Origin of the sequence: Vibrio scophthalmi (assembly GCF_040869025.1) — a bacterium.
Taxonomy (GTDB): Bacteria; Pseudomonadota; Gammaproteobacteria; order Enterobacterales; family Vibrionaceae; genus Vibrio; species Vibrio scophthalmi.
In genome coordinates this window covers 1,034,384-1,149,726 of sequence record NZ_CP134272.1, presented here as the reverse complement: position 1 = coordinate 1,149,726, position 115,343 = coordinate 1,034,384, and the positions used below count along the sequence as shown (strand labels likewise).

Sequence of the window (115,343 nt, the reverse complement as noted above, 5' to 3'; positions counted from 1 at the left end):
ACGTTAACCTTAGGGTAGACGACTTTTTTGTAAAAACCGCTTCTAGAGAGGCGGTTTTTTTATTTTGCTATTTTCCATCTATGCTCTGTGCATAGAGACACAAACGACGAGTATAAGTTTTGACCGATTCATTTAAATCTTTGCCACTACAGCCTGAGCTGCTAACGACCCTTGATTCATTGGGCTACACTCAAATGACCCCAATCCAAGCACAAAGCTTGCCTATCGTTCTTGAAGGTAAAGATGTGATTGGTCAAGGTAAAACCGGTTCAGGTAAAACGGCGACGTTTGCGCTGGGTTTGCTTTCAAACCTAAAGGTGAAACGTTTTCGTGTGCAATCTTTAGTTCTGTGTCCAACTCGCGAATTGGCTGACCAAGTAGCGAAAGAGATCCGTACTCTAGCGCGTGGTATTCATAACATTAAAGTGCTGACGTTGTGTGGTGGTATGCCAATGGGGCCGCAAATTGGTTCTCTGGAACATGGCGCGCATATTTTAGTTGGTACTCCGGGTCGTATTCTTGATCACCTTAGCCGCGATCGTATTGACTTGTCAGAGTTAAATACTTTGGTGCTGGATGAAGCAGATCGCATGTTAGACATGGGCTTCCAAGATGCGCTTGATGCGATTATCGATCAAACGCCTACTCAGCGCCAAACTCTTCTGTTTAGTGCGACTTTCCCGAAAGAGATCGAGGCGATTGCTTCTCGCATCATGAAGGCGCCACAACTGGTTAAAGTGGAATCAACTCACCAAACTTCGACCATTGAACAGCACTTCTACAAAATCAATGCAACGGAAGATCGTGACGAAGCATTAGAAACGTTGCTGATGGCGCACCGCCCAGAATCATCAGTGATCTTCTGTAACACCAAGAAAGAAGTAATGGCGGTTGCTGACGAACTGCACAATCGTGGCTTTAGTGTTACAGAACTTCACGGTGATTTAGAGCAGCGTGAACGCGATCAAGCATTAACCATGTTTGCAAACAAGAGTATCTCCATTCTTGTTGCGACCGATGTTGCTGCGCGCGGTCTGGATGTTGATAACCTTGATGCGGTATTTAACTTTGAATTGTCACGCGATCCTGAAGTACACGTGCACCGCATTGGTCGTACTGGCCGCGCAGGTTCAAAAGGTCAAGCATTTAGCTTCTACAGCGACAAAGATGGCTACCGTACGGCTTTGATTGAAGAGTACATGGACATTGAAATTGCGCCTGAAGCGTTACCTCACCGCCCAGCGGGTGAACCGTTTGATGCGGCAATGACAACGATTCAAATTCTTGGTGGTAAAAAACTGAAAGTACGCGCAGGTGATATCCTTGGTTCTTTGACCAAAGAAGCGGGTATCGATGGTAAATGCATCGGTAAGATTAATATTCTAGCGATGGTTTCTTACGTTGCGGTGGAAAAATCAGTCGCAAATCGTGCCTTGAAGCAGCTGCAAAACGGCAAGATCAAAGGTAAAGCGTTTAAAGCGCGCATCATGAAGTAATCCTATTCGGTACCTTAAACACGTCACTTAATTGGATGTGTCATTTATGAAGGCTCTATTCAATGTCGTTTTTGTGTCATTGGGGGAGCCTTTCGTTTATCTGCTTTCGAACACTTCCCTAACTGTAATCCAGCATTGCAACAAAACGTAATTTAGTCATTTTCTCGTTATGATGCTTATGCATGTTTTGTCTATCTATATTCTATCTCAATAAACAATCGCTAACCCTATGATTGGTAACGTATCCAATCAAGTCAGAAAATGAATCCCATTTAGACGATTAAATCTTGACGGCATAGTTTCTTAAATTGCATATCTATGCAGTCATGGTTTTTCTTGGGTTATTGGTTGTTACGTGCGTCTCATAAATAAGATGTTGTTTTATGTTAACTTTCATCAAAACGTGCACACGATCACTTGAATGTGAATTGCCATTTTGGTCGTTCGATTCATCTTAGACTTTCGTTCACGTTATTTTGCGAGGGTATGCCTTCTTGCTCGAAGTCGGCAAGTTAATCCTATCAAGTTACCATAAGCGTTTGAATCAATGAGGTGTTCTTATAATGGAAAAACTATTTTTACTTACAGCGTCAGTCGTAATACTTGCTGGTTGTGGCAGTCTCAAATACCACAATGTGAAATTAGTCGAAGCGAATGAATTTGAACTGTGTGATATCGCGTACAACGGTGTGGATGAAATGTCTAAACTAGACGCTCGCACGGAAATGCAGATGCGCGGAAAAGATTGGGAATCTGCAACGTGTCAATACAAGGCTCGTGATGAACGAACTCGACGCGATGCATCTAACACTCCTGTCCCTATGATCATTCACGATCCTAATTGGCGTGACCGTGAAAAAGCTTTCAATAAAGCAAATGTGCAAACCACGGACCAGAGTGAAGTTAGCGCGGATAAAGATGTCATCGTAGTTGACGGCGATACCATCAAAGGTTGGTTAGGGCTTTAATTATGATGAAAAGCGCTCTAATTAGCGGTGGTCTCTTAGTACTCTTTGGCTGTGCAGCGCCTCAGTATGATTCTGTTTATCAGTCACAATGCTCGTTTAGCCTTGATGGCGATGAAGCTCTAACATTTAAGATTAAAAATGACACTGCTTATCTTTCAGGTGTTGTATGTGACGGATCGCTTGATGCTTTTGAAAACATGATATCGCAGCATCCACACATTCAGATGCTTGTTTTCGAGAGCATTGATGGTTCTGCCGATGATGAGACTAACATCGATCTGGCTTATAGGATAAGAGAGTACGGATTAGACAGCTATATTGCCAAAACTGGTCACATTGCATCAGGTGGTACTGACCTATTTTTGGCTGGTGTGAACCGTACCGTCGAGCCGGGGGCAAAAATCGGTGTGCATAGCTGGTCTGCGGGCGTGGATTTAGAAGGTAAAGATTTACCTAGAGATCATCAAGAACACAATCGCTATCTCGATTATTACACCGATATTGGTGTCAACCGCGATTTCTATTGGTTTACTCTTGAGGCTGCGTCTGCAAACGACATGCATTACATGTCGATGGAAGAGCTACGAAAATATGGATTTATGAAGTAATGAAAAAATGGCTTTTAATCAGCTTCTTGGGCATGAGCACGCCAGCAATAGCAAGTGATTACCTTTATCTAGATGTTGACTCTTTTCTAAATGAAACAAAGGGGTCGATTCTATATGGCTTTCAGTTCAAGGCAGACAATGTGTTAGATTTTGGCTATGAACTGGAATACAGCCGTTATAATGATGATACTTATTCATATGGTGTAAATATCAAACCTTCTTTTCATCTAGGGCGGTCAGTGTATGTGTCACCAATTGTTGGTTTGCATAAGTTCACTCAACAGATAGGCTCTGGTATCGTCTATGGTGGCGAAGTTCGATATCTTCTACCGTTTTTTCATCTAAAAGCAGGCTACAAAAAAGCAGATGAAGAGTTTAGCGATAACAGCAATTTCTTTGTCGGGGCGGGTTTTCGATTTTAAGCACGCGAGTAAGCCCGGTACGGAATGCACTAGGCGATAACTCCTTGTTCTAACTAGCTCGCTGTTCATTTGGTGGATAATATCTACTAAATGAACCCTGTATAGTTAACAGCAATTACAGTTACGTTTGAATTTGCTCATCTTGCCGATACCCGGGTTGAAGGTGTTGGTTGGGTCGAGCGAGTGATAAAATTCTTGTAGTTGCTGTTCTGCTTCATAGAGATGCCCGACATTATGCTCCGCGGGGTATTTTGCCCCTTTTTCGGTGAGCAGTTTTAACATCAGTGCTTTCATTTTCTTTGTATCAGTGCCTTTTTTGAAAATGTAGTCTTGATGGAAGACATGACACATAAAGTGGCCATAATAGAGTCCGACCACCAATTCATTGGTGATCTCTTCTGGCAGTTGTTCGACCCAATCAATGTCGTTACGTCGTAAGGCAATATCCAGTGCTAAGATATCTTCCACTTCATTAGAATGTACGGCTTCATATCGAATTGCAGCTCCTGCCGCGGCAAAGCGATGTAGTAAGGCTTTTTTGCCCTCATCGGCGGTACATTCAAAATAATCGCATTCTTCTTGCTCTGACCACACATTCTCAAGGTACTGTTTCGCTTCTCGAATACCATCATCACTCATTTTTAAAATCAAATGGTGCTGGTATTGGTCTCTGAATTGCAACATTCTGGCTGGCAAATGCTGGGGGAATAATTTACTGAGCCAATAGAGCGCAAGATCAGGCAGGTCGTTAGAGACAAATGGAACCCGTTTTAGTATGGACTCGACTTTCGCCTTGAGTGAAAAGAACTTATACCTGTGATCATTGAAGATGCTTGATTTTCTTTAGAATCAGGATCATGCTACGAACCATGAAAATTACACTGACTCCTCAACAGAAACTGCAACTCGAACAAATGCACGATATTGAACGTGATAGTCGAGTTTGCGACCGTATTAAGGCTGTTTTGCTGGCTTCTGAAGGCTGGAATCAGACTATGATTTCACAAGCTCTTCGGATTCATGAATCCACCGTTGCACGTCACCTTAGCGACTACGTTCTTTCTGAAAAACTTAAGCCTGAAAATGGCGGAAGTCAAAGCAAGCTTTCTGCAACTCAAACCATGCACCTAATCGAGCATTTGACTGAGAAAACCTATCCTCATACTCATCAAATTGTCGCCTACGTTAAAGAGACTTTTGGACTTGATTACACTGTCTCTGGTATGAACAAATGGCTTCACCATAACGGTTTTAGCTACAAGCAACCGAAAGGCGTTCCACATAAGTTTGATGAAGCAAAACAACAAGCTTTCATTGATGCTTACGAAGCGCTAAAGGCAAGTTGTGGCGAGGATGAATCGATAGTCTTTATCGATGCTGTTCACCCAACCCTATCAACAAAAATATCTCATGGCTGGATACGAACTGGTCAAGATAAAGTGATTGAAACAACGGGAAATCGCTGTCGATTGAACATTCTTGGCGCACTGAACCTGTCAGATATCGGAGCTACTATTGTTGATGATTATGAGAGCATTAACAGTGAAACGATAGTTCGTTTTTTCTGTAAGTTAAGAGAGAGTTATCCGTTAGCTCATAAGCTTCATATCATCTTAGATGGTGCGGGATATCACCGTAGTGACTTGGTCAGAGATGCGGCATTTGTCCTTAATATTGAGCTGCATTATCTTCCACCTTACAGCCCAAACCTCAACCCAATAGAGCGGCTTTGGAAAGTAATGAATGAGAAGTCGAGGAACAACGTTTACTTCAAAAGTAAACGGGACTTCAAGGCGGCAATAGACCAATTTTTTACTGTGACACTTCCAGAGATCGCAGGCTCTTTGGCATCTCGAATTAATGATAATTTTCAGGTTCTCAAGCCTGCATCTTCAAGTTGATTCGGTATAGGTAAATTGTCAGTGCCTAAATGGTGAATAGACAAGAATACATCTTTACCGTATTTTTCCGCCAAATTGAAAATATCACGATGCATGTATTCACCCATCTCAGGCAGGTTTTCGAATTGACTCAGCATATCGCGGCGCAGTGTGGTCAGTTTGTCTGCATCGTTACATCCGATATAAAAAAGTTGTTCTTTGCTGGGTATCGGATAGGTATCAACTCGGACAGCAAACACCGCCAGTTTGCCAGCACAACCACTGGACTCAAAAAGCCTACGTGAGTCAGCATTAAAGCGTGATGGGGTTTCGGCATTAATATCACGAACGCGTTGTTCATATTCATGATCAGAAGCCATTGCATCCCCGGTTTCGATTGAGCTTGCGGCAAAATTTCCCTGTTCAACATTCGCGAGGATTTGCTCCGGTGTTTCACCAAGATCGTTGATGCCAAGGTGATTAACGAGCTCTAATTGACCTTCTTTAGTGACGCGGGCGAAAAGCGCTAGTTCCGTGTAGGCGGGGCCTCTTTTCACTAGGGCGCCACCTGAGTTATTGGCAATGCCGCCAACGACTGTCGCGCCGATCGTCGAAGACCCGATCACAGAGTGGGGAGCTCGATTGACCGATTTTAAACGCTTATCCAACTGGTGAAGACTGACACCAGGTAGGCTAATAATTTGCGCGCCATCATTAATTAAATGCAGCGTTTTAATACGAGTAATATTGATGACCACCACTTCGCGATCGTAATCATCGCCACTGGGGGCAGAGCCTTCGGTTAAACCGGTTTTTGCTGCCTGCATAATAATGATGCAGTTGGCAGCCACCGCAGCTTGCAGTAGCTGCCATTGCTCAACTAATGAATTAGGGAACAATACAGCCAGTGCCTTGCCCTGACCAGAGCGAAAGCCAGAGCGGTAATATTCCGTTTTCTTTTCATGAGTCAACACGTTTTCAGTGCCAATAATACGAATGAATTTTTCAATTAACGCTTGGTTATTCATAGACTTCCTTGTCTCGCCGCAAATATACAATGATCAACTTTGTTCCGCTTCACAGTGTAATAACAATTGTGGGGATGAGCTAGCGAGATGTTATCAGCATAGGATCAAAGAAAGGGTATGGTTTTACTAGGAAAGGAAGGATTCATTATTTTTCAGAGGGTTAACCGAATTTAGCTTTGTGCTTATGACGATAAATGATGTTCACTATTTCCAAAATTGCTATTAATGACACGAGAATAGCAATGAGTTCTCAGCTTATCAGTGTGACGATGCTCACTGAAAACACGAAGGAGCGAAAATCGCTCCTTCGTGTTTTTAAACGTACTCGTTGTCTAGTAGCAATGGGTTAACATCAGTTGCCAGTTCTTCTGCAGCGCTTTGCGCTCAGCTTTAATTTGACGATAGCGAATCAAAAGCAAAGAGTGCTCATATTTAGCCACCAGTCCGCTGCGTTTATGTTCCACCAGCTGTCGTTTCAGCTCGTAATAGTCTTTTATTTTACCAACTAACAATTCAAACTCGTCGTTTAGCGCTTGCTTAAGGTGTTGCATGTCAGGGCGATCTTCAATTTTTTCAAGTGCTTTCTTCAATGCTTGTTTCGCTTTAGCTTGCTCAATTTTTAGTTTGGGAGTAGTACGTAATTTATCGGCAAGTCCTAACCATTGTGAGCTCTTAATGAACCATTTAGTCGGATCATATTGCCACCAATAAATACCATTACGATAATCATTTTCAAAGATGTGATGGAAGTTATGGTAGCCCTCACCAAAGGTCAGCACTGCGAGAATTCCGTTGTCACGTGCCGTGTTTTTGTCTGTGTAAGGTTGAGATCCCCATACGTGTGCCAATGAGTTGATAAAAAATGTCGTATGGTGGCTTAGGACTAAACGTAATACGCCAACAATCAATAACATGCCCGCGATGTCGTGATAAATAAGACCAAGCGCCAGCGGAATGCCGATATTGGTCGCGATGGCGAGTAATAAGTAATATTTGTGTTGCCACATTACGACCCAGTCTTTTTGTAAATCACGGCAGTTACCGTAATCGTGGTAGCTCTCTTTGTTGTAGTGTCTCAGCATCCAGCCAATATGAGAAAACCACAGACCACGTTTGGCTGAGTATGGATCTACGTCGTTCTTGTCGACGTGCTTGTGATGAATTCGATGGTCAGAGCTCCAATGTAAAGCGCTGTTTTGCAGTGCGAAAGCACCACCAATAGCAAAAATTACCCGCAAAGCAGGGTGGGCTTGATAAGTTTTGTGTGACCACAAACGGTGATAGCCAGCAGTAATAGAAAGGTTACAGAACGAAAATGCAACCAGTAACCATAACCAGTGCTCAGCTTGATAACCCTGCACCATACCATACCAAGGTACGGCAATAATTGCGGCGATAAATGTAGTGAGGAATAACAACACATTAAGCCAGATTATGGGTGGTTTGACAGAGTGACGCATTAAAATATCCTTTTAGCGAACAGTTGTGCGCTAGATTATCAGCGTACACGTGTAAGTCAAATCACTGTTGTTTCAAATTGTGATGGTAAATTGTTTTAGAATGTTTTGCTTTTCGCCTGTTAATGCATAGTACTGAGGAATCCCCTAATGATTTTGATAAAAATCATAAATTTAAGGTAGATGCACATCTTGTCATGTGATCAAATGGTTCTGAGAAAAATCAATAACCAGACAACAAGATGTGCGAACTCGATATTTTACACGACTCTCTTTACCAATTCTGCCCTGAATTGCACTTAAAACGACTCAACAGTTTAACGCTGGCTTGCCACGCATTACTTGAATGTAAAACGCTCACTCTTACCGAACTTGGTCGTAACCTGCCAACGAAAGCCAGAACAAAACATAACATCAAACGAATCGACAGATTGTTAGGTAATCGTCACTTGCACAAAGAGCGACTCGCTGTATACCGTTGGCATGCCAGCTTTATCTGTTCAGGTAATTCGATGCCCATTGTTCTTGTTGACTGGTCTGATATTCGTGAGCAAAAACGGCTTATGGTATTGCGGGCTTCGGTGGCACTACATGGTCGTTCTATTACTCTTTATGAGAAAGCCTTTCCGCTTTCAGAGCAATGTTCAAAGAAGGCTCATGACCAATTTCTAGCCGACCTTGCAAGCATTCTACCGAGTAACACTACACCGCTCATTGTCAGTGATGCTGGCTTTAAAGTGCCATGGTATAAATCCGTTGAAAAGCTAGGTTGGTACTGGTTAAGTCGAGTCAGAGGGAAAGTGCAATATGCAGATTTAGGTGCGGAAAACTGGCAACCTATCAGCAACTTACATAGCATATCCTCAAGTCGCTCAAAGACTTTAGGCTATAAGAGGTTGACTAAGAGCAACCCAATTTCATGTCAAATTGCACTGTATAAATCACGTCCTAAAGGCCGAAAAAATCAGCGTTCGACACGGACTAATTGTCATCATCCGTCACCTAAAATCTACTCCGCTTCGACAAAAGAACCATGGGTTTTAGCGACTAACTTGCCCGTTGAAATCCGAACACCAAAGCAACTTGTTAGGCTCTACTCGAAGCGTATGCAAATTGAAGAAACCTTCCGAGACTTGAAAAGCCCAGCCTACGGTTTAGGCCTCCGTCATAGCCGAACTAGCAGCTCAGAGCGCTTTGATATCATGCTGCTAATCGCCCTAATGCTTCAACTGACATTTTGGCTTGCTGGAGTTCATGGTCAGAAACAAGGTTGGGATAAGCACTTCCAAGCTAACACTGTCAAAAATCGAAATGTACTCTCAACAGTGCGCTTAGGGATGGAAGTTTTGCGGCATTCTGGCTACACAATAACGAGGGAAGACTTGCTCGCGGCTGCAACCCTGCTTGCTCAAAATCTATTCAAACATGGTTGTGCTTTGGGGAAATTATGAGGGGATCCCTCAGTGCATAGTATGGATAAGGAACGGAATCCTTACAGGAAGTAATAAGGAACTAGCAATGGAAATTAAAGTAGCTGAATATAAAGACTACGAACGTATTGCGCATTTGCACGCGCAAAGTTGGCAGACCTATTATCAAGGGATATTAGGGGCAAACTACCTCGATCATGACGTTATCGATGACCGTCTGGTTATCTGGCAAACTCGTCTTATAAACCCACCTTTTAATCAGCATGTGTTGATTGCAGAGGATGATGGCCAATTGTGTGGATTTATCTGTGCTTTCGGTAATCATGACTATGACAAAGGGACGATTATCGATGCATTGCATATTGATGGTCGCTATCGTGGCCAAGGTTTAGGGGCGAAGTTAATCGCCGAAACGGCTAAATGGATTGATCAACACTTTTCTGATACTGGCGTCTATCTAGAAGTGATGGCTAAAAATGGCCAAGCGGTCGATTTCTATGAACATCTTGGTGGCGAGAATTCACTAGAGAGGTTGTGGGACGCGCCTTGCGGCAATCAAGTACCTGAATTGGTCTACACTTGGTCTTCGCCAAAACAGTTATTGAATATTCTATCAAATAGTTTGATCTCTACCGCAGAAACAGATTGAAACAAATTCAAAGCGCGGTCTTGATGTTGTTCGGACATTAAACCATGTACCGTTGGGTAAGTTACTGTAATTATAGCCACTTATCTAACGGTATTGACCATGAAAAAAACAATTTTGGCCTCGGTGATCCTGAGCTCACTGGTATTAGTGGGTTGTGGTGAGTCCGACAACGCCTCAAAACAACCACCGTCCTCTTTAGTCGCAGCTGAGCCCGTTCTTAGTACCTCTCATCAACAAAGTAAGTCTTATATTGGCCGTGTTCAAGCGGTTGAAGACACCAATATTACCGCCCAAGTTTCAGGTTATCTAAAAGAACGTCATTTCGATGAAGGGCAAATGGTTGAAGCTGGACAGCTACTTTATTCTATTGAACCTTCTTCATTTGAAGCACAGTTGGCTGCTGCCAAAGCCAGTGTTGCTCAAGCCAATGCTAACCTTAAGAAGGCACAGTTAGATTTTAATCGTGGTAAAAACCTTTTGCCGAAAGGCAGTATTTCTCAATCTGAATTTGATAACTTGACCGCGCAATTGCTTGGCGCAGAAGCCTTAGTGGAATCGTCGCAAGCACAATTAAAATTAGCAGAAGTCACCCTTTCTTATACTCAAATTAAAGCGCCTTTCGCTGGGCGAATTAGCTCTAGCAAAGTAAGTACTGGCGATCTTGTCTCTCCTCAATCTGGCATCTTAACGACGTTAGTCAGTCTTGACCCTGTGCATACCATGTTTAGTGTTAGTGAGCGTGAGCGCCTAGAGATGGGGATGGATAGTGTCAAAGGTGATGGTAGTGAAAATGCCGATGCGGTTGAAGTGCAGGTCATTCTAGAAAATGGACAGCCGTTTGGTCATCTAGGTTCGCTTGATTTTCTTGGTAACCGAATTGATCTTGCAACCGGGACGTTAGCGATGCGTGCTATCGTACCAAATCCAGATTATCGCTTACTCCCAGGACAGCATGTCCGCGTCGAATTGCGTGAAAAAGCGCCGACGGACGTTTTAGTAGTACCGCGCCGTGCGGTTCAAACGGACTTAGAAGGTCACTTCGTTATGTTGGTTGCTGAGGGTAATGTCGCGGAACGTCGCAATGTTGAGTTGGGTCGCCAATTAGAGCAAGGCATCGTGATCAAAAACGGTCTCAACGGCGAGGAAGTGGTGATCACTCAGGGGCTACAGCGTATTCGTAACGGTGTGCCGGTGCGTATCGAATCACCTGCTGAACAGTAATCGGGGGCTAGATGCTAAGTCGTTTCTTTATCCAGCGCCCTAAGTTTGCGCTGGTCATTTCTATCATACTCACCTTAGCTGGGGCGATCGCGCTTGCTGTGCTACCTATTGCTGAGTATCCGAAAATCAGTCCACCGTCAGTGAGCGTTTCAGCCTATTACACGGGGGCAAGTGCGGAAGTTGTTGAACAAGCGATTGCCGATCCGTTGGAATCTGCTGTAAACGGCGTAGAAGATATGATTTATATGTCTTCTAAAAGTGCTAACGATGGTTCCTATAGCCTTAACGTCACGTTTGATGTAGGCACTGATCCTGATATGGCGCAGGTTAACGTACAAAATCGTGTGGCGCAGATTGAATCTAAGTTGCCGCAAGAAGTTCGTATGGCCGGTATTACGGTGAAAAAGCGTTCACCCGACCTCCTAATGGTACTGAACTTCTATGATCCTCGAGGTCACTATGATGACCAATTCTTGATTAACTACATTAATTTAAATGTAAAAGATCAATTGGCGCGTGTGACGGGCATCAGTGAAGTAAACGTGATCGGTGGCGGCGAATATGCCATGCGTGTTTGGCTTGATCCTGAAAAAATGGCCAACTTAAAGATCACCACTACTGATGTACATGCCGCGCTTAAAGAGCAAAACGTGCAAGTGGCGGCAGGCCGTGTCGGTGCTGCGCCATACAACAATGCACAAGAAGTACAATTTAACCTTGTAACGAAAGGGCGTTTAGAATCAGTAGAAGAGTTTCAACATGTGGTGCTTCGAGCCAACAATGATGGCTCGACGGTTTATCTACAAGATGTCGCCCGTGTTGAACTCGGTAAGAAATTTTACGATGGTAGCGGCAAATTCCGTGGTCAAGATGCCTCTATTGTGGCGCTTTCTCTGCAATCCGACGCGAATGCGTTAGAGAGTGGACAGGCGGTGATGGCATTACTGGATAAACTCAGTGTGAATTTCCCTGAGGGAATGGCCTACGAAACCAGTTATGACACGACAGTGTTTGTAGCGGAATCAATTAAAGGCGTGGTCAAAACCTTAGTTGAAGCGATCTTGCTGGTTATAGCGGTAACCTACCTATTCTTAGGCAGTGCGCGTGCGACTTTGATCCCCGTTGTAGCGATTCCAGTCTCACTGGTGGGGACATTTGCAGTGATGCAAATGACGGGATTCACAATCAACACTGTGACGCTATTTGGTTTGATTTTGGCCATCGGTATCGTGGTGGATGATGCGATCTTGGTTATCGAAAACGTCGATACCACCATGGCAAAAGATCCGACGATTTCACCTCGTAAAGCGACATTACTTGCGATGAAAGAGGTAACTGGCCCGATCATCACTTCAACGCTGGTTCTACTAGCGGTGTTCTTACCAGTGGCGATGCTACCTGGTATTACGGGCATCATGTACCGACAGTTCGCGCTGACAATCTGTATCTCCGTGGTTATCTCATCAATCAACGCGCTGACATTATCGCCAGCAATCTGTTCATTGGTCTTAAAGCAAGGTGGAGGCAATACAGCTCGTTGGTTCCAAGCATTCAACAATGGTCTTGAAGCGATCACCACTCGTTATGGCAAAATTGCTGGATTCTTAGTTAAGAAGACGGTTCTGCTCGTTGGCTTCTTTTTTGTTGCTCTTGCGGCCGTGGGTTTCTTCGCTAAGACCACCTCTACGGCTTTTGTACCACAAGAAGACAAAGGTATATTACTGGTTAACGTGCAATTACCTGACTCAGCGTCGCTTTCTCGTACCGAAGAAGTGACCGAAGAGTTGATTGGTATGGTTGAGCAAGAGCCAGGTGTTGATGGTGTGACGGTAGCCAACGGTTTTGCGTTTATGACCGGCGCTGCTGCCTCTAACGGTGCTTCGCTGTTTATCAAATTGCATGACTGGGAAACCCGTAATGGTTTGGATGGTGATCATTCATCTAACGCGATTGCACAACGTATTAATGGCCGCGCGGCGATGCAGTTGCCACAGGCGGTGGTGTTTGCGATGGGACCACCAGCGGTACCGGGTATGGGCGCAGCATCTGGTTTTGAGTTTGTATTAGAGGACTCACTTGGCCGAAGCCGTACTGATTTATCAATCTTGATGAACCAGTTGATTGAAGAAGCGAAAAAGCAGCCAGAAATTGGCTTTGCCTTCTCGACCTTCCGCGCCAATGTTCCACACTACTATGTGGATATTGACCGTGAAAAATCTCAGCAGCTTGGTGTGCCATTATCGAGCATTTTCCAAACGCTACAGGGTAACTTAGGGTCATTGTACGTTAATGACTTTACGATGTTTGGTAAGAACTTCCGCGTAACCATGCAGGCCGATGCCGAGCATCGTAGCGGTATGGAAGATCTTGAGCGTTTCCATGTGCGTTCGTCATCGGGTCAAATGGTGCCGCTAAGTACTCTCGTCAGCTACGAGCAAATCTTTGAGCCTGACGTCGCATGGCGTTACAACATGTACCGTAGTGCGGTTATCCAAGGGCAGCCAGCACCGGGTTACTCAAGTGGCGATGCGATTGCAGCGATGGAACGTGTAGCCGCTGAAATGCTCCCGCAAGGCTACCAATATGAATGGACCGGGATGGCGTACCAAGAAGTTCTGGCCGGCAACCAAGCGATCTTTGCCTTTGCACTTGCGCTGATCTTTATCTATCTGTTCATGGTTGCTCAATATGAGAGTTGGAGTATTCCTTTAGCGATCATATTAGTGGTCCCTGTGGCGACATTTGGCTCATTCCTTGCGCTTAATTTAACCGGAACACCACTTAACTTGTACGCGCAGATTGGTTTGGTTCTCTTGATAGCGCTCGCCGCAAAGAATGCTATCTTGATCGTCGAGTTTGCCAAGATGGAACGTGAAGATAACGAAGCATCAATCGATGATGCGGCAGTGAAGGGCGGTACGCTGCGTTTCCGCGCGGTTAACATGACATCATGGTCGTTTATCTTGGGAATTTTCCCTCTGATCTTCGCCTCTGGTGCTGGACACATCAGCCAAAACTCTCTGGGTGTTTCACTGATTGGCGGTCTGTTGTGCGTACTGCTTGCTGGTACGTTACTTATTCCTGGCTTCTATGCCATGGTGCAACGTCAGCGTGAAAAGGTTCACGGCGGCAGTACTAAGCTGGTGGATTTGGACGACGAATAAGCACGGCTTGTTTGATAGTTAATAAACGAGGCCCCGCATTTAGCGGGGCTTTTTTGCGTTCATTACCGCCTGCCTAGGTAAATTGTTTTCATCTTCATAAAAAGCTATTTCGCATATCAATATCCACAACTCATCCTTATTATCAACTTAACTTGATTGTCGATTCTCTCGAACGGACATGCCTTCAGTTGGTATTGCTGTTTAAGAGCAACATAATGAATAAGTAAGCCTTTCACTTTTGGTATCACTCGAACAAGCTATGATTTATCGATACTTATAACTGAATGGCCGCGGATAATAGGCATCTCTGAAATATTCTTTATTCCAGTTGTGAAATAATTATATAAATTATGATCTGAATCGATAAGTGATCTGAGAACAGGTTCAGCCTAAGAAGTTACTTTGCCCTGAGGAATCCCCTAATGATTTTGATAAAAATCATAAATTTAAGGTAGATGCACATCTTGTCATGTGATCAAATGGTTCTGAGAAAAATCAATAACCAGACAACAAGATGTGCGAACTCGATATTTTACACGACTCTCTTTACCAATTCTGCCCTGAATTGCACTTAAAACGACTCAACAGTTTAACGCTGGCTTGCCACGCATTACTTGAATGTAAAACGCTCACTCTTACCGAACTTGGTCGTAACCTGCCAACGAAAGCCAGAACAAAACATAACATCAAACGAATCGACAGATTGTTAGGTAATCGTCACTTGCACAAAGAGCGACTCGCTGTATACCGTTGGCATGCCAGCTTTATCTGTTCAGGTAATTCGATGCCCATTGTTCTTGTTGACTGGTCTGATATTCGTGAGCAAAAACGGCTTATGGTATTGCGGGCTTCGGTGGCACTACATGGTCGTTCTATTACTCTTTATGAGAAAGCCTTTCCGCTTTCAGAGCAATGTTCAAAGAAGGCTCATGACCAATTTCTAGCCGACCTTGCAAGCATTCTACCGAGTAACACTACACCGCTCATTGTCAGTGATGCTGGCTTTAAAGTGCCATGGTATAAATCCGTTGAAAAGCTAGGTTGGTACTGGTTAAGTCGAGTCAGAGGGAAAGTGCAATATGCAGATTTAGGTGCGGAAAACTGGCAACCTATCAGCAACTTACATAGCATATCCTCAAGTCGCTCAAAGACTTTAGGCTATAAGAGGTTGACTAAGAGCAACCCAATTTCATGTCAAATTGCACTGTATAAATCACGTCCTAAAGGCCGAAAAAATCAGCGTTCGACACGGACTAATTGTCATCATCCGTCACCTAAAATCTACTCCGCTTCGACAAAAGAACCATGGGTTTTAGCGACTAACTTGCCCGTTGAAATCCGAACACCAAAGCAACTTGTTAGGCTCTACTCGAAGCGTATGCAAATTGAAGAAACCTTCCGAGACTTGAAAAGCCCAGCCTACGGTTTAGGCCTCCGTCATAGCCGAACTAGCAGCTCAGAGCGCTTTGATATCATGCTGCTAATCGCCCTAATGCTTCAACTGACATTTTGGCTTGCTGGAGTTCATGGTCAGAAACAAGGTTGGGATAAGCACTTCCAAGCTAACACTGTCAAAAATCGAAATGTACTCTCAACAGTGCGCTTAGGGATGGAAGTTTTGCGGCATTCTGGCTACACAATAACGAGGGAAGACTTGCTCGCGGCTGCAACCCTGCTTGCTCAAAATCTATTCAAACATGGTTGTGCTTTGGGGAAATTATGAGGGGATCCCTCAGTACTTTGCCCTAGTTCCACGACAAGTACGTTAGTTTAGTTCCATCGGATCATTCTCCTGCGTAGCGAACATCATTACCTCTTTTAATGTTTTTTGCAGAATAGTTGTAGATAGAGTCGGAGATTTTTCTAGATGGGATCTTAGCGTATCTGCATGGTTCATGTTTAGCGAGATAATATTTTTATTTACTACAATGTCTAGTTTTTGTTGATTCGTGATTAGCCGTTTTTCATTAGACTCTTGGTCGATGTTTGTCTTAATTACAACTAAGCAAAGGTAGGTGTTTTGCTTGAAAAACATAATGAATAGTATTGATAGTTAACTTAATTTCTCCTCATGATCTGAGTCTCGATAATAATGTGTTTTTCGCCTAGGTTGCATGTATTAACTTGGGGTGTTTCGCATTTGTAATTATTCTACTTAGCTAGTTCATGCTTTCGTATGAAGATTAAACTATCCCCTAGTACTGTGCTTAAATAATGGCTCTAAAATCAAAGTTAAATTAATTTTTGAGTCGAAATAGTTTTAGTTTTGTCATTAAATAAGTGAAAACTTGTGATGAGAATTTTCGTCTTGAAGTTTTTGTGTGTGGTTTTTTTGATTGTTGGCGTTGTGAAGATTGCGTTGTCATGTTGGCGATAGGATAGTAATTAAATGGAACAATACTTTATAGAGAAGTTGATTCAATCTGACTATGTGATAATTGATCTGTTTATGACGATATTTCAGTTGATTATACAAATGCATCTTGGGGGAAGGGTGTTTTATATTAGTATCGCTGCAGCGGTGACTATTTCAATTTTAGTGGTCTGGGTTATTGGGCTAATTGTTAGAAATGTAAATACAGATTATGATGCTGGTATCGGTTTTGCTTTTGGAACTGTCATTTCTTTTGCAACTACTTTTTTTACCGTGATTCTTTTGTTTTCACTTCAGTTTACGGAACCTGTCGTTAAAGTTGTTATTAAAGGTTGGGAGTTGTCATTGATAGCTGACCAACAGTGGCGCAATGAAACTTTCAGAGATGCCTACGAAAATGTCGCATCTTTAAAAAACTCACAAGGTCATTCGCTCGAAAACTTCACAGACTATCCTCACCCAGATATAGGCGGAAGTACGATACCCGGTCGATCCGACCAAGCCCGCTTAATGGCTATTGATACTTACCTTGAAGGTGCTTTGGATAATTTTGATAGTACGATGCCAATTTTGAGTTGGATTCTTTCGGCTGGTTCTGGTTCGGCTAAGAAGGAAATTTTCCAGGATATGTCAGAAAACTTCGAAAACAATCCAAATTACGAAATGGCCAGTGCTATTGCTATTGCAGGAAACGAGATTTCTGATGAATTAGTCGCACAGGCTGGAAAAATTATGCTCATCGCAAGTGTATGTGGAGTTCTGGTATTTATATTGATTAATCTCATTATTACCGCTCTGCTTACTTGGGGCGCGTTACGGAAAATAAACGAAGAGTTTTAAACTTTTTAATTAAACCAAATTTATAGTTTATACAAAAAACTATCCGGAGACCTAGGATGACTCAAAAAAACACATTACTAATCGGCGTAGGTGGAACAGGCTGTGAAGTTGTTCGTGAATTGAAGAAGAAACTTCATGTCGAATGGCGTGCTCGAGGAGAGGAAGATAAGCAAATTCCAGACGTCTTTCACTTTGCGGAAGGTGGCAATGGTGGATATACATCGCGAATTGCAACGCTCAGCATTGACTCTCATGCCGATGATCTCGCTGGCCAAGGAAAGCGTGATGAGTGGGTTAGTCTTGGGGAAGACATTGCTTTAACAGGGCGCGAACAGGTATTACTGCGCAGCGCATCAGTCATGGATACGGCTCAAAATATCGATCTTTATACTGGGGTTTCTCCTTGGTTAAGACGAGAGGATGAAAAGGGTTTTCTAACCAATATAACAGTAGGTCTTGAGCCTGATTGTGGGTGTAATCAATTACGAAGATTGGGCCGTTTGGCTTTAGCGAGTGGCGACAATGTTGATAATATTATTAACGGTGTAGCGAATCGCTTAGAGAGACTGTCAGATAATGGTGGCGAGTTTGTTGTCGATATTCACGTCGCTGGCAGCATTGCGACCGGTACAGGTGGCGGCACCATGCTTGATATCGTTGCCCAACTTCAGTCCTATTTGGGTAATCAGTCTTGGAAGGCCACTGTTTATGTGCACGCTTTTACGACGGCTGCGGACGTTGGAGATAAAAATACCGGTCGATTTTATATCAACCAATATGCGGCACTAAAAGAATATAACGCCTTTAATCGATCTCTATACAAGCCATGGGATATTCGTAACCCTCCTCATTCCAAGCGTCTTTCTATCAAACCCGTCGACGCTGGTGTAGACGACACGAATCAGTACGACCTTAAGCAAACCTTTAAGTCTCTGTTTTTGGTAACAGATACAACGGATAGAGGCACAAGAGCTAGTTTACCGGAACAAATTGATGGTACAGCCGAGTTGCTTTTCCAATTAACAGTAAGGCAGTTAGGTGACTTACCGAATCCTATTCGTCAGGCTCTATCCAATGAAGATAACCCGGAAACGACGGATGAAGGATTTACGGGTGTCCGCTCTATGAAGAATGGTGCCTATGGTGTTCATCGTGTTTCAATTCCTGAGACTAAGATTCGTCAACGATTAGCTTCTTCTTTAGGCTTACAGTTTACGCTGCAGCTACTGCATAACAACTGGGTGAAAACTTTCTTAGACGATCCTTTGGCCTTTAATGCCAAGACGGTTATTTCAGAATCGGTCAAAGGTTTTGAAGTGAGCAAAGGGGATCTATGGCTTGATAAAGCGGTTGGTGATACTAAGTACCTAGAAGAAGTGGACTTTGTCTCTTATCAGCAAGACTGGCGTCTCAAACTAGAAGCCATCGAGCGTGAGACGAAGCAGGCGGATTCGTACAAAGAGATGCAGCAATGGATCACGGTCTTTAATCGCGAAGCAGAACTGTATTGGAGTGAAGGTTTTCGTATTTTGGGTGATCAAGGTGGTGTTGAACGCTACTTCGGTTATCACGGTAGTCATGTCGAGTTGGATAAAAGAGCCACTCGAGTCAGAAAGCACATTGAGGCAATGTTGTTGGATGGCATTGAGTGTAGTGCCGATAATCACACCGTAAATAATCTTCCTGAGATGGTTGATTCTTTGATTGAGCGAATTGAAAGTGATGGCAGCGACTTTAGCAAAAGAGGCAGCGGTTACGAGAAAATGGCTAATGCGGCGCAAAGTAAACGTAACGCAATTAAAGACGAAATTAGAAAAATAGGGCAAATCGGTTATAAGGTCAGTGGTAGTGCCGTAAGACTATTTTCTCAGTACCAGAGTGAGTCCGTAAACTTCTATTCAAATCGTACTTATGAGAGAGCGGCCAAGTATGGTGCTGATTTCTGTTCAGAGCTTCTTGATGGCCTGCGTATACTGCGAAAAGAGGTTGGCCAATTTAAGTTAAATATCGTGACATTGAGAGATAACCTATTGACGGATCTTAACGTTGAAAAAGATAAGTCATCAGGCATCGAAGATTGGGTGAAATGGGATGATATAAACGAATCTATCCAACAATATTTTGTGACAGATAAAACTCAATTAGAGATCAATGGAAACTCAATATGGGAGAAACTCAAAGAACTACGTGGCGATAGACGTGAGTTCCAAGCCTACAATCGCAATATGGTTATGGATGAAAAAACCAACGTAGTACGCGGTGATTTTCCAAATACGATTAGAAAGGAAACGTTACAGTATAGCCATACTTTCCACTCAAGTGTGGTGGAAAATTATCCGGACTTTAAGCCGTTCTTTGGTCGAAATATCGTTAAAGAACTCTATGAAGAGTTTAACGAAGTAACACCGGCTTTAGAAAAAATTGTCCAAGGTTGGATCAAAAAATCAAGTCCAATGGTTTCTTTCGACTCAGGGCAACCTCGACCAAATGTCCCTAAGCCTGGGCCAAGAAAGCGTCGCCTGTTGTTGTTGCCAGCTTGTCAAGACGTCCCGGCCTCATTTAGTGATGCTCTACAAAACTGCGCCAAAGGTATGTTGTCTAACAATGAAGGTGAAATCCTCATTAAAGTTATCCCTGAGGAGCGATGTCCGAATGAAATTAGTGCTTTGACGGTGGCTTTTTATTTCCCAATTCGTCAAGCAGCAGTCACGTCGGCGTTAAAATCTCATTATGACAAGGCCATGATCAGTAATGATGGAAAATTCATTGCTTATCAATGCCACAGTGAATCTTTTCAATTCCCTGATTTGATGCTGCCAAGTCGAGCTGAAGAATTGGAATTAAAACTTCCTGCCGTACTGACTTCCGCGGCAATGGGATACCTCCAGCTACCTGATGAGTTAGATCTCCCAATTTATTTTGGTACCAGACAGGATAAATTTAGTCCGATTGAGAATCGGATTGATACTGGCTTTAAGCTAACCAAAACACCGTTTGATCAAGTTGAGCGGATGAAAGAACAGTATGAAACCGAGGTTAGCCTGGAGTTGACGATTTTGTACACCTGCTACCATGAGCACTTTATTCGTGAAAGCGGCAATAAAGTTGAAGCCTTATTCACCAAAAAATCAATCGATAGACAGGATCTAGAACAAGCAGAATTGGTACTTTCAGATTACCTCAAATTCATATTTCTTCTAGCGAAAAGAAATGAAGAAGACGAAAGGTACGGAAAGTTTAAAGCGGCGATTCACGAAGCAATATACCGAGTTATCCCGGAACTTAAAGAACGTCTGTAAAGGAGTTGGTAAACATGGCTACAGAAGTCACATATCGATGTAAAAATACTGGTGGACCAGACGGTGACTGTGAGCATGCTGCCACCGATGAAATAATCATGGCATCAGCGGTGACAATAGGGGATGACGGACAAGCCTATTGTCCAGGGGAAACGGTTTTTGGTGAGCCATGTGGCGCAGCCTTGGAAGAAGTAATACCCAAGAAAAAAATTCCTTGGGTGGCTTTTTCTATCGCGAGCGCAATGGTAGTCGTGCTTTCCTTGATTATTTGGTTCGCTATGTTTAGGGGATCGGCTCTGCTGCGTGTTGATGAAACAGCCCTAACGTTCTCTCCCGGTCAAACGGTAAGAGTGGAAATTTTCAATGACGGTGATTTGGGTCTTGAGATCGATAGGATAGAGTTTTCACAACAAGGTTTCTCTATTGAGCCTCAAGAGGCCGAACTGGAGGTTGCACCAGGAGAGAGTGCGTACATTCGTGTGATTCTAGCGCAACATGTTCAAGACAGCATTCAAAGTACAATGACAATATTTTCAAACAGTTCAACTGACCCTTTGACCATGGATCTGGTCGGTAATGCGAACCCTTGGGGTGTGGCTGACAAGCTCAATAGTAGTTCCACACTATTAGGTAAGGAGTAAAGCTAATGAATGTACGTAAGTTTTCTTTATCTCATTATTTTTCGTTGGCAATTGTGGGGTTATTAACCATCTCATGCGAAGTGCATGCTGATAGCTATTCTTCTCTACTAGCCTCCATGCAAGTTAGGCAGATGGATCTTGAGAAAGCACAGCTTTCCTCAGACTCTTGTCTGGGGGAGCGCTTAGATGGGTTACTAAAGATCAATTACAACTGTGCCTCAGATGTGAGCGAATTGGCCGAGGCTGAAAATAGCGATAGAACGACTCTCTATAAAATGATGGCCTCTTCACTGCAGTTGGATAGACAAACTATTGGGGTTCAATGGGCTCAAAAACGTCATCCGAACTACATCAAAGGTGTTATAAGAGAAATTCGCTTAAAAGATGGAACGACGACTTTTTGGAATGGTATTGGTGAACATCCCGATGATAGTAATATTTCAAGGGTGCTCACGAAGCAGTTCGCTAAACTTTATGTGACCCCGACTGAATCTGCTGAGATTGTAAGGGACAACTTGCCCTTATATGAAGCATTTGGTGTGGTAGCAAAAGAGAAAGACAGCAGTGGTACTCTTTGGTATCAGGTCACGGAAGATTATGTACCCAAACAGAAACCCAGTAATTGGGATCCTGAAGTCATTGGCTGGATTTCAGAAAAAGATGCTATCTCTTGGAAGAGGGCGCTTGTCATGCGCTTCACCAATTCTCTTAGTAGAGCACCATCGGTTTTTTTCAAAACTGCTGAGGATGCAGTTGCTCTGATGAAGGCAGATAAGATGGTAAGAAAGCAAGAGCTTGACCAATTGTACTCTGATTTTGAGTCAGGTACGGTCGATCGGACAAGTGGAGCGCTTGCTATTGAACCGGTCGTAGGGCAGGGGCAAGAGCAAATTGTGATGTATCCATTACTGGACTTCTATGAACCAACTTCAGGTGAGCTGTACATGGATGGCCAATTTGCTCGTTTGCTCGAAGTTGCTGCTCAGACTCGAAATGGAGAAAACAATCAAGGCGTTAATGGAAACTTACCTATTGATATCGTGTTTGTGATGGATTTAACCAGCTCAATGCAACCGTATTTAGAGCAGTTAATGGTCGTGATCAAACAATTTGCGATGGATTCTGATGGTCGTGATATTCGTTTTGGCTTTGTTGGGTATAAAGACAAAGACAAAAAATTCGCATTCACAGTGAAACAATTCACTTCTAACGTAATGAAACCCAGGGACTTTGTAAAGGTACTTAGTAAGGTTAAAGCAAGAGAAACGCCAGTAAAAACAGATGATATTCCCGAAGCCGTAATGAGTGGAGTAAATCTTGCTCTCGATTCCCAACAGTGGAGAGATAATAGCGCTAAAGTTATTATCTTGGTGGGCGATGCCCCAGGACGTGAAGATGTTTTCCCAGTAAAAGAATTACGAGATAAGTCTTATGTTCGTAATATTCCGATCTTTTCTCTCTTTATTGATCGTTCAAAGGGGGCTCCGAAGTACGCTAAATTGGGCAAGAAACAGTATGAGGATCTTTCTTCTACCTATGAAGGCGCTTATGGAACCAGTCGCGAAATACCGCACCTGACAGTCATTAATGGAGGTTCACCGGACGATTTTGCTCAGACTGTCGCTTCAGGGCTAAAAGAGGCAAGAGACACCTTTGACTCGATTGCCTCTCAACATGTACAACTAGGAGAAATGGAAGAAGGCTCTGTTGCGGAACTCCTTTTCCAGCAAGCAGATTTATTGTTAGCTGATACGAGTATGCCTGATAATGCAGTCGTAGGGTGGGTGTCAGATAAAGTTATGACTTCATCTGGGAGAGAGGCTCTGGCTCCGATGATTTTGCTTAATGAAGCGGAATTAGATGAACTCGAGCAGCGTGTACGAGAGCTAAAAGATATTGGTGAATTAGCATTGCGGGGTGATAGCGGCACTACGTTAGATTTTTTCGATCTTGTTAGTGATAACACCCGCTTTACAATCGTTGATCCATCGGCGGTAAATTTCCGAGATGCTTTTTCAGCGCCTTTAGGGATTAACAGCCTGCCTTATGACAGTGACATTATGGCTACGACGAGAGAAGAGTTTCATAGCATGGACCGAGTTCAGTCCTTTGTAAGGGCAATGAACAATAAGTTACGTCATTATGAAGATCTTAAGCGTCAACAAGGCAACCCTGATGTATGGAAAAAGCTCAGTACCGGTACTAGTGAGCGTGATCGTGTCGTCGGTGTTGAATTGAACCAGTTGCCATAGCCGATGAATCACTCAGTTACTCGGGTTTTACTAAGCGGAGTAGAAAAAAAACTAGGGGACTTGGATCATAGTATCACGATCCAAATCCCACGGTTTGAGCTGCGCCAAGGTGAAATCGTATCTATTGTTGGCGCGAATGGCAGTGGTAAATCTACCATGCTTGATATGATCGCAATGTTATCTACACCAGATGAGGCGGTGCAATTTGCGCTATGCACTGAGATGGGAGGAACGCAAGACGTACTCACTCTACGCGATAGTGACATTAATAGACTTAGACGTAACAGCATTGCATATATCATTCAAAGTGGAGGCCTACTCGAATTTTTAACTTTAAAACAGAATATCAATCTTGTAACAAAGTTAAAAAAAGGTAAGCAAGCTGATTTTAATGACATCGTTGAAAGTTTAGCGATTGAAAAATTACTTCAAAATAAACCGGCCCAGCTTTCTGGTGGGCAAAGACAGAAAGGTGCCGTGGCAAGAGCGCTAATTCAACAACCCGATATCATATTAGCCGATGAACCTACCTCTGCCATGGATTCGTTGAGCGCAGTGCGCTTGATGGAAGATTTGACTAAACGCGTCGAAAACGTTGGTTCTAGCTTGATCCTAGTGAGTCACGATGCTTCTTTGGTTGAAGCCTTTTCTCATCGAATCTACCGTTTTGCAGTCACACAAGTGAATAACGAAACCATATCAACCTTGCATGAAGAAAGGCGTGTGAAAGATCGAGGTGAGCAATGCTAAGAGATTACCTCTATGTCACCGGACTAGCCTTTAGAGATATTGCCCATGAGCGGGTGTTATCTTTATGCATGGTTTGCTCGTTGGGCGCCATTTTTACACCGATCATCATTCTGTTAGGTTTACAGCAAGGCATTATTGGTAACATGCTTGACAAACTAAACAGTGATCCAGCTAGCCGTCTTGTTAGGCCTAAATTTATTACTCACAGCCCAATTCCACTTGATAAGCTAGAAGTAATTCAAATGGAGGGGACAGTTTTCATACCATCAGAAACATCTCATTTACTACTAGATATAAAAGGGATGAGTGAACCAGTCAATGTGGTGCCGAGTTCCTATTCTGATCCATTCGTAAGCCATGACAGTAAGGTTGCGCCTGAAAACACTCATTGGGTTGCTATTTCAGAGTCACTTAGTCGTAAATTAAACAAGAGTTCAGGGGACAGTTTAACGCTTTTATTGCGTAGAACTACAACTAGTGGTTATCCGGAAGAAATTCCATTGGACTGTATTATTAGCGATGTGGTGAGCAAGCATATGATGCCTGATATAAAAGTCTATCTTTCTGACGTCGTTTTCAATGGCATTTACCAATGGCGCAAAGGCTTTGCAGTACCAACGTTAGGATTGCACGGGAACCGCGATAGTCAATTCGTACCCGAATATGACGGAGTCTTAACCGGGTTCGTTGTAAAAACACCGAAAGATGAAGACTATCGTCAAATGCTCGCCGGAAAATTACCTTTCAGCACAATGCCGAGACCATACAACGATCTTATGAAACAAAGTTCTGATACGAATTGGGTTCTATGGCAAACAGTTAACAGTACAGTGACAAATAAAGATATTGAGATTCTCAATAATGCGTTGTTGAATATCGGGTTCGCGCCACAACTTATCCCTTTTGTTAAAACGCTTGAACTGAAACTCGTGGGTGATGTTGATCATATAAAATGGAATATTTATGCGCTAGGACAGGATGAAAGTCCTCATTGGAATAAAGACGCAAAGCCAATACTTTATATTCCAGTAGATGATGAAGAATATGTTGGTGAGCAGTCATTGATTCTCAAGACCGGCATTATGGGCGATACCACTTTGATTCCTGTGGTACTTCAATCGTCAGATAAGGTGCCTCCAGGTTCGATAGTCGCAAGTCATCATTTTTCGGGATTGCTGCGAGCTGCGCAACGTGCAGGGGCAACTTATGAAAAATCATCATTCTCCTTCACACTTAATAGTGCTAATCAAATTCGCTATTTTAGGGTTTATTCAGCGTCAATTGAAAACCTGGAGTCGCTCGTTGAGACAGTGAAACAGATAGGAAATGAACTTGGAATAACTGCTTTAAGAGAGCCAGTCTCACGCATACACGAAGTACGGAAAATTCGTACATTGTCAGACTATATGAAGCGCATATATCTTCTTATTGCCGCTATTTCTGGTGTATCGACGGTATTTGCCGTAGCTGCATCTGTCTACGCAACAGTGCAACGAAGAAAAAGAGATTTGGCCTACTTGAATATGCTTGGGGTGGATAATAACACAATCATATTTTTTCCGTTTATTAAGAGTTTGATTCTAATTTCAGGAGGCATCGTTCTGTCCTTTTTTGCGTATTGGGTATTTAGCTATTTAGCTTCACAGTGGTTTGTGGATTTGCTGGGAGATACTGAGTCTCTTACCCGATTGAAAGGTGAATATGTACTTGGTCTCGTTTTTATCATCCTCGTGCTCGGCGGTTTTAGTTCATTAGTTGCAGGTGGTTTTGTGAGTAAAATAGATTGTAAAAGGTGTATTCATGAATAAAAACTTATCCATCTCGATGAAAGTAATTATTTATATTGGGTTGTTTTTTATTTCGTATTCTCACGCTTCTGACGAAGTGAAATTAACCTTACCAGATAATGTAATTCTAAAATTTCAGCCTATCTATCTTGGGCTTGATGGTGAACAAGTATTTACGTCTAAGAGAGTTAAACTCGGATCTCGTCAAAGCGATGATGTGAGTTACAAAGAGCGACTATCGACGACCAATCTTGGTGGGTCTTTTATCGGATATAACAACAAAGGTAAAAAAGATTGGCTTTATTACCTTGGTGAGACGGAAGTCTCTCGCCAACAATGGAATACGGTAATGCGCTGGTGGCAGAAGGAGAAAGGACTAGAGCTTGATGATATTGATAACTCGCTACTCCCTCAAACTCAAAAAACACCCGCAGAAATATTTACGTTTATTGAGGCCCTTAACATTTGGGCGTTAAAAAATGCGAAGAAAGATCTGCCAAAAAATGGAAATGCACTTGCGTATTTTCGTTTACCAACAGAAGTTGAGTGGGCGTTTGCCGCACGTGGTGGCATAGAAGTGCCAGATGATGTATTTGATCGGCCTTATCCCTACATAGATAAAAATGGCCACATGATGTTAGGCGGCTATGAGTGGTATAGAGCGTCTTCCGGCAAAAAAGTTAAAGAAGTGGGTTCCCAGCATTTACAGCCGAATCCCGTAGGGCTCTATGATATGTTGGGTAATGTTGAGGAACTTACCTATGGTATCTTTGGCCACGACTTCTTATTTGCTCGTTTTGGTGGGTTGGTGATCCGTGGTGGAAACTTTAGTACAGACCAACGTGATATGAAGGTATCGAAACGCACTGAGTATGACGGTTACACACCGACAGGGGATGCAATACGCCTATCTAAAGTTGGATTTCGCTTAGCGTTAGGTACTCTTGTGAGTGAAACCGGGCATTCAAACGAAGAATTGGATGAAGGTTATGACAATTATCTAAGCAGTGATGGAGGGGTTAGCCAGCCTTCTGCAGCGGGTAATACAAGTCTCGGACAGCAGGCAGAGGATGACCAGATTCATTGGTATCGTGAAGAGCGTAAGCGATTATTGGATGAAAATAATGCTCTCCAGCAGGAAAATGAAGAGATTAGCAGTAACGTCATTGCTTTAAAAGGCAATGTAAGCCTGCATGAATCTACACTTACGGATGTGCAAAAGAAGCTAGCTGGAGAGTTACTTAAAAATAGCGAACTAACAAAACTAGTGAATGCGAAAGCAAATGACCAAGATCTACAGATGCATTTGAAAAGTAAAGAGGATGAAATTACTAAGCTACAGTCAGAAGTTGAGCGATTACAATCGGTAGTCAATGATCAAATGCCTAAGATAGTAAGAGCTGAAGATTCAAACCGTAAAATACTCCAGTTGCAACAAAATCTCGATGATGCGAAGAGACGAGATATTACGATAGATTTTGAAATCGATAAAAACAAGCAGAGAGTCGTAGTGGCAGAGAAACGCTTGTTAGAAGCGCTGGTTCGTGTTGCCGGATATAACTTGTATAGTGCTTGGCGAAATTTGAAGAGCATTGAAATCAAAAAGAAAAAACTACCTTCCGGAAAATCAATGAACCCATCGGTTTGGAAGGTTAATCAGATTGAAGCAGAAAATATGCTTATGGAATATCGACGTTATGTTATTCAGATTGCTGACAACACCGACACTCGATTATTACCTGAAGTGAAAAGTGAACTTGTTAGTTGGTTGCAGGACAATAAATTTAGTGTCGATCAAATTAATGGCCTAAACCTATTAGAGCGCCATGTAGAAGAGGTTAAGTCGGGTAAGTATTTGCAAGTAAGTGAGTTATACAAAAGTCTTTTAACTGAACCTGAAATGAGAAAGTAACAATGAAAAGTAAGATGTTTATGTTTTTTTTCGTATTTATGATTCTATCTGGTTGCACCTATCATAAAGCTATGGACGAGCAAAGTAGACGACAGGCGATAATTGAAAAAAACATGGAAAATGAATATAAAATATCCAACATGCAGTCCAAGGAAAAATCGAATCTTGAAATGGAAGTGACTAAGTTAAAAAGGGACTTATTTGCTCTTGATGCAGAAATTGAATCTATTAATGAAAGTATGAAGCAAGCAATACACTGAGGAATCCCCTAATGATTTTGATAAAAATCATAAATTTAAGGTAGATGCACATCTTGTCATGTGATCAAATGGTTCTGAGAAAAATCAATAACCAGACAACAAGATGTGCGAACTCGATATTTTACACGACTCTCTTTACCAATTCTGCCCTGAATTGCACTTAAAACGACTCAACAGTTTAACGCTGGCTTGCCACGCATTACTTGAATGTAAAACGCTCACTCTTACCGAACTTGGTCGTAACCTGCCAACGAAAGCCAGAACAAAACATAACATCAAACGAATCGACAGATTGTTAGGTAATCGTCACTTGCACAAAGAGCGACTCGCTGTATACCGTTGGCATGCCAGCTTTATCTGTTCAGGTAATTCGATGCCCATTGTTCTTGTTGACTGGTCTGATATTCGTGAGCAAAAACGGCTTATGGTATTGCGGGCTTCGGTGGCACTACATGGTCGTTCTATTACTCTTTATGAGAAAGCCTTTCCGCTTTCAGAGCAATGTTCAAAGAAGGCTCATGACCAATTTCTAGCCGACCTTGCAAGCATTCTACCGAGTAACACTACACCGCTCATTGTCAGTGATGCTGGCTTTAAAGTGCCATGGTATAAATCCGTTGAAAAGCTAGGTTGGTACTGGTTAAGTCGAGTCAGAGGGAAAGTGCAATATGCAGATTTAGGTGCGGAAAACTGGCAACCTATCAGCAACTTACATAGCATATCCTCAAGTCGCTCAAAGACTTTAGGCTATAAGAGGTTGACTAAGAGCAACCCAATTTCATGTCAAATTGCACTGTATAAATCACGTCCTAAAGGCCGAAAAAATCAGCGTTCGACACGGACTAATTGTCATCATCCGTCACCTAAAATCTACTCCGCTTCGACAAAAGAACCATGGGTTTTAGCGACTAACTTGCCCGTTGAAATCCGAACACCAAAGCAACTTGTTAGGCTCTACTCGAAGCGTATGCAAATTGAAGAAACCTTCCGAGACTTGAAAAGCCCAGCCTACGGTTTAGGCCTCCGTCATAGCCGAACTAGCAGCTCAGAGCGCTTTGATATCATGCTGCTAATCGCCCTAATGCTTCAACTGACATTTTGGCTTGCTGGAGTTCATGGTCAGAAACAAGGTTGGGATAAGCACTTCCAAGCTAACACTGTCAAAAATCGAAATGTACTCTCAACAGTGCGCTTAGGGATGGAAGTTTTGCGGCATTCTGGCTACACAATAACGAGGGAAGACTTGCTCGCGGCTGCAACCCTGCTTGCTCAAAATCTATTCAAACATGGTTGTGCTTTGGGGAAATTATGAGGGGATCCCTCAGAGCAATACACTGAGGAATCCCCTAATGATTTTGATAAAAATCATAAATTTAAGGTAGATGCACATCTTGTCATGTGATCAAATGGTTCTGAGAAAAATCAATAACCAGACAACAAGATGTGCGAACTCGATATTTTACACGACTCTCTTTACCAATTCTGCCCTGAATTGCACTTAAAACGACTCAACAGTTTAACGCTGGCTTGCCACGCATTACTTGAATGTAAAACGCTCACTCTTACCGAACTTGGTCGTAACCTGCCAACGAAAGCCAGAACAAAACATAACATCAAACGAATCGACAGATTGTTAGGTAATCGTCACTTGCACAAAGAGCGACTCGCTGTATACCGTTGGCATGCCAGCTTTATCTGTTCAGGTAATTCGATGCCCATTGTTCTTGTTGACTGGTCTGATATTCGTGAGCAAAAACGGCTTATGGTATTGCGGGCTTCGGTGGCACTACATGGTCGTTCTATTACTCTTTATGAGAAAGCCTTTCCGCTTTCAGAGCAATGTTCAAAGAAGGCTCATGACCAATTTCTAGCCGACCTTGCAAGCATTCTACCGAGTAACACTACACCGCTCATTGTCAGTGATGCTGGCTTTAAAGTGCCATGGTATAAATCCGTTGAAAAGCTAGGTTGGTACTGGTTAAGTCGAGTCAGAGGGAAAGTGCAATATGCAGATTTAGGTGCGGAAAACTGGCAACCTATCAGCAACTTACATAGCATATCCTCAAGTCGCTCAAAGACTTTAGGCTATAAGAGGTTGACTAAGAGCAACCCAATTTCATGTCAAATTGCACTGTATAAATCACGTCCTAAAGGCCGAAAAAATCAGCGTTCGACACGGACTAATTGTCATCATCCGTCACCTAAAATCTACTCCGCTTCGACAAAAGAACCATGGGTTTTAGCGACTAACTTGCCCGTTGAAATCCGAACACCAAAGCAACTTGTTAGGCTCTACTCGAAGCGTATGCAAATTGAAGAAACCTTCCGAGACTTGAAAAGCCCAGCCTACGGTTTAGGCCTCCGTCATAGCCGAACTAGCAGCTCAGAGCGCTTTGATATCATGCTGCTAATCGCCCTAATGCTTCAACTGACATTTTGGCTTGCTGGAGTTCATGGTCAGAAACAAGGTTGGGATAAGCACTTCCAAGCTAACACTGTCAAAAATCGAAATGTACTCTCAACAGTGCGCTTAGGGATGGAAGTTTTGCGGCATTCTGGCTACACAATAACGAGGGAAGACTTGCTCGCGGCTGCAACCCTGCTTGCTCAAAATCTATTCAAACATGGTTGTGCTTTGGGGAAATTATGAGGGGATCCCTCAGAGCAATACAACAAGAGCAAAAAATAGAAAAGAAACAGAAGGAACAAAACAAGCAAAAATTGGTTGCACTGGAACAAAGGAAATTAATCCTTATGAAGGATATAAGTGATAAAAAGGCAATTATTGAAATAATGTAAGGAAGGCTGTGTGGGTTTATTTCTTACTAACTACCTAATTAGCTGACTGTCTTGTGCTGAACGCTGAATGTTTTTCATTTACGTTGGTAATATCATGCTGTTTATTACATGAGGTATAAATGCAGAATTAGGGTTTTAATTTAAGAATTGACGACGTAATTATTTTTGATTATTAAATAAAGGAGAGTGTTATGTTACAAAGGATTGGTGTTACATTTTTAGCAGTTATATGCCTTATTAGCCAGACTGGTTGTGCGCAAATGGGGTTGGCAGGTGGCGAAGGAAGCGCCATTTCTGAAGAGCAACGAGTTCATTCCGCAACCGAAGAAAAAATATTGAAAGAAGCTACTGTTGCGGGGACGATTGGTGGCGTTGCAGTAAGTGCAATTGTCATCTCTACGCTTGGTAAAGATTGGCCAGTTTGGCTCAAAGCGGTAGTTGGTGTAGGTGGAACGTTGGCAATCAAAGAAATTGCTGAGTACATTGCAATGGACCAAATTTCGTCATTAAATGATATAACGTTGGAGAATGACGAAAAAGAGGCATTATTAACAGAAGCTAGAAAGGTAAACGCCGATGTTGCTAAACTTAATTCAGACTTGAAAGATAGTATAAACAACTACAAAAAAGATCAAACGGGTCTTTCTAAAGAATTGGCTCAAGCTAGGTTAGATCAAGAACAAGCTGAAATTGCTCTAGAAAATAGAAAGCAGTTATTGACGATGTTGGTCGAAGACTCCGCTCAGTACAATGAATTTAAAGAAGAAGTGACTGTTCTTGAAAAAGAAAACAAAACACTAGCTTCAATTATTGATGAGCTATCAGCGTTAGAAGTTGGAGCCGTTTAATTGCCTAACGTTATAAAGATTGTGTTGTATAAATTCTATTGATTACAATTGTTATTTAGTCGCTTGTCGAACGTAAATTATATAGAATTTTAGAGGATACTTCCAATGTTCGAGTGGTATTGTTCACTTCTTGGAAGTATCCTTAATAGTACTTAGTACTGAGGGATCCCCTCATAATTTCCCCAAAGCACAACCATGTTTGAATAGATTTTGAGCAAGCAGGGTTGCAGCCGCGAGCAAGTCTTCCCTCGTTATTGTGTAGCCAGAATGCCGCAAAACTTCCATCCCTAAGCGCACTGTTGAGAGTACATTTCGATTTTTGACAGTGTTAGCTTGGAAGTGCTTATCCCAACCTTGTTTCTGACCATGAACTCCAGCAAGCCAAAATGTCAGTTGAAGCATTAGGGCGATTAGCAGCATGATATCAAAGCGCTCTGAGCTGCTAGTTCGGCTATGACGGAGGCCTAAACCGTAGGCTGGGCTTTTCAAGTCTCGGAAGGTTTCTTCAATTTGCATACGCTTCGAGTAGAGCCTAACAAGTTGCTTTGGTGTTCGGATTTCAACGGGCAAGTTAGTCGCTAAAACCCATGGTTCTTTTGTCGAAGCGGAGTAGATTTTAGGTGACGGATGATGACAATTAGTCCGTGTCGAACGCTGATTTTTTCGGCCTTTAGGACGTGATTTATACAGTGCAATTTGACATGAAATTGGGTTGCTCTTAGTCAACCTCTTATAGCCTAAAGTCTTTGAGCGACTTGAGGATATGCTATGTAAGTTGCTGATAGGTTGCCAGTTTTCCGCACCTAAATCTGCATATTGCACTTTCCCTCTGACTCGACTTAACCAGTACCAACCTAGCTTTTCAACGGATTTATACCATGGCACTTTAAAGCCAGCATCACTGACAATGAGCGGTGTAGTGTTACTCGGTAGAATGCTTGCAAGGTCGGCTAGAAATTGGTCATGAGCCTTCTTTGAACATTGCTCTGAAAGCGGAAAGGCTTTCTCATAAAGAGTAATAGAACGACCATGTAGTGCCACCGAAGCCCGCAATACCATAAGCCGTTTTTGCTCACGAATATCAGACCAGTCAACAAGAACAATGGGCATCGAATTACCTGAACAGATAAAGCTGGCATGCCAACGGTATACAGCGAGTCGCTCTTTGTGCAAGTGACGATTACCTAACAATCTGTCGATTCGTTTGATGTTATGTTTTGTTCTGGCTTTCGTTGGCAGGTTACGACCAAGTTCGGTAAGAGTGAGCGTTTTACATTCAAGTAATGCGTGGCAAGCCAGCGTTAAACTGTTGAGTCGTTTTAAGTGCAATTCAGGGCAGAATTGGTAAAGAGAGTCGTGTAAAATATCGAGTTCGCACATCTTGTTGTCTGGTTATTGATTTTTCTCAGAACCATTTGATCACATGACAAGATGTGCATCTACCTTAAATTTATGATTTTTATCAAAATCATTAGGGGATTCCTCAGTACTTAGTACTGAGGGATCCCCTCATAATTTCCCCAAAGCACAACCATGTTTGAATAGATTTTGAGCAAGCAGGGTTGCAGCCGCGAGCAAGTCTTCCCTCGTTATTGTGTAGCCAGAATGCCGCAAAACTTCCATCCCTAAGCGCACTGTTGAGAGTACATTTCGATTTTTGACAGTGTTAGCTTGGAAGTGCTTATCCCAACCTTGTTTCTGACCATGAACTCCAGCAAGCCAAAATGTCAGTTGAAGCATTAGGGCGATTAGCAGCATGATATCAAAGCGCTCTGAGCTGCTAGTTCGGCTATGACGGAGGCCTAAACCGTAGGCTGGGCTTTTCAAGTCTCGGAAGGTTTCTTCAATTTGCATACGCTTCGAGTAGAGCCTAACAAGTTGCTTTGGTGTTCGGATTTCAACGGGCAAGTTAGTCGCTAAAACCCATGGTTCTTTTGTCGAAGCGGAGTAGATTTTAGGTGACGGATGATGACAATTAGTCCGTGTCGAACGCTGATTTTTTCGGCCTTTAGGACGTGATTTATACAGTGCAATTTGACATGAAATTGGGTTGCTCTTAGTCAACCTCTTATAGCCTAAAGTCTTTGAGCGACTTGAGGATATGCTATGTAAGTTGCTGATAGGTTGCCAGTTTTCCGCACCTAAATCTGCATATTGCACTTTCCCTCTGACTCGACTTAACCAGTACCAACCTAGCTTTTCAACGGATTTATACCATGGCACTTTAAAGCCAGCATCACTGACAATGAGCGGTGTAGTGTTACTCGGTAGAATGCTTGCAAGGTCGGCTAGAAATTGGTCATGAGCCTTCTTTGAACATTGCTCTGAAAGCGGAAAGGCTTTCTCATAAAGAGTAATAGAACGACCATGTAGTGCCACCGAAGCCCGCAATACCATAAGCCGTTTTTGCTCACGAATATCAGACCAGTCAACAAGAACAATGGGCATCGAATTACCTGAACAGATAAAGCTGGCATGCCAACGGTATACAGCGAGTCGCTCTTTGTGCAAGTGACGATTACCTAACAATCTGTCGATTCGTTTGATGTTATGTTTTGTTCTGGCTTTCGTTGGCAGGTTACGACCAAGTTCGGTAAGAGTGAGCGTTTTACATTCAAGTAATGCGTGGCAAGCCAGCGTTAAACTGTTGAGTCGTTTTAAGTGCAATTCAGGGCAGAATTGGTAAAGAGAGTCGTGTAAAATATCGAGTTCGCACATCTTGTTGTCTGGTTATTGATTTTTCTCAGAACCATTTGATCACATGACAAGATGTGCATCTACCTTAAATTTATGATTTTTATCAAAATCATTAGGGGATTCCTCAGTACTTAGTACTGAGGGATCCCCTCATAATTTCCCCAAAGCACAACCATGTTTGAATAGATTTTGAGCAAGCAGGGTTGCAGCCGCGAGCAAGTCTTCCCTCGTTATTGTGTAGCCAGAATGCCGCAAAACTTCCATCCCTAAGCGCACTGTTGAGAGTACATTTCGATTTTTGACAGTGTTAGCTTGGAAGTGCTTATCCCAACCTTGTTTCTGACCATGAACTCCAGCAAGCCAAAATGTCAGTTGAAGCATTAGGGCGATTAGCAGCATGATATCAAAGCGCTCTGAGCTGCTAGTTCGGCTATGACGGAGGCCTAAACCGTAGGCTGGGCTTTTCAAGTCTCGGAAGGTTTCTTCAATTTGCATACGCTTCGAGTAGAGCCTAACAAGTTGCTTTGGTGTTCGGATTTCAACGGGCAAGTTAGTCGCTAAAACCCATGGTTCTTTTGTCGAAGCGGAGTAGATTTTAGGTGACGGATGATGACAATTAGTCCGTGTCGAACGCTGATTTTTTCGGCCTTTAGGACGTGATTTATACAGTGCAATTTGACATGAAATTGGGTTGCTCTTAGTCAACCTCTTATAGCCTAAAGTCTTTGAGCGACTTGAGGATATGCTATGTAAGTTGCTGATAGGTTGCCAGTTTTCCGCACCTAAATCTGCATATTGCACTTTCCCTCTGACTCGACTTAACCAGTACCAACCTAGCTTTTCAACGGATTTATACCATGGCACTTTAAAGCCAGCATCACTGACAATGAGCGGTGTAGTGTTACTCGGTAGAATGCTTGCAAGGTCGGCTAGAAATTGGTCATGAGCCTTCTTTGAACATTGCTCTGAAAGCGGAAAGGCTTTCTCATAAAGAGTAATAGAACGACCATGTAGTGCCACCGAAGCCCGCAATACCATAAGCCGTTTTTGCTCACGAATATCAGACCAGTCAACAAGAACAATGGGCATCGAATTACCTGAACAGATAAAGCTGGCATGCCAACGGTATACAGCGAGTCGCTCTTTGTGCAAGTGACGATTACCTAACAATCTGTCGATTCGTTTGATGTTATGTTTTGTTCTGGCTTTCGTTGGCAGGTTACGACCAAGTTCGGTAAGAGTGAGCGTTTTACATTCAAGTAATGCGTGGCAAGCCAGCGTTAAACTGTTGAGTCGTTTTAAGTGCAATTCAGGGCAGAATTGGTAAAGAGAGTCGTGTAAAATATCGAGTTCGCACATCTTGTTGTCTGGTTATTGATTTTTCTCAGAACCATTTGATCACATGACAAGATGTGCATCTACCTTAAATTTATGATTTTTATCAAAATCATTAGGGGATTCCTCAGTACTTAGTATCAACTTTTGAGTGCGATAATGTCAATCGATATGTGGAGCTCTATATCCTAGTTTTGTTTTTGGCGCATATTTAATTCTAAGTAATGTCATTGCAGAGCTATAAATCCGTAATAAACATTTATTATACAATTGTATTAGTTACTACACTCTGTTCATCCTGCACCAAGTTATTGATCCATTTTTTAGATCGTATACGTTGGGTTGATAAGAAAATCTTGGCAATTTCTTCCAGCATGACAATGGCAATCACCCATTCTAATGACCAGCCCAAGACGATCCCGGTAAAGTAGGCAAGGGGAATTCCGATTGCCCATTGTCCAAACAGATCGATGAATATGGAGTAGTTAATATCACCGCCACTTTTTAGCACACCACCAATCGCCACCATATTAAAGACCCGAAAGCCCATACCAAACAGCATGATGATGAAGGTGTTGGTTGCCATAATAGGGTCAGAAATCGGCGTTAGTGAGATAGCACTGAGCAATAGCGGTTTCGCCGCAAAACATACCAGAGCAATTGAAAATGCGGCTAATGTGCTGATAAATACATACCACCAGGCCGTTTGTTCAACGCGTTGATATTGATTGGCGCCAATTTCATTGGCGAGGATCACTGAGGCCGCAACAGCAAAACCTAAGAAGGCTGAAAATATTACACTTTCAATGGGCGCCAATAGTGAAAATATCGCAAGTTCTGTGACACCGAGTTGGCCAATCAATACATTGTAGAACAGAATTCCTCCCGCCCAAGCACTGTCATGAATGATCATCGGTAGGCCAATTTTCAAATAACGACGGCGATGGGTCGACGTTTTTGCCTGTAACATGTTCTCTTTTGAGGCGATAAGACATGGAAAGCGATTAACGACGATATAACTGAGCAACAATGTTTGGAACAAGCGTGAAACACTGGTACCGATCGCCGCTCCCACGACACCAAGTTCTGGGAATCCAAATAAACCAAAGATAAGCAATGTGTTGAGTATTAAATTGAGCAGGATGGCATAGATACTGACCTGAGTGGGTAGTTTTGCTTGACCAATTGCTCTTAAAGCGCCTTCGAGTGGAACGCAAATAGCGGTACAGATCAACGTACTGGCCGTTATCCATAGATAGTCACTAGCAAGAAATATGTAGTCGCTATTATCTGATACGATCGAGACCACTTGTTCTGAATCGAAGATATACCAAAGCGAAAAAGGCGCAGTAACCAAAATGGCGACAAAGATAGATTGGAACAGCGTGATTCTTACGCCATCCATGTTCTTCGCGCCAAAATATTGTGAGGCTAGCACACTTACCGCTCCACTCACGCCACAGACCACGATCAAATTGAAGAAGAAGATCCGGTTACCAACGCCAACTGCTGCGGTTGCTGCTTCTCCCAACTGGCTTACCATCAGGATGTCTGTGACCCCCAATAATGAAAATAGCATTGACTGCAAAGAGACCGGTAATCCGATTTTAATTAGGTTTTGAAAGAAGGTTCTATCTGGAGTTGTGGCTATCATCGCATTACCCTCGACTAAGTGACGGATTTAGTTTATCTGCTGCGATGAATTACGTATTTTCTTTAAGTATCCATTTGTTATGCGGAACTATCAACATGAATAATATGCAAGAGTGCGCATCGATTTCTGCGAAAACAGAGCATGAGTTCATTGACTATCATCATGTGCTTGAACTTGAACGACATGGATTTATCCAATGTGGAATTGCGCATTGCTGGGAATTGTTCACTATCGCTCGCACAAATATGCATAAACATATGCTGCTTTACACTGTAAAAGGCAAAGGGTGGCTTGAAAGTCATGAGCAGAGGTATCAATTAGAACCAGGGTCATTAACCATCGTTCCAGCGGGAATACCAAATACGTTTGGTATTGAAGAGGAGGAGTGGCGGATCGCTTGGGTGTTTCTTGAACCCAATAAAAGTTGGCAAGATTTAGTTCATCAACAAGTTGAGTGCTATTTGAGCTCTGTCACAGAGGCGATTTATGCGGCGATATTATTACTGTTACGTGCGAGAATGACACCAATAGCAATCAGTGGTGACATCGTCGAAGCGACCAGTGCTCAATTGGCGACTTTAGTGAAAGCGTCACTGGATCATGAAATGAGCAGTAAGCAACTTCGCTTGAAACGCGTCTTTGATGAAGCGCAGCGACAACTGCATAAAGATTGGGATGTTGAGCAGCTAGCCGCTCTTTTTCCCTGTTCACCACCTCATTTTCACCGCTTATGTAAACAGCACTTTGGCCATAGCCCGATGAATCATTTGATGAGAAGGCGCATGGAATATGCGTCACGTTTGTTATTGTCGACAGACTGGGCGGTGCAACATATCGGTGAGCTGGTGGGGTATCCGATTCTATCTAATTTCAGTGCCAGGTTTAAAGTGTGGAGTCATCAAACTCCGAGACAGTATCGCAGAAATCGTGGAGAGTCTTTATTGTGATCCGCGTAGAGATAGCTTGAGCGCAAAGATTGCCGTAAACTTGGCTTTCAAATAAACACGACGATTAGATGTGAACATATGGAATTGAATAACTTTTTAGAGTTGCTTAAAGCAACCCCAAGCGCGATTGAATTTGAGCAAACTATGGCCGTGATCGATAGCCAATACCAATTTACTCCAACTTCGTTTAGTAATGGTACCGCGCGTAACCCCGCTGGTGAAAATAATGGCTCGTGTAAAATTTTTGCATTTGCGCAGAAACACCAACTCACCGAGCAACAAACGTTGGCACTCTTTGGGGGTTATTACCGCAATGATGTTTTGGGTAATCCTGATGGGGAAGATCACCAAAATATCCGTAATTTCATTGCCCACGGTTGGTCTGGAATTAAATTTGAAGGTGTCGCATTAAGCTAAGATTGCCCATGATTAGCATAATAAAATCCCAGTTTTGATAAAAAAGGAGCCTCAGGCTCCTTTTTATGCGTATCACTTTGAAAAACGAAAGAGGCTCGACGAGAATTAAACCGCCAGTGGCATTTCGTTAGACGGATCTTGGCGTTTGTTGACGCGAGCAAGGCCAATCATCGCCAATAGAGACATCGCGAGCATCAATACCCCTAAAGGTAATTGGTTCGGTGCTGGGATCAAAGAGGCGCATAATGTCGCTAGGCCCGCACCAAGGTTTTGCATTCCACCCAGTACCGCACCACCTGTACCCGCGTGATAAGGGAGCGGTGACAGTGCGCCAGTGGTCGCCGCTGGAAATAAAATACCAGAACCAAGGAAGTAGATCGTCGCACCACCAATCAGTGTTAATGCGGTGGTTTGGCCAAATAAGCCGGGAACTAATACGATAATTGAACCGACGGTGATCGCGAATAAACCAAAATTAAGTGCCGCACGCTCTGAACGACGCGCTGCAATGAGGCTAGACAAGCCTGCACCCACCAAGTAACCCGGAATAGGTAACACAAATAGCAAGCTAACAGTGGTGGCTGGCAGTTTCAGCACACCGGCCAATAACACACCTGCAGCCGCTTCAAAAATAGCGACACCAGAGAACGTGGCGACAAGGCAGATCAAATAACCTTGAAAACGTTTGTTTGATAACACGTACTTATAGCTATTGGAGACTTTTTCATAACGACGCTTCTCTTGAGGTAATGTTTCAGTGAAGCTGGTGGCCATTGTAATGACAACCGCGATGCCAAATAGAGCTAAGAACAAATAGCTTGAACGCCAGCCAAACATTTCTGTTAATACGCCGCCAAGTACCGGTGCCATCAGTGGTGAAAAAATCACGCACATGCTGATCAGGCTGTTAACTCGATGAAGTTCTGCTCCGGAATAACAGTCGCGGGTTAATGTGCGAGACATTGCACCACCACAACCGATACCCAAGCCTTGAATAAAGCTTCCAGCGAGAAACAGTTCGAAGTTGTGAGCAAATAGCGCCACCAATGTTCCCACAATGTAGATCGCCAAACCGCCTAAGATAATAGGCTTACGGCCGATACGATCAGACAGTGGACCATAGACAAACTGAGATAATCCGTAAGGAATCAAATAACAAGCCATGACAGCTTGAAGACTCGCCGGGGAAACCAAAAATTCATTCGCCATCTGACCAATAGATGGAACGTACATTGTTTGCGTCATTTGACCGACAGCGGTCAAGATCGCAACAAGAAACGTGAATTTGAAGATTGGTGAAGTAGCAGACATCCGCAAGTTACCTTAAAAAAAGTACAACAACCCTTAACGGAGCGATAGCTCAGCTAATTAAAAAATGTATAAGGGAATTAACAGCGGCGAGATATTAGTGTTTGTCTGACTTGTTATCAATGGAAATGTATGATTTTCAGCAAGATAAAAATCTATCATTTGGATTAAAAAAACTAATGCAAATTCAGCTAAGCAACGGGGTGTTCCGATAAGCACTGACGACACAGGCATTGAGACTGCTTTACTGTGTTTGACAGGTCGCGCTTTTCAATCGTAAAGCACCAACAATCCGTTTTTCCAGCGGCAATATCGCAATGGGTGGGCTTGGCGCACGTTGGGCAATCGTGTGTCGTTTGGCTGCCGCTTAAATGATCCATGATCACTTGCTGCTGTGTTTCGTCGAAATGGCGCCATTGGCTGATTTCTTCCATCGTGCGATGGCAACCACTACAAATTCCTGCGTTGTTCTTACAAGCTGCAATACAAGGGCTTTTCACTCTGTGCTCCGAGTTTCCTAAAGGGGACAATATAGATAACAAGCGAGTTGCTAACAAATGGAGCTTACCTCGAGGGCGTAAGCTCCATTTGCGAAGAAGTGGGATCAATCGGTTTTCGTGATGCTACCGAGCTCCAGAACGGGGGCGACATCGATATCTTCCGCATTCATCATCATTGATAATCGTTGTACTGAAGAAAGCAACAATGTTTGTTCCCACTCTTCGAGCTGTTGGTATTTGTTGATGAAGCTCTGTTGTAAAGGCATTGGGGCTTGCTCTAAACGCTCTTTACCTTGCTCGGTCAATACAGCATGCACTTTACGCTTATCGGTTTCACTGCGTTTACGTTCGATTAGGCCGTTGCGTTGCAAGCGATCAAGAATAATGGTTGCAGTGGCCTGGCTCATGTTGGTGTGGTTAGAAAGCTGCTTGATCGTGACTTCCCCGAGATCTCGTATTGAACGCATCAAAATCAACTGTGGGGCGGTCAAACCTGACTCTTTACTCAGCTTTTTTGAGTGTAAATCAATCGCGCGGATAATTTGTCTTAACGACACAAGAACTTCTTCGTGCTTTTCCAAGATAAACCCTTAAAACCTAGTCTTTTACGCTGATGAACATACCCTAAAAGAGCGGTAAATAGAAGTGAAAGCGAAAACATCACCCTACTCAATAAACATTAGAGGACAAATTGATTTGAGGTCGAATAATTTACGTCATGATCAAAAGACGAAGTGACTATTCATCGTTTAGGCTACTATTTTAATTAATAATGCCTAATTTGCCAGCCGTTATTGGCGTATCACACTAATGTGCGTACACTATTGAGAGATTAATCAAAATTCATCGTTCCAATAATCCTTTTAACTCTAAGTGATTGTTGATGTCGATGTATAGAATGAAAACTTAGAGAGAAACTATGACAAAAGGAATCGATAAGTACAGCATAGATAGTACTGATTACACAGTTGGTCAGGATAATGTGCAAAAGTGGGGTTTTGATGTTCACAACCCAGTGTTTGGGTTTAGTGCGGGTTTCATTGCGCTGTTTTTAGTTGCCGCTTTGGTGATGGATGCTGAGACGGCTAAAACGGCACTCGACGGGTTGAAGTGGAAAATTATCGGCAGTTTTGATTGGCTATTCATTTGGTCGGGCAATATTTTTGTCGTCTTCTGTTTGGTATTGATTGTGAGTCCATTCGGTCGTATTCGCTTAGGAGGTATTGATGCCAGTGCCGACTATTCGTACCTATCCTGGCTCTCAATGCTCTTTGCGGCGGGTATGGGTATAGGTTTGATGTTTTGGAGTGTTGCAGAACCTGTCGCGTATTATACGGGGTGGTATGAAACACCGCTGGGCGTCGAAGCTAATACACCTGAAGCAGCTCGCTTGGCGATGGGCGCGACCATGTATCACTGGGGATTACACCCTTGGGCTATCTATGGAGTGGTGGCGCTGTCGTTGGCCTTTTTTGCTTATAACAAGGGGTTACCGCTTTCAATTCGTTCTATTTTTTATCCGATTTTAGGCGATCGCGCATGGGGCTGGGCCGGTCATGTTGTTGATATATTGGCGGTACTCGCGACACTGTTTGGTCTTGCGACCTCTCTGGGTTTAGGCGCGCAGCAAGCGGCGAGCGGTATCCATCATGTCTTTGGTATACCGGCGGGATTAGGGCTGCAAATTGTCGTTATCACGGTGGTAACGTTGCTTGCAGTTGTTTCGGTCATCCGTGGTATCGATGGTGGCGTGAAGGTGATCAGTAATATCAATATGATCGTTGCTTTTGTTCTGCTCATTTTGGTAGCACTTGTTGGTTGGGCTGTCGCGATCGGTAATATTCCTACCACCTTTATGTCTTATGTTGAAAATCTTATCCCGTTGAGTAATCCCCATGGTCGACAAGATGAGGCATGGTTCCAAGGTTGGACTGTGTTCTACTGGGCATGGTGGATCTCTTGGTCACCATTTGTCGGTATGTTTATCGCACGCGTATCACGTGGCCGAACAGTGCGCGAGTTCATTACTGCGGTTTTATTAGTGCCGACAGCAGTGACGATGTTGTGGATGTCCGTATTTGGTGGTCTGGCGATCGATCAAGTTGCCAACCAAGTGGGCATTCTTGGCACCAAAGGGCTGACAGATATCTCATTAGCGATGTTCGAAATGTTTGATGTATTGCCGTATAGCCGCATATTGTCAGTGATAGCCATCGTCTTAGTGCTGGTTTTCTTTATCACGTCATCAGATTCTGGCTCGCTGGTTATCGATAGTATTACCGCCGGTGGTAAGGTAGATGCGCCAGTGCTACAACGTGTGTTTTGGGCGTTTATGGAAGGTGCAATCGCCGTAGCCTTGTTATGGATTGGTGGTACCGAGGCGATACAAGCCTTACAAGCCGGTGCGATTTCAACGGCCTTGCCGTTTACCTTCGTCTTATTGATGATGTGCGTCAGCTTAGTGATGGGTATGCGCACCGAGAAATACTAAGATTAAGACCAATTGGTCGCAAATCTTTAAGTAAAAAGGGACGCTTGCTTGCGTCCCTTTTTACTGCGCTGCTTTTTGTAGATGCAACTTTACCATTATCACTGTGTTGTTGATTTTAATTTAATGCAAGTTGGTCGATTACTCCCACAATTGGCCGACAAATGTTGAGGGTGAATAATGGTAGGCGAGTTGCGCTTGCAGTAGCTCTGCCGTTGCTACCGCGTCTGTGAGTGCGTGGTGTGGAGAATACGGCGGCAAATTATAGCGAGTCCGCGAGCGACCTAAACGAACAGATTGTGGCGTGATGCCGCGTAACTTGTTCCACAACCCTCCATTTTGTCGACGCTGCACATTGGCTTCGATTGCCATCGTATCAATGAGTGGAAATTCAATTCCTTCTGTAATTCGATCACGTAAAGCGCGGTCAAAAAACGCTCGCTCAATTCGTTTGTAATGCACGACCATCACCTTCGTTGCCATCTGCTCAAGTACTTCCTCGAAAACATCACTCAAGTCTGGAGCGTCAATGAGATCACTGTGAGTGATCCCATGAATCACAATTGACTCTTCCTCAAGTTGCTTACGTGGCTTAATCGTCCAATGTTTGGCTTGGTTAAGATAGATTCGATTTAGATCAAATGGCACGGTTCCAATAGTGATAATGTCGTCGCTATCAGGGTTCAAACCTGTCGTTTCAAAGTCCATTGCGAGGAACTTAACTTGCTCTATTGGTGTGTTGGCCGGCGGTAACGCTTGTTGATAGAAGCGCTGGAGTATTTCATTTTGGCATAGCTCTGCTTTGTGCGCGTATTTTTGCTGCCAATTGATCATCGGCGCCTGAGTGAGTTTTTTTAGCATGATGTCCTCACTTTAAAGCGCTATTGCCTTGATAGCGGAATTTTAAGAAATTTTGCGCGTTGCTTAAGACTTGGAATGCATCTTTCAAATTACGGCGCTCAAATTCAGACAGATTTTCGGGCTCAATGTTGTTATCTGGCTCAATGTTGTTTTCCACGTCAAACGCTTGGTGGCGGATACGTACCATAGAAATAAATTCGAGAGCATCGCGTATCGCATGTGCCTTTCCTTTGGGTAAAATGGCCGCATCGTGGATGTCGTCTAAACGTTCAAAAGAATTTTGCGACCGTGAGCCAACGGCGAGCGCATGGACGCGAACCAGATCAGCCAGTGGTGCGGTGCCACGTCTTTTTAGGTTAATGGAGTTTTTATGCTGGCCATCTTTTTCCACTACAAAATCTTTGAAAAATCCTAATGGTGGCGTTCGATTCAGTGCATTTCGGGCTAAACAAGCGAGAAAACGGTTGTTTTTACGTGCTCTTCTAACAATAAAACCATTGAGTTGTTCAGCCCATTTCAGCCGGCCGTAGACACCATCTAGATCGAAAAAAATCGATGCATTGAGTAAGGCTTTTGGATTTGGATTGTCAATCCAATCGGCAAAGCACTCTTCCCATTCGCTCCGCGTCATGCGCCACTCTGGATTGGTTGCCATAATATCGCCAGTGCAATAGGTATAGCCGCATTTTGCTAGGCCATCACACACTAAGGTTGCCATGTTGGCGAAGTAGTCACCATGTTCGGCGGGGTTATAGCTATTATCAAGGATGATCGCATTATCTTGGTCGGTTACCAAAAGTTGTTCGTCACGTCCCATAGAGCCAAGCGCAAGGAAGCAATAAGGGATGGGGGCTAACCCAAGTTGCTCTTCGGCTAATTCGACAATACGCTGTTTGAAGCTGCGGCCAATGACCGACATTGCACTGCCAACCATATGTGAATTGGCATCTTCATTGACCAAGCGAACAAAACTGTCTTTGACTTGTTCCGATAGTACCGCGAGATCGTCAATGCTTTGTTGTTGAAAAATGCTGCTAACGAGTAACAGTGAGTTCTGCGATTCATAGCGGACGATATCGGTGGTTTCGATAATACCGATTGGTTGGCGATCTTTAAGCACAGGGAGATGATGCACATTGTAACGCAACATGGTGAGCATCGCTTCATAGACATACGCATTGTGGTCTAGTGAAATAACTTCGGTGGTCATCACTGAAGCGACTGCGTCGTGAGGGTTTAGGCCTTGTGCCAATACGCGGGTACAAAGATCCCGATCGGTAATAATACCGACTAGGCCAGAACCATCGTCGTCATCATTTTGCGCAATGTCCGGATCGATAATCAACAAAGAAGAAACATTCTCTTCTGCCATTTTTATCGCGGCGTTTTGAATGCTTTCGCTTGTGTGTACAAAAGGTGGGGCCGCTGTAAGCAATGTGCGTACTTTAGATGTCGTGAGATCGTTGTCGTTATGAGACGAGGAAACGGCTTGCCTTAAGCGGGTGTTATGCTCAACTTCGACAAAGTCAGCAAAGCTTTCATGGTGATCATAGAGCTCTTGAAAGACTGCCTCTGGAATACAGTAAATCAGAGTGTCTTTAATCGCTTTGGCAGGAAAGCGGACTTTATTATTGGTTAATAGCCCCATTTGGCCAAATAACGCCCCTTCATCTAGCCGATTATATAACTCACCTTTACGACGATAGACCTCAACAATACCGCTGCGCACCATATAAAGGTCATGTATATGGTCACCGAAATGAATGATCGGTGTATCTTCGCGATAATAAGCAATTTCAACGTGGCGACAGATGTAACTTAAAACGTCATCTTCGAGTTCGTCAAACGGAGGGTGTTGCGCTAAGAAATGTTTGATTTCTAAAAGTTCTGCTTCCATCGAGCAACCCATGGTATTCAATATATGATAGTTAAATGGTACATGATTCTTACTGATTGTGCCGAGAAAGGCATGGATGCGGCCTTAAACAGATCTTTGGACAAAGGGAGTAAATAAAATAGCGAGGAGCATGAGAGGAGGTGAAGCAGGGGATAGTTGTATCAAATTTGGCTACGCGATGGCATTAAATAAAAGGCTTAGTGTATCGCTAAGCCTTCTATTTTAAGTGCTTATTGAGCAACCAGATAGCATAGGCAGTTAGTGCTACAAGCGGTTCAATAAGTTGGTGTGATTCATTGGAGAATCAACCTAGTGCGGGCAGGATTCCGATGGTGATTAGGATTTGGGCTGACACAATCATCACACCCGCGCCAGTACAGACCATCAAGCCAAGATTACCACCACCGACTTGGTAGGGCGCATTGTGTTCAGTACGACGAACTTTATGAATCATCACAACCGGCAGGAATATCGCTAATATTGCTAAGGCGATTGCCGCATAACCAAGTGCCATAATGAACCCTTGCGGATAGAAAAGTGCAAAACACATTGGTGGTGTAAAAGTGACTACGCCGGTAAGCACTCGAGAGTTTTTCTTTTTGTTGATGCTGTCGCCAAGAAATTCAAACAGACCTAAGCTGACACCTAAAAATGAAGTAAGCAGCGCGAGGTCGGCAAACAGACCGATGATGTTGGCAATGTTATTTTGCTGAACGGTTGCAGACAACGTTGAAATAAGTGCGGCTAAACCTTGGTTGTCGACTAATTCTGACTGACTGACGACGCCAAGGGTCACTAGCTGCCAAAAAATGTAGATCACAAGCGGGATCGCAGAGCCAATCACAATGGCTTTTTTCAGTGCGGGAGTATCACCATCGAGGTAACGAACGATCGCCGGAATACTGCCATGAAAGCCGAATGAGGTAAAAATAACGGGAATCGCTGCGACAATTAAACCTTGCTGAATCGGCATGCTGAGCAGATAAGATTGAGTGACATTCGGGGCAAGGAATAGCAAAACGGTTGCCATGGCGACCAGTTTCAGAGTGAACAGCACTCGGTTTACTTTATCGACGGTCGCAGTACCGATAACCACAATTGAGGCGACGAGTAAGGTGAAGATCACCGTGCCACTGGCTGCTGATAATTTTAGGTCAAACCACTGATCTAAACGTTGATTGAATTGTGATCCGCCACCAGCAATATAGGCAGCACACAAAGAATAAAATAAGAATAGCATGGCAAAACTGGCAAGGTATTTGCCTTTTTTACCTAAGATCTGTTTTGCGAGTGTATGCAGTGTTGCATCGCTGCTTGCGTGCTGGTGGAGCTCAACCATGATCAACGCGGTGTACGCCATTAGAGCCCACAATGCAGCCATGATGGTCAGTGAAGTTGAAAACCCTATGCCTGCCGAGGCGAGTGGCAGAGCTAGCATCCCTGCGCCAATTGTAGTACCGGCAATAATCAAAGTACTACCTAAAACCTTTGATTTACTCATCTGTATAATATTCTTTACGTTAGTGACTGCTTGAGTAGTAAACTACCCAGTGAGGAACAGTTATATAGACTTATTCACTCTACTAATTGGCATTTTGTAGGCTATTTAGCTAAACGTCAAGTGGGTTGTACAGATATAATTCCATTGTTGTATATATTAATTTACAGGTATGGGTTGTAGCGAATTTAAACGTTTGCCTGTGCGATGGTGCAAAGTTATCACTCAAAGCGCTTTTGCCTTTCATGCCTCTGTCATATAAAGTCGTTACAAAGGAACGGCTGAGTGCCCAGTGTACTTAAGCTAATAATTAAAGAAGGAGGTCGACATGAGTGACCAAACATTTAACGAAGAAAGCTTAGAGCTGCTCGACGCAATTGAAATTGGTATTGATTTATCAAATTACGAGCAAGACTTCGAACAAACAGCGGACGAGTTACTTTAGTAACGACCCCATACAAATCCGACGCTTTGAGTGACGTGATTCTCCCCGATAAGCCAGTGCAAATGCGCTGGCTTTGTGCTTTTATCAATATGTCCTGAAAAAAAGCGAATAGTTATGAATTTTCTTGCTCATCTCCATATTGCGCACCACTGTCGTTCGAGTTTACTCGGCAATCTATTAGGTGATTTTGTCAAAGGGGATCCGAGCCGAGATTACACGCCTGAGATTGCCGCTGGTATACGACTGCATCGATTTGTTGATAGCTATACCGACAGTGCGGTGATTATGCAGCGAGCGAAACAGTTTTTTCCGCAAGGGCCACGACGATATTCCGGTATTGCATTGGATGTCTTTTGGGATCATTGCTTAGCGACCCATTGGGCTCGTTATCATGCTCAGCCCTTAGACCTGTTTTGTCAGCGATCAGAAACGATCGTAAAAGAAACGAGCGTGACACACCTACCAGAGCGTTTCGCATTGGTAAGTGAGAACATGTGGCGTGGACGATGGTTAGAGTCCTACCGAGATTTGGAGAATATTGAATTTGCTCTGAAGCGGATGTCGGAAAGAAGATCAACAATGGCGCCATTGACGCAATGCTATCCCTATTTGCAGCGGCACTACGACGATCTGCAGCAACTGTTTGCTGAGTTTTATCCCAAACTATTGCTTGCTAGCCAAGATTTCTCAGCTGAAAACTAGTCACAGTAGGGCGCTTGAGTATAGAATCGCTGCCGTTAATTGATTGAGTAGCAGAAATATGTCACAACCATTTGCGAATTTGGGCCTTGAGCCAACTCTTGTTGAAACCGTCAGCCAATTAGGCTTTAACTCTCCTACGGAAGTTCAGCTTCACGCGATCCCTCCAGTTCTCGAAGGCAAAGATGTCTTAGCGGGGGCGCAAACCGGTACGGGCAAAACAGCGGCGTTCGGTTTGCCGATCATTCAGCGCTTAAGCAATCAAGATTATTCACGTGATCCACAACGCAATGATGTCTCTGCGTTAGTATTGGTACCAACTCGAGAGCTTGCTCAACAAGTCTTCGATAATCTTACGGCATACGCTGTTAACACGTCGCTAAAAATAGTGACAGCGTACGGCGGTACCAGTATGAATGTGCAAACAAGAAACCTACATCAAGGCTGTGACATTCTTATCGCCACCCCGGGTCGTCTACTTGATCACATGCACTGTAAAAATGTTTCATTGCAGCGTACACAAACATTAGTCCTAGATGAAGCAGACCGCATGCTTGATATGGGTTTTTGGCCTGACTTGAAGCGTATTTTGGGCAAGATGAGCTCCGACCGTCAAACGTTGTTTTTCTCGGCGACGTTCGATAAAAAAATCAAAGATCTTGCTTATAAAATGCTAAATAGTCCTGTAGAAGTGCAGATCGCAGCGCAGAACAGTACTGCCGACACGGTAGAGCAAATGGTTCACCCTGTTGATAAAAAGCGTAAGTCAGAACTGTTGGCCTACTTGATTGGTTCGCGTAATTGGCAACAAGTACTTGTGTTTACCAAAACAAAACAGGGCAGTGATGCGCTTGCCAAAGAGCTTAAGCTTGATGGTATTAAAGCCGCTTCTATCAATGGTGATAAGAGCCAAGGCGCGCGCCAAAAAGCACTTGATGATTTTAAAGCTGGTAAAGTGCGCGCGTTAATCGCGACAGATGTCGCGGCACGTGGTTTGGACATCAATCAACTTGAACAAGTGATCAACTTCGATATGCCGTTCAAAGCGGAAGATTACATCCATCGTATTGGTCGCACCGGGCGTGCGGGTAAGAAAGGTTTGGCTGTATCACTGATGAGCCGAGATGAAGAGTACTTGCTAGAGGCAATTGAACGCCTGTTAGACAAAAAATTACCGCAAGAGTGGCTTGAGGGCTATGAGCCTAGCTTAATTGAAGATCTTGAACCAGAGCATCCATCACGCCGTAATAGCCGTTCATCAGAAAAGCGTCGAATGAAGGCAAAGATGAATATTCATTCTGGGCGCGGTAAACGTCGCTAGAAGCGTTAAACTAGGTAGTCATGAGATAAACCAAACGGCCTCGTCAATACGAGGCCGTTTTTTTGTGTTTGAAGTATTGTTTACGTCAGTTGAACTGATTTTGATTAGATACGCTATTCTTCGCCGCTATCAGTACTGTTCTCTTGCCTGTCGCAACCCTTGATCACTTGTGCAGGATCGAAGCATTCAGTTGGGTAAATCAAATCAGCGACACTTACAGGGTTTAAGCGCTTATCTGGTGCGATTTGGAAGCGCGTGGCGGTGATTTGATTAAACATCTGCCAGTGATTGAGTAGGCATTGATTGATGTCATCAGTTTCATCTGACCAAGTTTCACTTAAAAAAGGTGTTAGGCTGGCAGCCCCATGCGCATACATGATCATTTGCCACTTTATTTCCCATACTTTCACCGGCGTTTCCGGGAACGAATGGTTGTATTCTTCGGCCATATTATTCACCAGCGCTTCTAATTGGCCAGAACGGTCGATAAAGTAGTCAAATAAGGCATCTTCTTGACGCACGGCATCAGCGATGAGCTGTATTGGTTGTTTAAACATCAACATATGTGCGAGTAAACGAACTGAAAACAGATAAAGCCGTTCATTAGCGGGTGCTTGATTCGGTAGGTTATCGATGATGGTATGTAGATAACTACCCATAAACTTATGCAGTTCATCACTAATGGCATGCCAAATTTTTTCTTTACTGCCAAAGTGGTGGCGGATCAAACTGTGTGAAACACCAGCTTGCTCACTGATATTGCGCAGCGACACTCTTTCATAGCCGAGTGTACAAAACATATCGGCCGCAACCATCATAATTTGTCGTTTGGTGTTCTCAGCGTCTTGTGCACTTCGACGCCCTTGTTTTCTTTCGGTCATTCGTAATTACCAACCCTAACTAACCGCGTACTTTTACCAGAAATTCTCTAAGATTTCATTAAGATTAGTTTATTGACCACGTGGAAAATAAACGTTGATCTCAAAATAAAATTAAATATACTGCACAACTGTGTAGTAAGGGTGAGTTCCCCATGAGTAACAAGCTGACTTCAGCTGTAAAAATGGCACTATATTTGTTCGATTCTTAGTCTAAGAAGAGGCGGGTAGTGAATGTTGTGCTTGTGTCTTACTGATTTGAAATGTTTATTTGGCTAGGTGGCCTAGGCAACAAAGAGAGCCTTACATATAAAATGTGGGTTTGATCATTGTTTACGTCGTAGGTCACTACCACTCGAATCAATCCACTGCCAAGGAATAATTGATTTGTTTTTGCCAACCCAGCACATGTTGCTGGGTTTTTTGTACCTTTCACCCTGCCATTTATTTTTATGGTATTTCTTTTGGTTGCGACTTTCGTCGAATAGATATATTGCGATTAAAAATTCATTAAATATATGGATTTGCTGTTTTTGTTGATATTAATGTTATTTAAATGGTGCGACTAAAGTCTAAATCGAGCTTTATTGTTTATATTATTTATTTAATATTTCTATCAAATAGCGGTCATTTTGTAAGTTATTGATATTATTTAATGAAAACAAACGGGAAAATCATAAATCATTGGCTATTCAAGTGCTTGTAGAACAAATTACAAATCTGACATTTAAATAGTTATTGTAAATCAATGATATAAATTAATTTAACAGTAATACAACATTTCATTCCTTATGGGATCTTCCTCAACTTTATGTAAATAATATTGCGATTTATTTGAAGTGTCATAATTCCGGATTAGTTTTAATTAATAGAACAAGTCGATGCATAGATATTGACTGGATGACAAATTCACCTGTTGAACTAATTAAATGTTTGATATTTGAAAATAGTTTTGTCTATTTACCTTGCTGTTAAGAATGGAGTCTATTGATGAAAAAGATCGCTTTGATCACAGGATCTAAAGGCGGAATTGGATCTGCTATTTCCTCACAACTGGTCGCTGATGGCTACCGTGTAATTGCGACTTATTACACGGGCAAGTTGGGATGTGCGCAAAAATGGTTTGCAGAAAAACACTTTACAGAAGATCAGGTACGTCTGTTTGAACTAGACGTGACCAATACTGCAGAGTGTGCCGACCGTCTTGCGACGTTGCTGACTGAAGAGGGAACGATTGACGTCGTGATCAATAACGCAGGCATTACACGCGATGGCGTGTTTAAAAAAATGACCGCGGATGCTTGGAAAGAAGTTATCGAGACTAACCTAAATAGTGTTTTCAATGTTACTCAACCTCTGTTTGCCGCAATGTGTGAAAAGGGTGGTGGGCGTGTTGTGAATATCTCTTCGGTTAACGGAATCAAAGGTCAGTTCGGCCAAACTAACTACAGTGCAGCGAAGGCCGGCATGATCGGTTTCAGTAAAGCGCTTGCTGCCGAAGGTGCTCGTAGTGGCGTGACGGTTAATGTTGTCGCACCTGGTTACACGATGACACCTATGGTTGAAATGATGAAGCCTGAGGCGCTGGAGTTTATCAAGAACCAAATCCCAATGAGTCGTTTGGCTGAGCCTGAGGAGATTGCTCAAGCCGTTAGCTTCCTTGTTAGTGACGCAGGTGCCTATATCACAGGGGAAACCTTGTCGGTAAATGGCGGCTTGCATATGCAATAACAAGGAGTATTGATAATGGAAAAAGTCTATATCGTTGCGGCAAAACGTACCGCAATTGGCTCTTTCGGTGGGGCGCTAAAAAACACCGATGCGGGAAATCTTGCAGCAGTAGCGATTAAAGCAGCACTGGAACAGAGCCAGATTAATAATGAATTCATCGATGAAGTTATCGTCGGTAACGTTATTGGTGCAGGCCAGGGCATGAGTGTTGGTCGCCAAGCCGCTATGTTTGCAGGCATTCCTGAAACGACACCTGCATACACCCTAAACATGGTGTGTGGGAGTGGCATGAAAACCGTGATGGATGCGATCAGCCATATTCGCTCTGGGGATGGTGACATCATCGTCGCCGCTGGAGTTGAAGTGATGTCTCAAATCCCATTCATCGTGCCAAGCCAAATCCGAGATGGTCATAAGATGGGAAATATGGCTCTGACGGATTTGCTTATTAACGATGGCCTCACGGATGTGTTTAATCAATACCATATGGGTGTGACGGCAGAAAATGTCGCCAAAGAAGTCGGTATTACGCGTGAGCAGCAAGATCAATATGCCTTGGCCAGTCAGATGAAGGCGGTTGCAGCGATTGAAGGTGGGAACTTTAAAGCAGAGATCGCACCGGTTGAAGTCAAGGTTCGTCGTGAGACGCTAGTATTCGATACTGATGAATATCCGAAAGCAAACGCGACGCTAGAGAGTTTACAAAAACTCAGACCTGCTTTTGATAAAGAAGGTTCTGTTACAGCAGGCAATGCGTCGGGTCTTAATGATGGTGCGAGTGCAGTGATTCTTGCGAGTGAAAGTGCTGTTATGCAACACAACCTAAAGCCTCTTGCAGAAGTCGTGAGCTATGCTCAAGCTGGCTTAGATCCGAAAATTATGGGCTTAGGCCCTGTTCCCGCAGTCACAAAAGCTCTTACCAAGGCAGAGTTAGCGACAGATGACATTGATTGCTATGAATTGAACGAAGCCTTTGCTGCGCAAGCTTTGGGGGTTATTCATCGCCTTGCCGAAGAACATAACGTCCCGGTCAACAGCATCCTTGACAAAGCAAATCCTAATGGTGGCGCTATTGCGCTTGGTCATCCTTTGGGGGCATCGGGCAATCGAATTTTAGTATCACTGATTCATGAATTAAATCGAAGTAACGGCCAGTATGGCGTTGCATCTCTATGTGTTGGCGGAGGTATGGGTACCGCTGTCATCGTTAAATCAATCAAATGGAATTAATATCAATCACTTAGGAGTGTTAGTCATGTATACAGACTTTTTCAAAAACTTTAGCGATCAAACTGAAAAAACCCTAGAGCCGTACGTAAAATTCAATAAGCTTGTCACTAAGAATGTGGAAGTTCTTACGGAGCTTCAACTGAATGCTATTCGCACTTACAGCGAAATGGGCCTAACGCAGATGAAAGCAGCGGGTGAAGTAAGAGATGTGACGTCTCTAACGGCATTCAATAGCCAGCAGCTTAATGTATTATCTAAGCTCTCTCAGCAAATGACTAATGACAGCACTAAGCTTCAATCAATTGCTCAAGAGTTTAAAGATGATGTTGAGCAACTCACTTCGGAAAATCTTAAGACAGTGACTCCAGCATAACCACTGACTTTGCCGCCTTATCGATTAAGGCGGCTTTTTCCGATCATAGGAGTTGCATTATGTTTCAACACTTCTTTTCGGACTACCTTGTGAAGCTCCAGGAATCCAATCAACAGTGGTGGAAAGATCTCGAACTAAACAGGGCGTCCGCAAATACGCCGCTTAATAAAGCCATGCAAGAAGTTAACTTCGAAGACACGGCAAAATTGTTAGAAAACGCTGCAAATCAACCGACGGTTTTGCTCGAAATTCAAGCGAAATGGTGGAAGCAGCAGCTTGAAATCTGGCAAAGTGTGGCGTTGACTGGCAACACGGAATCTATCGTGGCGGCAGAGAAAGGCGACAAGCGCTTCAGTAGTGAAAGTTGGCAAAATGAGTTGGTTTTCAACTTCATTAAACAGTCATATCTACTGTTCAGCAAAACATATTTAGAAACCATCGATAGCGTCGAAGGCGTGGATGAAAAAGCCAAAGAACGTCTAACGTTCTTTTCCAGACAAGCCCTCAATGCAATGTCACCGAGCAATTTCATCGCGACCAATCCTGACCTACTTAAACTGACAATTGAACAAAACGGCGAAAATCTGCTTGCTGGCTTGGATCAATTTAAGCATGACTTAGACTCGAGTGCTGACATATTGAAGGTCCGTATGACCAACAATAACGCTTTCCGTCTTGGTGATGATGTAGCCAACACTCAAGGGGATGTCGTTTATCGAAATGATCTTTTTGAGCTAATCCAGTACCGTCCACTGACTAAACAAGTGCATGCGACACCGCTCCTCATCGTTCCTCCTTTCGTGAATAAATACTACATCCTAGATCTCCGTGAAAAGAACTCAATGGTTCGTTGGCTCTTAGAGCAGGGGCATAGTGTATTTATGATCTCGTGGCGTAACCCAGGGCAAGCACAACATAAAGTTGAGTTTGGTGATTACGTAACAGAAGGGGTTGCGAAAGCTGTATCAGCGATCGAGGATATTACGGGGCAATCGCAAATTAACGCAGCTGGTTATTGTATTGGTGGCACGGTACTCGCGTCGACCATTGCTTACTACGCCGCGAAGCGAATGAAAAAACGTATTAAGAGTGCCAGCTTCTTTACTACGTTACTTGATTTTGCTCAGCCTGGAGAAGTTGGCGCATACATTAATGAGTCGGTAATTAACGCAATTGAAGTTCAGAATAACGCGAAAGGCTATATGGATGGACGTTCATTGAGCGTAACGTTCAGCTTACTTCGTGAGAACAGTCTGTACTGGAATTACTACGTTGACAACTATCTAAAAGGGGTCAGTCCGGTAGATTTTGATTTGTTGTACTGGAATAGCGATAGCACCAATGTTGCCGCGCCAACACACAACTTTATGTTGCGTGAACTTTATCTTGAAAACAAGCTGGTTCAAGACAAAGGGGTCAAGATTGGTGGTGTGTGGATTGATTTGGATAAGATCAAAATCCCAAGCTATTTTATTTCAGCAAAAGAAGATCATATTGCTCTTTGGCAAGGGACATACCGTGGTGCGCTCAATGTGGGCGGTAACAAAACTTTCGTTCTTGGTGAGTCTGGACACATTGCAGGAATCGTCAACCATCCGGCCAAAAACAAGTATGGTTACTGGACGAATGATAGCCTTGATGAGAACGCAGAAGAGTGGTTGGCTAATGCCGATCATCATGAAGGTTCTTGGTGGAATCATTGGCATGAATGGCTATTAGGTTTTAATCCTGACGAACAGGTAGAGCCTTATCCGCAAGGAAATGAACAATTCCCGGCGATAGAAAAAGCCCCGGGCCAGTATGTAAAACAAGTGTTGCCGATTGAGCAGGAAGAAATGGCCTAATCGGCACGGTTGTTGATAAACGATCGTCAACATCTATGTTTGATCTTAAAGGGGCTTCGTGCCCCTTTTCTTATTGGAATTCTTTCGTTTTCGGTAACTTGTACTTCAAATTAACTCTCTTTTGAAGGAGAAGAGCGATATTTAATAAATCGACTTAGAAGCAAAATTAGTCACCAAATAACCAATAGTCGTGGACGATAATTTAAGCCATCTCTCATTTTGCGCTGTTGGGCGGCAAATTCCAAACTTAACAATGGCTTTCATTTGCTTAACGCTTGATAGTAACCAATACGTGTAGGACGGTTAGTTGTTTAGTTCATCGTTTAGTCGGCATCATCGTCGCAATTACGATGACGACTTAGTGTGGTATAGGGAGTTATTTCACTTGGTCTTGTTTAATGAAGTATCATCTAGGCTATTTAGTTACTGTGAAAAATCAATAAAGTGGATTCTTGCTCTGGTCAGTCTGTCATTACTTAATGGATGTTTGGGTATGCCAGATACGGTTAAGCCGGTTGATGACTTTGATCTCAATCGCTATTTAGGGACTTGGTATGAGATCGCACGTCTTGATCATTCCTTTGAAGAAGGGCTTGAGCAGGTTTCAGCAGACTATCTTAAGCTACCCAATGGCGGAATATCGGTAAGAAATCGTGGTTATGATCCTGATGAGCGCGAATGGGTCGAAGCTAGCGGTCAGGCATTTTTTGTTAATCAAGATGATCAAGGCTACTTACAAGTTTCCTTCTTTGGGCCTTTTTATAGCTCTTACGTCATTTTTGAACTGGATAAAGATGGCTATCAGTATGCGTTTGTTTCAGGCCCAAGTTATGACTATCTTTGGCTGCTCTCTCGAACGCCAACGGTTAGTGAAGAGTTAAAGAATCAATTCCGTCATAAAGCACACGCATTGGGCTTTGATACAGACGAGTTAATTTTTGTAAAACAAGATCAATAAGTAACACAATAAGTGGAGTCATCAGGCCGGAGAGTGCTGATGAGTTATGTGTTTAATCAATAAAAGCATAATCAGTAAAAGCATAGCTATAGAATACTAGCGTATTCAATTGAATGAGATGCATGACTCAAGCTGCTCTTTATCCGATGTATTTTACCAATCAACGAAAGTTATGAGGAACCAATGCGCAAGATATTCGGCTTGACGTTATTATCCACTCTTAGTTTGGCCTTTAGTCATACAATTTCGGCCCAAGTTGCATGTCTGCATGAGTTCCGCGAGTTAACTCGATTAGTTGAAGAGAATTATGCAGGTTATGCCGACGTCGCTCGTCAAGATGTCGAGCTAGCACAGGAAAGAACACGAGAAAGAATTCAATATAACCCGGCGATAGATTGTTTTGCTGAACTGTCCAATTGGCTGACTATTTTTGCTGATCCACACTTAGAAATTCTACCCATTGAATCTGCTGAGCACCACCGAGGCAAAAAAATCGCGATGACAGAAATACAGGCCGCTCAAGCGAGTATTGATTGGTTGCCCTCTGACGTCGCACATGTCCGTTTACCGATGTTTGACGATTCCGCCCAGCAGAACCTATCTGAATTTATCCACCGAAATCGGCAGCAGTTGCACGCAGCGGAAGGGATGATCATCGATGTTCGTGGTAATCGAGGTGAGAGTTTTATTGCGATGCGTCAATGGTTGGCGTTAATTGGTTCCGAAGAATACCTTTCGCGCTGGCATGTTTTAGCATCACCCGCTAACAAAACACATTATCAACAACGCTTAGAACAAGTAGACTCCGTGCAGTTACCTAAGGTCAATGCGATGTATACTAAGCTGCTCAATCAAATGGACGCATATCCAAATACATGGATAGAGTATTTATGGCCAACGGTAAACAGTGACCTCATCCTACCGAATTTACACACCATCTATTTGTTAATTGATGATGAAGTGGCGAATGCCGCAGAAGAGTTCGTGATTGCCGCCCGTTCAAACTCTCACGTCACAGTGATGGGCACTCATACTAAAGGTGCGCTTGATTATGGAGAGGCGGTGACTTATCCGATAGGAGTGGAGGACGGGTATCACGTTTTGATCCCTAGTCAGAAGCGAGTGTGGTATCAGTATGGGCCAATTGATAACTCTGGATTAGCCCCGGATGTATTTGTTCGTATGGAGGGAAAAGCGTTGGTTTCTCACGCTTATCTTACGCTTAAACGCAGCATGATGCCTTAGTTAGATTCGTTATCTTCGGTTCGTCTTGTATGCCTTCTATATTCATGTCAAATACGCTTCATTAGAAGTGTTAATCTTATTTTCACTCAGTTCATCGTTGTCGTTCTTCCTGATCGTGCTTTATATCTGTGCCGTTAGTTATGTTACGTGAGTTGTATAGCGGTCATTATGCTTCAGTCACGATACGGTAGTCATTACGGAAAAGACATGACAAATCGCCAGTTCTCCCCGTAGTATATTTATATTAGCAATTGCTTATTTTGGTTTGACTTAACATCTTATATAAGTATTATCTAATGTATTAGTTTAAAAATTAAGCAAAGGATTGACTGTGATGTACGAAGTACCTTGGTTATCGTTATTCGGAGGCATGCTATTGGGTATATCTGCAGTGTTGCTGTTGTTAATTAATGGCAAAGTCGCGGGTATTAGCGGCATTCTCAATGGTGTTGTGAGTCCAAATGCAGGAGAGCGTGCATGGCGTATCCTCTTCTTAGCCGGCATGATGATTGGTGGAGTTGTTGCGCTGAACTGGCTTGGTGTCGCTAGACCCGCATTAGCAAATACCGGACTATGGCTTTATGCCATCGCGGGCTTGTTGGTTGGTATTGGGACCTTCGTCGGAAATGGTTGCACCAGCGGTCACGGTATTTGTGGAATTGGCCGTTTATCGAAGCGTTCGATTGTTGCTACTAGCGTTTTTATGATCGTTGCGGCTTTGACGGTCTATGTTCGTCTGCATGTATTGTGATGAGGTAATGATGAATAGATCAGTTGCGATGACCGCTCCATTGTTAAGTGGCTTACTCTTTGGTTTGGGTATGGCATTGTCTGGCATGATTGACCCGGCAAAAGTGATTGCATTCCTTGATATTACTGGTCAGTGGGATCCAAGCTTAGCTTTTGTTATGGGTGGAGCTCTCTTGGTGTTTTTACCGAGTTACTTTCTGTTGATCAAACCACGAAAAGAAAGTTTAAGTGGTGACTTATACTGTTTACCTGTCAATAAAGATATTGATTGGAAACTGCTTACAGGCGCTGCGATTTTTGGTCTTGGCTGGGGGATTGCCGGCATCTGTCCTGGGCCTGCTGTTGCCAGTCTATTCTACGGCAATGCTGCGATCCCACTGTTTTTGATATCGATGTTCGTTGGTTCTCAGTTAGCCAAACGTTATTTCGTTAAATCTACACATAGTGGTTAACCCCTTGCTGCTGAGCGCAGTGAATAGCCTAGTGACTATTCACTGCGCTCAATGTTATTGATAATGGGCAATGATCGCTAAGTTGATAGCGCAAAATGTCATCGCGAGCAAATAAATCCTGCTTAGCACTATCAATGACAAAGTGGTGGCTAACCACGATGTGATCGATAAGCGAGCGGAATTGATGGGTACGACTCGGCTTGTTGCGACTGCGAACAATACAATCTGCATTGACGTTGCGCGTAGAAAGGTGTGCTTGGGAATACCGAGCTATCTCTTTCCATAACCAATCGTTAGGGTAGGCGAGATTATGGTTGAAATCGCCACTGATAATATAGGGCTGCTTTCTTTGTTCACGTTGCAGAATCCAACGGTTTAACTCTACGCCCTGTTGTTTCAGCGTCTTGCAGTTGTCGTTTGACTTATACTGACCGCTGCACCGTGCTTTTAGATGAAGACTTAGCAGATGAACGGGTTGCTTGAAGCGATCGTGTAGAACGATGTAACTGGCGAATCTAAGCTTATCTCGACGCTTGTCACCCAACAGAGAAAAGTCATTCGGATCGGAAACCGAAAGTCCATTCTTTACCGCAAATCCAGTGTATTGGTTGATATCGTTAAACTGTAAGTGCTGGTTCTTAGCATCGCTTCGATCCGACAAATAGATCGTATAGTTCTCTCCCACGACGCGCTGGATTGCTGCTTTATTCGAAACCTCTTGAAACGCAAGGATTGGAGTGTCGATCTGACGGAAATAGTAAGAAATTTTGCTAAAATCAGCGTTTGATCGCAATGATGGTTTGAAACGCTTATTTCCCTTGATATCTAGCCACTCCATGTTCCATGTCGAAATTTTAATCTCTTGTTGCGCTAGTGTTGGTTGTGCGTATAAAACCACTACATATAGCAAAATGTGACATTTCACAGCACAATTCATTAAAAATTTCTCATAAAATTTTAGCCAAGCCATATCCGACAAGCCCTCGCAAAAAATCAAGTTTAAAAGCGAAAAAAATGCAATTTTCACGCTTTTCTTTGTATCTGAGATCTATGCCATTAAGATCGATTTGTTATTGCTCTCTAACTTATATTTATTGATCTAAATCAATACTTTTGACTCGTGGTTTGAGTTTAATACGGCACAACATATAGTGTCAGCCGAACAATAATTAGCCCTATATAGTGTATTTGTGGATAACTCTGTGAGTATGCTGGGTAAGGAGATAAAGTGAAACCAATCGTAATCAAGCGCGATGGCTCAAGAGCGCCATTTAGCCGAGATCGTATCCAAGCAGCAGTGGAAGCTGCAGCTGATCAAGTAGACAACGAAATCGCCATTCATGCTTTAAATGTAGCATTAGCGGTTGAGCTACAGCTAAAAGATCACGATGAAGTTCATATCACTGAAATCCAAACCCTAGTTGAAAACGAATTGATGCAAGGACCATTCAAGTCTCTTGCTCGTTCATACATCGAATATCGCCACGACCGCGATATCGCACGTGAAAAGCAAAGCACATTAACGCGTGAAATCGAAGGCTTAATCGAAGAAAGCAACGTTGATCTCATCAACGAGAACGCTAATAAAGATGGTAAAGTGATCCCAACGCAACGTGATTTACTTGCTGGTATTGTGGCGAAGCACTACGCAAAGACCCACATTTTGCCTCGCGATATTGTACAAGCGCATGAAGAAGGCGATATCCACTACCACGATCTCGATTACGCACCGTTTTTCCCAATGTTCAACTGTATGCTTATCGATCTTAAGGGCATGTTAACGCATGGTTTTAAAATGGGTAATGCTGAGATTGATACGCCAAAATCAATTTCAACGGCGACTGCAGTGACAGCGCAGATCATCGCGCAAGTGGCGAGCCATATTTACGGTGGCACCACGATCAACCGCATCGATGAAGTATTGGCTCCTTATGTCTCGGCCAGCTACGAAAAACACCTACTAACAGCGAAAGAGTGGGATATTCACACGCCGGAAGCGTTTGCTATTTCACGTACCGAAAAAGAATGTTATGACGCATTTCAATCATTGGAGTATGAAGTAAACACACTACATACCGCCAATGGCCAAACCCCGTTTGTAACGTTTGGTTTTGGTCTAGGCACTAGCTGGGAATCACGCCTGATCCAACAATCGATTCTGAAGAACCGTATCGCAGGTTTGGGCAAAAACAGCAAAACAGCGGTATTCCCTAAATTGGTTTTTGCAATCAAAGATGGCCTAAACCATAAAGCTGAAGATCCAAGCTACGATATCAAACAGCTTGCGCTTGAGTGTGCTTCAAAACGCATGTACCCAGATATCCTTAACTACGACAAAATTGTCGAAGTGACCGGCTCATTCAAAACCCCAATGGGTTGCCGTAGCTTCTTAAACCCATATGAAGAAAATGGCGAGCTGATTCATGAAGGTCGTAATAACCTTGGTGTTGTGAGCTTGAACTTGCCACGTATCGCATTGCGTTCAAACGGTGATGAAAAAGCGTTCTACAAACTACTTGATGAGAAATTAGATATCGCTCGTCGCGCACTTGAGACGCGTATTTCTCGTTTGGAAAACGTCAAAGCTCGTGTTGCGCCAATCCTGTATATGGAAGGAGCATGTGGTGTTCGTTTAAAAGCGGATGATTCAATTGCCGATATCTTTAAAAACGGTCGTGCATCTATCTCGCTTGGCTACATCGGTATCCATGAAACGGTTAATGCACTATTTGGTACAGAGACTCACGTTTACGACAGTGAAGAATTGCGCCAAAAAGCGTTGGATCTTGTGAGTTACTTGAAGAAAAACGTTGAGCAGTGGGCGGAAGAAACGGGTTATGCATTTAGCCTATACGGTACACCGAGTGAAAACTTGTGTAGTCGTTTCTGCCGTATCGACACCAAAGAATTTGGTGTGGTAGAAGGTGTAACGAACAAAGGTTATTACACAAACAGTTTCCACTTAGATGTAGAAAAGAAAGTAAACCCATACGATAAGATCGATTTTGAAATGCCTTATCCGCATATCTCAACGGGTGGCTTCATCTGTTATGGTGAATTCCCGAACATGCAACGCAATATTGAAGCGTTAGAAAACGTGTGGGATTACAGTTATAGCCGCGTACCGTATTACGGTACCAATACACCAATCGATGAGTGTTATGAGTGTGGCTATACCGGTGAATTTGAGTGTACGAGTAAAGGTTTTACTTGTCCGAGCTGCGGCAACCACGACTCTAGCAAAGTGTCAGTAACCCGCCGTGTGTGTGGCTATCTTGGTAGCCCAGATGCTCGCCCGTTTAACTTTGGTAAACAAGAAGAAGTTAAACGTCGCGTTAAGCACCTTTAATCGTTGCTAACACACTGAATAGTAACCAGCTCGTTTAGGCGAGCTGTTTTTTTTGCAGAAGAACTATGAATTATCACCAATACTATCCAATCGATGTCATTAACGGTCCAGGCACTCGTTGTACTTTATTCGTTTCGGGCTGTGTTCATCAATGCAAAGGGTGTTATAACCAGTCAACATTGCGACTTGATAGTGGTCATGAGTTCACCCAAGCGCTAGAAGACCAAGTCATTGCCGATTTGAATGACACGCGCATCAAGCGCAAAGGTTTGTCTCTTTCAGGAGGTGATCCGCTTCATCCGGCTAATGTAGCTTCGGTACTAAAACTGGTAAAACGTGTACGCAACGAATGTCCAGGGAAAGACATCTGGCTTTGGAGTGGTTATACGCTTGCGGAATTGAGTGATGAGCAACGAGCAGTGGTCGATCTTCTTGATGTACTGGTGGATGGAAAGTTCGTGCAAGAGAAGAAAGATCTTAACTTGGAATGGCGAGGCAGCTCAAACCAAGTGATACATCGGTTCAAAATTTAGAAAAGGCAGCGAATTCGCTGCCTTTTTTGTATCTAGCAATGTCGCATTTATTAGAAAATTCAATTTCATCAGTCATTTACGCGTGCTAGTTTTAACTGGCATTGAGTTAAGACGTGAACCTGTCATCAACGTGTTGATGCAGTAATTTTCGTCATTAGATGGAATTGAGCTGTATGGATTATGAAGTAACGACGCTAAGTGAAAGACCGGATTTAATTGACCAAGTAGCGAACCTAGACAATCGTTCATGGCCCGTATTTTTACAGCACGGTGATGCAGACAATTGGCATCATCTGTATGAGGCCTTTAGTGAAACCGTGTTAATTTTACTTTCCAGTGATCAAGTTATTGGGGCGGGTTTTACGATCCCAATCAAGTGGGGGGGCGGCGTAACGAGCTTACCTGAAACGATCGATGATGTTCTTGAACGTGGTTTAGCTATACAGAATTCCAAGTTACCAGCGAATACGTTGGTCCCGATTGCCGCTTTAGTTGATCCCAGTGTTCAGGGGGAAGGACTAAGCGCGAGCATCTTGTTAGAAATGAAAGCGCTCGCAAAACGTCTAGGTTTAACCTCTTTAGTGGTTCCTGTACGCCCAACTTATAAATCCAAATACCCAATTCAATCGATCCAAAGTTATGCTAGTTGGTTACGTGATGATGGTCTCTATTACGATCCTTGGTTGCGTGTTCACCAAAAACTGGGAGCGAAAGCGATTCATATCGCCAACTGTACGTTGACCGTTAAAGGTTCGATTGCCCAGTGGTCGCAATGGACCGATATGATTTTCCCACATTCAGGTCAGTACATTGTGCCCGGAGCATTATCGACACTTGAAATCGATAAAGCGAATGATTGCGGTATCTATCGTGAACCCAATGTATGGATGAAGCATCCGATGAGCGACGAACTCTCGTGATACGAGAAGATATAGAATGACGAAGCGGGGTAGTGCCCCGCTTTTTTGTGCGCGTGATTAACTTGGGCTGCTTCTAATACCAATCAACATCGAGGAAAAATTTTAGTTGGAGCTTGGTTTAGTAGTCGTAATTTAAAAAAAGTAGTGATAACTTGAAACTCATATTACTAACGTTGAATTTCAAAGGGTTGTGACTTTCATGTTTACTCATTTACCGACACCTCAATTAGATCCCATTCTTTCGCTCTCCGTTGCTTATAAAAATGATCCACGCAGTGAAAAAGTGGATCTCGGTATTGGGGTGTATAAAAACAGCGCAGGTGAAACACCGATCATGCGCGCAATTTCTCAAGCTCAAGATATCGTGGTCGCCACGCAACAGACAAAGTCTTATGTTGGTCTTGCGGGCTGTGAAGAGTTCAACCAATCCATGGTCAATCTGGTTTTGGGTGGCACGTCAGTATTAGATCGAGTGAGTGCGGTACAAACACCGGGTGCGAGCGGTGCGCTGCGTATGCTGGGCGACTTAATAAAGGTTGCTCAGCCTAATACCACTGTGTGGATTTCTAATCCAAGTTACGTTAACCACAAACCCGTCATGGAAGCGGCCGGATTAAAAGTAAACTACTACCGCTATTTCAGCCCACAAACCAAACAAGTCGACAAAGGAATGATGTTGGAAGACTTAGCGAAAGCAGGTCAAAATGATGTGGTGCTTTTGCATGGCTGCTGCCATAACCCGACGGGTGCGGATATCGATTTTGATGCATGGCAGCAAATCACGGCTCTTGCGCAGAAAAATGGTTTCACACCTTTCGTTGATGTTGCATATCAAGGGTTTGGTGATGGGCTTGATGCGGACGCCAAAGGTTTGCGCTACATGGCCGACAACGTTGATGAAATGCTGATCACGACGTCATGTTCGAAAAATTTTGGTTTATACCGTGAGCGCACCGGCGCAGCCATTGTACTTGGTCAATCAACGGTTGATGCGAACAATGCCAAAGGAAAACTCCTAACATTGGCGCGTTCAACTTATACCATGCCACCTGATCATGGTGCAGCATTAGTGAAAACTATTCTTCAAAATCAAGAGTTAACTGAGGTTTGGAAGCAAGAGTTAAGTGAAATGCAACAGCGTTTGTTAAGCCTACGCAAAAGTTTATGTGATGAGTTGCGAAATGCCCACAATACTTCACAATTTGATTTCATCGAATCTCACAAAGGGATGTTTACTGTGCTAGGCTTTAGCCAAAGTCAAATGTCGCAACTGCGTGAAGAATATGGCATTTATGGTGTGGGGGACGGGCGTATTAATATTGCTGGTCTAACTGAAAAAGACATCCCATGTGTGGCCGAAGCAATAATTAAAGTCTCTTAAGATGGTTGTAAAAAGACTCTTTGGAGTCTTCAAGAAATAAATGAAATTTGGGGGAATGAATGAAAAAATCGTGGAAGGCGTTAGTTCCATTATTATTGTGCGGTGGCTTAGTTGCTTGTGCGAATACAAATGAGCAAGCCGTCGACAAGGACAGCAAACCTCAAACACCGCCAAAAGTTGAACAACCGGAAACCTCACCAGAAACTAAGCCCGCGGTGACGCCTGATGATAAAGTCACTCAACAGCCGGAAGTCAAGCCGAAGCCTGAAACCAAGCCTGTCGAAAAGCCCAAACCACCAGTCATAGAGGCGCAACAAACCGCTGATGGCCGTTTGATTTTAGGTGAAAAAGAGTGGGTGTATATTCCCGGTTTAGAGCAGTCGTTTAAAGCGCGTATTGATACTGGCGCGACCACATCATCAATCAGTGCCGTTGACATCGTATCATTTGAACGTGATGGTAATGATTGGGTTAAATTTAAAATTGAACACGATGGCATCAAGAGCAAAGAAATCGCTCTTCCGGTTGATCGATGGGTTAAGATCCGTCAATCGAGTGCCGATGGCACTCAGCGTAGGGCAGTGGTTCAAGCGTGGATTCAGATTGGTGATTTGAAAGAGAAAACAGAGTTTACCCTAGCGGATAGAACGCATCTTACTTTTCCAGTATTGCTGGGGCGAAGCTTCTTTAAAGATGTGGCTTTAGTCGATGTGAGTAAGAAGTATATTCAAGACAAGCATAAGTAACCTGTTTTTCATATCCCAATTACGGGGAAAAACAAAAAACCGCTCAATGAGCGGTTTTTTTATAAATTTCTGAGTTAGCGTTATTGAATTTCAATAAGCTCTACATCAAAAATAAGCGTCGCTGCAGGTGGAATAGGGCCTGTACCGCCTTTTCCATAAGCCAGTGTGCTTGGAATGTAGAGACGGAACTTGTCGCCTTCTACCATGTAAGTTAAACCTTCCTGCCAGCCTTTAATGACTTGGCCAAGACCAAATGTAATTGGCTCTCCACGCTCAACCGAACTATCAAAGACTGTACCGTCAATGAGCGTACCGTGGTAATGAACTTTAACGCGATTTGCCGTTGTTGGATAAACGCTTCCTTCACCTTTAGTCAGAACTTCATACTGAAGACCACTTTCGGTGGTAACCACACCTTCTTTAGTCCCATTTTCTAGCAAGAAAGCTTGGCCAAGTTGGAAGTTTTCATCAGCTGCTTTGTGGTTAGTCCAAGTACGGTAAATGAAAAAACCGGCAAGCACAAAAATGATGATTGGAAATACAAATTTAGACATGAATCCTTTCCGTTAATTTATTTTTTGATTAGGTAGTTAATGGTGTCAGCAATACTATCGACATTCTGGTGACCAGAAGTAATCACTTGGTATTTACCGTTAACAATGAAAGTTGGTACTGAGCTGATCTGACCTTGCGTAGTAATGTCATCTGCCAGTTGTATTGCTTGGAATAGCTGAGCCTGCTGTTCTTCGTTTAGGTTGTATGGCGAGATCAGGTTACGGCTTTGAAATGCGTTATCGATGGCCGCTTTACGTTGTGCAATGGTCGAACCGTCACCCATTTGTACAGCAGAAAAAAGCTCAAGCATCATTTGGTGATCAGGTTTATGGCCAAGTTGCATTTCTGCTGCGTAGTAAATCATCGCGCCAATTTGTGCACTTTCGTTAAAGGTCACGTGGATCTTACCAATGCTTTGATCGATCAAACTTTCCAGTTTAGGAATTTCCGCTTCCATTTTGCCGCAGTGACCACAGTTCAACGAAAACACTTCTGTTACTTGCGGAATACGGAAGGTAGATAGGTTCGCGGGCAGTTTTGAATATTGCTCACCTTCAACTGGTACGGTGTTGTCAGAACAACCCGCTAATAAAGCCGAAGCACCTAGCAAAAATAGTGTGATCATTTTTTTCATAAAAGTTTCTCGTTACGTGCGCGGCAAAGGCGCATTTAAAGTGGTTTGATTTTACCGTTAAGTCAGGATTTAACAAACGGTTATAACTTCAGAGTAGCAATTTCTAACAACTTATCGTCATATGTTTGTAGTTATGAACGAGAAACGTGAGTGTTTGCGATAAAAATGAGCAAGCAAATAACTTTTTGTTTAATCGATCTAAAGAAATCGACTAATAGGGCGATATAACGTCTGTAAGCAATCGATTTAGATGGTAGTCAGATGAGAGCATTAATAGCCTTAAGCATGTTGTTGGCCCTACCGGGGTGTGGTTCGTTACCCGATGATATCCTCAACGACAACATGTTGACCATAGCGCCGCAAGGTGAACAAGACGTAATGCACCCTGATTGGGGCAAAGCACTGAGGGATCCCCTCATAATTTCCCCAAAGCACAACCATGTTTGAATAGATTTTGAGCAAGCAGGGTTGCAGCCGCGAGCAAGTCTTCCCTCGTTATTGTGTAGCCAGAATGCCGCAAAACTTCCATCCCTAAGCGCACTGTTGAGAGTACATTTCGATTTTTGACAGTGTTAGCTTGGAAGTGCTTATCCCAACCTTGTTTCTGACCATGAACTCCAGCAAGCCAAAATGTCAGTTGAAGCATTAGGGCGATTAGCAGCATGATATCAAAGCGCTCTGAGCTGCTAGTTCGGCTATGACGGAGGCCTAAACCGTAGGCTGGGCTTTTCAAGTCTCGGAAGGTTTCTTCAATTTGCATACGCTTCGAGTAGAGCCTAACAAGTTGCTTTGGTGTTCGGATTTCAACGGGCAAGTTAGTCGCTAAAACCCATGGTTCTTTTGTCGAAGCGGAGTAGATTTTAGGTGACGGATGATGACAATTAGTCCGTGTCGAACGCTGATTTTTTCGGCCTTTAGGACGTGATTTATACAGTGCAATTTGACATGAAATTGGGTTGCTCTTAGTCAACCTCTTATAGCCTAAAGTCTTTGAGCGACTTGAGGATATGCTATGTAAGTTGCTGATAGGTTGCCAGTTTTCCGCACCTAAATCTGCATATTGCACTTTCCCTCTGACTCGACTTAACCAGTACCAACCTAGCTTTTCAACGGATTTATACCATGGCACTTTAAAGCCAGCATCACTGACAATGAGCGGTGTAGTGTTACTCGGTAGAATGCTTGCAAGGTCGGCTAGAAATTGGTCATGAGCCTTCTTTGAACATTGCTCTGAAAGCGGAAAGGCTTTCTCATAAAGAGTAATAGAACGACCATGTAGTGCCACCGAAGCCCGCAATACCATAAGCCGTTTTTGCTCACGAATATCAGACCAGTCAACAAGAACAATGGGCATCGAATTACCTGAACAGATAAAGCTGGCATGCCAACGGTATACAGCGAGTCGCTCTTTGTGCAAGTGACGATTACCTAACAATCTGTCGATTCGTTTGATGTTATGTTTTGTTCTGGCTTTCGTTGGCAGGTTACGACCAAGTTCGGTAAGAGTGAGCGTTTTACATTCAAGTAATGCGTGGCAAGCCAGCGTTAAACTGTTGAGTCGTTTTAAGTGCAATTCAGGGCAGAATTGGTAAAGAGAGTCGTGTAAAATATCGAGTTCGCACATCTTGTTGTCTGGTTATTGATTTTTCTCAGAACCATTTGATCACATGACAAGATGTGCATCTACCTTAAATTTATGATTTTTATCAAAATCATTAGGGGATTCCTCAGGGCAAAGCAACAGTGAAACCAAAGTCCGGCGTGCAAGGCCCCTATGGCGAAAAGAATGCGTACCAACCACACTCACTAGAAAGTTTTCTAGCAAAGCACAATTTAAATTATGAAGTGCTGCCGGGTGATTACAAGATGGTCAAACTGGTCGATACGATCAAGTTCAATACGGGTTCATCGCAAGTGTCTCGTCAGTCTGCTTACTGGCTCGACGTTATCGCCCGCTACGTTGCGTCCCAGCCAGGTATTGATGTAGTAATTGATGGGCATGCTGACAATACTGGCGCCGCGAAGTTCAATGACAAGCTATCGGTCAAACGTGCCGACGCCGTCAAGCAGTCTTTAGTCAACAATAGCGTTGATCAGCGTTCAATATTTACACGTGGCTATGGCGAAGCTGAGCCTGCTTGTAATAATGCTACTGCAAAAGGTAAAGCCTGTAATCGACGTGCAGAAGTCCTGTTCATCTTATCGGTGGATTATTAAGCAAACCGTACTCATCTAGACGAATTAGCACGAGAATAGCGACATTGGCGCTATTCTCGTTTTTGTATCTGCCTATAATTACTCTCAAGACGTGCCAATAGGAAAATTACGTGGCTGAACAACCCAAATATATCGTTGCGCTGGATCAGGGCACAACAAGCTCCCGAACGATCGTGTTTGATCATCAAGGCAGTGTGGTCGCCAATGCGCAGCGTGAATTCAAACAGATTTATCCTCAAGCCGGCTGGGTTGAGCATGACCCGCTTGATATCTATGCAAGCCAAAGTGCAACGTTAACCGAAGCCTTAGCAAAGGCGGGGATTCGTGGCGACGAAATCGCGGCGATAGGGATTACGAATCAACGTGAAACCACGGTGGTGTGGAATAAATTAACGGGTAAGCCCGTGCACAACGCAATTGTATGGCAATGTCGTCGTACAACGCCGAACTGTGATGAATTAGTTGCACGTGGTTTAGAAGCGTGCATAAAGACGAAAACAGGCTTGGTACTTGACCCATACTTTTCGGCAACCAAGATACAATGGATCTTAGACAACGTTGATGGTGCTCGGGAACAAGCCGAGCGGGGCGAATTGTTATTTGGCACGGTGGACAGTTGGCTCATTTGGAAAATGACGCAAGGAAACGTTCACGCAACAGACTACACCAATGCTTCACGTACCATGCTGTTTAATATTGACGATAAGGTGTGGGATGATGAATTACTGCAATTGTTTACGATTCCCAAATCGATGTTGCCACAGGTGCAATCTTCTTCATCGTATTTTGGTGATGCAAACATTGCAGGCCATAACATTCCTATCTGCGGTGTCGCCGGCGATCAACAAGCAGCGCTGTTTGGTCAAAAATGCACCCAAGCAGGTCAAGCCAAAAATACCTATGGTACGGGCTGTTTCTTATTAATGAATACCGGGCAGCAACGTGTTAATTCAACTCATGGACTGTTAACGACACTCGCTTGTGATGCACAAGGTCACCCGTGTTATGCCCTTGAAGGCTCTGTTTTCATGGGCGGCGCATCCGTTCAGTGGCTACGTGATGAGTTGAAATTACTGAACTCTGCTCAGCAATCGGAAGAGATGGCGACACAAGTAAACTCCACCAATGGTGTTTATGTGGTTCCTGCTTTTACAGGGTTGGGCGCCCCTTATTGGGATGCGCATGCCAGAGGTACAATTGTGGGGTTAACCCGAGGTGTTAATGCCAATCATATTGTCAGAGCCACCTTAGAAAGCATTGCGTATCAATCAAAGGACGTATTGGCGGCCATGCAAGCCGATTCCGGCATGACATTGGAACATCTCAATGTAGATGGTGGTGCGGTTAAAAATAACTTCCTAATGCAATTTCAAGCCGATGTATTGGCAACCCCCGTTGTTCGGCCTCAAGTTGGTGAGCTTACCGCTCTTGGCGCAGCTTATCTGGCGGCGTTGGGATGCAAAACATGGCCTCATAGTGAGCAAGCGGCCAGTGCCAACGCGATAAATGATGTATTCATGCCTTGCCAAGATAACCACAAACAAGCTCAACGCTATAAAGGTTGGAAGCGCGCGGTGAAGTGCGCCCAGTTATGGGCAACATTAGACGATGAGTAATAGATAGACTGAATCATCTTATTTAAGTGATTCAGGCTTGTTTGCTTCGTTAAACCTTGAGTAAGCGCTGCATAGCAGGCTTACTCTGCTTACTTTTCAACTACCTAGACGATCGAAACAAAACGTTAGACTTGTTTGTGTTTGTCTTGGTGCATTTTGACCAGGAAGTAAACATTAACGCACGCGATGAAACCATTAGTCAGAACCACTGGCCAGGAATCAATCATTAAGCCGTAAGCGGTAAAAAGCGCACAGCCAAAAAAGTTGATGATACGTAACTTGATGATATCTTTCATAGTCAGTGATAGTGCGACCATGATGGATGCAGCGTAGCCTAATAGTTCGACTCCGTTAAAGTCCATTGTTAACCCTCATTTTATTGCGATGCTGTATTGGTGCGACTTTGTGTTTTAGCGGAGCGGTTAGCTTGGTATGCGTCCTTCCCCTATGAGTTCTAGGAGATAGGAATTGATTACGCTGCGTTGAACTCAAAGTTTGTACCAAAAGTCATTCTGAATGCATGGTATGTGTTGTTATATTTAGCATTGCATTGACAGATGCTTATTGTGTTTAACAAAAGCATAGCAGCGACAAAACTGTGATTAAACCCTCGAAATGCAGAAGATTGAAGGTTAGCGATTACGCAAACGGTTGGGGAATGGAAGGTTATGCAACGAAGTGTTAACTAAAAAGCAAAAAAAAGCTCACATATAGGCATGTGAGCTCAACTCTATTCAGACTGAAAAATCAGCCTTTACCGCGATAAGTTATTTCTTAACGCCTTTTTGAACTTGTTTGTCAGCTTCGGTTAGTTCACGAATGCGACGGCTGATGTCACGACGTTCTTTTGAGATTTCAGCGCTTTTGATGATGTGGTCATCAACACGGTCTTCGTAATCCGCTTTCATGTTTTTGATGATTGCAACGATTTCATCATGAGACATGTCTGCAACGATGTAATCCATCAAGTTTTCTAAAAGGTCTACACGTTTACGGTTATCACGAACTTTTTTCTCGTTATCGATAAGCTCACGTTTTAACTTATTCTTACGACGCGCCTGAGATACGATTTCAAATACACCACTCATAGGTTCCATTCCTAGTTTTAACGTTAACTGACAATGATTAAATCATAACAGAGCGGGGGTTTACAGTACTAAGATCAATCATTTCGCCAACTTGGTGCTTTTATCAGCAATTCGTTTCAAGATAGATTGAGCCTATCGCTGGAACGATATATTATTTTGTAAAGTCACTTGAATGATAACGTGTTGAATTATGCGAAGTTCCGACATTATCTTACCAAAGCCTGAAGCGTCCTCAGATGAAACGCGCAGTGAAAAACTTGTCAAAGCGTACATATTTGAGAGAACACAGCAAGAAATCACCGAAGTCGAGCTAAACCGCGCTAAAATTGTCATTATTGATGAAAATGGCAACTTGAAGCGAGTGCCACTCTTGGCAGAACACTGATTCATATCAAAGTTAAAATAATAAGGAAGTATTATGAATATTGAGCTATCCCCGATTGAAGCACGAGTGATTGGTTGTCTTATCGAAAAAGAAGTCACAACACCTGATTACTATCCCCTAACGCTCAATAGTTTAACCGCCGCTTGTAACCAAAAAAGTAACCGCGAACCTGTTTTGCAACTGAGTGATTCTGATGTGCAAGCCGCCGTTGATAGTTTGATCTCCCGCCGTTTAGTCAGTGATGAGAGTAGCTTTAATAGCCGTGCAAACAAGTTCCAGCATCGTTTTTGTAACACGGAATTTGGCGATCTGAAGCTGAGTAAGCAGGAAAAAGGTATTGTTTGCTGTTTGCTACTTCGTGGCGCTCAAACGCCGGGTGAAATTCGCACTCGCACCAATCGCCTTGCTGAATTTTCTGACGTAAAGGAAGTCGAGGCGTTACTAGAAAAAATGGCCAATGCAGAAACGGGCGCTCTCGTCGTTAAGTTGCCACGTGAAGCGGGTAAACGAGAATCACGTTACCAGCACCTGTTTAGCGGCGAAGTAGATATTGAAGCGTTAGCAGCCTTAGCACCGTCATCAACAGGTCAATCGGCGAATGCTCGCATTGTTGAGTTGGAAGCGGAAGTTACGGCATTAAAAGCGGAAGTACTCGAATTACGAGCGACCATTGAACACTTGAATGGATAGCAAAATTGTTACTTATTGGCGCGTGTATTTTGTTCGTACTCGCGCCAATCGACTCTACTGTGGTATCACAACCGATGTTGAGCGTCGTTTTAAGATGCATTGTGCTGGTACCGGGGCAAAGGCATTGAAAGGCCAAGGGCCACTGACATTGGCTTGGCATCATCCTGCTGGCGATAACCGTAGTATTGCGTCCAAAGTGGAATATCAATTAAAACAACTCGGCAAGCCGCAGAAAGAGGCTTTGATCTGCGGTGAAATAGAACTTAGTTCGGTGCTTAATGGTGGCGATTATGCGCAGATTATTATGTGCAGATAGGTCAGCTAAGTAAAAATGTATTACGCTTAATAAAACACAAATAATTAAAATAAAATTCTGATGGTTCAGCATTGTACTGAACTACTAAAATTGCTAGGTAAATAAGAGAAATTGTATGTATAAAACGGCTCTAGCTACGCTACTGTCTGTCTTCTCGTCCGTCGCGTTAGCGCATTCAACTCAAGTGTTAAACGGCTATTGGGAATACGATGAATATTTGTCGTCTCATCCAAGTCAAAAGGCCTTAACGGGTAAGCTCGCGCAAGCGGTGAGAGAGCATCCTGCAGCTATCAATGAAGTGCAAGATAGACCAATCTCAATCTCGGTAGTCTATCCAGGACAGCAAATCTCAGACTACTGGATTCGAAATATCAAAGCGTTTGAAGCTCGCTTAGATAAGTTAGGTATTAAGTATGAGATTAATCAGGTGTTTACTCGACCGAATGTCGATGTACGACAGCAAAGCTTGTCACTGCTTGAAGCAATTCAGAATAATTCTGATTACCTCATTTTTACACTAGATACCACTCGCCATCGAAAATTTATCGAACACGTGATTAGCTCGACCGACACTAAACTCATTTTGCAGAATATTACCACGCCAGTGCGCGCTTGGGATGATCATCAGCCATTTATGTATGTTGGTTTTGACCACCAGCTTGGCACACAGCACATCGAAAACTACTACAAAGAAAAAGCCGCAACCGGCAGTAAGTATTCCGTGTTGTACTTTTCAGAAGGCTACATTAGTGATGCGCGTGGAGATACCTTCATTGAAGAGATGAGCCATCATGACGGCTATAAGTTAAGTTCTTCATTCTACACCAAAGCGACCAGAGAATCGGGTTTCAACGCAGCCATGAATGCGGTGGAGAAGGATCCGGATATTTCATTTATTTATGCTTGTTCAACCGATGTCGCACTGGGTGCCGTCGATGCGTTAAAACAGCTTAAACGTGGCGATATTTTGGTTAACGGCTGGGGGGGAGGCACTGCTGAGTTAGAGGCGATTGAACAAGGTGATATTGATGTGACGGTGATGCGTATGAACGATGACACCGGCATAGCGATGGCTGAGGCCATTAAGTGGGACTTAGAAGGTAAGCAAGTTCCACATGTTTATTCGGGCGACTTTGAAGTGGTAACGAGTGCCGACAGCGGTGAAAAAATCGAACGCTTAAAGCGTCGTGCATTTAGGTACTCAGACCAATAATGAAACTGTGGAAAAGGCGAACGGGCAAACACCAACTTGCAACGCTATTAACGCATTCAATCTTTGTGACAATTGGTGTGCTTACCTTAGTGGTCGTGCTACAAAACTACCAAGTAAACCGCCAAGTGGTCACACAGGAAGTTGCTCGTTCAAAGCTACAAACATCGAGTCTGATACAAGAAATATTTACATTCAGGCTCGAATCAATCGAAATCCAGCAAGATAGCTACAGTCGAAGCTTATCGCTGGTCGATTCTTTACGCGGTGACAGTGAAGAAAACATCAGCTTATTCTTCAATGGCATTGACCAAATTGATCCCGATCTTTCGCCTGATTTTCGCTTTATCACCAAAGGCGAGCAGATGACGTGGAACGATGAAAATCACCGTTTTTATGGCATTGATGATCAGCAGTTGATGCACATTAGCCATGATCTTGTCACTGGCAGTGATTGGTATATCTCACAAACACCTTCTGCTATGGGGATGCGTTATCTGATGATTCGCCGTACCTCGTTAATAGCAATGAGTAATGGTGAGGTGGTCGGTGATCTTTATGTGGGCATTGTACTAAACAATAATTTTTCTCTTATTCGTGCATTGCTGGATGGCAGTAATGTCGATGAGGTTGTGTTGACGGTCGGCAGTGAAATCATCGCGAGTAGCCTTAAAACGAATGCTCGTCACATTCGATGGCTTGAAGAGTATTCGCCAGAGCTCAATGCCAATGATTTCATGGTTTCGAGGGTTGATTTAACCATCAACGATGTCGCTACTTTTATTACGGTTTACACCATTCAAGATAACTCTCATATCGCTTTATTGATGCAAGGTCACTACCTCTGGGTTGGTGCTGCACTATTGGTGATAGTGTTAATTGCGTTGTACAGCCGGTTTTGGCTCCGGTTGAGAGTGTCGAAAGAGTTGAATAACTTAATGGTCTACACCGAGCAGAGCATAGAAGCTAAGCAAGAACAACGGTTTGAAGGCTCTGAAATCGCGGAATTTAATACTATCGGCCAGTCGTTTCAGCGTTCGTTTAAAAGATTACGCGAACAAGAAAAGCAATTTACCGACTTGTTTAACTACTCACTGTCGCCAATGACCTTATGGGATACATCAGGCCAATTACTGCGAATGAATCCAGCTGCGGAACGTACATTCTGTAAAAGTGATGAACTCTATCAATTATTATTAGACAAGCTTATCCCACAGATTCGAATGGCGGCAAATGGGGCGTCATTGACGGGAATTAATATTGCCATCAGCGATAACACCTACCGTTGGAATTTCTCGCCCATCATTATAGATAACCAAACCCGACACATTATGGCGCAAGGACAAGATGTCACTAGCTTTGTCGAAGCAGAGCATCAAAGTAAAATGGCGCGTGAAGAAGCCGAAGAGTTAGCGCGGATTCGAGCGGACTTTTTGGCCAGAATGAGCCATGAGTTGCGCACACCGCTAAATGGCATCTTGGGTGTTTCTCAGTTGCTCAAAACCAATTTGACTAAAGCAAATGACATCGAGCATATGGATGTTTTGGTCAATAGTGGCGAACATCTATTAGCGGTACTGAACGATATTCTCGATTTTTCAAAAATTGAACAGGGTAAATTTCATATCCAAAGCCGAGATTTCAGATTGTATGAGATCGTCAATACGATAGAGAAAACTTATCGACCGCTGTGTGATGAAAACAATGTACAGTTTACGATGCAAAGTAATATCGATGCAGGGCAATGGGTTTGCAGCGACCAAATTCGCTTAAATCAGATCATGTTTAATTTGGTCAGCAACGCGGTTAAATTTACTCATTTTGGTTCAATTAATGTCAGTCTTAACCTCAAGGCTCATGGCGGCGATACGACACTGGATGTTGTAGTGGAAGATTCGGGCATTGGTATTGATGATTCACGCCTTCAGCATATTTTTGAGCCTTTTGTACAGGCAGAAACGACAACAACCCGTGAGTACGGGGGGAGTGGTCTAGGTTTAGCGATTGTTCATAGTTTAGTTGAATTACTCGAAGGTTCGATTTGGGTTGAAAGCGTCATTGGCGAGGGTACACGCTTCAATATTACGCTGCCGATTCAATTGCTTGACAATGAAGCATGCCCTGAAGACAACCAGTTGCTCGTGAAACCCGAAACACTATTTGATCGTCCATTAGAGGTATTGTTGGTTGAAGATAACCATACGAATGCTTACATCGCCCGTGCATTTTGTGAAAAATATGGAATGAAAGTGACTTGGGTTCAAGATGGCTACAACGCCATAGAGCATTTAAAACACAATCCGGCTCTCGATTTGGTTTTGATGGACAATCAGTTGCCGAGTTTGGGTGGAATAGAAGCGACCAAAATCATCCGTCAAGAATTGCATTCATCGGTGCCCGTCTATGCTTGTACGGCGGATGGTATGCATGATACCAAACGTGCTTTTATCGATGCGGGAGCAAATTATGTCATCGTTAAACCGATCAAAGAGAGCGCACTTAACAAAGCTCTGATTCATTATCGAGATACTTTTTTCCAAACTAGCCATGTTAGAAACGTAGATAAGTAACGCTCAGTGAGTCGGGATGACTGCTTACCCAGAGTGCTTTAGAGTGGCTTGGCTTGGAAGGATTTTTCAAGCAGCGTTTGTTTTAGTGTCTGGGTTAGCTCGATGGTGTGATCAAATTTGACACCGATTTTATGGCCGTGTTTGGTTTTCTCAATGCTTACGACAGAATAAGTTAACTCTTGTGGTAGCGCATTTGAAAGTTCACAGGCAATCTCTAGTACATGCTCTTTTTCGAAGTTGTTTTCACCCGCAATAGACAAAGCACAGCCTGTGATCGAAAAATCGGTCATGGTCGCTTCGTAGGTGACGGTGTTGGCGGTAACTTGGGCTGGGATGTTGATCGAGTAGCGCTCATAATTGCGAATCGGTTTCGATGCAAAATGTTGTGGCATACGGATCAACAATAACCCAGTTGGTGCGCTGATGCAGGCGAGTACAGAGCTCTTGAACGCAATGATATGGCCAAGTTTCGACTGTGTTACCGCTCGAACGACAACAGAAACGTTGTTCAGTTGGCGCATGACCAACATTTCTTGCGATTTTTTTGGCAACTCAACGATGAGATATTGGCCAAGCTTACACCCTATGTAATCGGCATTGTATGAGTGTGTGTCATTGGGGCCAAACTCAAGATTGATCGACAGCTTGAGGCCAGCGGTCAATAATGGGATGAGCTGATCAACGTTGTTTTGCGGCATAGTCATGAGCGTACGTGAAAAACTTATCGCCTACTATAACGTTGAATTACAACAAGTTGAACCGTATCACTTTAGGTGAAGATCATTTTGGGATCTTCGTCTGATGGAGAGTGCATTTTCAAGCCGCAGGAGCGCTTGTGCATCGCAATCAAAATGCAGTTTGCTTCTGCGTCTCACAATGTCATCCGCGGTGAAGGCCCACTCATTTTCGACCAAATAATCTAATTCAAAGCGGTGTAAGTCAGCAATGATGATTTCGTTATGAGTCTCGGCATTTTTCACAACATCCCACACGGCAGTACCATACTGAGCCACGAGTCTTGCAACGGTTGTTGCTGCAAGCGAGGGATGTGCGCTGGTGACTTGATTGAGTAGTACCGCTCTTTGCAGGCCAATAGAGCCGGGAAGGGGGGCTGTCGGTTCTGAATGTGGCGGTGATAAGGCAAGAAAAGGTTCTAACGCTTTGATAACCTTTACGGAAAGCTTACGGTAAGTGGTTAATTTACCGCCGAAAACTGTGACGAGAGGTGGAGCATTATGCACTGACTGTATTGTCAGATCATAGTCGCGGCTGAGCGCTTGCGCCGACATCGGCTTTTGTTCATTATTACTAGTATCCTTCGCCATGTCCTCGAATAAGGGGCGAACACCGCTAAAGTTATCAATGACATCACTCGTATCAAGTTGACGGGTGAAAAATTGGTTAGTGAGCGAAAGCAAATAGGCGGTTTCCTCGTCACTTGTTGTCGCGCTATAAGCATCCCCTTCAAATGGGATATCGGTAGTACCAATCATTGAAAAACGGTCAAGGTAAGGAATAACAAAGACGATTCTTTTATCCTTATTTTGCAAAACGTAGGCGTGTTCTCCTTGATAGAGCTTAGGCACGATGAGGTGCGATCCTTTCACTAAACGCATTCTATGTGGGCTTGTTTCTGGCGTGTATTGCTCAATAAAAGAAGCAGCCCAAGGGCCCGTTGCGTTAATTAATACGCGGCTATAGCGAATGGATTTCAGATTTGTTTGCTGATCAAAAATAGTTACCTTCCATAACCCACGCTCGTATTCACTCTTAATCACTTGGCAATAATTACGCACTTCAGCGCCTGCTAAACGGGCTTGCTGCAAGTTAGCTATTACCAAACGGGCGTCGTCAATCCAGCAATCAGAATACTCAAACGCGGTGGTTATGTTTTTTTCTAAACCATCGGCTGGGTCGACTTTCATTTGTCGGGAAGGCTTAAGAATGCAGCGCCTGGCAAGATGATCGTATAAAAATAGTCCGGCTTTGATTTGCCATTTTGGCCGTAGATGGGATAAGTGAGGCAGGCGAAAGCGCATAGGTTTAATCAGATGAGCGGCTTTAGTGAGCAAAATCTCTCGTTCTTTAAGCGCTTCTTTGACTAAACGAAATTCGCCATATTCAAGATAGCGCAATCCGCCGTGGACGAGTTTTGAACTGGCTGAAGAGGTTGCACAGGCAAAGTCCTTTGCTTCGAACAACCCGACACGTAGTCCACGATTGGTCGCTTCTGCAGCAATACCCGCGCCGTTAATGCCACCGCCAACAATGATGACATCGAGCGTGGAATCTTGGTTTATTATCGACTTGCCTTTGCTCACTATAAGTTCCTGATATCAGGGCTAATAGTGGTAATTATAGACAAACGCTAATAACGGAATGTGAAAATTATCTAATAACCAACAAACAACATTAAAACAGGCTGTTGATCAAGCGTTGCTCTTCATCAGTAACTTTAAATCGGGCGCTATCATCCAATTTGGTATTGATGACACCACGTAACTCCCGTAACTGGCTTGGCGTGAGTTGATGCAAGCTCGCTTTGAGTAACTCGAGTCTTTTTGAGTCATGGTATGAGCGCTGAAGATAGGTCGTTGTTCTGGCGTTGTGGACAGTTGCCATTAGAGTCCCCTTGTTTTGAAAGCAAAACTAAGCCGCGCCACATCCTTATGGTAATCGTTTTATTTTGGTCGTCGCATCAGTGCGTGCTTAGAGGCATTTAGAATAGATAACTGAGGGGAAATAATGTCCGAATTGTGTCAGCTAAAGGCGAGAACTCGGTGAAACTGACATTCGTTTTAGGCTACTTCTGCAGCCACTGTGTGTAATCTATAACTCAGAATTACCCACAGTGACGCATTGATAAATAGCGCTGTTATTGCACTAGACCACTTGTTACTGAGCGCTTTGCTCTGTTTCAGACGAGTGGTTAACTCGTACCGAGAATTTGCTCGCCAGTGAGTGCAGTTCTGGCAGCATGCGATAAATCAAATAGAGCTGCTGTAGCACCATTCTCGCCGAACTGTCATCTTCATCGCGCCATTCTGCAAGGCGAGCTTCCAGTGCAGGGTCATCAATATTTGACGTCGTGCACTCCGCAGATTGATCGTTTAATTGGCAGTAGAGAGATTCAAGGTGATGGTGAATCACACGGTGCGATTGCAAAACAAGTTGGTGAGTACAATCATTGTCGATTCGCGTTCGATGAGCGCCTAAGGCCGAAATATAGCTCAGTAGGGCATGATTGAGCGTTAACAGACGGAAACTTTCATCCACGGCTGAGAGATATTTACCCGGTTCCACCAACATCGCACTGATCGCTGACGTTAAATTGGCATCTTGGTTGTGGGCATTACGACGTGCGATACGGTAGGCGAGGCTATCATTTTTACCAATACGATACTGGCCAATAATCTGTGCGAGGTAATCCTTATTGGAGCGAATACCTTCAGCCATCACTTTATGTAAACGCTTCGATTGCCAATCAGGTAGGATGAAGGTGACGGCCGCAACGGCAAGCGCGCAGCCAATCAATGTATCGGCTAATCGCGGTAACACGACAGCATAACCTTCGCCAAGCTGATTAAAACAGAACAACACTAACAGAGTAATAAATCCGGTCGCATAACCATAATTGGCGATACGAAAAGCAAAGAATGCCACACCAGAAATGACGATAAACACCAATTGGCTTTCTTGGGACGGGAATATAGCCAGCAGTGGCGCCCCTACAAGTAGCCCCACCAGAGTACCTAATACTCGCGCCACCAGTTTTTGTTTTGTCGCACTGTAGTTAGGTTGGCAAACGAATAGGGTGGTTAGCAAGATCCAGTAGCCACGTTCAATATCAAACAATTGAATAATGCCATAACCGAGGGTTAAGGCGATCGACATCCGAATTGCATGACGAAACAGCATCGAATCTTTGTTGAGATTAGAACGAATGCGCTGCCACATGATCTTTGGCGTGTGTGCATCAGTATCGTCAAGAACCCCTTCCTCTAAACGGCTGACATCTGGGTTGTTGACGTTACTCAGCTGTCTATCGACCGTGGCTAGGTTATTAAATAGATAACCGAGTTGCGAGAGTAACGAACGCCATTCGGGTTTGTTCTGTTGCTGTAAATAGGTAAGAGAGGCCTGCAATTCATCGAGTGCCAAGATGGAGTCGGTATATTGAAAGTCCTTACCTAAACGGATTGCCGTCGCGATTTCTCGGCATGCTTTGGCCTGAACTTGCAATAAGTGTTTAAAACGAAAGAGGACGTCAGAACGATCAAAATGCGATGCCAGCTCTTGATAACGATAATGGCTCGAACTAGCACGTTCGTGAATATCTTGGGCGATAAAATAGATATTGAGGAAACGGTCACTGGCACCATCGATATGGCCACGCTTGGAGCGACTCAGTAATGTGGCCTTGCATTGATTTAGCGCGGTAACGGTCAATGCGTTGAGGTTTGCCTCTTTAATTCGATAAGGCTGGGGATGAAGGTCGGCAACAGGGTGAAAGAGTTCACTTTTCGCATCGAGATAATTGCCTAGCTCATAAAAAACTTTGGATAGACTTTGTTGTACCGGTTGGGTTGGCCAAAACGCATGCCAGATCATCGACATCAAATAGTACCAAGCGGCACCACTGAGTAACATTAATGGCTGAAACCAAAGGTTGGTGCTTTCGTGAGCCCCTAACATGGCATAGATAGCGATCAATAACGAACCAAAGGCAATACTGGCATATCGAGGACCAATCGCCCCCAGCATAATAAAGCCGAAGGTAGAGACAAACAGACCAATGGCAAACAGTGGTGGATATTTGAAAAGTACTTCAATCGAAACGGAGGCAACAGCGAAGCAAATAAAAGTGATCGTGAGAGATTTAAGACGACCAGTAAAGCTATCCTCACTTTCGGCTAATGCAGCGGCGATCACCCCAAGGATCAACGGGATGACCAACGAGTTAAGTTGGTAATACCAAGTTGGAATGACAACACCTAACAGGGTGGTCAGTATTAACAGACTGTAATTAAACGTCTTATTAGCCCAATAGAGGCGGAGTTGACTCAAAAAATGCACTGTAATTCCAAATTTTACCGTAACTGAGAGCGAATCATAGCAGAGTCTCTATGGTAAACTTCTGATACAGATAAAGAAATAAGTTTAGTTGTTGATAAATTAAGCGTCGCGATTATTGACAACGAATTTTCAATTCCTTTTTCAAATCGGAACAAGGATACGATATGATAAAAGCAACAGAATCCATAGGCTTATTACAATGCAGCTAACTGCAAACAAGACTGCAAAGTTCTTCATCCAAAACGAATATCATCATGTTAGCCTCGATAACGATTTTATCGTATTGAGCTCAGAAAGCTGTGAAGAGCGCATTCCCTTTAATATCTGGAACGGTCGCGTTGAACTCAAGCGTGGGTTAATCTGGGGTGGATTGCAGTTTTTCGCACATCCTCAAGATAAACGTCAACAAAGTTGGCTTGTGCAAGGTTTGCCGTGGGAAAAATGCCGCCAATTTGCGCGCTACGCAATCAATCATTATCAGCATTGGCATAACGAGCAATGTCGTCAGTTAGTGGAACATTTACCGCAGTGGGAAGAGCAGGTCAGTGTATTCCATCGTGCACAAAGCTTTGTCACTCATGCTCAAGTTTCACAATGGCTTGATACGGTAAACCAAGATTTTAGTGCTATGTCGATGTCGCTAGAAGATGCGGCGCTGCGTATTCCCAAGCGGATGAGCAAAATAGCCCCATGGATCACCGATTCCGAGCAACAGCTTGAACAGCGTAATCATGACTGGATGCTCAATGAACTGGACAATTGGAAAGTACTATTCTCGCAAATTGAATCGTCACCTCTCAATCTATCACAGCAAAAAGCGGTATTGCTTAACGACAATAATAACCTTGTCTTAGCCGGCGCTGGTTCAGGTAAAACCAGTGTGCTTACCGCGCGTGTGGCCTACTTGCTGCAAAGCCATTTAGCGCAAGCTTCAGAAATATTAATGCTTGCGTTTGGTCGAGAAGCGGCCCAAGAAATGAGCCAGCGACTAAGCAGTAAGATTGGTTCAGGTTCTGAGCCGGTGAAAGTGAACACATTCCATCAGCTTGGTTTGCAGATTTTGCGTCATGTGGAAGGGGATCAAGTTTCGATTTCTCAAGTAGCGACCAATGACAATTTACGTCAAGCCTGGTGTACTGATTGGTTAAAACGCCATTGGATGACCCCCACTAGCTACAAACGCTGGCAAAAACATCTATCGCAATGGCCAATTGCCTATATTGCCGGTGACGAAGAGTTAGGCAGTCATGTAGAAAATCCGAAATTAATCGCTTGGTTAGATACTCAGTTGAGCCAACTAGCGGCGATGGAATGCAGCAAAAAGCAGATCCAGCAACAGCTGGTTGAACATCGTGAATATACACGGCTTAACAGCGAGTTAGCACTAGTGTGGCCATGTTATCAAGCGTGGCTAGAAATGCTGAAAGAACAAAATGAAATCGATTTTAACAGCATGATAAGCCGTGCAACCAGTTACGTGCAAAAAGGCAAATTTACCTCACCTTGGAAATACATCATGATTGATGAATACCAAGATATTTCGCCGCAGCGATTGGCATTAGTGGAAGCACTGTGTAACCAAAGCAAACACCAAGACTGCGTGCTATTTGCCGTAGGGGATGATTGGCAGTCAATCTACCAGTTTGCGGGTGCAGATGTCGACTTGACCACTGGCTTTGCTGAACGTTTCCCTAACTCTACGTTACACTATCTCGATACAACGTATCGCTTTAATAACCAATTGGGTAACGTTGCCAATACCTTTATTCAGCAAAACCCTAACCAGTTGGAAAAAGAACTCAAGAGCCACAAAGAGCAAAAAGGCAAAGCAGTTACCTTGTTGCCAATGGCGAATGTTGAGAAGGTACTCGATCAATTAGATCGTAAAGCGAAGACAAAGCAAACGGTATTAATTTTAGGCCGCAATCACTACCACAAGCCAGAGTTGTTTACCGATTGGCAGAAACAGTTTAATCAACTCGATATTGAGTTTATGACTTGTCACGGTAGTAAGGGTAAAGAGGCGGACTACGTAGTGATTGTCAATGTCGATGAAGGCCAGTTTCCTGCGCGAGTGAAAGCAATTCACCTCAATGGTGCATTAACGCAATCGAACGATGATTTCGCTTATGCAGAAGAGCGACGTCTATTTTATGTGGCATTAACCCGTGCGAAGAAAAAAGTATGGGTGGCGTATAAAGGCAGTGGTTCTACTTTTGTCAAAGAGCTACTTAACGATGATTATCCAGTGAACCAAGCATAGTTAGCATTAAGTCAGTGTTAAACGTTGTATAAAAAACCGAAGCCAATGCTTCGGTTTTTTCTTATCTCAGACTGAAATCAGCACTTGCCGTTAAACATTGATAGCAAGAATTAAATACGCTCGGCAATGTATGCGTCGTAATCTGGAATTTCGATGTCTACTTCTTGCTCGATAAGATCTGAGCTAAAGAGAAATTTAGCGGTGGCACGGTTCGTGGCAACCGGAATGTTCCATACACTCGCGATACGTAGAAGGGCTTTTACATCTGGATCGTGTGGAACGGCATTGAGGGGATCCCAGAAGAAAATCATCACATCAATTTTACCTTCAGAAATCAACGCACCTAACTGTTGGTCGCCGCCCATCGGGCCACTGATCATGCTCTTAATTGCAAGGCCAGTTTCTTTACTTAGCATATGGCCAGTTGTGCCCGTTGCGTAAAGAAAGTGTCGTTGAAGTTTCTCTTTGTTCTCTTTTACCCAACGCAACAGCTCTGGCTTGCAGTTATCGTGAGCGACCAGCGCGACATGTTTATGTGCTGGCATAGTACGCGTTGTTTTTTGCATCTAATATTCCTAATTATTGATATAAAACGTAGGGCGATACTCTGAAGGAGACAGAGACTCGGCGATCACTTTAGGGTTGAGACTATTCGGTGTCAAAGCTTCTATGATAGGAGCTTCAATTTTTTCATATTGCATCCCATTCAGGTAATGAATCGCCTGTTGAATCGAGAGACGTCCTTGCTTAACCATTTTGTCGGTTGGGGCAAATTCGACACGATTTCGTAGCAAACCGCGATACACGCCATGACTAAGGTAAGTGGAGATGAGACCGATTTGTCCGGTTTTTCCTGCAGAACGCAATTCACTGATTGCCGCTTCAATTGCCACAGCGCTACCCACGATGTAGTCGATTTGATCACCTTCAATCGCCTTTTGCACTAGATTGCGTTGTAGCTCTTTATCATTATCAGCCCAATACGTTTCCGTGATGCGGACATCGCTGTCTTTAATAGCGGCCAGTAGCCCCTGAATAACGGGTTTCGTTCCACCGCTTGATTTCGGTCCAGGTAACAAGGCGACATTAGTGATGCCAGTGCCTAGTGGATGTTTACGCTTGAGGTATTCGCCGGTGTAGTAACCCATCCAGTACCAATCAACGCCTACTTCACCTTTGAGGAGGCTTTCTGTCTCTTTATCGACAATCAGTTTATTCACAGTGGCGAAAATGGGGGTATTACCAACATAGCTTTTCAGATCAGAGAAGTAGATATCAGGTGCTACAGTACCTAGAATAATTGCGTCGGCATTCCAGTTTGTACACAGCGCAAGCTGTTCTTTTTGTTTTTCGTGGTTTGGGTAGCCACCGGCTTCGAGTACTCGTAGTTGAACGTTGTTTTTACGTGCTTCGTCCACCATGCCATAGTTAACAGATAACCAGTAGGAATCTTTGAGGTGAGGGTAAATGGCACAAATTCGTAACGGCTCTTTGGCGACAGAATGAACGCTAAACAATAAGCATGAAAGAAGAAGTGAAATTTTGATAAAGCTATTGGGCACAGAAACAAATGGCATGACGGTTTTCGTTGGATTAAATAGTGTAAACACTGCAGAATATAGCGCATTCTGAGAGAGTTAAGAAGTGATGAATTCCCATGTTACTTGCTAAAGCCAGCATTGGCCGTAAGTTGTTGTTTGCTTTTTTGGCGATGGCACTGTTGGTTCTTATGTCGTCCGTTATCGGCGTTTTTGGTTTTTCGTTTGTGGCGAAAACCGAACGAAATGTAGTTAATTCCGCGATCCCTTCGATGATAGAGGCTCGTCAAGTAGCAGAGCTTAGCTCACGCATTATCTCGTCGGTGCAAAACCTAACCAATGCGCGAACCGAAGCGCAACGTAAACAATCGGGTAAGGAGCTGTTTGATCAATTGGAAGCCTTACTGACTCATATCAAACAATTAGGCTCAGATTCTTTTGATTCTCAGTTACTTAAATCTCTTGAAACGAATGTACAGCAGATAATCAACACGTTGGGCAAGCTCGGCATCGTCGTCGAGAAGAAGCTGTTTCTTGAACACGATTTAATTGTACGCACGGAAGATATGCGTACTCTTGCCCAAGAATTGGAGCAACTTACTCGCACGCAAGTCTCAAATACCAGCACTATTGCGGTGGCGAACGTCACGCACATTTATGATTTGCTAGCAAAAAAGCAAACAGAGAAAGCCTACCAAGCACTTGATGCTTTAGTCGAAGTTGACTTGGATCTCTCTGAGCGCTTGCATGAACTGCATCTATTAGCGTTCCAAATGCTAAATCAAATCGAAGAAATTCGCACGATTAACGATACTAAGCGATTAAGCAGTATTCGCGAGCAGTTCAATAATAACTTATCAATCATGAAGCGCCGCGTAACGGCAGTGGAAGATCCGACACGCTCAGTACAAATGTCTGAACTTCTCACCCAACTTGATAAGCGTGGGGTCGTATTTGATGTTGTGTTACAACGTCACGATAACGAGCAAGAATCACATCAGTTGATGCTCGATACGCTCAATCAATTCACAGCACTGAATACGACCGTTAATAAGTTGGTGGATGATTCCAACCAAGCAACAACGGAAGCGGTAGACGAGTTAAAAACCACCCTGAATTTTGCCCAATTGACCCTTACTATCATAACCGTGTTAGGGATGATAATCGTGGTACTCATCGTATGGAAAGTGGTTTACGTGTCGGTGTTAAAGCGATTAGCGGAGTATTCTTCTGCGTTGCTATCGATTGCTCAAGGACAATTGAAGGTCGATATTACGGTAAAAGGTAACGATGAATTGGCGCATATGGGACAAGCGATCATCACTGCGCGAAATACCGCCCATGCATTGAAAGTGGTGGCGGAGAGTGAACGCACCGCTAAGCGTGAGCTTGAAGAACATAAAGGGCAATTAGAGGAGCTGGTCACTGAGCGTACACATCAGTTACAAGAGGCGAACAAGCGTCTTAACCTTGAAGTGGTTAACCATACATTAGCGCGTCAAGAAGCAGAGCAGGCGAGCCGTGCAAAGTCTGCATTCCTTGCGACCATGAGCCATGAAATTCGTACGCCAATGAATGGTGTGTTAGGTACGGCTCGTCTACTTAAAGATGCCGGGCTAAATGCTCAACAGACTTACTATGTTGACATCATTAACCGCAGTGGCAAAACCTTGCTTGCGATCCTCAACGATGTGCTTGATTACTCGAAAATTGAAGCGGGTCACTTAGAAATTCGCCCGGTTGATTTCAATCTTCACTATATGGTTGAAGATGTTCATCAACTGTTAACCGGCCGAGCGAAAGAGAAACACCTTGAACTGAACACCATCATCGAAAGTGATATCGCGCCATTTTGGTATGGCGATGTTACGCGTATTAGCCAAGTACTGACTAACCTAGTTGGTAACGCCATCAAGTTTACTGATGATGGACATGTTGATATCTACGTTTCATTAGAAGATGAAAATCAGGTGATGTTCGAAGTATCAGATTCGGGTATTGGTATTTCGCCACAAGAAATGGAAACACTGTTTGATGCCTTTACACAAGCGTCGGGTGGGTTAGGTGTTAAAGGTGGTACTGGACTTGGTTTAGCGATCAGTAAGCGTATCGTAGAGGCGATGGGCGGTACACTAAACGTGGAATCCGAAGTCGGTCAGGGGAGCCGGTTCTGGTTTACCGTTCCACTTGAATTAGGACAAGAAGTCGCGAAGAAGGAGAGTCAGAATCAATGCGTTCTGAGTGCCAAGGTGTTGTTGGTGGAAGATAATCCAGTTAACTGCCTGGTTGCAGAAGGATTCCTGACAAATTTAGGCCACCAAGTCGTGATTGCAGAAACCGGTGAAGAGGCTAAGCAATTGTTTGTCGAAGACAAGTTCGATATTGCCTTGTTGGATATTAACCTACCTGATTGTGATGGCCGCGACTTGTTAGAGCAGCTTCGTCAAATGGAGCAAGATGCACAAATACCAGCGGCAGATCTAACGCCTTTTGTTGCCGTATCAGCGCATGTCTATAACGAAGAAGTTGAGAGTTATCTTGCGGCAGGTTTTGATGGTTACTTACCGAAACCGCTAGATAAAGAAGCGTTATGTGAACTTATTCAGAATCATCTGGAAGGAAAGACTTTGTTACTCGATCAGGCTAATTTGCCTCAACCTTGCACCAACCACCTAAGCGTCATTAATGAAGCGGTGATCCTTGATGATCTCAACGTGCTTGGTAAAGAAAAAATGCAGCACATTGTGGAATTGTTCCTCAATGGCAGTGATGAGATATTAGCCTTACTGACTGATGCAGAACAGGCGAATGACAACGTTCAAGTGAAGCAGTTGGCGCATAAATTGAAAGGTTCAGCAGGAAGTTTAGGCTTAATGGCTCTCCACCAAGTGTGTGCCGATATTGAGAGTGCCAGCAACCCGAGGCAGACCTACCAAATTTCGAAAACTAAACTGGTCGACGTTTTACAAGAGTCCAAGTTGGCATTATTAGCGATAGTCGCCTAAATATAGTCAGCAAAATAATGATAACTTTTAGTTGTTCAATAACGGATTAGTAAAGAGTAACAAGATTAGATCATCCAAATGGCCGATAGGGCAATTAACGATTGTGCGGTGTAGTAAGTGAACATTACGACATGGCGAGAAAAATCGGAACTTGCTCTAAATCGGTCAATGGCTAAAACCAAATCCGACATAATAAAAATGATCGCTCCAATACCCGCTAACACACCGATGTGTTCTGGAGAGGTTTGCCACGCTTGAATCGCATTCCAAGCCATAAACAAAATAGCAGCTATATAACAGCCTACATGCCAGCGAACCTTTTTCATATTTGGCGCCAACAAGAGAAAGATCACCACGCCACTAAACGCTAATAAGATAGGCAACAACAGATTCGTGTAACTCGGAATAATGAGCGAGAAAGCGAATCCGTAGCAGATCTGTACCGTTAAAAAACACCACAAACCAGCGCGAAAATGATCCTTGGGCGACATCAGAAGTGCATCGCCTAATACCGACAAAGATAGCCCTAAAGCAATGAGATGATTGTAGTCGTTGTTGTGACTTGGACTGCCAACCACCAGCAACGCAAGTAATACCGCTGGGATAGGCTTGCTAAGGTAGAATAACCAACGCGGCCCATGGCTAATCGTGTAAATATGCACTAAGCAAAATGAAACAATAGCAAACCACATATTTTTCCTTTAGATATAAACCATCTGTATTGATCCCCGTAACCTTAGCGGTTGTTACTCAAAATTTCTATATGATGTTGAAAATTATTAAGCTTTTACCCGTCGTCTAATAGAAAAGTTTGGATTTATTGAATGTGGTAGTCATAAAGAGCAATTTGTATGTGAAAGTGGTCAATTTTGTCTGCTAGCCACTATTCTTATCAGACCTATATGTACAGAGGTCAAGGGTATGATTAATCCTGTTTGTTGGTTTGAAATCTATGTAGATGACGTTGAACGAGCGAAAGCATTTTATCAAGATGTCTTTAACGCTGTTCTTGAACGCATTGAAACACCGGATGGATCAAATATTGAAATGTGGGCTTTTGGTTCGGATATGGAATCTTATGGTGCGACGGGCACAATTGTTAGAATGCCGGGTATGGCGGCTGGAGGGAATAGCGTCATCGTTTATTTTTCTTGCGAGGATTGTTTAAACGAAGAACAGAAAGTTGTCGCAGCTGGAGGTAAGGTCATTCAGCCCAAAATGTCGATCGGCGAGCATGGGCGGATCTCATTAGTAAGCGATACGGAAGGCAATATTACCGGATTGCATTCTAGCCAATAATCTTTCTTCGTTGATTTGAAACGCGATCGACAAGGGCGTTAATAACGAGATTTAGGCTTAGCACTTGTCATGCTAAGCCTAGAACTAAAAGCGGAAAGTTAAGCAATCGCGTTTTCTAGGATGACGCGGCTTTGCGTCAAATCAATTGCTTGTGTTTCACCTAACGCAACCATGCCATGCTTTTCAAGTTGCTCAAGAACTAAATTGATTGCTGCTGCTTTATCGCCGTTATGTTCGGTTAGTTTAGTCGGTACATTAAGGCTGTGATAGAAGCCTTCAATCGCGTCGATAGTGCGCTCAGCAAGCTGCTCACCGGAGTCTAAACGGAACACCTCACGGCCCATCTGTTCAAGTTTGCCGCGTTTAAGTTCAATCTGATTACGCAATAGAGAGGGTTGTACGATCGCTAAAGATCGCGCGTGATCAACATGCCAAAGGGCCGTTAATTCATGGCCAATCATATGAGTCGCCCAATCGTGTGGTACGCCGGAACCAATCAAGCCATTGAGCGCTTGGTTTGCCGTCCACATTAGGTTTTCTCGCCATTGGTCATTATCACGTTGGTCATATTGGCTCGCAAGCGTTAAAAGATTACGCAATAACACTTCAGCATAGCCATCTTGTACCATATGGCCGTGATTGTAGGTCAGATACTGCTCGCAAACATGAACCCATGCGTCGACTAAGCCATTGATAAGTTGACGTTCAGGCAAGGACTTCATTACATCCGGATCCATAACCGCGAATTGTGGTTGAACAAAAGGGGAAAGAAATGCCAGTTTATCTTGCGTTGCTGCTTTTGTGATAACCGCTCCAGAATTCGATTCAGACCCCGTTGCCGGCAGGGTAAGAACTGCACCCAGAAGTGTTGCTGAACTTACTTGATGTTGGCCTGTTAAAATATCCCAGCCGTCGCCATCGTAATGAGATGCCGCAGCGATGTACTTACAGCCATCAATAACCGAACCACCACCGACGGCAAGGATCATCTCAATCGCCTGCTCTTTGACAATCGCCACCGCTTTATCGAGCGTTTCTTTGGTTGGATTCGCTTCAACACCCGAAAACTCACACCATTGATGATTCTCCAGTGCAGCTGCAACTTGCTGATACACACCGTTAGCTTTAATTGAACCACCGCCATAAACCACAAGTACTTTAGTTGTAGTAGGAATAGAACTCGCGATAGCGGCAATTTGTCCTTGGCCGAAGAATATTTTTGTCGGATTTAGATAAGTGAATTGCATAGACATGGCACACCTCGTAGGGATTGGTTTGTAGAACCAATATTATTGATTTATTTATTACTTAATGGGGACTGTCAAACTCGATTGCAACTCAATGATCGTTGAATCTCGTTAATGAGCGAATAGCGCTTTAATCAGTTGTTGTTTGATAATGTTGTGTCGTACCTCTTTCACGTAGCAAAAATACGTAAAGGCATATTAATTGAGCACATTGTTGATTATACGAACAAAAACGGGGAAAGAATCATTTACAAATTTGCTGTTTTTTACTGGCAGTGTTTAAGCGATACTAAATTCCCCTATAGGAGATCTAGTCAATCTTCTCAAACACCCTCAGTCAAGAGGGTGTTTTTTTTACCGTCAATACCTTACTCCCGTCGTTTAGCTCGTCGACAGTTAGATGGCATGACCGTTTTTCACCAGCTCGTGCTCATACTGATTGCTATCAAGATTATTGCCCTCAAAACGGTAGCTTTCTGGGACAACCACGACGCCGTTGGGGGAAATAGTAAAGCGTCGTGCATCATCAATACGATTTAAGCCAATTTGTGTTCTTGGTGGGATCTTGACGTGTTTATCGATAATACAATTTACTAGTTGGCAACCTTCGCCAACTTCGACATCGTCAAATAAAATACTGTCAACAACGGTCGCGCCATCCAAGATACGTACGTTGGGTGAAACAATCGAGTTTTGCACGGAACCGCCAGAATTAATGACGCCATTTGAGATCATCGAGTTAATGAAAATGCCTTCATTTCCAGTAGCAGAAGAAACGGTGCGAGCTGGTGGATATTGCCTTTCATAAGTTCGAATTGGCCAATCGTACTGATAGAGATTCATGGGTGGAATCGGCTCCAACAAATCCATATTGGCTTGGAAAAAAGAGTCAATCGTGCCCACATCACGCCAATAACAATCCATCGCCACACGGCCCAAAGGATTACAAAACTGATAGGCATAGACTTGTTGGCTTTCAATCAGCTTAGGAATGATGTCGTTACCAAAATCATGGCTAGAATCGATTTTTTTGGCATCTAATTCAAGTTGTTCGCGTAACACATCGGCATTGAAGACGTAAATACCCATCGAAACATCGGCAATATTGGGGTCATAGGGGTTAGTAGGGGGAGCACTCGGTTTTTCAATAAACTCGGTAATAACCGAGTCGGCTCTGGTTCTCACTACACCAAATTGATGAGCTTCTTCCTTGTTGACGCCCATACAAGCGATGGTCAGTTTTGCGCCATTCTTTTTATGTTCGGCAATCAACGCAGCATAGTCCATACGATAGATATGATCACCCGAGAGGACCACCACATACTTGGCATCACTGCGCTCTAAAAGCCATAGATTGTGGTAAATCGCATCTGCCGTGCCTTCATACCATTTACCGCCGCCACGCATTTGTGGGGGAACAACAGAAATAAATTCCCCCAATTCTGGATTAAGTAATGACCAGCCATCACGAAGATGTTTCTGCAACGAATGCGATTTGTATTGTGTGAGCACCAGTACTCGTCGTAGCCCTGAATGAAGGCAATTGCTTAATGTAAAATCGATAATCCGGTATTTTCCGCCAAAGGGAACGGCGGGTTTCGCCCGATCATCGGTTAACGGACTTAAGCGTGAACCGACACCTCCAGCGAGGATGATGGTTAATGTGTCTTGCATGGTGACTCTCCGGTTTCTGACGTTGCCTGCAAACAAATAAGTTGCTTACCTTATTGAGGTTAGTACAAGAAATAGGCCATGATGCAAAGTACTGAGGAATCCCCTAATGATTTTGATAAAAATCATAAATTTAAGGTAGATGCACATCTTGTCATGTGATCAAATGGTTCTGAGAAAAATCAATAACCAGACAACAAGATGTGCGAACTCGATATTTTACACGACTCTCTTTACCAATTCTGCCCTGAATTGCACTTAAAACGACTCAACAGTTTAACGCTGGCTTGCCACGCATTACTTGAATGTAAAACGCTCACTCTTACCGAACTTGGTCGTAACCTGCCAACGAAAGCCAGAACAAAACATAACATCAAACGAATCGACAGATTGTTAGGTAATCGTCACTTGCACAAAGAGCGACTCGCTGTATACCGTTGGCATGCCAGCTTTATCTGTTCAGGTAATTCGATGCCCATTGTTCTTGTTGACTGGTCTGATATTCGTGAGCAAAAACGGCTTATGGTATTGCGGGCTTCGGTGGCACTACATGGTCGTTCTATTACTCTTTATGAGAAAGCCTTTCCGCTTTCAGAGCAATGTTCAAAGAAGGCTCATGACCAATTTCTAGCCGACCTTGCAAGCATTCTACCGAGTAACACTACACCGCTCATTGTCAGTGATGCTGGCTTTAAAGTGCCATGGTATAAATCCGTTGAAAAGCTAGGTTGGTACTGGTTAAGTCGAGTCAGAGGGAAAGTGCAATATGCAGATTTAGGTGCGGAAAACTGGCAACCTATCAGCAACTTACATAGCATATCCTCAAGTCGCTCAAAGACTTTAGGCTATAAGAGGTTGACTAAGAGCAACCCAATTTCATGTCAAATTGCACTGTATAAATCACGTCCTAAAGGCCGAAAAAATCAGCGTTCGACACGGACTAATTGTCATCATCCGTCACCTAAAATCTACTCCGCTTCGACAAAAGAACCATGGGTTTTAGCGACTAACTTGCCCGTTGAAATCCGAACACCAAAGCAACTTGTTAGGCTCTACTCGAAGCGTATGCAAATTGAAGAAACCTTCCGAGACTTGAAAAGCCCAGCCTACGGTTTAGGCCTCCGTCATAGCCGAACTAGCAGCTCAGAGCGCTTTGATATCATGCTGCTAATCGCCCTAATGCTTCAACTGACATTTTGGCTTGCTGGAGTTCATGGTCAGAAACAAGGTTGGGATAAGCACTTCCAAGCTAACACTGTCAAAAATCGAAATGTACTCTCAACAGTGCGCTTAGGGATGGAAGTTTTGCGGCATTCTGGCTACACAATAACGAGGGAAGACTTGCTCGCGGCTGCAACCCTGCTTGCTCAAAATCTATTCAAACATGGTTGTGCTTTGGGGAAATTATGAGGGGATCCCTCAGTGCAAAGTATTGGTTTTTCTGAATATTTACTGTTTGAGTTGGCGAACTACGTCTCATTAGGGTGCAACGTTGTGTTGCTTTGCACTCCATTGGGGATTGGAAAAATAACCAGATAAAGGAAGTCGCGTTGAGTCGCGAGTATATAAAAACGCCTTATAAAAATAAGGCGTTTACATAACGGGGGATTCAGGAGTGAAGCATGAAAACGATTAAGCGGTCACGGCCACTTTCTTATCACGACTCTTGAGGAATGCGTAAGTAAAGCCCGTTACTGCCGTACCTGCTGCAATCGCGACTAAGTACATCAACACCGGTGAAACTGCATTTGGGATCAACAGGACAAACAAGCCGCCATGTGGTGCCATCAGTTTTGCTCCGAACAACATTGAAAGTGCTCCCGTTAACGCGCCGCCCGCCATACATGATGGGATAACGCGAATAGGATCTTTTGCAGCAAATGGGATCGCACCTTCAGAGATAAAACACAGACCAAGAACGAATGATGCTTTACCCGCCTCGCGTTCACTCTGTTCAAATTTACTTTTCGCAAGGAACGTCGCGAGCCCCATACCAAGAGCTGGAACCATACCCGCCGCCATAATTGCCGCCATCGGTGCGTAAGTTTGCGAGGCCAATAAGCCAACACCAAAAGCGTAAGCCGCTTTGTTCACCGGACCACCAAGGTCAAAACACATCATGGCGCCAAGGACAATACCAAGCATTACCGCACTGTCTGAGCCCATATTGTTAAGGAAATCCGTCAGCGCAGTCATAATGCCAGCAACAGGGCCACCGACAATATAGATCATGACTAAACCGGTAAATAAGGTCGCAACAAATGGAATAATCAGGATTGGCTTAAGCGCCTGCATCGATTGAGGTAACTGCAGTTTGTCGGTAATAAATTTAGCCGCGTAACCGGCGATGAAACCTGCGGCAATACCGCCTAGGAAGCCGGCGCCAGTTGAACTGGCTAACATACCACCAACCAAACCTGGCGCAAGGCCCGGACGATCTGCAATAGAGAAAGCAATAAAGCCCGCTAAGACAGGGATCATCAGCGCAAATGCAGAGCCACCACCGATGGTCATTAGTGCGGCAGCCAGTGTGCCTTCTTTTTCAAATGCATTAATACCAAAGACAAAGGATAGGGCGATGATTAGGCCGCCCGCCACAACGACTGGAAGCATATGAGATACGCCAGTCATTAGGTGCTTATAGACACCTTTCTTTTCGTCTGTTGCTGAATTTGTTGCGCCAGCGCTCGCAGTGAAAGGGGTCGCGTTAGCAAAAGCGGTTGTGATTTCTTGCTCGGTTTTCTTGAGAGCAAGTCCCGTACTGGTTTTATATAATTTCTTGCCATTAAAGCGCTCTAGAGGGACTTCAATGTCAGCGGCAATAATCACCAAATCCGCATCAGCGATCTCTTGAGCACTCAATTGGTTTTTCGCGCCCACAGAGCCACGGGTTTCCACTTTGATCTGGTGGCCCATCACCTGCGCTTGTTTCTCTAACGCTTCCGCCGCCATAAAGGTATGTGCTACGCCTGTTGGACATGCGGTAATGGCAACAATGCGTTTTTGCTGCTGAGAATCAGTACAAACCGGCTTAAATTGGGAAGCAGATTCAAGTAAGACTGCCTGAGTGTCGGCGTCTTTCAAAACCTGTTGTGCGTTGTGAATGACTTCTTCAACATCAACACGGTACACTTTTTTACCCACAAAACGTCGGTCATCAACTTCACGGTTCGCAGCGATAATCACAATATCACTTGCGGCGATGGTTGCTTCGCCAATCTCAGTGTAAGGGATCACATTCGATTGGCATTCTATATTGGCTTTCCAGTTTAGTGCTTGAGCCGCTTTTTCCAAAAGCCCCGCAGCAATAATGCTGTTAGCAACGCCGCTTGGACAAGCGGTAATAATAGTTAGATTCATAACATCGACCTTTTGTTATTTGAATTCAGACGAAATTGGATTGATTTCTACTTGTTGTTGTAATGCGATAACTTCTGCAACCTCGGCGACACCAACACCCACTTGTGAAACCGCAAGGGCAGAGAGTGCTGTGGCGAAGGTGAGTAATTGATGTTTTTCCATTTTTTGCATGTGTCCCCAGCATAGTCCGGCGACAAGGGTATCCCCGGCGCCCACCGTGCTAACGACCGTCATTTTTGGTGGTTTTGCCGCTAGCCATTGGTCTTGGTTTAACCACATAACGCCTTTTGCTCCAAGTGAAACGACGATATTGTCGATCCCTTTTGTGCTTAGTTGTTCAGCGATAGCGATCACGTCTTTTTCGCTTGCAACGGGTTGTTGGGCAAAATCAGCCAGCTCTTCGTCATTGGGTTTAATTAGCCACGGTGCAGCTTCGATACCAGCTTCAAGCGCAGCGCGGCTCGAATCAAACAGGACCTTTTTGCCTTTATTTTTGAGTTTACGCACCCAGTTGGCACACATTTCTGGTGTCACGCCGTTCGGTAAGCTACCCGCAAGCACGAAGAAGTCATGGTTGCAGCAAAGCTCATCGAGGGTTTGTTCAAACAGGTCAATCGCGTGCTGGTTAACCGTTACGCCGGGAAAATTGATGTCGCTAACGGCGCCATTGCTTTCGACTAGCTTGACGTTGATCCTTGTTGATCCCTCTACGCGAATGAATCGATCCGTGGCGCCCATCTCTTCAAATAACTGACAAAATAGCTCTTGATTATCTTGGCCAAGAAACCCTGTCACGGTGACGTCTGCACCTAAGTCGCTCAACACACGTGCGACATTGACACCTTTACCTGCCGCATGAAAATCACTTCGTTCAACTAGGCTGACACCTCCTTGGACTAAGGCCTGCAAACTACCCGTTAGATCCAATGCTGGATTTAGGGTAATGGTCACGACTTTATTGATTTTGTTTGTAGCTTTGATATTCATAGGGTTATGCCTCACCTAGACCAGATTCGATCGCTTGTCCAATTGCTGCCAACGCTTGTTTTGCATCGTCGCCCTGAGCAACAAATTCCAACTGGTGGCCGTGTTTAACACCAAGCGCGATAACCTTCATTAAGCTTTTTGCGTTAACAAACGCGCTGTCGGAATCAATGTTACGCACGGTAATAGTGGCATCGAATTTTTTAGCACTTGCAACTAACATCGCGCCCGGGCGGGCGTGCAACCCATGAGCGTTGCGGATGTGGAAAACCGCACTATTGCCATCAGCGGTTTGAGCTTCGTTGGCACTAATATCGACCAATGGATTAAATAGTGTGATCAGCTCTTCAGCGGTCTTATCGTTTAAACTTCCAATGGTGTGGTTAGCAATCAACGTCTGAATGACATTAAGCTGAGCTTGATGCGCGCCATTACAAGCGGAAAAAGTGATCAGTGATGTGACGTTTTTGCCTTCGTAGTGGCACTGATTGGCAGTTGAAACAAATGCCATACCGGTTTGATTAACACCTTTGTTCGAACCTAGTAGCCAAACGCCATCACCAAGGTGGGTAGGGGTTTTTGCGACCACATCAGCGACAAATTCGTTGTTAACGCTGCCACTGTTTTTAAGTAAGCCAGCTGAAACTGCCGCCATCTGAATCATATCGCTGGCCGGAAAACCAAGCTGGATGTGGCTGGCATCAAAGTCGATATTAAATTGTGTTTCACCGTTTAGCAGCGCAATGATTTGTTCCGCGTTGTTGGCATTTTTCAGCGCAGTTTCAACGTTGTCATCAGCTAAGACATTGGTTAGCTGCTTTAAGATACCTAAGTGTTCATCACTTTTTGCCGCGATGCCGATGGCAAGGTAAACCAGGTTGCCGTCACACCAATCAATGCCTTGAGGAAAATGGGAGATAGTGACACCAGTCTGTTTAACTAAGTCACGAGTGTCGACAGTACCGTGTGGGATAGCAATACCGTTGCCGAGATAGGTCGAATTTTGCGCTTCACGCGCCGCCATACCTTGGTGATAACCTTGCTCTACTAAGTCTTTTTCGACCAGTTGCTGAGCGAGAGAATGAATGGCAGCGTGCTTGTCCGCAAACTCCTGATTGAGTGATACGTCTTGTGTGGAAAGCTTTAGCATGGAGGCCTCGTATGGTGTTATTCGTTGTACTTACAATGTCGCTGAATCGGTTCAGCAGTTAGGTAAAAAAATTCAGCAAACCGCTAGGTAATAATCATGATATTTGAGATATACACGACAAATTGGTTGTTTGCTGAATCCTTTCAGCTTTAATGCTGAATCCATTCAGCGTATAATGCAAACATTGTTGAGATCATTGTTTATAAACTTTGATCTAATCCACAGAACGTAGATCAGAATATGACATTGGATGAAATAGCGAAATTGGCCGGCGTATCGAAAACGACAGCCAGTTATGTGATCAATGGTAAGGCTAAGACTTACCGAATCAGCGAGAAGACACAGCAAAAAGTGATGGCGGTAGTCGAACAACATAATTATCGACCTGATGTTGCAGCAAGCTCACTTCGAGTTGGAAGCAGTCGCTCGTTTGGTTTGGTGATCCCAGATCTAGAAAACACCAGTTATGCAAAATTAGCGAAATTACTTGAACAGAATTCGCGCAAAGCGGGTTACCAAATACTGATAGCGTGCTCTGATGATGACCCACAAACAGAAAAGAGCGTGGTGGATGCTTTAGTCAGTCGCAAAGTCGATGCGTTATTTGTTGCGAGTTGTATTACTGATGCGAGCGAGTTCTACCTGACACTACAGAGCAAGGGGACACCGGTTGTTGCCATTGACCGTCCACTGGATGATGAGCATTTTTGTTGTGTGATCAGTGAAGACTTTGGTGCGGCACATGAGTTAGCTATGTCAATACTTAGTGACGGCGTCACTAAAATTGGAGTGATTGGTGCGTTGCCAGAACTCAATATTTCCCGTGAACGTGAACTCGGCATTCGTTCTGTCACCAAAGAACAAGGCATAGAATTACAGTTAGGTTATGGCGAGCATTTTAATCGTGAACAGGCACAAGTAATATTTCAGCAGTGGGTAAATGAGGGGAATGTGCCCCAAGCGCTTATTACAACGTCTTATACCTTGCTGGAAGGCGTTTTGGATGTATTACTTGTTCACCCTGAACTGATTGGTCAGATTAAACTTGCGACGTTTGGTGATAACCGCTTGCTGGATTTTCTGCCATTTAAAGTTAATTCGCTGCCCCAGCAGTTTGAAGTAATAGCGGATAGTGCACTCGCGCTGGCCCTGAATGCCGCGGCTAAGCGCTATGAAACCGGTGTTGAGTTGGTGCCGCGACAAATTAAGGTTCGGAATTAAGCGCAAAACGCCCCGCGAAAGCAGGGCGTTTTTGTGTCTAGCGATTTGCTAACTGGCCATTAGTGTTTGAACATCTGAACCTGGCGATTAAGGCGCATCGCGATAGATTGAAGATCCTCTGCAACGGTACGGGAATTGACCGCTTCTTCAGACAGCTGATTGGAAACATCATTCGCCTGTTGAATATTTTTGCTTATCTCTTCCGTTACCGTGCGCTGCTCTGAGGCTGCGTTGGAGATTTGCATCGCCATATCTGAGATCTCTTGAATCGAGATGGTGATTTTTTCTAAAGCATCAGTGGCATCGTTGGCATCTTCAACACTTGAGGACGCAAGCGATTGACTACGGTTCATCGATTCTACTGCTTCATGACTGTTTTTTTGCAAACTTTCAATCATGTCACGAATTTCTACCGTTGAACTGTGAGTTCGTTGCGATAACACGCGCACTTCATCTGCGACCACAGCAAAGCCACGACCTTGCTCACCAGCACGTGCTGCTTCAATCGCTGCGTTCAAGGCCAACAGGTTGGTTTGCTCGGCAATATCGCTAATGGTTGAAAGAATGGTGTTGATCTCTTTTGAGTTTCGCTCGAGCTCGCTGATGGTATCCGATGCATGTTGCAACTGTGAGGCGAGGTTAGTGATAGACTCTTGATTGCGTTTTATGACCAATTTACCTTGGTCGCAATGTTCCGTTGAACCAAAAGCTGAATCTGCCGTTAAGCGTGCATTGCCGGCCACTTCCTCCGCTGCTGCCGACATTTCATGGACAGCAGTCGCAATTTGTGAGACTTCGTTAAGCTGAACTGAAAGGCCATCGCTAATTTCTGTCGCGACGCGGGTGCTGACTTTCGATTGTTCGTCAATACTCTGCGCTGATTGAGAGATATCCGTTACCACCTCTTGCAGCTTGGCGATAAAGGCATTGACGTGACCCGCTAACAGGCCAATCTCGTCTTTACTATCGACGGTTATACGTTTGGTTAAGTCACCATTACCTTGTGACAGATCACGCATTGACTCGCTCAGTGAATGAAGGGGAGCAAGAGCCTTTTTCACAATGAATAATGAAATAAGCGCAATAATGATCACTTGCATCAAGCCTAGAATCATCGACTGTTGAACCAACGATTGATGCGATTGGAAGGCATGATCTTTATCGATGACAATGGTGTAGTACCAATCGGTATTGGGCACCTTACGCACAGCCAGTAGCGAATCAACGCCCGAAATAGAGAGCGGTTGTAAATGATTAATTGACGAGAGCTCGACAATCTTGTTCATGGTTAAATCAGGCGAAATGCGATCAAGATTTTTGAGCGTCAAATCGCTATTGGCATGGCCAACGATATGGCCTTGGCTATTGACTAAAAATCCAAATACGCCCGCTTCATCGGACTCTACGATATCGTCTACTAGCGTACTGATCTCAACATCTGCACCAAGGACACCTTCAATACCGGCCGTATTAAATGGTTTAGCAATAGAAATAACCAGTTTTTGTGTGCCGATATCGACATAAGGCTCGGTGATTTGCATTGTGCCAGCCGCCATAGCCTCTTGATACCAAGGGCGAGTGCGAGGATCGAATCCATTTGCGTCAATTAGTGGCACACCTTGTAAAAACTGGCCATTCGCAAGTCCCGCGTACACAATTTGAAAATCACCTGCCTTAGTTAGGTAGGCTAAATAGGACTCTAGATCACCATTTTCTTTAAATACACCGGTAGCCGCATCAACAACTTTTATCTTGGCCGAAAACCAGTTGTTCATACTGGCGATGTTACCTTCTAATAAGGTCATACCGTACTGTGTTGTTGAGCGCTGAGTTTCGTCGAGAATTTGACGCCCTGTAAGATACGTTTGCGCTGCGGTCATCATGAGTACAGCTGTAACAAACGCGATAGTTAATTTTGTTTTTATCGATAATGCTGACATATACAACCTTTTCCCTATATCAACTGTTAAGCGCGCGGAGCATATCAGACAGCGTTCTAAATAAAATTTTAAATTCTATGAAAATTTGATTTAGGTCGAAAGAATAGCCGGTATTTATCTATACGACAGAAAAGAGTAATGAATATTTAACAATCTGCTCGCCATTATCTAGCGTAAATACGCGTCTAATTAGAAGTGGTAGAGGAAATGACTATTTATTTGAGTGGATAGTGTAATTGTCAGAATAATGACGAAAAGTTAGAGCTGAGCTGAATAACATCATCAAAAAAGCCCACGAATCATCGTAGGCTTTGAATGTTAAATCATGCTATTTAACAGTATGTGTACACTTAAACGAGAGATTTAAAACTGGAAGCGTACTGATAGTGCAAGCTGTGGACCGTAAATACCCGAATTACGTGTTTCAGCCGACAGCGAAAGCTGATTGGTTGAATGAAAACGAACGCCGGCGTGAAACACCGAACGTTCATCAAGAACACCAACACGCGTTGTTGCTTCAATTTGTGCTGCTAGCCATACCCGTAAGCCAATATTGAATTCAGGAGTGGTATTTCGTTCTTTATTTAAATCATCAGGATAGGAAATGGTGTGTAAAAGCACTTGGCCAAAGACATCTGAAAACTGGTTAATTGGGCCGTTAAAACCAAAACCAGCAGCTAAGTCCGCATCACCTTTGAATTGACTGTCAGCACGAGCGACAAAATGTACATTTTCTAACATTTGAGTATTAAACTCGACACCAGAAAATTTTGGGTTTACTGCGGTACGAAATTCCAAATAGTTATAGTTAAAGTTATTGGCAAACGCAGATTGCGAAAACGTAAGGCTCGCGACTAAGCCTAAAAGCCATTTTTTGTTCAAAGGTATTCTCCAACTGACAGCGGTGATGCTGAAAGGCCCACAAAATGTGGGCCTAATTTTGGTTATTTTACCTATTAATTTTATAGATTTACAGTACTTGAATACGATCTACCTCGATCTCGGGCGTATTGCCACCCTCAAACTCACCAAATAGACGAACTCGGGTTGTTGCATCGATTGGTGCGGCAAGACGAATGTCATCATCAAGCTCTATTTGAACTTCGGTATTACCATCGGTAAACATAAATTTGTCACTGCTCAACTGACGAACTAGGTGGCCTTCTACAACGACGTGCTGTTCGGTAAACATGTTGCTTTCAGCAACTAACTTGCTCATGTTACTTAACTCAACTGGGCCGTTGAACTGAACTCCGTCCGATTTTTGATGATGTCCACCATCAGCGAGGGCAATGGATGGGATAAGAATGACAACAGCAGCGATAGCTAAAATTGTTTTTTTCATAATAAGTTCCTTCATTGATGCTATTTTGGCGATGTGCCTTGATTTGATGATGCTATTAAACAACACCTTAGGTGAATCAATGCTGAGCTAGGTATTCATTTTCAATTCATGTTTTTGTTAGAAATAGCCGCTTAAACTGGTTATCATCGCGAGAATCAAAATTCACAAGTCAATCCGTTATGTATTCAGCTTTACAAGCTCTGATGGTACAGGGCACCACGTCTGACGCAGGAAAAAGTGTTTTAGTCGCCGGTTTATGCCGTGTTTTGGCAAGGCGTGGTGTGCACGTTGCTCCTTTTAAGCCACAAAACATGGCCCTAAATAGTGCAGTAACCGAAGATGGTGGCGAAATTGGTCGCGCTCAAGCGGTGCAGGCGGCAGCTTGTAACGTAAAGCCAACGGTTCACATGAACCCAGTATTATTAAAGCCAAATTCAGACACCGGGGCACAAGTGATCTTGCAAGGTCGTGCTCTTAGTAATATGGAAGCCACGAGTTATCACGACTACAAGCGAGTCGCGATGGAAACCGTTATGGACTCGTTCAATAAATTACAAACCGAATTTGACTCGGTAATGATTGAAGGTGCTGGCAGCCCCGCTGAAATTAACTTGCGTGAAAACGACATCGCCAACATGGGTTTTGCTGAGCAAGCGGATGTACCGGTTATCATCGTTGCAGATATTGATCGCGGTGGTGTTTTTGCCCACCTCTATGGCACATTGGCACTGCTGTCTGAATCAGAGCAAGCTCGTGTAAAAGGCTTTGTCATTAACCGTTTCCGTGGCGATATCAAGTTACTCGAGTCTGGACTCGATTGGCTGGAAGAGAAAACGGGCAAACCGGTTATCGGTGTTTTGCCGTACTTGCATGGTTTCGATCTTGAAGCAGAAGACGCCATCAATAACGATCAAGCGGATAAAAGTGCTGCTAAGCTGATTGTTAAAGTGCCGGTATTTACTCGCATCAGCAATCACACCGACTTTGATATTCTCCGTCAAAATCCAGATATCGATTTACAATTCGTCGGCAAAGGACAATCTCTCAATGGTGCGGATGTGATCGTCTTACCAGGGACTAAATCCGTACGTGCCGATCTCGATTATCTACGTAGCCAGAATTGGCATAACGAAATTGCGCGTCATTTACGTTTTGGCGGCAAAGTGATGGGGATTTGTGGCGGTTACCAAATGCTGGGGATGCGCATTGATGATCCTCTCGGTATTGAAGGCGAACCGGGCTCAAGTGAAGGGCTTGGGTATCTAAATATAACCACGGTGCTTACTGAAGACAAAGCGTTGGTTAACGTGACGGGTAACCTCGCACTAAACGGTAAAGTCGCCAAAGTTAAAGGTTACGAAATCCACGCAGGGCGTAGTGATGTACAAGAAGCACAACCAATCACGTTAAATAGTGGCGCTCTCGATGGCGCGGTGAGCGAATCTAATCAAATATTGGGAACCTATCTGCACGGCGTCTTTGACCATACGGATGCGTTAACTCTTTTGTGTGAGTGGATGGGGCTAGAAAACGTTGCTATTGTCGATCATCATGCCAATCAAGAACGTGCAATTAATCGAATAGCTGATGCGATAGAAAAGTATCTAAAGTTGGATTTATTATGGCCAGAATTAGAGTCAAATGAAGTTACAAATTAAAATCATCGCGCTACTGGGGCTACTCGTCATGAGTTCCCCACTTTTTGCTGCAAGCAAAATCGCACCAGAGAAATTACGTATTTACGCAGCGTCGTCAATGACCAATGCGCTCAACAGCCTGATCAGTGATTATCGTGAGGCGCATGATGTGAGTATCGTACCGATTTATGGTGGTTCTTCATCTTTAGCCAGACAAATAGAGCAGGGCGCACCGGCTGACATCTTTATTTCTGCCAATACTTTGTGGGTTGATCGTTTGATTCAGACCGGTGTTGTAACTCCGGCGGATGTGGCAGATTTTGCAAGTAATCAACTGGTTGTCATTGCACCGAGTGATAGTGATGTGATGCTCAATCCACTGCAGAATGAATCGTGGCAAACAGCGTTAAAGGGTGAGCGTCTCGCGATTGGCCAACCTAATGCCGTTCCTGCCGGGATTTATGCTCAGCAAGCGTTAGAAAACATCGGTGTATGGTCTAGCGTTAAGCGCTCGCTTGCCCCAGCCAATAATGTTCGCATGGCCTTAACGCTCGTCGAGCGTGGTGAAACGCCACTGGGTATTGTTTATCAAACCGATGCACAAGTGTCTGACAAGGTGAAGGTGATATATCGCTTTGAACCATCCACCCATCAATCGATTCGCTATCCAATGGTGACATTGTCTGATACGCCTGCAGTCAACAATTTCTCGAACTACCTCCAGACCGATGCCGCTCATAAAATTTTGCGACAATATGGTTTTGAGGTGACGTCGGCACCCAGCAGCAATTAAGCATGATGGAAGAATGATATGAATAGGAGCGTAGGTCTTGTTATCTGAGTATGAATACCAAGCGGTAATGCTAAGCCTTAAAGTGTCGTTTTATGCCATCTTGTGGCTGATCCCGCTTGGCATCGGGATTGCTTGGTTATTAGCTCGAAAACAGTTTGTTGGTAAGAGCCTCGTCGATAGTATTGTCCACCTACCTTTGGTGTTACCGCCAGTCGTGGTTGGCTACCTATTATTGATCATGATGGGGCGGCAAGGCGCAGTCGGCGGTTGGCTCTATCAAACGTTTGGGCTTTCATTTGCTTTTAACTGGAAAGGGGCGGCATTAGCCTGTGTGGTCGTTGCGCTACCACTCATGGTGCGTTCAGTTCGACTCAGTTTAGAGAACGTCGATACAAAACTGGAGCAAGCGGCATCCACGTTGGGCGCTTCACCATTGAGGATATTCTTCACCATCACTTTGCCATTGACCATACCTGGTATCATCACCGGTGTGATGTTGTCGTTTGCTCGCAGCCTTGGTGAATTTGGAGCGACGATCAGTTTTGTTTCCAATATTCCAGGTGAGACTCAAACCATTCCATTAGCAATGTACACCTTCATTGAAACGCCTGGAGCTGAGAATGAAGCGATGCGTTTATGCATTATTTCCATTGTAATTGCACTGGCCTCTTTGCTGGCATCAGAATGGCTAACACGCCGTTGTACAAAACGTTTGGGAACTAAGCTATGAGTAAATTGGCCATCGCCTTTGAACAAACGTTAGGCAATAGCAACTTTGATATCAATGTGGAGCTACCAGCAAAAGGGATCACGGCGATTTTTGGTCGCTCAGGTGCGGGGAAAACATCGTTGATCAATGTGGTTGCGGGATTAACTCAGCCAAGTTCAGGACATATCGAAATCAATGGTCGCGTGCTCTACAGCTCAAGTAAAGCCATTAACCTGCCGATACGAGCGCGTCGCGTAGGTTACGTGTTTCAAGAATCACGCCTGTTTCCTCATTATCGAGTTAACGGCAATCTTCTCTACGGCGTTAAGCAACCTGATCATGAGTATTTCAACCAAGTCGTCGACCTGCTAGAACTGCGCGCATTGCTGTTACGCTTTCCGATTGAACTTTCTGGTGGTGAAAAGCAACGTGTAGCGATTGGCCGGGCGTTGTTGTCTAAACCGGACATCCTGTTGATGGATGAACCGTTAGCGTCGCTAGACTTACCACGCAAACGTGAAGTCTTACCCTTTTTGGAACATTTGGCAGACAACGTTAATGTGCCTATTTTGTATGTCACTCATAGCCTAAATGAAATATTACGCTTAGCCGATCATATTGTCGTGATTGATAAAGGTCGAGTCGTGAATTCGGGTTCAATTGAGAGTGTCTGGTCATCGAATGCGATGCGACCATGGCAATCGTTTACCGAGCAAAGCTCGTTGTTTGAAGCGCTGTTGGTCGAGCAGATTGAAGACTACGCGTTATCAGGACTCGAGTTAGCGGACGGTGTGATGCTGTGGGTGCAAAAAGTGGATGCAAAGATTAATAGCCGAGTTCGTCTGCAGGTTAGGGCGAACGATGTTTCGATCAATTTAGAAAAGCCTGAACGCAGTTCGATTCGAAATGTTTTACACGCTGAAATTGTCGAGATAGAAACACACAGTCACGGCAACACAAGGCAAAGCGTCTCGGTGAAACTGAAATTAGCGGAGAGTTGCTTTATGTGGGCCACCATTACCGCTTGGGCAAGAGATGATCTTCAGTTAGTGATTGGTATGAAAGTCTATGCGCAAATCAAAGGGGTGAGTGTGACTCAACGCGATATCGCCTTGTCACATGAACATTAATCCCGCTTATTGTTGCCATACCAGAGGGATGATATGCCGCGATAAAGAAACACAGGTATAAAAAACGCCGCATTATGCGGCGTTTTTGATCTCTAAACGTAGAAATTACTTCGCGTATACGTCAGTAAAGTCACGTTTTAGAATTGGGTCACGACGAGCTTTCTTAAGCTGTTTAACCATATCTTTTACACAGTTGTGTAGAACTTGATCAAGTAGAGAAGCGCGGTAATCGTCTTTCTCGGCATCAGTCATGTCTTTTGGTAGGTTAAGAGTTGGGAACTCTTCCATTACATTTAGACCAGCGAATGCTTGGCTAACAGATACTAGTGCGTGAAATTGCTCAAAGTTATCTAGAATGTTTTGCGCACTTTTTGGTAATTCGTCCCAAGAGCCACGAACTGCTTCTTCAGAAACTTCATGAATAGATACGACCATTTCGTACATTGCTTCTGGAACACCATCAAATTCGATTACTTGACGAAGTTCTGCAGAAACGGTTGAAAGATCGACGATTTTTTTCTCATTCGGAGTTACGTCAGACATAGCGTTTTCTCTTTTAATTGTATATTCCGCGCTATGCTAGTTTTTCTGTAAAAAATGTCAACCTCAGTGGATGAATACAAGGTCCTAATGTATGCTTATTAAGCAACTGATTTAACAGATCGTTTCATAATAGGAATAGTGTGTGGAAAAAACAGGGTCTACTATGAAAATACTGCTCGTAGATGATGTACAGATGGAGCGCATGCAATTAGCCGTAAGGCTTAAACAGCTTGGTCATATCGTCGAGATGGCCAGTTCAGGTTCGATGGCTTTAGAGTTATATCCACAATTTTCACCCGATCTTGTTTTACTCGATATCACCATGCCGGATATGAATGGTTTTGAAGTCTCGGCAAAAATCCGTGAACAATATCCTGAATGGATCCCGATTATCTTTTTGAGCGGCCATGATGCACCGCAAATGATCGCCGATGCTATCGAAGCTGGCGGTGATGATTATTTGATTAAGCCCGTAGATAGATTGGTACTCAAAGCCAAGCTCATCGCGATGCAACGTATTGCTTTTATGCGACGCCAATTAAATCAAAAATCGGCCGACCTTGCCAAAGCGAATCAAGAGCTAGAAAAATTGGCCAGTGAAGATGGCCTAACGAAGGTACGTAACCGTCGCGACGTTGACCAAAAACTCAAAGAAATGATTTCAGTACACGGGCGTCATGCTGTCTCTTTAACCGTAATATTATTAGATGTAGACTTTTTTAAACTCTACAACGACAATTACGGCCATATCGAAGGTGACAAATGTTTGGTTCAACTAGCGGCAGCGTTAAACAGTCTCTTCGTCAGGAATGGCGAAGTCGTTGGGCGTTATGGTGGTGAAGAGTTTGTTGTATTACTAGGCCATAGTGATGTCTACCAAGCTGAAATCCATGCACAACGGATTAAAGACTGTATTGCTGAGCTAAATGTGAGGCATGATTTCAGCAAAGTTGCTGATTTCGTTACGGTGTCACAAGGGGTCGTCAGCATACAACCCACTGGACGCGAAAGTATCGAGCAGCTTTATCACATGGCAGATTGCGCGTTGTATCAAGCGAAACATAATGGCCGTGACCACTACGTCGTGTATGACCCGTCGATGGAATATCAAGAGTCATAGTCAAACGACGTAATATAAGCTGATTTATCTAAAGTAAGCATGAAAAAAACAACCCTGATCGCAAGTGCATTGATATGTGCTGCGCCGAGCGTGTCTGCACGTGAAGGCCACAGCGAAGTAAAATCATATTTAGAGCAGGCATTTTCTGCCGCGATCGTAATGACGGATAGTGACGTATTGACGCTGGGTGTCCACGATTTTGATCCTAACGAATGGCTCAATATTGATAATGAAAACCTTGGCTCTGCTGACTCAATTGATTTGCGTCAGCGTTTTGCGGTGTCCGCAATGCCATTCACTATCGATTTAAGTGATGAAGAGGCGGTAAATAAGTCGCAACTATTTTTCCGTCTATCGGCATTAGTGTCTCGCCAGGACGTCGTGATTCGTGGTGTTGAAGAAGACGATAAACAGAGGGAAATGGTACTAGGTGCATTTTCAGCTTATCGCTACCAGTACCACATCGACAGTGAGTGGCAAGTCACGCCGGGTTTAGGTGTGCATTTGCAGTATTTTCGCAATGAACACAATTACAATTCCGCTGAGTCTAACCAATACGTTAAGCCAGCACTTGATGGCGTGGTATTTAATACCTCGGCATGGGCAGCAACGTTAGAGCCGCATGTGGAACTGAAATATAACCGAGAGCGCGATTGGGGCAGTTGGAATGCCACCAGTTCGGTTCACTATTTTTATGGCCAAGGTTGGGGTGAGGCAAACTATGGCGATGTCGGCAATCCACATGGTTGGTATATTGCCAACGGCTTGGAAGCATTTTACAACATGACCAAATGGGGCCGAAGCGTACAATCTATTTATTCGAGCATTAAGCGCATAGATCTCGGTGGTGATACTGAAGAACCGATGGGCACTAACTACTATTATGAGACATCGGTGGGCTGGCTGATGACACCGCCATTCAAATCAAGTTGGATTGATAACATTGGTATCGGCTTTAACTTAAATTACGGTAGTCGTTTAAAGGGCGGCAGTATCGTATTGTTTTTCAATCAAGACTAACTTGAACGTCGCATAAAAACCGTGCCGCTCAGTTTTCTGATTGGCTGTTTATGCGGCTTTAACACAGTTTCGGCCGCCTTTCTTGGCTTTGTAAAGCGCTTGGTCGGCTGATTTAAGCACCTTCTTTGTGTCTCGGTGTTCTGTACTGTCGGCGACGCCAATGCTAATAGTTAGAGATACGGTATCTTTTTCTTTTTTACCACCGCGTTTTTTATGACCTTCTTTGTTATCTTTAGGACGGGTCGGGCGGTTCCTCAAGACCAATTCATACTCTTCAATGCTGATGCGTAGCGATTCCAAATAATCCCACGCATCATCCACCATCTTTCCTTTGAATAGAACCGTAAACTCTTCGCCGCCGTAGCGATAAACACGGGCGTTTCCGCCCACTTCACCAAGTTTGGTTGCCACTAACTTCAATACATCATCACCAGTATCATGACCATAAGTATCATTGAAGGATTTAAAGTGATCGATATCGAGCATCGCAATAGAGAATTTACGGCCTAAATGCTTCATATCCGACTCTAGTGCTAAGCGACCAGGAATACCGGTTAAGCGATCATTAAACGCAAGTTCATAGCTGGCTGAGATGAGGTAGACCAACAGTAAAATGCCCGATATGACATACATGGCACTGGAAACGAACGAGATATGGAAAAAGATAAACGTTACGGACGTGAGCAAGATAGCGGAATAGATAGCCGCGTCAATTATACGGTTTTGTCTCAGTACGATAATGGCACTCGAAAGAGAGATGGCGACTAGGTATAAAACCAAGACAAACGGTAGGCGAGAGATTTCAGGAATGACAAACAAGAATGTTTCACTGATATCGCTAAATCCGCCGGCATAAAAATGACTCAGAATAAGCTCACACCAGAGTAGGAATAAGCCTAAAACACCAAGGTAAATCAAAAAACCACGGCTTCTTACACTAGTGTCTTTGAACAGATAGATCATCATACAGGCGATAGGTTGCAATAACGCCAATAAGGAAATCTCTAAAAGCGTGGTACCTGTCGATAAAGGGCTTTGTAAACGAGTTTGGATAATCCAATAGGAAACCAACAATGCCGTCGCCACCATAGCACAACGACTTTGTTTGAATGCGTGACTTAAGGCAATTGTCGCGATAAATAGAATGTATGGGAGATTTGTGCTGACCGTCTCGTTAGCTTGGATTAAAGCAGAAACATTATTCATGCCAACGGCAATCATTAGTAACAGCAACAGCGGAAACGCAAATCGGAACCAATTTGACGTGACCAAAGAAAACGACATGTACTAGGCCTTTATCATGAAAGATGCAATGTTAACAACAATCAACAAGGATAACGTTATCTGATGATATTCCAAGTATTTTGGCTAATTAATCAGTGAAAAATGCGTAAGAGCGTAAACAATTGCGAAGATTCGCGCACAAATTGATGAGCTAAGCTAAAGTTTGAGTAACTAGGTTATTGCTATTAATTTGGTTTTAAAGCATTTTTATATGATACAGATGTAAATTAAGCAGTTTGTTTACGGGGGCAATGTGTATGCAGATCAGTGTAGATGTACACAATTACATGGAAACGTTGGTAGGGCAAGTTTTAGCCCAACCAGAGTACACCGAACATTTTGATAACGACCAGTTAGCCGATTTAGCGTGTTTGTCATTAAATCAATTACGGCCAGTATATATACGTCACGACATCGATTTTCTCGCCACCTTATCTGAAGATCGTCTGGTCATCCTTAAGAACTATGCTCATGTTGCTGTCGAAGCTGCGAAAACGATGATTGTTGATGACAGACGTAAGTTACGCCAAGATGATCTTCCGGTTATTTCGAGCCAGTATCGTTTTGATGAAGACGCTGAACTCGAATGGTTTGAGAAACCATTGTTACCGACAAAATCGCGCAATTAAGGTGTATTTACCACTCGTTCCATACCAAATTGCTATCGTGTGCAATGTGCCGTTAAACTAAGAGTAATAAGTAGATAATCAAGGAGTCAAAGTGGGGTTATTTTCTCGCTTATTCGGTAAAAAAACAGCAAAGGCAGAGCCTGTAGTTGAACCGATAGAATACAAAGGCTTTTTCATCTATCAGCAAGCAATCGCTGAAGGTGGGCAGTTTCGCATTGCAGGTAAAATCGAGAAAGAGATCGATGGTGAATTAAAGACGCATCGTTTTATTCGTTCCGATGTTTTGTCTAGCCGAGCGGATGCCGATGAATTCATGTTGAAAAAAGCGCAAATGTTTATTGATCAAATGGGTACTAATATTTTCGATTAGATCTCCCCGTACTTGATAGATGTCATACCTTGAAGAACCATTAGCCGCTATGCTGATGGTTCTTTTTTTGTGTCACAAAAGTAAGTAACTGTTTTTTTGTCCATTTTTGCGACCTGGTTTGACCTCTGTTCAGGTTGAATGGTGTTGTTTCATTACACGCAAAATTGCAAAATAGGCCATCACTTTCGGTTATATGTAATGAAATTTTGTTTTTTTATTACAAAAAGCTTGAATTTCATACATCCGTTAGATAAAAACAGAATAATCATTGTGCCAATAGTCAAGGAATAGCTATGCAAATTGGTGTGCCAAAAGAAATACTCGCTGGCGAAACGCGAGTTGCTGCATCGCCGAAATCGGTTGAGCAGCTAATAAAACTGGGATTCGACGTGGTTGTTGAATCGCAAGCAGGGGCGTTAGCAAGTTTTGATAACGTCGCTTTTGAAACAGCGGGAGCTAAAGTCGTTTCTACAGAAGAAGCTTGGTCGTCAGACATCATCTTCAAAGTAAACGCTCCTATCGCTGATGCTGACAACGGTGTCGATGAATTCGCGCTTCTTCAAGAAGGTTCAACCTTAGTCAGTTTCATTTGGCCGGCACAAAATGCTGAGCTTATGGAAAAGCTTTCAAGTAAAAACATCAATGTGATGGCGATGGATGCCGTTCCTCGTATTTCGCGTGCTCAAGCACTCGACGCATTATCTTCTATGGCAAACATTGCAGGCTACCGTGCGGTTGTTGAAGCGGCGCATGAGTTCGGCCGTTTCTTTACCGGTCAGATTACCGCCGCGGGTAAAGTGCCACCAGCGAAAGTATTGGTTGCTGGTGCAGGTGTTGCAGGTCTTGCGGCTATCGGCGCAGCAGGCAGCCTTGGTGCAATCGTTCGTGCATTCGATGTTCGTCCGGAAGTAAAAGAACAAGTGCAATCAATGGGCGCTGAATTCTTGGAAGTCGATTTTCAAGAAAACTCAGGTTCAGGTGATGGTTACGCCAAAGAAATGTCAGATGACTTCAACAAAAAAGCAGCAGAGCTTTACGCCGAGCAAGCAAAAGATGTTGATATTATCGTCACGACCGCACTTATCCCAGGCCGCCCAGCGCCAAAGCTAATCACTAAAGAAATGGTCGATAACATGAAAGCGGGCAGTGTGATCGTTGACCTTGCTGCGGCAAACGGCGGTAACTGTGAATACACGGTCGCGGATCAGGTGATCACCACGGCGAATGGTGTAAAAGTGGTCGGTTATACCGATATGGTTGGCCGTTTACCTACGCAATCTTCTCAGTTGTATTCAACCAACCTTGTTAACCTAATGAAGCTGCTTTGCAAAGAGAAAGACGGCAACATTGACATCGATTTTGACGATGTCGTTCTACGTGGTGTGACGGTTGTTAAAGAAGGTGAAGTGACGTGGCCAGCGCCACCTATTCAAGTCTCTGCACAACCTGAGCAAAAACCAAAAGCGGCTGCTGCACCACAGAAGAAAGTGGACGAACCGGTCTCTCCAGTTAAAAAAGTGATTGGTTTAGGTGTTGCTTTAGCGGCATTTGGATGGATTGCCTCGGTTGCGCCAGCGGCGTTCCTTGCACACTTCACTGTATTCGTATTGGCATGTGTAGTGGGTTACTACGTTGTATGGAACGTTAGCCACTCGCTACATACTCCATTGATGTCAGTAACAAACGCAATCTCAGGCATTATTGTTGTGGGTGCGCTACTACAAATCGGTCAAGGCAATGGTGTGGTGACATTCTTGTCATTCATTGCGGTACTGATTGCCAGTATCAACATCTTTGGCGGATTTACCGTTACCAAGCGCATGCTTGAAATGTTCCGTAAGAACTAATAGGAGTTACAAGGAATGTCTGCAGGACTAGTACAAGCAGCTTACATTGTTGCTGCCTTATTCTTTATCATGAGCCTTGCGGGGCTATCAAAGCAAGAATCAGCTCGCGCCGGTAACTACTACGGTATTGCTGGTATGACGATCGCTTTGATCGCAACGATCTTTAACCCAGAAGCAAATGGCACAGTATGGGTGATCATTGCAATGGCAGTGGGTGGTAGCATCGGTATTTTCTACGCTAAAAAAGTAGAGATGACTGAAATGCCAGAATTGGTTGCGATCCTACATAGCTTTGTTGGTATGGCGGCCGTTCTAGTAGGTTACAACAGCTACTTAGAG

General features: G+C 43.7%; 97 protein-coding genes and 3 pseudogenes (2 of these 100 running past the window's edge). 63 read left to right on the top strand and 37 right to left on the bottom strand.

What is annotated here, in order from left to right; all coding sequences use genetic code 11:
* The 5 genes from folE to RJD38_RS20100 form a co-directional block, all read left to right on the top strand.
* A protein-coding gene (folE, locus tag RJD38_RS20120) for a GTP cyclohydrolase I FolE (RefSeq protein WP_005599495.1) crosses the window boundary here: on the top strand, positions 1–7 show its end. 647 nt of this gene lie to the left of the window's left edge; only the last 7 of its 654 coding nucleotides appear in the window; the start codon falls outside the window, past its left edge; the stop codon is at positions 5–7.
* Between the two features lie 112 nt (positions 8–119).
* Positions 120–1,496: an ATP-dependent RNA helicase DbpA gene (dbpA, locus tag RJD38_RS20115; RefSeq protein ID WP_005599494.1), complete on the top strand. Its 1,377-nt coding sequence runs from the start codon at positions 120–122 to the stop codon at positions 1,494–1,496.
* A gap of 563 nt (positions 1,497–2,059) precedes the next feature.
* Positions 2,060–2,464 (top strand): hypothetical protein, encoded by a 405-nt coding sequence (locus RJD38_RS20110; protein ID WP_065546313.1) that lies wholly within the window; start codon positions 2,060–2,062, stop codon positions 2,462–2,464.
* Between the two features lie 2 nt (positions 2,465–2,466).
* The gene (locus RJD38_RS20105; RefSeq protein ID WP_065546312.1) at positions 2,467–3,072 is read left to right on the top strand and encodes an alpha/beta hydrolase; all 606 of its coding nucleotides are present in this window, start codon (positions 2,467–2,469) and stop codon (positions 3,070–3,072) included.
* The gene (locus tag RJD38_RS20100; RefSeq protein ID WP_005599491.1) at positions 3,072–3,494 is read left to right on the top strand and encodes a hypothetical protein; all 423 of its coding nucleotides are present in this window, start codon (positions 3,072–3,074) and stop codon (positions 3,492–3,494) included. The genes RJD38_RS20105 and RJD38_RS20100 overlap by 1 nt, the downstream gene beginning before the upstream one ends.
* A gap of 105 nt (positions 3,495–3,599) precedes the next feature.
* On the opposite strand, the pseudogene RJD38_RS20095 reads toward RJD38_RS20100, so the two are convergent.
* A pseudogene (locus RJD38_RS20095) lies at positions 3,600–4,304 on the bottom strand (D-lactate dehydrogenase); the annotation flags it as partial.
* A gap of 59 nt (positions 4,305–4,363) precedes the next feature.
* Here RJD38_RS20095 and RJD38_RS20090 point away from each other — a divergent pair.
* Positions 4,364–5,395: an IS630 family transposase gene (locus tag RJD38_RS20090; protein WP_175422461.1), complete on the top strand. Its 1,032-nt coding sequence runs from the start codon at positions 4,364–4,366 to the stop codon at positions 5,393–5,395.
* Between the two features lie 8 nt (positions 5,396–5,403).
* Here RJD38_RS20090 and dld read toward each other — a convergent pair.
* Together dld and RJD38_RS20080 are read right to left on the bottom strand one after the other, a co-directional pair.
* A pseudogene (dld, locus tag RJD38_RS20085) lies at positions 5,404–6,402 on the bottom strand (D-lactate dehydrogenase); the annotation flags it as partial.
* Positions 6,403–6,734: 332 nt separating this feature from the next.
* Entirely contained in the window at positions 6,735–7,862 is a 1,128-nt protein-coding gene (locus RJD38_RS20080) for an acyl-CoA desaturase (protein ID WP_065546310.1), read from the bottom strand.
* 239 nt (positions 7,863–8,101) lie between these two features.
* On the opposite strand from RJD38_RS20080, the gene RJD38_RS20075 reads away from it, so the two are divergent.
* The 17 genes from RJD38_RS20075 (at position 8,102) to RJD38_RS19995 (ending at position 32,085) form a co-directional block, all read left to right on the top strand.
* The gene (locus RJD38_RS20075; RefSeq protein WP_032073033.1) at positions 8,102–9,310 is read left to right on the top strand and encodes an IS4 family transposase; all 1,209 of its coding nucleotides are present in this window, start codon (positions 8,102–8,104) and stop codon (positions 9,308–9,310) included.
* Between the two features lie 67 nt (positions 9,311–9,377).
* The gene (locus RJD38_RS20070; RefSeq protein WP_065546309.1) at positions 9,378–9,938 is read left to right on the top strand and encodes a GNAT family N-acetyltransferase; all 561 of its coding nucleotides are present in this window, start codon (positions 9,378–9,380) and stop codon (positions 9,936–9,938) included.
* Between the two features lie 99 nt (positions 9,939–10,037).
* Complete coding sequence (locus tag RJD38_RS20065; protein WP_009386336.1) at positions 10,038–11,159, top strand: efflux RND transporter periplasmic adaptor subunit; 1,122 nt, start codon at positions 10,038–10,040, stop codon at positions 11,157–11,159.
* A gap of 11 nt (positions 11,160–11,170) precedes the next feature.
* Positions 11,171–14,323 (top strand): efflux RND transporter permease subunit, encoded by a 3,153-nt coding sequence (locus RJD38_RS20060; protein WP_065546308.1) that lies wholly within the window; start codon positions 11,171–11,173, stop codon positions 14,321–14,323.
* Between the two features lie 514 nt (positions 14,324–14,837).
* Positions 14,838–16,046, top strand: coding sequence for an IS4 family transposase (locus tag RJD38_RS20055; RefSeq protein WP_032073033.1), 1,209 nt, complete (start codon positions 14,838–14,840; stop codon positions 16,044–16,046).
* A gap of 666 nt (positions 16,047–16,712) precedes the next feature.
* On the top strand, positions 16,713–17,537 hold the full coding sequence (locus RJD38_RS20050) for a hypothetical protein (protein ID WP_065546306.1): 825 nt from the start codon (positions 16,713–16,715) through the stop codon (positions 17,535–17,537).
* 56 nt (positions 17,538–17,593) lie between these two features.
* Entirely contained in the window at positions 17,594–20,836 is a 3,243-nt protein-coding gene (locus RJD38_RS20045; RefSeq protein WP_065546305.1) for a tubulin-like doman-containing protein, read from the top strand.
* A 14-nt stretch (positions 20,837–20,850) separates the two neighbouring features.
* Positions 20,851–21,477, top strand: a complete 627-nt coding sequence (locus tag RJD38_RS20040; protein WP_065546304.1) for a DUF1573 domain-containing protein — start codon at positions 20,851–20,853, stop codon at positions 21,475–21,477.
* 5 nt (positions 21,478–21,482) lie between these two features.
* Positions 21,483–23,729: a DUF1318 domain-containing protein gene (locus tag RJD38_RS20035; RefSeq protein ID WP_065546303.1), complete on the top strand. Its 2,247-nt coding sequence runs from the start codon at positions 21,483–21,485 to the stop codon at positions 23,727–23,729.
* Positions 23,730–23,789: 60 nt separating this feature from the next.
* Positions 23,790–24,479, top strand: coding sequence for an ABC transporter ATP-binding protein (locus RJD38_RS20030; RefSeq protein WP_197497807.1), 690 nt, complete (start codon positions 23,790–23,792; stop codon positions 24,477–24,479).
* Complete coding sequence (locus tag RJD38_RS20025; RefSeq protein ID WP_367971478.1) at positions 24,473–26,287, top strand: hypothetical protein; 1,815 nt, start codon at positions 24,473–24,475, stop codon at positions 26,285–26,287. Before RJD38_RS20030 ends, RJD38_RS20025 begins: the two co-directional genes overlap by 7 nt.
* The gene (locus RJD38_RS20020; protein ID WP_065546300.1) at positions 26,280–28,178 is read left to right on the top strand and encodes an SUMF1/EgtB/PvdO family nonheme iron enzyme; all 1,899 of its coding nucleotides are present in this window, start codon (positions 26,280–26,282) and stop codon (positions 28,176–28,178) included. Before RJD38_RS20025 ends, RJD38_RS20020 begins: the two co-directional genes overlap by 8 nt.
* 2 nt (positions 28,179–28,180) lie before the next feature.
* Positions 28,181–28,438 (top strand): hypothetical protein, encoded by a 258-nt coding sequence (locus tag RJD38_RS20015; RefSeq protein WP_367971477.1) that lies wholly within the window; start codon positions 28,181–28,183, stop codon positions 28,436–28,438.
* 103 nt (positions 28,439–28,541) lie between these two features.
* The gene (locus tag RJD38_RS20010) at positions 28,542–29,750 is read left to right on the top strand and encodes an IS4 family transposase (protein WP_032073033.1); all 1,209 of its coding nucleotides are present in this window, start codon (positions 28,542–28,544) and stop codon (positions 29,748–29,750) included.
* A gap of 129 nt (positions 29,751–29,879) precedes the next feature.
* Complete coding sequence (locus RJD38_RS20005; protein WP_032073033.1) at positions 29,880–31,088, top strand: IS4 family transposase; 1,209 nt, start codon at positions 29,880–29,882, stop codon at positions 31,086–31,088.
* Positions 31,085–31,237: a hypothetical protein gene (locus RJD38_RS20000; RefSeq protein ID WP_367971476.1), complete on the top strand. Its 153-nt coding sequence runs from the start codon at positions 31,085–31,087 to the stop codon at positions 31,235–31,237. Before RJD38_RS20005 ends, RJD38_RS20000 begins: the two co-directional genes overlap by 4 nt.
* A 191-nt stretch (positions 31,238–31,428) precedes the next feature.
* Positions 31,429–32,085, top strand: a complete 657-nt coding sequence (locus RJD38_RS19995) for a hypothetical protein (protein WP_065546298.1) — start codon at positions 31,429–31,431, stop codon at positions 32,083–32,085.
* Positions 32,086–32,256: 171 nt separating this feature from the next.
* On the opposite strand, the gene RJD38_RS19990 is transcribed toward RJD38_RS19995, so the two are convergent.
* The 4 genes from RJD38_RS19990 to RJD38_RS19975 form a co-directional block, all read right to left on the bottom strand.
* Entirely contained in the window at positions 32,257–33,465 is a 1,209-nt protein-coding gene (locus RJD38_RS19990; protein ID WP_032073033.1) for an IS4 family transposase, read from the bottom strand.
* A 129-nt stretch (positions 33,466–33,594) separates the two neighbouring features.
* On the bottom strand, positions 33,595–34,803 hold the full coding sequence (locus RJD38_RS19985) for an IS4 family transposase (protein ID WP_032073033.1): 1,209 nt from the start codon (positions 34,801–34,803) through the stop codon (positions 33,595–33,597).
* A gap of 129 nt (positions 34,804–34,932) precedes the next feature.
* Positions 34,933–36,141 carry an IS4 family transposase gene (locus RJD38_RS19980; protein ID WP_032073033.1) on the bottom strand — a complete coding sequence of 403 codons (1,209 nt, stop codon included), beginning with the start codon at positions 36,139–36,141 and terminating at the stop codon, positions 34,933–34,935.
* 238 nt (positions 36,142–36,379) lie between these two features.
* A complete protein-coding gene (locus RJD38_RS19975; protein ID WP_065546297.1) occupies positions 36,380–37,771 on the bottom strand; it encodes an MATE family efflux transporter in 1,392 nt (463 codons plus the stop codon).
* Positions 37,772–37,866: 95 nt separating this feature from the next.
* Between RJD38_RS19975 and RJD38_RS19970 the strand changes: the two genes are divergently transcribed.
* Together RJD38_RS19970 and RJD38_RS19965 are read left to right on the top strand one after the other, a co-directional pair.
* Complete coding sequence (locus RJD38_RS19970; protein ID WP_065546296.1) at positions 37,867–38,718, top strand: AraC family transcriptional regulator; 852 nt, start codon at positions 37,867–37,869, stop codon at positions 38,716–38,718.
* A gap of 78 nt (positions 38,719–38,796) precedes the next feature.
* Positions 38,797–39,135, top strand: coding sequence for a HopJ type III effector protein (locus RJD38_RS19965; protein WP_009386340.1), 339 nt, complete (start codon positions 38,797–38,799; stop codon positions 39,133–39,135).
* Positions 39,136–39,240: 105 nt separating this feature from the next.
* Here RJD38_RS19965 and emrD read toward each other — a convergent pair whose 3' ends face one another.
* The 3 genes from emrD to RJD38_RS19950 all read right to left on the bottom strand — a co-directional run bounded on the left by emrD (position 39,241) and on the right by RJD38_RS19950 (position 41,524).
* The gene (gene emrD, locus RJD38_RS19960) at positions 39,241–40,446 is read right to left on the bottom strand and encodes a multidrug efflux MFS transporter EmrD (protein ID WP_005599472.1); all 1,206 of its coding nucleotides are present in this window, start codon (positions 40,444–40,446) and stop codon (positions 39,241–39,243) included.
* Between the two features lie 188 nt (positions 40,447–40,634).
* Positions 40,635–40,943 carry a cysteine-rich CWC family protein gene (locus RJD38_RS19955; RefSeq protein WP_083163665.1) on the bottom strand — a complete coding sequence of 103 codons (309 nt, stop codon included), beginning with the start codon at positions 40,941–40,943 and terminating at the stop codon, positions 40,635–40,637.
* A 104-nt stretch (positions 40,944–41,047) separates the two neighbouring features.
* A complete protein-coding gene (locus RJD38_RS19950; protein ID WP_005599470.1) occupies positions 41,048–41,524 on the bottom strand; it encodes a MarR family winged helix-turn-helix transcriptional regulator in 477 nt (158 codons plus the stop codon).
* A gap of 338 nt (positions 41,525–41,862) precedes the next feature.
* On the opposite strand from RJD38_RS19950, the gene RJD38_RS19945 reads away from it, so the two are divergent.
* A complete protein-coding gene (locus RJD38_RS19945; protein ID WP_005599469.1) occupies positions 41,863–43,434 on the top strand; it encodes a BCCT family transporter in 1,572 nt (523 codons plus the stop codon).
* A 138-nt stretch (positions 43,435–43,572) separates the two neighbouring features.
* Here the strand turns inward: RJD38_RS19945 and RJD38_RS19940 are convergent, their stop codons facing one another.
* The 3 genes from RJD38_RS19940 to RJD38_RS19930 all read right to left on the bottom strand — a co-directional run bounded on the left by RJD38_RS19940 (position 43,573) and on the right by RJD38_RS19930 (position 47,690).
* Positions 43,573–44,292: a 3'-5' exonuclease gene (locus RJD38_RS19940; protein ID WP_005599466.1), complete on the bottom strand. Its 720-nt coding sequence runs from the start codon at positions 44,290–44,292 to the stop codon at positions 43,573–43,575.
* A 7-nt stretch (positions 44,293–44,299) separates the two neighbouring features.
* Positions 44,300–46,189: a DUF294 nucleotidyltransferase-like domain-containing protein gene (locus RJD38_RS19935; protein WP_005599464.1), complete on the bottom strand. Its 1,890-nt coding sequence runs from the start codon at positions 46,187–46,189 to the stop codon at positions 44,300–44,302.
* 304 nt (positions 46,190–46,493) lie between these two features.
* Entirely contained in the window at positions 46,494–47,690 is a 1,197-nt protein-coding gene (locus tag RJD38_RS19930) for an aromatic amino acid transport family protein (protein ID WP_065546295.1), read from the bottom strand.
* Positions 47,691–48,246: 556 nt separating this feature from the next.
* On the opposite strand from RJD38_RS19930, the gene RJD38_RS19925 reads away from it, so the two are divergent.
* Entirely contained in the window at positions 48,247–48,834 is a 588-nt protein-coding gene (locus RJD38_RS19925) for an ACP phosphodiesterase (RefSeq protein WP_005599458.1), read from the top strand.
* A gap of 58 nt (positions 48,835–48,892) precedes the next feature.
* On the top strand, positions 48,893–50,152 hold the full coding sequence (locus tag RJD38_RS19920; protein WP_065546294.1) for a DEAD/DEAH box helicase: 1,260 nt from the start codon (positions 48,893–48,895) through the stop codon (positions 50,150–50,152).
* A gap of 113 nt (positions 50,153–50,265) precedes the next feature.
* Here RJD38_RS19920 and RJD38_RS19915 read toward each other — a convergent pair whose 3' ends face one another.
* On the bottom strand, positions 50,266–51,033 hold the full coding sequence (locus RJD38_RS19915) for a TetR/AcrR family transcriptional regulator (RefSeq protein WP_005599428.1): 768 nt from the start codon (positions 51,031–51,033) through the stop codon (positions 50,266–50,268).
* 987 nt (positions 51,034–52,020) lie between these two features.
* On the opposite strand from RJD38_RS19915, the gene RJD38_RS19910 reads away from it, so the two are divergent.
* The 8 genes from RJD38_RS19910 (at position 52,021) to RJD38_RS19875 (ending at position 59,613) form a co-directional block, all read left to right on the top strand.
* Entirely contained in the window at positions 52,021–52,761 is a 741-nt protein-coding gene (locus RJD38_RS19910; protein ID WP_005599427.1) for an SDR family oxidoreductase, read from the top strand.
* Between the two features lie 15 nt (positions 52,762–52,776).
* Positions 52,777–53,991 carry an acetyl-CoA C-acetyltransferase gene (locus RJD38_RS19905; RefSeq protein ID WP_065546293.1) on the top strand — a complete coding sequence of 405 codons (1,215 nt, stop codon included), beginning with the start codon at positions 52,777–52,779 and terminating at the stop codon, positions 53,989–53,991.
* Between the two features lie 25 nt (positions 53,992–54,016).
* Entirely contained in the window at positions 54,017–54,364 is a 348-nt protein-coding gene (locus tag RJD38_RS19900; protein ID WP_005599424.1) for a phasin family protein, read from the top strand.
* 59 nt (positions 54,365–54,423) lie between these two features.
* Positions 54,424–56,208: a class I poly(R)-hydroxyalkanoic acid synthase gene (phaC, locus tag RJD38_RS19895; RefSeq protein WP_005599423.1), complete on the top strand. Its 1,785-nt coding sequence runs from the start codon at positions 54,424–54,426 to the stop codon at positions 56,206–56,208.
* Positions 56,209–56,647: 439 nt separating this feature from the next.
* Positions 56,648–57,166, top strand: coding sequence for a lipocalin family protein (locus RJD38_RS19890; protein WP_174269674.1), 519 nt, complete (start codon positions 56,648–56,650; stop codon positions 57,164–57,166).
* A 183-nt stretch (positions 57,167–57,349) separates the two neighbouring features.
* The gene (locus RJD38_RS19885; RefSeq protein ID WP_065546292.1) at positions 57,350–58,411 is read left to right on the top strand and encodes a S41 family peptidase; all 1,062 of its coding nucleotides are present in this window, start codon (positions 57,350–57,352) and stop codon (positions 58,409–58,411) included.
* A gap of 334 nt (positions 58,412–58,745) precedes the next feature.
* On the top strand, positions 58,746–59,162 hold the full coding sequence (locus RJD38_RS19880; RefSeq protein ID WP_005599417.1) for a YeeE/YedE family protein: 417 nt from the start codon (positions 58,746–58,748) through the stop codon (positions 59,160–59,162).
* 10 nt (positions 59,163–59,172) lie between these two features.
* A complete protein-coding gene (locus tag RJD38_RS19875) occupies positions 59,173–59,613 on the top strand; it encodes a YeeE/YedE family protein (RefSeq protein ID WP_005599416.1) in 441 nt (146 codons plus the stop codon).
* A gap of 28 nt (positions 59,614–59,641) precedes the next feature.
* On the opposite strand, the gene RJD38_RS19870 is transcribed toward RJD38_RS19875, so the two are convergent.
* Entirely contained in the window at positions 59,642–60,640 is a 999-nt protein-coding gene (locus tag RJD38_RS19870; RefSeq protein WP_065546291.1) for an endonuclease/exonuclease/phosphatase family protein, read from the bottom strand.
* Between the two features lie 201 nt (positions 60,641–60,841).
* On the opposite strand from RJD38_RS19870, the gene nrdD reads away from it, so the two are divergent.
* The 5 genes from nrdD (at position 60,842) to RJD38_RS19845 (ending at position 66,542) form a co-directional block, all read left to right on the top strand.
* Positions 60,842–62,962, top strand: a complete 2,121-nt coding sequence (nrdD, locus tag RJD38_RS19865) for an anaerobic ribonucleoside-triphosphate reductase (RefSeq protein WP_065546290.1) — start codon at positions 60,842–60,844, stop codon at positions 62,960–62,962.
* Between the two features lie 65 nt (positions 62,963–63,027).
* The gene (nrdG, locus tag RJD38_RS19860) at positions 63,028–63,495 is read left to right on the top strand and encodes an anaerobic ribonucleoside-triphosphate reductase-activating protein (protein ID WP_065546289.1); all 468 of its coding nucleotides are present in this window, start codon (positions 63,028–63,030) and stop codon (positions 63,493–63,495) included.
* 173 nt (positions 63,496–63,668) lie between these two features.
* Positions 63,669–64,415: a hypothetical protein gene (locus tag RJD38_RS19855; RefSeq protein WP_009384395.1), complete on the top strand. Its 747-nt coding sequence runs from the start codon at positions 63,669–63,671 to the stop codon at positions 64,413–64,415.
* Positions 64,416–64,614: 199 nt separating this feature from the next.
* Positions 64,615–65,796: an aromatic amino acid transaminase gene (locus tag RJD38_RS19850; protein WP_367971475.1), complete on the top strand. Its 1,182-nt coding sequence runs from the start codon at positions 64,615–64,617 to the stop codon at positions 65,794–65,796.
* 59 nt (positions 65,797–65,855) lie between these two features.
* Positions 65,856–66,542: a RimK/LysX family protein gene (locus RJD38_RS19845; protein ID WP_065546287.1), complete on the top strand. Its 687-nt coding sequence runs from the start codon at positions 65,856–65,858 to the stop codon at positions 66,540–66,542.
* A gap of 80 nt (positions 66,543–66,622) precedes the next feature.
* On the opposite strand, the gene RJD38_RS19840 is transcribed toward RJD38_RS19845, so the two are convergent.
* From RJD38_RS19840 to RJD38_RS19830, 3 genes are all read right to left on the bottom strand, one after another.
* Positions 66,623–67,096 (bottom strand): FKBP-type peptidyl-prolyl cis-trans isomerase, encoded by a 474-nt coding sequence (locus RJD38_RS19840; protein ID WP_005599409.1) that lies wholly within the window; start codon positions 67,094–67,096, stop codon positions 66,623–66,625.
* A gap of 17 nt (positions 67,097–67,113) precedes the next feature.
* Positions 67,114–67,731 (bottom strand): thiol:disulfide interchange protein DsbA/DsbL, encoded by a 618-nt coding sequence (locus RJD38_RS19835; RefSeq protein WP_005599408.1) that lies wholly within the window; start codon positions 67,729–67,731, stop codon positions 67,114–67,116.
* 415 nt (positions 67,732–68,146) lie between these two features.
* Positions 68,147–69,355: an IS4 family transposase gene (locus tag RJD38_RS19830; RefSeq protein WP_032073033.1), complete on the bottom strand. Its 1,209-nt coding sequence runs from the start codon at positions 69,353–69,355 to the stop codon at positions 68,147–68,149.
* A 107-nt stretch (positions 69,356–69,462) separates the two neighbouring features.
* On the opposite strand from RJD38_RS19830, the pseudogene RJD38_RS19825 reads away from it, so the two are divergent.
* Positions 69,463–69,948 (top strand): annotated as a pseudogene (locus tag RJD38_RS19825) (OmpA family protein); the annotation flags it as partial.
* A 110-nt stretch (positions 69,949–70,058) separates the two neighbouring features.
* Positions 70,059–71,564 carry a glycerol kinase GlpK gene (glpK, locus tag RJD38_RS19820; protein ID WP_065546286.1) on the top strand — a complete coding sequence of 502 codons (1,506 nt, stop codon included), beginning with the start codon at positions 70,059–70,061 and terminating at the stop codon, positions 71,562–71,564.
* A 125-nt stretch (positions 71,565–71,689) separates the two neighbouring features.
* On the opposite strand, the gene RJD38_RS19815 is transcribed toward glpK, so the two are convergent.
* Together RJD38_RS19815 and RJD38_RS19810 are read right to left on the bottom strand one after the other, a co-directional pair.
* Positions 71,690–71,926 (bottom strand): YgjV family protein, encoded by a 237-nt coding sequence (locus RJD38_RS19815; RefSeq protein ID WP_005599405.1) that lies wholly within the window; start codon positions 71,924–71,926, stop codon positions 71,690–71,692.
* A 405-nt stretch (positions 71,927–72,331) separates the two neighbouring features.
* Positions 72,332–72,652 (bottom strand): DUF496 family protein, encoded by a 321-nt coding sequence (locus tag RJD38_RS19810; protein ID WP_005599404.1) that lies wholly within the window; start codon positions 72,650–72,652, stop codon positions 72,332–72,334.
* A gap of 190 nt (positions 72,653–72,842) precedes the next feature.
* Between RJD38_RS19810 and RJD38_RS19805 the strand changes: the two genes are divergently transcribed.
* The 5 genes from RJD38_RS19805 to luxQ all read left to right on the top strand — a co-directional run bounded on the left by RJD38_RS19805 (position 72,843) and on the right by luxQ (position 77,823).
* Complete coding sequence (locus RJD38_RS19805; RefSeq protein ID WP_005599403.1) at positions 72,843–73,037, top strand: hypothetical protein; 195 nt, start codon at positions 72,843–72,845, stop codon at positions 73,035–73,037.
* 33 nt (positions 73,038–73,070) lie between these two features.
* Positions 73,071–73,727, top strand: coding sequence for a YceH family protein (locus RJD38_RS19800; RefSeq protein WP_065546285.1), 657 nt, complete (start codon positions 73,071–73,073; stop codon positions 73,725–73,727).
* On the top strand, positions 73,720–74,043 hold the full coding sequence (locus tag RJD38_RS19795) for a GIY-YIG nuclease family protein (protein WP_005599401.1): 324 nt from the start codon (positions 73,720–73,722) through the stop codon (positions 74,041–74,043). The genes RJD38_RS19800 and RJD38_RS19795 overlap by 8 nt, the downstream gene beginning before the upstream one ends.
* Before the next feature lie 115 nt (positions 74,044–74,158).
* Positions 74,159–75,256, top strand: a complete 1,098-nt coding sequence (locus RJD38_RS19790; RefSeq protein WP_005599399.1) for an autoinducer 2-binding periplasmic protein LuxP — start codon at positions 74,159–74,161, stop codon at positions 75,254–75,256.
* Positions 75,256–77,823, top strand: coding sequence for a quorum-sensing autoinducer 2 sensor kinase/phosphatase LuxQ (luxQ, locus tag RJD38_RS19785; protein WP_065546284.1), 2,568 nt, complete (start codon positions 75,256–75,258; stop codon positions 77,821–77,823). The genes RJD38_RS19790 and luxQ overlap by 1 nt, the downstream gene beginning before the upstream one ends.
* Before the next feature lie 38 nt (positions 77,824–77,861).
* Here the strand turns inward: luxQ and RJD38_RS19780 are convergent, their stop codons facing one another.
* The 4 genes from RJD38_RS19780 to yccS form a co-directional block, all read right to left on the bottom strand.
* Positions 77,862–78,521: a PilZ domain-containing protein gene (locus tag RJD38_RS19780; RefSeq protein ID WP_367971474.1), complete on the bottom strand. Its 660-nt coding sequence runs from the start codon at positions 78,519–78,521 to the stop codon at positions 77,862–77,864.
* 66 nt (positions 78,522–78,587) lie between these two features.
* Positions 78,588–80,144 carry a glycerol-3-phosphate dehydrogenase gene (gene glpD, locus RJD38_RS19775; protein WP_065546282.1) on the bottom strand — a complete coding sequence of 519 codons (1,557 nt, stop codon included), beginning with the start codon at positions 80,142–80,144 and terminating at the stop codon, positions 78,588–78,590.
* A gap of 91 nt (positions 80,145–80,235) precedes the next feature.
* Positions 80,236–80,445, bottom strand: coding sequence for a hypothetical protein (locus tag RJD38_RS19770; RefSeq protein WP_005599390.1), 210 nt, complete (start codon positions 80,443–80,445; stop codon positions 80,236–80,238).
* 273 nt (positions 80,446–80,718) lie between these two features.
* Positions 80,719–82,899: a YccS family putative transporter gene (yccS, locus tag RJD38_RS19765; protein WP_065546281.1), complete on the bottom strand. Its 2,181-nt coding sequence runs from the start codon at positions 82,897–82,899 to the stop codon at positions 80,719–80,721.
* Between the two features lie 199 nt (positions 82,900–83,098).
* Here yccS and helD point away from each other — a divergent pair, with 199 nt between their 5' ends.
* Complete coding sequence (helD, locus tag RJD38_RS19760; protein ID WP_065546280.1) at positions 83,099–85,162, top strand: DNA helicase IV; 2,064 nt, start codon at positions 83,099–83,101, stop codon at positions 85,160–85,162.
* A gap of 110 nt (positions 85,163–85,272) precedes the next feature.
* Here the strand turns inward: helD and RJD38_RS19755 are convergent, their stop codons facing one another.
* Together RJD38_RS19755 and torT are read right to left on the bottom strand one after the other, a co-directional pair.
* Complete coding sequence (locus RJD38_RS19755) at positions 85,273–85,728, bottom strand: methylglyoxal synthase (RefSeq protein ID WP_005599385.1); 456 nt, start codon at positions 85,726–85,728, stop codon at positions 85,273–85,275.
* A 9-nt stretch (positions 85,729–85,737) separates the two neighbouring features.
* Entirely contained in the window at positions 85,738–86,739 is a 1,002-nt protein-coding gene (gene torT, locus RJD38_RS19750) for a TMAO reductase system periplasmic protein TorT (RefSeq protein WP_065546278.1), read from the bottom strand.
* A gap of 80 nt (positions 86,740–86,819) precedes the next feature.
* On the opposite strand from torT, the gene torS reads away from it, so the two are divergent.
* Positions 86,820–89,705, top strand: coding sequence for a TMAO reductase system sensor histidine kinase/response regulator TorS (torS, locus tag RJD38_RS19745; protein ID WP_065546277.1), 2,886 nt, complete (start codon positions 86,820–86,822; stop codon positions 89,703–89,705).
* Between the two features lie 65 nt (positions 89,706–89,770).
* Here the strand turns inward: torS and RJD38_RS19740 are convergent, their stop codons facing one another.
* Positions 89,771–90,397, bottom strand: a complete 627-nt coding sequence (locus RJD38_RS19740; RefSeq protein ID WP_065546276.1) for a lysoplasmalogenase — start codon at positions 90,395–90,397, stop codon at positions 89,771–89,773.
* Positions 90,398–90,626: 229 nt separating this feature from the next.
* On the opposite strand from RJD38_RS19740, the gene RJD38_RS19735 reads away from it, so the two are divergent.
* Entirely contained in the window at positions 90,627–91,004 is a 378-nt protein-coding gene (locus RJD38_RS19735; protein ID WP_065546275.1) for a VOC family protein, read from the top strand.
* Between the two features lie 98 nt (positions 91,005–91,102).
* Here the strand turns inward: RJD38_RS19735 and RJD38_RS19730 are convergent, their stop codons facing one another.
* Both RJD38_RS19730 and glgC read right to left on the bottom strand, forming a co-directional pair.
* Positions 91,103–92,251: an iron-containing alcohol dehydrogenase gene (locus RJD38_RS19730; RefSeq protein WP_065546814.1), complete on the bottom strand. Its 1,149-nt coding sequence runs from the start codon at positions 92,249–92,251 to the stop codon at positions 91,103–91,105.
* A gap of 396 nt (positions 92,252–92,647) precedes the next feature.
* On the bottom strand, positions 92,648–93,925 hold the full coding sequence (gene glgC / locus RJD38_RS19725; RefSeq protein ID WP_005599378.1) for a glucose-1-phosphate adenylyltransferase: 1,278 nt from the start codon (positions 93,923–93,925) through the stop codon (positions 92,648–92,650).
* Positions 93,926–94,123: 198 nt separating this feature from the next.
* Here glgC and RJD38_RS19720 point away from each other — a divergent pair, with 198 nt between their 5' ends.
* Positions 94,124–95,332, top strand: a complete 1,209-nt coding sequence (locus RJD38_RS19720) for an IS4 family transposase (RefSeq protein WP_032073033.1) — start codon at positions 94,124–94,126, stop codon at positions 95,330–95,332.
* Between the two features lie 222 nt (positions 95,333–95,554).
* Here RJD38_RS19720 and fruA read toward each other — a convergent pair whose 3' ends face one another.
* Genes fruA through fruB form a run of 3 tightly spaced genes read right to left on the bottom strand, consistent with a single transcriptional unit; the run spans position 95,555 to position 99,416 of the window.
* Positions 95,555–97,282, bottom strand: coding sequence for a PTS fructose transporter subunit IIBC (gene fruA, locus RJD38_RS19715; protein WP_065546274.1), 1,728 nt, complete (start codon positions 97,280–97,282; stop codon positions 95,555–95,557).
* A gap of 15 nt (positions 97,283–97,297) precedes the next feature.
* Complete coding sequence (gene pfkB, locus RJD38_RS19710) at positions 97,298–98,269, bottom strand: 1-phosphofructokinase (RefSeq protein ID WP_065546273.1); 972 nt, start codon at positions 98,267–98,269, stop codon at positions 97,298–97,300.
* Between the two features lie 4 nt (positions 98,270–98,273).
* The gene (fruB, locus tag RJD38_RS19705; protein WP_065546272.1) at positions 98,274–99,416 is read right to left on the bottom strand and encodes a fused PTS fructose transporter subunit IIA/HPr protein; all 1,143 of its coding nucleotides are present in this window, start codon (positions 99,414–99,416) and stop codon (positions 98,274–98,276) included.
* Between the two features lie 240 nt (positions 99,417–99,656).
* Here fruB and cra point away from each other — a divergent pair, with 240 nt between their 5' ends.
* The gene (gene cra / locus RJD38_RS19700) at positions 99,657–100,637 is read left to right on the top strand and encodes a catabolite repressor/activator (protein ID WP_065546271.1); all 981 of its coding nucleotides are present in this window, start codon (positions 99,657–99,659) and stop codon (positions 100,635–100,637) included.
* A 59-nt stretch (positions 100,638–100,696) separates the two neighbouring features.
* Here the strand turns inward: cra and RJD38_RS19695 are convergent, their stop codons facing one another.
* The 3 genes from RJD38_RS19695 to RJD38_RS19685 all read right to left on the bottom strand — a co-directional run bounded on the left by RJD38_RS19695 (position 100,697) and on the right by RJD38_RS19685 (position 103,922).
* Positions 100,697–102,520 (bottom strand): methyl-accepting chemotaxis protein, encoded by a 1,824-nt coding sequence (locus RJD38_RS19695; protein WP_367971473.1) that lies wholly within the window; start codon positions 102,518–102,520, stop codon positions 100,697–100,699.
* Between the two features lie 420 nt (positions 102,521–102,940).
* A complete protein-coding gene (locus tag RJD38_RS19690; RefSeq protein WP_065546269.1) occupies positions 102,941–103,459 on the bottom strand; it encodes a hypothetical protein in 519 nt (172 codons plus the stop codon).
* Positions 103,460–103,547: 88 nt separating this feature from the next.
* Positions 103,548–103,922, bottom strand: coding sequence for a YgiW/YdeI family stress tolerance OB fold protein (locus RJD38_RS19685; RefSeq protein ID WP_065546268.1), 375 nt, complete (start codon positions 103,920–103,922; stop codon positions 103,548–103,550).
* 179 nt (positions 103,923–104,101) lie between these two features.
* Here RJD38_RS19685 and RJD38_RS19680 point away from each other — a divergent pair, with 179 nt between their 5' ends.
* From RJD38_RS19680 to modC, 4 genes are all read left to right on the top strand, one after another.
* Positions 104,102–105,580, top strand: a complete 1,479-nt coding sequence (locus tag RJD38_RS19680; protein ID WP_065546267.1) for a cobyric acid synthase — start codon at positions 104,102–104,104, stop codon at positions 105,578–105,580.
* A complete protein-coding gene (gene modA, locus RJD38_RS19675) occupies positions 105,564–106,352 on the top strand; it encodes a molybdate ABC transporter substrate-binding protein (RefSeq protein ID WP_065546266.1) in 789 nt (262 codons plus the stop codon). Before RJD38_RS19680 ends, modA begins: the two co-directional genes overlap by 17 nt.
* A 67-nt stretch (positions 106,353–106,419) precedes the next feature.
* The gene (modB, locus tag RJD38_RS19670) at positions 106,420–107,082 is read left to right on the top strand and encodes a molybdate ABC transporter permease subunit (RefSeq protein ID WP_050798518.1); all 663 of its coding nucleotides are present in this window, start codon (positions 106,420–106,422) and stop codon (positions 107,080–107,082) included.
* On the top strand, positions 107,079–108,191 hold the full coding sequence (modC, locus tag RJD38_RS19665; RefSeq protein ID WP_065546265.1) for a molybdenum ABC transporter ATP-binding protein ModC: 1,113 nt from the start codon (positions 107,079–107,081) through the stop codon (positions 108,189–108,191). Before modB ends, modC begins: the two co-directional genes overlap by 4 nt.
* Positions 108,192–108,296: 105 nt before the next feature.
* Here modC and RJD38_RS19660 read toward each other — a convergent pair whose 3' ends face one another.
* Positions 108,297–108,734, bottom strand: a complete 438-nt coding sequence (locus RJD38_RS19660) for a DUF3069 domain-containing protein (protein WP_005598313.1) — start codon at positions 108,732–108,734, stop codon at positions 108,297–108,299.
* A 163-nt stretch (positions 108,735–108,897) separates the two neighbouring features.
* On the opposite strand from RJD38_RS19660, the gene RJD38_RS19655 reads away from it, so the two are divergent.
* Positions 108,898–109,854 (top strand): diguanylate cyclase, encoded by a 957-nt coding sequence (locus RJD38_RS19655; RefSeq protein ID WP_065546264.1) that lies wholly within the window; start codon positions 108,898–108,900, stop codon positions 109,852–109,854.
* Between the two features lie 39 nt (positions 109,855–109,893).
* On the top strand, positions 109,894–110,874 hold the full coding sequence (locus RJD38_RS19650; protein WP_065546263.1) for a Solitary outer membrane autotransporter beta-barrel domain: 981 nt from the start codon (positions 109,894–109,896) through the stop codon (positions 110,872–110,874).
* A 48-nt stretch (positions 110,875–110,922) separates the two neighbouring features.
* Here the strand turns inward: RJD38_RS19650 and RJD38_RS19645 are convergent, their stop codons facing one another.
* Positions 110,923–112,158: a GGDEF domain-containing protein gene (locus RJD38_RS19645; protein ID WP_065546262.1), complete on the bottom strand. Its 1,236-nt coding sequence runs from the start codon at positions 112,156–112,158 to the stop codon at positions 110,923–110,925.
* 257 nt (positions 112,159–112,415) lie between these two features.
* On the opposite strand from RJD38_RS19645, the gene RJD38_RS19640 reads away from it, so the two are divergent.
* From RJD38_RS19640 to pntB, 4 genes are all read left to right on the top strand, one after another.
* On the top strand, positions 112,416–112,787 hold the full coding sequence (locus RJD38_RS19640; protein ID WP_040758007.1) for a late competence development ComFB family protein: 372 nt from the start codon (positions 112,416–112,418) through the stop codon (positions 112,785–112,787).
* Between the two features lie 91 nt (positions 112,788–112,878).
* The gene (locus RJD38_RS19635; protein ID WP_005598308.1) at positions 112,879–113,157 is read left to right on the top strand and encodes an HlyU family transcriptional regulator; all 279 of its coding nucleotides are present in this window, start codon (positions 112,879–112,881) and stop codon (positions 113,155–113,157) included.
* 293 nt (positions 113,158–113,450) lie between these two features.
* Positions 113,451–115,004: a Re/Si-specific NAD(P)(+) transhydrogenase subunit alpha gene (locus tag RJD38_RS19630; RefSeq protein ID WP_065546261.1), complete on the top strand. Its 1,554-nt coding sequence runs from the start codon at positions 113,451–113,453 to the stop codon at positions 115,002–115,004.
* 15 nt (positions 115,005–115,019) lie between these two features.
* Positions 115,020–115,343, top strand: partial view of a Re/Si-specific NAD(P)(+) transhydrogenase subunit beta gene (gene pntB, locus RJD38_RS19625; RefSeq protein WP_009384327.1) — the beginning only. Its footprint extends 1,059 nt past the window's final position; only the first 324 of its 1,383 coding nucleotides appear in the window; the start codon lies at positions 115,020–115,022; its stop codon lies off the right edge, out of view.

Bases quoted from the DNA above. Each gene is read 5' to 3' on its own strand.
- RJD38_RS20040 (WP_065546304.1), top strand. From the start codon at position 20,851: ATGGCTACAGAAGTCACATATCGATGTAAAAATACTGGTGGACCAGAC.
- modA (WP_065546266.1), top strand. From the start codon at position 105,564: ATGAAGTTACAAATTAAAATCATCGCGCTACTGGGGCTACTCGTCATG.
- torS (WP_065546277.1), top strand. From the start codon at position 86,820: ATGTTACTTGCTAAAGCCAGCATTGGCCGTAAGTTGTTGTTTGCTTTT.
- RJD38_RS19780 (WP_367971474.1), bottom strand. From the start codon at position 78,521: ATGCCGCAAAACAACGTTGATCAGCTCATCCCATTATTGACCGCTGGC.
- RJD38_RS19990 (WP_032073033.1), bottom strand. From the start codon at position 33,465: ATGTGCGAACTCGATATTTTACACGACTCTCTTTACCAATTCTGCCCT.
- RJD38_RS19885 (WP_065546292.1), top strand. From the start codon at position 57,350: ATGCGCAAGATATTCGGCTTGACGTTATTATCCACTCTTAGTTTGGCC.
- RJD38_RS19790 (WP_005599399.1), top strand. From the start codon at position 74,159: ATGTATAAAACGGCTCTAGCTACGCTACTGTCTGTCTTCTCGTCCGTC.
- RJD38_RS19720 (WP_032073033.1), top strand. From the start codon at position 94,124: ATGTGCGAACTCGATATTTTACACGACTCTCTTTACCAATTCTGCCCT.
- RJD38_RS19970 (WP_065546296.1), top strand. From the start codon at position 37,867: ATGAATAATATGCAAGAGTGCGCATCGATTTCTGCGAAAACAGAGCAT.
- RJD38_RS19920 (WP_065546294.1), top strand. From the start codon at position 48,893: ATGTCACAACCATTTGCGAATTTGGGCCTTGAGCCAACTCTTGTTGAA.
- RJD38_RS19680 (WP_065546267.1), top strand. From the start codon at position 104,102: ATGTATTCAGCTTTACAAGCTCTGATGGTACAGGGCACCACGTCTGAC.
- torT (WP_065546278.1), bottom strand. From the start codon at position 86,739: ATGCCATTTGTTTCTGTGCCCAATAGCTTTATCAAAATTTCACTTCTT.
- RJD38_RS19910 (WP_005599427.1), top strand. From the start codon at position 52,021: ATGAAAAAGATCGCTTTGATCACAGGATCTAAAGGCGGAATTGGATCT.
- RJD38_RS19770 (WP_005599390.1), bottom strand. From the start codon at position 80,445: ATGGCAACTGTCCACAACGCCAGAACAACGACCTATCTTCAGCGCTCA.
- RJD38_RS19655 (WP_065546264.1), top strand. From the start codon at position 108,898: ATGAAAATACTGCTCGTAGATGATGTACAGATGGAGCGCATGCAATTA.
- RJD38_RS19795 (WP_005599401.1), top strand. From the start codon at position 73,720: ATGGATAGCAAAATTGTTACTTATTGGCGCGTGTATTTTGTTCGTACT.
- RJD38_RS20010 (WP_032073033.1), top strand. From the start codon at position 28,542: ATGTGCGAACTCGATATTTTACACGACTCTCTTTACCAATTCTGCCCT.
- pfkB (WP_065546273.1), bottom strand. From the start codon at position 98,269: ATGAATATCAAAGCTACAAACAAAATCAATAAAGTCGTGACCATTACC.
- RJD38_RS19660 (WP_005598313.1), bottom strand. From the start codon at position 108,734: ATGTCTGACGTAACTCCGAATGAGAAAAAAATCGTCGATCTTTCAACC.
- RJD38_RS20100 (WP_005599491.1), top strand. From the start codon at position 3,072: ATGAAAAAATGGCTTTTAATCAGCTTCTTGGGCATGAGCACGCCAGCA.
- RJD38_RS19740 (WP_065546276.1), bottom strand. From the start codon at position 90,397: ATGTGGTTTGCTATTGTTTCATTTTGCTTAGTGCATATTTACACGATT.
- RJD38_RS20025 (WP_367971478.1), top strand. From the start codon at position 24,473: ATGCTAAGAGATTACCTCTATGTCACCGGACTAGCCTTTAGAGATATT.
- emrD (WP_005599472.1), bottom strand. From the start codon at position 40,446: ATGTCTGCTACTTCACCAATCTTCAAATTCACGTTTCTTGTTGCGATC.
- glgC (WP_005599378.1), bottom strand. From the start codon at position 93,925: ATGCAAGACACATTAACCATCATCCTCGCTGGAGGTGTCGGTTCACGC.
- RJD38_RS20015 (WP_367971477.1), top strand. From the start codon at position 28,181: ATGAAAAGTAAGATGTTTATGTTTTTTTTCGTATTTATGATTCTATCT.
- RJD38_RS19965 (WP_009386340.1), top strand. From the start codon at position 38,797: ATGGAATTGAATAACTTTTTAGAGTTGCTTAAAGCAACCCCAAGCGCG.
- RJD38_RS20055 (WP_032073033.1), top strand. From the start codon at position 14,838: ATGTGCGAACTCGATATTTTACACGACTCTCTTTACCAATTCTGCCCT.
- RJD38_RS20060 (WP_065546308.1), top strand. From the start codon at position 11,171: ATGCTAAGTCGTTTCTTTATCCAGCGCCCTAAGTTTGCGCTGGTCATT.
- RJD38_RS19880 (WP_005599417.1), top strand. From the start codon at position 58,746: ATGTACGAAGTACCTTGGTTATCGTTATTCGGAGGCATGCTATTGGGT.
- RJD38_RS19935 (WP_005599464.1), bottom strand. From the start codon at position 46,189: ATGGAAGCAGAACTTTTAGAAATCAAACATTTCTTAGCGCAACACCCT.
- RJD38_RS19925 (WP_005599458.1), top strand. From the start codon at position 48,247: ATGAATTTTCTTGCTCATCTCCATATTGCGCACCACTGTCGTTCGAGT.
- modB (WP_050798518.1), top strand. From the start codon at position 106,420: ATGCTAAGCCTTAAAGTGTCGTTTTATGCCATCTTGTGGCTGATCCCG.
- RJD38_RS19650 (WP_065546263.1), top strand. From the start codon at position 109,894: ATGAAAAAAACAACCCTGATCGCAAGTGCATTGATATGTGCTGCGCCG.
- RJD38_RS19645 (WP_065546262.1), bottom strand. From the start codon at position 112,158: ATGTCGTTTTCTTTGGTCACGTCAAATTGGTTCCGATTTGCGTTTCCG.
- RJD38_RS20005 (WP_032073033.1), top strand. From the start codon at position 29,880: ATGTGCGAACTCGATATTTTACACGACTCTCTTTACCAATTCTGCCCT.
- modC (WP_065546265.1), top strand. From the start codon at position 107,079: ATGAGTAAATTGGCCATCGCCTTTGAACAAACGTTAGGCAATAGCAAC.
- RJD38_RS19940 (WP_005599466.1), bottom strand. From the start codon at position 44,292: ATGCTAAAAAAACTCACTCAGGCGCCGATGATCAATTGGCAGCAAAAA.
- RJD38_RS19855 (WP_009384395.1), top strand. From the start codon at position 63,669: ATGGATTATGAAGTAACGACGCTAAGTGAAAGACCGGATTTAATTGAC.
- RJD38_RS19810 (WP_005599404.1), bottom strand. From the start codon at position 72,652: ATGAGTGGTGTATTTGAAATCGTATCTCAGGCGCGTCGTAAGAATAAG.
- RJD38_RS19630 (WP_065546261.1), top strand. From the start codon at position 113,451: ATGCAAATTGGTGTGCCAAAAGAAATACTCGCTGGCGAAACGCGAGTT.
- RJD38_RS20090 (WP_175422461.1), top strand. From the start codon at position 4,364: ATGAAAATTACACTGACTCCTCAACAGAAACTGCAACTCGAACAAATG.
- cra (WP_065546271.1), top strand. From the start codon at position 99,657: ATGACATTGGATGAAATAGCGAAATTGGCCGGCGTATCGAAAACGACA.
- RJD38_RS19685 (WP_065546268.1), bottom strand. From the start codon at position 103,922: ATGAAAAAAACAATTTTAGCTATCGCTGCTGTTGTCATTCTTATCCCA.
- RJD38_RS19800 (WP_065546285.1), top strand. From the start codon at position 73,071: ATGAATATTGAGCTATCCCCGATTGAAGCACGAGTGATTGGTTGTCTT.
- RJD38_RS19735 (WP_065546275.1), top strand. From the start codon at position 90,627: ATGATTAATCCTGTTTGTTGGTTTGAAATCTATGTAGATGACGTTGAA.
- RJD38_RS20045 (WP_065546305.1), top strand. From the start codon at position 17,594: ATGACTCAAAAAAACACATTACTAATCGGCGTAGGTGGAACAGGCTGT.
- RJD38_RS20110 (WP_065546313.1), top strand. From the start codon at position 2,060: ATGGAAAAACTATTTTTACTTACAGCGTCAGTCGTAATACTTGCTGGT.
- RJD38_RS19875 (WP_005599416.1), top strand. From the start codon at position 59,173: ATGAATAGATCAGTTGCGATGACCGCTCCATTGTTAAGTGGCTTACTC.
- RJD38_RS20000 (WP_367971476.1), top strand. From the start codon at position 31,085: ATGAGGGGATCCCTCAGAGCAATACAACAAGAGCAAAAAATAGAAAAG.
- RJD38_RS20105 (WP_065546312.1), top strand. From the start codon at position 2,467: ATGATGAAAAGCGCTCTAATTAGCGGTGGTCTCTTAGTACTCTTTGGC.
- RJD38_RS19905 (WP_065546293.1), top strand. From the start codon at position 52,777: ATGGAAAAAGTCTATATCGTTGCGGCAAAACGTACCGCAATTGGCTCT.
- RJD38_RS19980 (WP_032073033.1), bottom strand. From the start codon at position 36,141: ATGTGCGAACTCGATATTTTACACGACTCTCTTTACCAATTCTGCCCT.
- RJD38_RS20050 (WP_065546306.1), top strand. From the start codon at position 16,713: ATGGAACAATACTTTATAGAGAAGTTGATTCAATCTGACTATGTGATA.
- RJD38_RS19830 (WP_032073033.1), bottom strand. From the start codon at position 69,355: ATGTGCGAACTCGATATTTTACACGACTCTCTTTACCAATTCTGCCCT.
- RJD38_RS19640 (WP_040758007.1), top strand. From the start codon at position 112,416: ATGCAGATCAGTGTAGATGTACACAATTACATGGAAACGTTGGTAGGG.
- RJD38_RS20065 (WP_009386336.1), top strand. From the start codon at position 10,038: ATGAAAAAAACAATTTTGGCCTCGGTGATCCTGAGCTCACTGGTATTA.
- RJD38_RS19930 (WP_065546295.1), bottom strand. From the start codon at position 47,690: ATGAGTAAATCAAAGGTTTTAGGTAGTACTTTGATTATTGCCGGTACT.
- RJD38_RS19850 (WP_367971475.1), top strand. From the start codon at position 64,615: ATGTTTACTCATTTACCGACACCTCAATTAGATCCCATTCTTTCGCTC.
- RJD38_RS19975 (WP_065546297.1), bottom strand. From the start codon at position 37,771: ATGATAGCCACAACTCCAGATAGAACCTTCTTTCAAAACCTAATTAAA.
- RJD38_RS19805 (WP_005599403.1), top strand. From the start codon at position 72,843: ATGCGAAGTTCCGACATTATCTTACCAAAGCCTGAAGCGTCCTCAGAT.
- RJD38_RS19730 (WP_065546814.1), bottom strand. From the start codon at position 92,251: ATGCAATTCACTTATCTAAATCCGACAAAAATATTCTTCGGCCAAGGA.
- luxQ (WP_065546284.1), top strand. From the start codon at position 75,256: ATGAAACTGTGGAAAAGGCGAACGGGCAAACACCAACTTGCAACGCTA.
- RJD38_RS19945 (WP_005599469.1), top strand. From the start codon at position 41,863: ATGACAAAAGGAATCGATAAGTACAGCATAGATAGTACTGATTACACA.
- RJD38_RS20080 (WP_065546310.1), bottom strand. From the start codon at position 7,862: ATGCGTCACTCTGTCAAACCACCCATAATCTGGCTTAATGTGTTGTTA.
- RJD38_RS20070 (WP_065546309.1), top strand. From the start codon at position 9,378: ATGGAAATTAAAGTAGCTGAATATAAAGACTACGAACGTATTGCGCAT.
- fruB (WP_065546272.1), bottom strand. From the start codon at position 99,416: ATGCTAAAGCTTTCCACACAAGACGTATCACTCAATCAGGAGTTTGCG.
- RJD38_RS20035 (WP_065546303.1), top strand. From the start codon at position 21,483: ATGAATGTACGTAAGTTTTCTTTATCTCATTATTTTTCGTTGGCAATT.
- RJD38_RS19915 (WP_005599428.1), bottom strand. From the start codon at position 51,033: ATGACCGAAAGAAAACAAGGGCGTCGAAGTGCACAAGACGCTGAGAAC.
- fruA (WP_065546274.1), bottom strand. From the start codon at position 97,282: ATGAATCTAACTATTATTACCGCTTGTCCAAGCGGCGTTGCTAACAGC.
- RJD38_RS20020 (WP_065546300.1), top strand. From the start codon at position 26,280: ATGAATAAAAACTTATCCATCTCGATGAAAGTAATTATTTATATTGGG.
- phaC (WP_005599423.1), top strand. From the start codon at position 54,424: ATGTTTCAACACTTCTTTTCGGACTACCTTGTGAAGCTCCAGGAATCC.
- RJD38_RS19900 (WP_005599424.1), top strand. From the start codon at position 54,017: ATGTATACAGACTTTTTCAAAAACTTTAGCGATCAAACTGAAAAAACC.
- RJD38_RS19985 (WP_032073033.1), bottom strand. From the start codon at position 34,803: ATGTGCGAACTCGATATTTTACACGACTCTCTTTACCAATTCTGCCCT.
- RJD38_RS19845 (WP_065546287.1), top strand. From the start codon at position 65,856: ATGAAAAAATCGTGGAAGGCGTTAGTTCCATTATTATTGTGCGGTGGC.
- RJD38_RS19815 (WP_005599405.1), bottom strand. From the start codon at position 71,926: ATGGACTTTAACGGAGTCGAACTATTAGGCTACGCTGCATCCATCATG.
- RJD38_RS19755 (WP_005599385.1), bottom strand. From the start codon at position 85,728: ATGCAAAAAACAACGCGTACTATGCCAGCACATAAACATGTCGCGCTG.
- RJD38_RS20075 (WP_032073033.1), top strand. From the start codon at position 8,102: ATGTGCGAACTCGATATTTTACACGACTCTCTTTACCAATTCTGCCCT.
- RJD38_RS19695 (WP_367971473.1), bottom strand. From the start codon at position 102,520: ATGATGACCGCAGCGCAAACGTATCTTACAGGGCGTCAAATTCTCGAC.
- RJD38_RS19840 (WP_005599409.1), bottom strand. From the start codon at position 67,096: ATGTCTAAATTTGTATTTCCAATCATCATTTTTGTGCTTGCCGGTTTT.
- helD (WP_065546280.1), top strand. From the start codon at position 83,099: ATGCAGCTAACTGCAAACAAGACTGCAAAGTTCTTCATCCAAAACGAA.
- RJD38_RS19995 (WP_065546298.1), top strand. From the start codon at position 31,429: ATGTTACAAAGGATTGGTGTTACATTTTTAGCAGTTATATGCCTTATT.
- nrdG (WP_065546289.1), top strand. From the start codon at position 63,028: ATGAATTATCACCAATACTATCCAATCGATGTCATTAACGGTCCAGGC.
- RJD38_RS19835 (WP_005599408.1), bottom strand. From the start codon at position 67,731: ATGAAAAAAATGATCACACTATTTTTGCTAGGTGCTTCGGCTTTATTA.